118 protein-coding genes, 1 tRNA gene and 1 riboswitch (1 of these 120 running past the window's edge) are annotated in these 115343 nt (G+C 61.8%); of the genes, 90 read left to right on the top strand and 29 right to left on the bottom strand.

Going from position 1 to position 115343, the window contains the following annotated elements; all coding sequences use genetic code 11:
• Positions 1-61: the 3' portion of a serine protease gene (locus tag VFO29_06830; protein ID HET9393213.1), read on the top strand. Its footprint begins 629 nt before the window's first position; the window shows 61 of its 690 coding nt (coding positions 630-690); its start codon lies off the left edge, out of view; it ends in the stop codon at positions 59-61.
• A 14-nt stretch (positions 62-75) separates the two neighbouring features.
• Here the strand turns inward: VFO29_06830 and VFO29_06825 are convergent, their stop codons facing one another.
• Together VFO29_06825 and VFO29_06820 are read right to left on the bottom strand one after the other, a co-directional pair.
• The gene (locus VFO29_06825) at positions 76-1164 is read right to left on the bottom strand and encodes a potassium channel family protein (protein ID HET9393212.1); all 1089 of its coding nucleotides are present in this window, start codon (positions 1162-1164) and stop codon (positions 76-78) included.
• Positions 1164-1613, bottom strand: coding sequence for a carboxypeptidase-like regulatory domain-containing protein (locus VFO29_06820; protein ID HET9393211.1), 450 nt, complete (start codon positions 1611-1613; stop codon positions 1164-1166). Before VFO29_06820 ends, VFO29_06825 begins: the two co-directional genes overlap by 1 nt.
• A gap of 55 nt (positions 1614-1668) precedes the next feature.
• Here VFO29_06820 and VFO29_06815 point away from each other — a divergent pair, with 55 nt between their 5' ends.
• The 16 genes from VFO29_06815 (at position 1669) to VFO29_06740 (ending at position 17614) form a co-directional block, all read left to right on the top strand.
• On the top strand, positions 1669-2022 hold the full coding sequence (locus VFO29_06815) for an NADH-quinone oxidoreductase subunit A (protein ID HET9393210.1): 354 nt from the start codon (positions 1669-1671) through the stop codon (positions 2020-2022).
• On the top strand, positions 2013-2492 hold the full coding sequence (locus VFO29_06810; GenBank protein ID HET9393209.1) for an NADH-quinone oxidoreductase subunit B family protein: 480 nt from the start codon (positions 2013-2015) through the stop codon (positions 2490-2492). The genes VFO29_06815 and VFO29_06810 overlap by 10 nt, the downstream gene beginning before the upstream one ends.
• A gap of 6 nt (positions 2493-2498) precedes the next feature.
• Positions 2499-3077, top strand: a complete 579-nt coding sequence (locus tag VFO29_06805) for an NADH-quinone oxidoreductase subunit C (GenBank protein ID HET9393208.1) — start codon at positions 2499-2501, stop codon at positions 3075-3077.
• Between the two features lie 2 nt (positions 3078-3079).
• A complete protein-coding gene (nuoD, locus tag VFO29_06800; protein HET9393207.1) occupies positions 3080-4291 on the top strand; it encodes an NADH dehydrogenase (quinone) subunit D in 1212 nt (403 codons plus the stop codon).
• A 70-nt stretch (positions 4292-4361) separates the two neighbouring features.
• A complete protein-coding gene (locus VFO29_06795; protein HET9393206.1) occupies positions 4362-5102 on the top strand; it encodes an NAD(P)H-dependent oxidoreductase subunit E in 741 nt (246 codons plus the stop codon).
• The gene (nuoF, locus tag VFO29_06790) at positions 5102-6361 is read left to right on the top strand and encodes an NADH-quinone oxidoreductase subunit NuoF (protein ID HET9393205.1); all 1260 of its coding nucleotides are present in this window, start codon (positions 5102-5104) and stop codon (positions 6359-6361) included. Before VFO29_06795 ends, nuoF begins: the two co-directional genes overlap by 1 nt.
• The gene (locus VFO29_06785; GenBank protein HET9393204.1) at positions 6358-6825 is read left to right on the top strand and encodes a hypothetical protein; all 468 of its coding nucleotides are present in this window, start codon (positions 6358-6360) and stop codon (positions 6823-6825) included. Before nuoF ends, VFO29_06785 begins: the two co-directional genes overlap by 4 nt.
• The gene (locus VFO29_06780) at positions 6825-9197 is read left to right on the top strand and encodes a molybdopterin-dependent oxidoreductase (GenBank protein HET9393203.1); all 2373 of its coding nucleotides are present in this window, start codon (positions 6825-6827) and stop codon (positions 9195-9197) included. The genes VFO29_06785 and VFO29_06780 overlap by 1 nt, the downstream gene beginning before the upstream one ends.
• Positions 9194-10198, top strand: a complete 1005-nt coding sequence (gene nuoH / locus VFO29_06775) for an NADH-quinone oxidoreductase subunit NuoH (protein ID HET9393202.1) — start codon at positions 9194-9196, stop codon at positions 10196-10198. The genes VFO29_06780 and nuoH overlap by 4 nt, the downstream gene beginning before the upstream one ends.
• A complete protein-coding gene (gene nuoI, locus VFO29_06770; protein HET9393201.1) occupies positions 10195-10794 on the top strand; it encodes an NADH-quinone oxidoreductase subunit NuoI in 600 nt (199 codons plus the stop codon). The genes nuoH and nuoI overlap by 4 nt, the downstream gene beginning before the upstream one ends.
• Positions 10791-11393, top strand: coding sequence for an NADH-quinone oxidoreductase subunit J (locus tag VFO29_06765; GenBank protein HET9393200.1), 603 nt, complete (start codon positions 10791-10793; stop codon positions 11391-11393). The genes nuoI and VFO29_06765 overlap by 4 nt, the downstream gene beginning before the upstream one ends.
• A complete protein-coding gene (nuoK, locus tag VFO29_06760) occupies positions 11393-11713 on the top strand; it encodes an NADH-quinone oxidoreductase subunit NuoK (GenBank protein ID HET9393199.1) in 321 nt (106 codons plus the stop codon). Before VFO29_06765 ends, nuoK begins: the two co-directional genes overlap by 1 nt.
• Entirely contained in the window at positions 11710-13584 is a 1875-nt protein-coding gene (nuoL, locus tag VFO29_06755) for an NADH-quinone oxidoreductase subunit L (protein ID HET9393198.1), read from the top strand. The genes nuoK and nuoL overlap by 4 nt, the downstream gene beginning before the upstream one ends.
• Complete coding sequence (locus VFO29_06750; GenBank protein ID HET9393197.1) at positions 13584-14960, top strand: NADH-quinone oxidoreductase subunit M; 1377 nt, start codon at positions 13584-13586, stop codon at positions 14958-14960. Before nuoL ends, VFO29_06750 begins: the two co-directional genes overlap by 1 nt.
• Positions 14960-16378: an NADH-quinone oxidoreductase subunit N gene (locus VFO29_06745; protein ID HET9393196.1), complete on the top strand. Its 1419-nt coding sequence runs from the start codon at positions 14960-14962 to the stop codon at positions 16376-16378. Before VFO29_06750 ends, VFO29_06745 begins: the two co-directional genes overlap by 1 nt.
• 42 nt (positions 16379-16420) lie before the next feature.
• Positions 16421-17614: a tetratricopeptide repeat protein gene (locus VFO29_06740; GenBank protein HET9393195.1), complete on the top strand. Its 1194-nt coding sequence runs from the start codon at positions 16421-16423 to the stop codon at positions 17612-17614.
• Here the strand turns inward: VFO29_06740 and VFO29_06735 are convergent.
• Positions 17611-17991: a RidA family protein gene (locus tag VFO29_06735; protein HET9393194.1), complete on the bottom strand. Its 381-nt coding sequence runs from the start codon at positions 17989-17991 to the stop codon at positions 17611-17613. The genes VFO29_06740 and VFO29_06735 overlap by 4 nt on opposite strands.
• The gene (locus tag VFO29_06730; protein HET9393193.1) at positions 17991-19022 is read right to left on the bottom strand and encodes an aldo/keto reductase; all 1032 of its coding nucleotides are present in this window, start codon (positions 19020-19022) and stop codon (positions 17991-17993) included. The genes VFO29_06735 and VFO29_06730 overlap by 1 nt, the downstream gene beginning before the upstream one ends.
• A gap of 19 nt (positions 19023-19041) precedes the next feature.
• Between VFO29_06730 and VFO29_06725 the strand changes: the two genes are divergently transcribed.
• Positions 19042-20481 carry an aminotransferase class I/II-fold pyridoxal phosphate-dependent enzyme gene (locus VFO29_06725; GenBank protein HET9393192.1) on the top strand — a complete coding sequence of 480 codons (1440 nt, stop codon included), beginning with the start codon at positions 19042-19044 and terminating at the stop codon, positions 20479-20481.
• On the opposite strand, the gene VFO29_06720 is transcribed toward VFO29_06725, so the two are convergent.
• On the bottom strand, positions 20478-21323 hold the full coding sequence (locus VFO29_06720) for a pepsin/retropepsin-like aspartic protease family protein (protein ID HET9393191.1): 846 nt from the start codon (positions 21321-21323) through the stop codon (positions 20478-20480). The two genes, VFO29_06725 and VFO29_06720, sit on opposite strands and share 4 nt — an antisense overlap.
• A gap of 94 nt (positions 21324-21417) precedes the next feature.
• On the opposite strand from VFO29_06720, the gene VFO29_06715 reads away from it, so the two are divergent.
• Positions 21418-22374 carry a formylglycine-generating enzyme family protein gene (locus VFO29_06715; GenBank protein HET9393190.1) on the top strand — a complete coding sequence of 319 codons (957 nt, stop codon included), beginning with the start codon at positions 21418-21420 and terminating at the stop codon, positions 22372-22374.
• Positions 22375-22382: 8 nt separating this feature from the next.
• Here VFO29_06715 and VFO29_06710 read toward each other — a convergent pair whose 3' ends face one another.
• Positions 22383-23129, bottom strand: a complete 747-nt coding sequence (locus VFO29_06710; protein HET9393189.1) for a hypothetical protein — start codon at positions 23127-23129, stop codon at positions 22383-22385.
• A 309-nt stretch (positions 23130-23438) separates the two neighbouring features.
• Positions 23439-23807, bottom strand: coding sequence for a hypothetical protein (locus VFO29_06705; protein HET9393188.1), 369 nt, complete (start codon positions 23805-23807; stop codon positions 23439-23441).
• Between the two features lie 27 nt (positions 23808-23834).
• Between VFO29_06705 and VFO29_06700 the strand changes: the two genes are divergently transcribed.
• Entirely contained in the window at positions 23835-24254 is a 420-nt protein-coding gene (locus VFO29_06700) for a helix-turn-helix transcriptional regulator (GenBank protein ID HET9393187.1), read from the top strand.
• Here the strand turns inward: VFO29_06700 and VFO29_06695 are convergent.
• The 4 genes from VFO29_06695 to VFO29_06680 are packed head-to-tail and all read right to left on the bottom strand — an operon-like array spanning position 24251 to position 29299.
• Positions 24251-25564 (bottom strand): glutamine synthetase family protein, encoded by a 1314-nt coding sequence (locus VFO29_06695; GenBank protein ID HET9393186.1) that lies wholly within the window; start codon positions 25562-25564, stop codon positions 24251-24253. The two genes, VFO29_06700 and VFO29_06695, sit on opposite strands and share 4 nt — an antisense overlap.
• Entirely contained in the window at positions 25548-26696 is a 1149-nt protein-coding gene (locus VFO29_06690) for a helix-turn-helix domain-containing protein (protein ID HET9393185.1), read from the bottom strand. Before VFO29_06690 ends, VFO29_06695 begins: the two co-directional genes overlap by 17 nt.
• A 22-nt stretch (positions 26697-26718) precedes the next feature.
• The gene (locus tag VFO29_06685; protein ID HET9393184.1) at positions 26719-27996 is read right to left on the bottom strand and encodes an Nramp family divalent metal transporter; all 1278 of its coding nucleotides are present in this window, start codon (positions 27994-27996) and stop codon (positions 26719-26721) included.
• A 4-nt stretch (positions 27997-28000) separates the two neighbouring features.
• Positions 28001-29299 carry a CBS domain-containing protein gene (locus tag VFO29_06680; protein HET9393183.1) on the bottom strand — a complete coding sequence of 433 codons (1299 nt, stop codon included), beginning with the start codon at positions 29297-29299 and terminating at the stop codon, positions 28001-28003.
• 77 nt (positions 29300-29376) lie between these two features.
• Positions 29377-29550: riboswitch (M-box (ykoK) riboswitch) on the bottom strand.
• A gap of 126 nt (positions 29551-29676) precedes the next feature.
• On the opposite strand from VFO29_06680, the gene VFO29_06675 reads away from it, so the two are divergent.
• Positions 29677-30552 carry a hypothetical protein gene (locus VFO29_06675; protein HET9393182.1) on the top strand — a complete coding sequence of 292 codons (876 nt, stop codon included), beginning with the start codon at positions 29677-29679 and terminating at the stop codon, positions 30550-30552.
• Positions 30553-31003: 451 nt separating this feature from the next.
• On the opposite strand, the gene VFO29_06670 is transcribed toward VFO29_06675, so the two are convergent.
• Entirely contained in the window at positions 31004-31705 is a 702-nt protein-coding gene (locus VFO29_06670) for a Crp/Fnr family transcriptional regulator (GenBank protein HET9393181.1), read from the bottom strand.
• A complete protein-coding gene (locus VFO29_06665) occupies positions 31702-32037 on the bottom strand; it encodes an STAS domain-containing protein (protein HET9393180.1) in 336 nt (111 codons plus the stop codon). Before VFO29_06665 ends, VFO29_06670 begins: the two co-directional genes overlap by 4 nt.
• Positions 32038-32114: 77 nt before the next feature.
• Between VFO29_06665 and VFO29_06660 the strand changes: the two genes are divergently transcribed.
• Positions 32115-32891, top strand: coding sequence for an inositol monophosphatase family protein (locus VFO29_06660; protein HET9393179.1), 777 nt, complete (start codon positions 32115-32117; stop codon positions 32889-32891).
• Here VFO29_06660 and VFO29_06655 read toward each other — a convergent pair.
• From VFO29_06655 to VFO29_06645, 3 genes are read right to left on the bottom strand one after another with little or no spacing between them, the layout of a single operon-like run.
• Positions 32884-34224 (bottom strand): MATE family efflux transporter, encoded by a 1341-nt coding sequence (locus tag VFO29_06655; GenBank protein HET9393178.1) that lies wholly within the window; start codon positions 34222-34224, stop codon positions 32884-32886. The genes VFO29_06660 and VFO29_06655 overlap by 8 nt on opposite strands.
• 24 nt (positions 34225-34248) lie before the next feature.
• A complete protein-coding gene (locus VFO29_06650; GenBank protein ID HET9393177.1) occupies positions 34249-35412 on the bottom strand; it encodes an aminotransferase class V-fold PLP-dependent enzyme in 1164 nt (387 codons plus the stop codon).
• A complete protein-coding gene (locus VFO29_06645; protein ID HET9393176.1) occupies positions 35412-36197 on the bottom strand; it encodes a tryptophan 2,3-dioxygenase family protein in 786 nt (261 codons plus the stop codon). The genes VFO29_06650 and VFO29_06645 overlap by 1 nt, the downstream gene beginning before the upstream one ends.
• A 62-nt stretch (positions 36198-36259) precedes the next feature.
• On the opposite strand from VFO29_06645, the gene VFO29_06640 reads away from it, so the two are divergent.
• A complete protein-coding gene (locus VFO29_06640; GenBank protein HET9393175.1) occupies positions 36260-36928 on the top strand; it encodes a hypothetical protein in 669 nt (222 codons plus the stop codon).
• Between the two features lie 127 nt (positions 36929-37055).
• Positions 37056-37247: a hypothetical protein gene (locus tag VFO29_06635; protein HET9393174.1), complete on the top strand. Its 192-nt coding sequence runs from the start codon at positions 37056-37058 to the stop codon at positions 37245-37247.
• On the opposite strand, the gene VFO29_06630 is transcribed toward VFO29_06635, so the two are convergent.
• On the bottom strand, positions 37244-37819 hold the full coding sequence (locus tag VFO29_06630; GenBank protein HET9393173.1) for a hypothetical protein: 576 nt from the start codon (positions 37817-37819) through the stop codon (positions 37244-37246). The two genes, VFO29_06635 and VFO29_06630, sit on opposite strands and share 4 nt — an antisense overlap.
• A 58-nt stretch (positions 37820-37877) precedes the next feature.
• Between VFO29_06630 and VFO29_06625 the strand changes: the two genes are divergently transcribed.
• Positions 37878-37965: transfer RNA gene (locus tag VFO29_06625), tRNA-Ser, on the top strand.
• A gap of 10 nt (positions 37966-37975) precedes the next feature.
• Here the strand turns inward: VFO29_06625 and VFO29_06620 are convergent.
• Complete coding sequence (locus tag VFO29_06620) at positions 37976-38677, bottom strand: hypothetical protein (GenBank protein HET9393172.1); 702 nt, start codon at positions 38675-38677, stop codon at positions 37976-37978.
• A gap of 92 nt (positions 38678-38769) precedes the next feature.
• Between VFO29_06620 and VFO29_06615 the strand changes: the two genes are divergently transcribed.
• Complete coding sequence (locus VFO29_06615; protein ID HET9393171.1) at positions 38770-40506, top strand: hypothetical protein; 1737 nt, start codon at positions 38770-38772, stop codon at positions 40504-40506.
• A 24-nt stretch (positions 40507-40530) separates the two neighbouring features.
• On the top strand, positions 40531-41757 hold the full coding sequence (locus VFO29_06610; protein ID HET9393170.1) for an ammonium transporter: 1227 nt from the start codon (positions 40531-40533) through the stop codon (positions 41755-41757).
• Here VFO29_06610 and VFO29_06605 read toward each other — a convergent pair whose 3' ends face one another.
• Positions 41758-42879 carry an outer membrane beta-barrel protein gene (locus VFO29_06605; GenBank protein HET9393169.1) on the bottom strand — a complete coding sequence of 374 codons (1122 nt, stop codon included), beginning with the start codon at positions 42877-42879 and terminating at the stop codon, positions 41758-41760.
• 87 nt (positions 42880-42966) lie between these two features.
• On the opposite strand from VFO29_06605, the gene VFO29_06600 reads away from it, so the two are divergent.
• From VFO29_06600 to VFO29_06590, 3 genes are read left to right on the top strand one after another with little or no spacing between them, the layout of a single operon-like run.
• Complete coding sequence (locus VFO29_06600) at positions 42967-44517, top strand: ABC transporter substrate-binding protein (protein ID HET9393168.1); 1551 nt, start codon at positions 42967-42969, stop codon at positions 44515-44517.
• Between the two features lie 5 nt (positions 44518-44522).
• Positions 44523-45191 carry an MgtC/SapB family protein gene (locus VFO29_06595; protein ID HET9393167.1) on the top strand — a complete coding sequence of 223 codons (669 nt, stop codon included), beginning with the start codon at positions 44523-44525 and terminating at the stop codon, positions 45189-45191.
• Complete coding sequence (locus tag VFO29_06590; protein ID HET9393166.1) at positions 45188-45538, top strand: hypothetical protein; 351 nt, start codon at positions 45188-45190, stop codon at positions 45536-45538. Before VFO29_06595 ends, VFO29_06590 begins: the two co-directional genes overlap by 4 nt.
• Before the next feature lie 68 nt (positions 45539-45606).
• Here the strand turns inward: VFO29_06590 and serS are convergent, their stop codons facing one another.
• On the bottom strand, positions 45607-46899 hold the full coding sequence (gene serS, locus VFO29_06585; protein HET9393165.1) for a serine--tRNA ligase: 1293 nt from the start codon (positions 46897-46899) through the stop codon (positions 45607-45609).
• Between the two features lie 18 nt (positions 46900-46917).
• On the opposite strand from serS, the gene VFO29_06580 reads away from it, so the two are divergent.
• Genes VFO29_06580 through VFO29_06530 form a run of 11 tightly spaced genes read left to right on the top strand, consistent with a single transcriptional unit; the run spans position 46918 to position 57911 of the window.
• Positions 46918-48159: a molybdopterin molybdotransferase MoeA gene (locus VFO29_06580; protein HET9393164.1), complete on the top strand. Its 1242-nt coding sequence runs from the start codon at positions 46918-46920 to the stop codon at positions 48157-48159.
• Positions 48160-48162: 3 nt separating this feature from the next.
• Complete coding sequence (locus VFO29_06575) at positions 48163-49275, top strand: aminotransferase class I/II-fold pyridoxal phosphate-dependent enzyme (protein HET9393163.1); 1113 nt, start codon at positions 48163-48165, stop codon at positions 49273-49275.
• On the top strand, positions 49272-49997 hold the full coding sequence (locus tag VFO29_06570) for a metallophosphoesterase family protein (protein ID HET9393162.1): 726 nt from the start codon (positions 49272-49274) through the stop codon (positions 49995-49997). The genes VFO29_06575 and VFO29_06570 overlap by 4 nt, the downstream gene beginning before the upstream one ends.
• Entirely contained in the window at positions 49994-50431 is a 438-nt protein-coding gene (locus VFO29_06565) for a PaaI family thioesterase (protein ID HET9393161.1), read from the top strand. The genes VFO29_06570 and VFO29_06565 overlap by 4 nt, the downstream gene beginning before the upstream one ends.
• Positions 50418-50900, top strand: a complete 483-nt coding sequence (smpB, locus tag VFO29_06560; GenBank protein ID HET9393160.1) for an SsrA-binding protein SmpB — start codon at positions 50418-50420, stop codon at positions 50898-50900. The genes VFO29_06565 and smpB overlap by 14 nt, the downstream gene beginning before the upstream one ends.
• Positions 50900-51784, top strand: coding sequence for a tRNA lysidine(34) synthetase TilS (gene tilS / locus VFO29_06555; protein ID HET9393159.1), 885 nt, complete (start codon positions 50900-50902; stop codon positions 51782-51784). The genes smpB and tilS overlap by 1 nt, the downstream gene beginning before the upstream one ends.
• The gene (gene hpt / locus VFO29_06550) at positions 51784-52359 is read left to right on the top strand and encodes a hypoxanthine phosphoribosyltransferase (protein HET9393158.1); all 576 of its coding nucleotides are present in this window, start codon (positions 51784-51786) and stop codon (positions 52357-52359) included. The genes tilS and hpt overlap by 1 nt, the downstream gene beginning before the upstream one ends.
• A 2-nt stretch (positions 52360-52361) precedes the next feature.
• Positions 52362-54275: an ATP-dependent zinc metalloprotease FtsH gene (gene ftsH, locus VFO29_06545; GenBank protein HET9393157.1), complete on the top strand. Its 1914-nt coding sequence runs from the start codon at positions 52362-52364 to the stop codon at positions 54273-54275.
• A complete protein-coding gene (locus VFO29_06540; GenBank protein ID HET9393156.1) occupies positions 54272-55522 on the top strand; it encodes a hypothetical protein in 1251 nt (416 codons plus the stop codon). The genes ftsH and VFO29_06540 overlap by 4 nt, the downstream gene beginning before the upstream one ends.
• Positions 55519-56829, top strand: a complete 1311-nt coding sequence (locus tag VFO29_06535; protein ID HET9393155.1) for a hypothetical protein — start codon at positions 55519-55521, stop codon at positions 56827-56829. Before VFO29_06540 ends, VFO29_06535 begins: the two co-directional genes overlap by 4 nt.
• A 5-nt stretch (positions 56830-56834) precedes the next feature.
• Complete coding sequence (locus VFO29_06530; protein ID HET9393154.1) at positions 56835-57911, top strand: glycosyltransferase; 1077 nt, start codon at positions 56835-56837, stop codon at positions 57909-57911.
• On the opposite strand, the gene VFO29_06525 is transcribed toward VFO29_06530, so the two are convergent.
• From VFO29_06525 to VFO29_06510, 4 genes are read right to left on the bottom strand one after another with little or no spacing between them, the layout of a single operon-like run.
• The gene (locus VFO29_06525) at positions 57903-58907 is read right to left on the bottom strand and encodes a glycosyltransferase family 1 protein (protein ID HET9393153.1); all 1005 of its coding nucleotides are present in this window, start codon (positions 58905-58907) and stop codon (positions 57903-57905) included. The two genes, VFO29_06530 and VFO29_06525, sit on opposite strands and share 9 nt — an antisense overlap.
• The gene (locus tag VFO29_06520) at positions 58904-59593 is read right to left on the bottom strand and encodes a CPBP family intramembrane glutamic endopeptidase (GenBank protein HET9393152.1); all 690 of its coding nucleotides are present in this window, start codon (positions 59591-59593) and stop codon (positions 58904-58906) included. Before VFO29_06520 ends, VFO29_06525 begins: the two co-directional genes overlap by 4 nt.
• A 40-nt stretch (positions 59594-59633) precedes the next feature.
• Positions 59634-60455, bottom strand: coding sequence for a 16S rRNA (adenine(1518)-N(6)/adenine(1519)-N(6))-dimethyltransferase RsmA (gene rsmA / locus VFO29_06515; GenBank protein ID HET9393151.1), 822 nt, complete (start codon positions 60453-60455; stop codon positions 59634-59636).
• 16 nt (positions 60456-60471) lie between these two features.
• The gene (locus VFO29_06510) at positions 60472-61512 is read right to left on the bottom strand and encodes a 3D domain-containing protein (GenBank protein ID HET9393150.1); all 1041 of its coding nucleotides are present in this window, start codon (positions 61510-61512) and stop codon (positions 60472-60474) included.
• 285 nt (positions 61513-61797) lie between these two features.
• Between VFO29_06510 and VFO29_06505 the strand changes: the two genes are divergently transcribed.
• From VFO29_06505 to xseB, 26 genes are all read left to right on the top strand, one after another.
• Positions 61798-62943 carry a glycosyltransferase gene (locus VFO29_06505; GenBank protein ID HET9393149.1) on the top strand — a complete coding sequence of 382 codons (1146 nt, stop codon included), beginning with the start codon at positions 61798-61800 and terminating at the stop codon, positions 62941-62943.
• A 121-nt stretch (positions 62944-63064) separates the two neighbouring features.
• Positions 63065-63472 carry a hypothetical protein gene (locus VFO29_06500; protein ID HET9393148.1) on the top strand — a complete coding sequence of 136 codons (408 nt, stop codon included), beginning with the start codon at positions 63065-63067 and terminating at the stop codon, positions 63470-63472.
• 3 nt (positions 63473-63475) lie between these two features.
• Positions 63476-64069: a DNA-3-methyladenine glycosylase gene (locus VFO29_06495; GenBank protein ID HET9393147.1), complete on the top strand. Its 594-nt coding sequence runs from the start codon at positions 63476-63478 to the stop codon at positions 64067-64069.
• 113 nt (positions 64070-64182) lie between these two features.
• Positions 64183-65655, top strand: coding sequence for a transcription termination factor Rho (gene rho, locus VFO29_06490; GenBank protein ID HET9393146.1), 1473 nt, complete (start codon positions 64183-64185; stop codon positions 65653-65655).
• Positions 65656-65959: 304 nt separating this feature from the next.
• Positions 65960-66670: a pseudouridine synthase gene (locus tag VFO29_06485; GenBank protein ID HET9393145.1), complete on the top strand. Its 711-nt coding sequence runs from the start codon at positions 65960-65962 to the stop codon at positions 66668-66670.
• A 1-nt stretch (position 66671) separates the two neighbouring features.
• Positions 66672-67535 (top strand): 3-deoxy-7-phosphoheptulonate synthase, encoded by an 864-nt coding sequence (gene aroF / locus VFO29_06480; GenBank protein HET9393144.1) that lies wholly within the window; start codon positions 66672-66674, stop codon positions 67533-67535.
• A 140-nt stretch (positions 67536-67675) separates the two neighbouring features.
• Positions 67676-69040 (top strand): energy transducer TonB, encoded by a 1365-nt coding sequence (locus VFO29_06475; GenBank protein HET9393143.1) that lies wholly within the window; start codon positions 67676-67678, stop codon positions 69038-69040.
• A gap of 82 nt (positions 69041-69122) precedes the next feature.
• Positions 69123-69791, top strand: a complete 669-nt coding sequence (locus VFO29_06470; GenBank protein ID HET9393142.1) for a MotA/TolQ/ExbB proton channel family protein — start codon at positions 69123-69125, stop codon at positions 69789-69791.
• A gap of 17 nt (positions 69792-69808) precedes the next feature.
• Positions 69809-70219: a biopolymer transporter ExbD gene (locus VFO29_06465; GenBank protein HET9393141.1), complete on the top strand. Its 411-nt coding sequence runs from the start codon at positions 69809-69811 to the stop codon at positions 70217-70219.
• A 20-nt stretch (positions 70220-70239) separates the two neighbouring features.
• Positions 70240-70653, top strand: coding sequence for a biopolymer transporter ExbD (locus tag VFO29_06460; protein HET9393140.1), 414 nt, complete (start codon positions 70240-70242; stop codon positions 70651-70653).
• Positions 70653-71369: a TonB family protein gene (locus VFO29_06455; GenBank protein ID HET9393139.1), complete on the top strand. Its 717-nt coding sequence runs from the start codon at positions 70653-70655 to the stop codon at positions 71367-71369. The genes VFO29_06460 and VFO29_06455 overlap by 1 nt, the downstream gene beginning before the upstream one ends.
• A gap of 2 nt (positions 71370-71371) precedes the next feature.
• Complete coding sequence (locus VFO29_06450) at positions 71372-72001, top strand: TonB family protein (protein ID HET9393138.1); 630 nt, start codon at positions 71372-71374, stop codon at positions 71999-72001.
• A 225-nt stretch (positions 72002-72226) separates the two neighbouring features.
• On the top strand, positions 72227-73066 hold the full coding sequence (locus VFO29_06445) for an undecaprenyl-diphosphate phosphatase (GenBank protein ID HET9393137.1): 840 nt from the start codon (positions 72227-72229) through the stop codon (positions 73064-73066).
• On the top strand, positions 73063-73248 hold the full coding sequence (locus VFO29_06440; GenBank protein ID HET9393136.1) for a hypothetical protein: 186 nt from the start codon (positions 73063-73065) through the stop codon (positions 73246-73248). Before VFO29_06445 ends, VFO29_06440 begins: the two co-directional genes overlap by 4 nt.
• Positions 73248-73682 (top strand): cyclic pyranopterin monophosphate synthase MoaC, encoded by a 435-nt coding sequence (gene moaC / locus VFO29_06435; protein ID HET9393135.1) that lies wholly within the window; start codon positions 73248-73250, stop codon positions 73680-73682. Before VFO29_06440 ends, moaC begins: the two co-directional genes overlap by 1 nt.
• Positions 73679-74155, top strand: a complete 477-nt coding sequence (locus VFO29_06430) for a MogA/MoaB family molybdenum cofactor biosynthesis protein (protein ID HET9393134.1) — start codon at positions 73679-73681, stop codon at positions 74153-74155. The genes moaC and VFO29_06430 overlap by 4 nt, the downstream gene beginning before the upstream one ends.
• Positions 74156-74161: 6 nt before the next feature.
• Positions 74162-75484: a folylpolyglutamate synthase/dihydrofolate synthase family protein gene (locus tag VFO29_06425; GenBank protein HET9393133.1), complete on the top strand. Its 1323-nt coding sequence runs from the start codon at positions 74162-74164 to the stop codon at positions 75482-75484.
• The gene (gene folP / locus VFO29_06420) at positions 75474-76316 is read left to right on the top strand and encodes a dihydropteroate synthase (GenBank protein ID HET9393132.1); all 843 of its coding nucleotides are present in this window, start codon (positions 75474-75476) and stop codon (positions 76314-76316) included. The genes VFO29_06425 and folP overlap by 11 nt, the downstream gene beginning before the upstream one ends.
• Entirely contained in the window at positions 76307-76687 is a 381-nt protein-coding gene (gene folB / locus VFO29_06415) for a dihydroneopterin aldolase (GenBank protein ID HET9393131.1), read from the top strand. The genes folP and folB overlap by 10 nt, the downstream gene beginning before the upstream one ends.
• Positions 76669-77127: a 2-amino-4-hydroxy-6-hydroxymethyldihydropteridine diphosphokinase gene (gene folK / locus VFO29_06410; protein ID HET9393130.1), complete on the top strand. Its 459-nt coding sequence runs from the start codon at positions 76669-76671 to the stop codon at positions 77125-77127. The genes folB and folK overlap by 19 nt, the downstream gene beginning before the upstream one ends.
• Before the next feature lie 6 nt (positions 77128-77133).
• Positions 77134-77544 carry a hypothetical protein gene (locus VFO29_06405; protein HET9393129.1) on the top strand — a complete coding sequence of 137 codons (411 nt, stop codon included), beginning with the start codon at positions 77134-77136 and terminating at the stop codon, positions 77542-77544.
• Positions 77537-78889, top strand: coding sequence for an acetyl-CoA carboxylase biotin carboxylase subunit (gene accC / locus VFO29_06400; protein HET9393128.1), 1353 nt, complete (start codon positions 77537-77539; stop codon positions 78887-78889). Before VFO29_06405 ends, accC begins: the two co-directional genes overlap by 8 nt.
• 11 nt (positions 78890-78900) lie before the next feature.
• The gene (nusB, locus tag VFO29_06395) at positions 78901-79308 is read left to right on the top strand and encodes a transcription antitermination factor NusB (GenBank protein ID HET9393127.1); all 408 of its coding nucleotides are present in this window, start codon (positions 78901-78903) and stop codon (positions 79306-79308) included.
• Positions 79301-81349, top strand: a complete 2049-nt coding sequence (locus VFO29_06390) for a PBP1A family penicillin-binding protein (GenBank protein HET9393126.1) — start codon at positions 79301-79303, stop codon at positions 81347-81349. Before nusB ends, VFO29_06390 begins: the two co-directional genes overlap by 8 nt.
• A gap of 2 nt (positions 81350-81351) precedes the next feature.
• Positions 81352-82656, top strand: a complete 1305-nt coding sequence (xseA, locus tag VFO29_06385; GenBank protein ID HET9393125.1) for an exodeoxyribonuclease VII large subunit — start codon at positions 81352-81354, stop codon at positions 82654-82656.
• A complete protein-coding gene (gene xseB, locus VFO29_06380) occupies positions 82649-82885 on the top strand; it encodes an exodeoxyribonuclease VII small subunit (protein HET9393124.1) in 237 nt (78 codons plus the stop codon). Before xseA ends, xseB begins: the two co-directional genes overlap by 8 nt.
• On the opposite strand, the gene VFO29_06375 is transcribed toward xseB, so the two are convergent.
• Positions 82882-83166 (bottom strand): hypothetical protein, encoded by a 285-nt coding sequence (locus tag VFO29_06375; protein HET9393123.1) that lies wholly within the window; start codon positions 83164-83166, stop codon positions 82882-82884. The genes xseB and VFO29_06375 overlap by 4 nt on opposite strands.
• Before the next feature lie 33 nt (positions 83167-83199).
• Here VFO29_06375 and VFO29_06370 point away from each other — a divergent pair, with 33 nt between their 5' ends.
• From VFO29_06370 to VFO29_06355, 4 genes are all read left to right on the top strand, one after another.
• Entirely contained in the window at positions 83200-83967 is a 768-nt protein-coding gene (locus VFO29_06370) for a TlyA family RNA methyltransferase (protein ID HET9393122.1), read from the top strand.
• Positions 83964-84836: an NAD(+)/NADH kinase gene (locus tag VFO29_06365; protein HET9393121.1), complete on the top strand. Its 873-nt coding sequence runs from the start codon at positions 83964-83966 to the stop codon at positions 84834-84836. Before VFO29_06370 ends, VFO29_06365 begins: the two co-directional genes overlap by 4 nt.
• A gap of 7 nt (positions 84837-84843) precedes the next feature.
• On the top strand, positions 84844-86535 hold the full coding sequence (gene recN, locus VFO29_06360) for a DNA repair protein RecN (protein ID HET9393120.1): 1692 nt from the start codon (positions 84844-84846) through the stop codon (positions 86533-86535).
• Positions 86536-86658: 123 nt separating this feature from the next.
• Complete coding sequence (locus VFO29_06355) at positions 86659-87294, top strand: hypothetical protein (protein ID HET9393119.1); 636 nt, start codon at positions 86659-86661, stop codon at positions 87292-87294.
• Positions 87295-87360: 66 nt separating this feature from the next.
• Here the strand turns inward: VFO29_06355 and pyk are convergent, their stop codons facing one another.
• On the bottom strand, positions 87361-88791 hold the full coding sequence (gene pyk / locus VFO29_06350; GenBank protein HET9393118.1) for a pyruvate kinase: 1431 nt from the start codon (positions 88789-88791) through the stop codon (positions 87361-87363).
• Positions 88792-88875: 84 nt separating this feature from the next.
• Between pyk and VFO29_06345 the strand changes: the two genes are divergently transcribed.
• The 11 genes from VFO29_06345 (at position 88876) to VFO29_06295 (ending at position 99926) form a co-directional block, all read left to right on the top strand.
• Positions 88876-90120, top strand: coding sequence for a hypothetical protein (locus VFO29_06345; GenBank protein ID HET9393117.1), 1245 nt, complete (start codon positions 88876-88878; stop codon positions 90118-90120).
• A gap of 519 nt (positions 90121-90639) precedes the next feature.
• A complete protein-coding gene (gene rimP / locus VFO29_06340; protein HET9393116.1) occupies positions 90640-91143 on the top strand; it encodes a ribosome maturation factor RimP in 504 nt (167 codons plus the stop codon).
• A complete protein-coding gene (nusA, locus tag VFO29_06335) occupies positions 91136-92350 on the top strand; it encodes a transcription termination factor NusA (GenBank protein ID HET9393115.1) in 1215 nt (404 codons plus the stop codon). The genes rimP and nusA overlap by 8 nt, the downstream gene beginning before the upstream one ends.
• Before the next feature lie 374 nt (positions 92351-92724).
• Complete coding sequence (gene infB / locus VFO29_06330; protein ID HET9393114.1) at positions 92725-95178, top strand: translation initiation factor IF-2; 2454 nt, start codon at positions 92725-92727, stop codon at positions 95176-95178.
• A complete protein-coding gene (gene rbfA / locus VFO29_06325) occupies positions 95175-95525 on the top strand; it encodes a 30S ribosome-binding factor RbfA (GenBank protein ID HET9393113.1) in 351 nt (116 codons plus the stop codon). The genes infB and rbfA overlap by 4 nt, the downstream gene beginning before the upstream one ends.
• The gene (locus VFO29_06320) at positions 95525-96505 is read left to right on the top strand and encodes a DHH family phosphoesterase (GenBank protein HET9393112.1); all 981 of its coding nucleotides are present in this window, start codon (positions 95525-95527) and stop codon (positions 96503-96505) included. Before rbfA ends, VFO29_06320 begins: the two co-directional genes overlap by 1 nt.
• 8 nt (positions 96506-96513) lie before the next feature.
• Complete coding sequence (gene truB, locus VFO29_06315; GenBank protein HET9393111.1) at positions 96514-97386, top strand: tRNA pseudouridine(55) synthase TruB; 873 nt, start codon at positions 96514-96516, stop codon at positions 97384-97386.
• Entirely contained in the window at positions 97383-98300 is a 918-nt protein-coding gene (ribF, locus tag VFO29_06310; protein HET9393110.1) for a riboflavin biosynthesis protein RibF, read from the top strand. Before truB ends, ribF begins: the two co-directional genes overlap by 4 nt.
• A complete protein-coding gene (locus VFO29_06305) occupies positions 98297-98836 on the top strand; it encodes a hypothetical protein (GenBank protein HET9393109.1) in 540 nt (179 codons plus the stop codon). Before ribF ends, VFO29_06305 begins: the two co-directional genes overlap by 4 nt.
• Positions 98836-99327 (top strand): TlpA disulfide reductase family protein, encoded by a 492-nt coding sequence (locus tag VFO29_06300; GenBank protein ID HET9393108.1) that lies wholly within the window; start codon positions 98836-98838, stop codon positions 99325-99327. Before VFO29_06305 ends, VFO29_06300 begins: the two co-directional genes overlap by 1 nt.
• Complete coding sequence (locus VFO29_06295) at positions 99324-99926, top strand: hypothetical protein (GenBank protein HET9393107.1); 603 nt, start codon at positions 99324-99326, stop codon at positions 99924-99926. The genes VFO29_06300 and VFO29_06295 overlap by 4 nt, the downstream gene beginning before the upstream one ends.
• On the opposite strand, the gene VFO29_06290 is transcribed toward VFO29_06295, so the two are convergent.
• Together VFO29_06290 and VFO29_06285 are read right to left on the bottom strand one after the other, a co-directional pair.
• Positions 99873-101819, bottom strand: a complete 1947-nt coding sequence (locus tag VFO29_06290; protein HET9393106.1) for an ATP-dependent Clp protease ATP-binding subunit — start codon at positions 101817-101819, stop codon at positions 99873-99875. The genes VFO29_06295 and VFO29_06290 overlap by 54 nt on opposite strands.
• A 38-nt stretch (positions 101820-101857) precedes the next feature.
• Positions 101858-102553, bottom strand: a complete 696-nt coding sequence (locus VFO29_06285; protein HET9393105.1) for an SIMPL domain-containing protein — start codon at positions 102551-102553, stop codon at positions 101858-101860.
• Positions 102554-102663: 110 nt separating this feature from the next.
• Between VFO29_06285 and VFO29_06280 the strand changes: the two genes are divergently transcribed.
• The 6 genes from VFO29_06280 to VFO29_06255 are packed head-to-tail and all read left to right on the top strand — an operon-like array spanning position 102664 to position 106729.
• A complete protein-coding gene (locus VFO29_06280; protein HET9393104.1) occupies positions 102664-102927 on the top strand; it encodes a GlsB/YeaQ/YmgE family stress response membrane protein in 264 nt (87 codons plus the stop codon).
• 54 nt (positions 102928-102981) lie between these two features.
• Entirely contained in the window at positions 102982-103224 is a 243-nt protein-coding gene (locus VFO29_06275) for a ferredoxin family protein (protein ID HET9393103.1), read from the top strand.
• A gap of 12 nt (positions 103225-103236) precedes the next feature.
• On the top strand, positions 103237-103908 hold the full coding sequence (locus tag VFO29_06270; GenBank protein HET9393102.1) for a methyltransferase domain-containing protein: 672 nt from the start codon (positions 103237-103239) through the stop codon (positions 103906-103908).
• The gene (locus VFO29_06265; protein HET9393101.1) at positions 103901-105070 is read left to right on the top strand and encodes an NAD(P)/FAD-dependent oxidoreductase; all 1170 of its coding nucleotides are present in this window, start codon (positions 103901-103903) and stop codon (positions 105068-105070) included. Before VFO29_06270 ends, VFO29_06265 begins: the two co-directional genes overlap by 8 nt.
• Positions 105070-105498 (top strand): SRPBCC family protein, encoded by a 429-nt coding sequence (locus tag VFO29_06260; GenBank protein HET9393100.1) that lies wholly within the window; start codon positions 105070-105072, stop codon positions 105496-105498. Before VFO29_06265 ends, VFO29_06260 begins: the two co-directional genes overlap by 1 nt.
• Entirely contained in the window at positions 105491-106729 is a 1239-nt protein-coding gene (locus tag VFO29_06255) for a beta-ketoacyl-[acyl-carrier-protein] synthase family protein (protein HET9393099.1), read from the top strand. The genes VFO29_06260 and VFO29_06255 overlap by 8 nt, the downstream gene beginning before the upstream one ends.
• Before the next feature lie 93 nt (positions 106730-106822).
• On the opposite strand, the gene VFO29_06250 is transcribed toward VFO29_06255, so the two are convergent.
• On the bottom strand, positions 106823-108232 hold the full coding sequence (locus VFO29_06250; GenBank protein HET9393098.1) for a SpoIIE family protein phosphatase: 1410 nt from the start codon (positions 108230-108232) through the stop codon (positions 106823-106825).
• 232 nt (positions 108233-108464) lie between these two features.
• On the opposite strand from VFO29_06250, the gene VFO29_06245 reads away from it, so the two are divergent.
• Together VFO29_06245 and VFO29_06240 are read left to right on the top strand one after the other, a co-directional pair.
• Positions 108465-114212 carry a HAMP domain-containing protein gene (locus tag VFO29_06245; GenBank protein ID HET9393097.1) on the top strand — a complete coding sequence of 1916 codons (5748 nt, stop codon included), beginning with the start codon at positions 108465-108467 and terminating at the stop codon, positions 114210-114212.
• Complete coding sequence (locus VFO29_06240) at positions 114213-115079, top strand: CheR family methyltransferase (GenBank protein HET9393096.1); 867 nt, start codon at positions 114213-114215, stop codon at positions 115077-115079.
• Positions 115080-115343 lie beyond the last annotated feature (264 nt).

The raw sequence follows: 115343 nt of genomic DNA, 5'->3' as shown, positions 1-115343 counted from the left end.
GCTACCGATTAACGCCGCAAAGCACTTCTTGCACAACCACGATATAGCCCACGGGTTTTAGCCAAGAACGCGCGCTTAGTGCACTGCGGTGGAGTGCGATCGCAGTAGCGAGCGATCGCCCACCCATTGCACGGGAGGAATCTCGAGCCAGCGCGCGAGCGCATTGAGCGGCGCGGCGTAACTGCGCCGCAGCTCGGAAAAGCGTTTCCAAGCTTCGTCGCAATCGCCGATGTGGTATCCTGCGGCTTTGAGGCGATCGCATGCGCCGTCGAATTCGTTGCGTTCGATTCCGGTCACTTGCCCGTCTTGCTCGAAACCGAAATAGCTTGCGAAATCGTGCGTGAGATGGCGGCCCAGATTGTAGACGATGTGGGCCTGCCCTTTGATTGCCGCGTCGCTTTCCGTCGTCGTTAGCACGAGCGATGATGAATCCAGCAGTGCTCCGAGCGTTCCGACCCACGATTCGTAGTCGTGACTCGAACGAAAGAGCGTGAGGATAGGATAAGCGAGGTGGCTTTCCATCACGCTTGCCATCCAAGCTTGGCCTTCGTGAAAGACCTGTGCGAGATCCGGCACGATCCCGGCGCGCGCATGTTCGATGAGCAATCCGACGCCGCTGGGCGGCGTGCCCGAGCGCGAACCGAACGTGACGACAAACGCTTCGCGTTTCTGAAATGCGCCGAAAAGCGAAAAGAGAAACGTCGCGACGACGGCCACGACCGCGAGTCCGCAGGCTGCGGCCGCCAGCGAGAGCATGTGTGACAGCGTTGTCGTTCCAACGATGTCGCCGTAGCCGATGGTCAAGAATGACGCGCCGGCGAAGTAGATGCAGTCGGCGAGAGACAGATTTTCCGGACGCAACTGATCGCGAATGCCGTAAAAGAGAAAACCCCAGCCGGCGATCAGCAAGACGACCCACGTCACCAGGTACAAGACGAGCGTGAACGGCGCGAACGTTCCCAAGAAGTCCTCACGTTTGCGTTCGTTGTGAAAGAATGTGTTGGCAATCTTGGGCCACACGTACCAGATGGCGCGATTCAAGTACCGGCTGACGCGAAGCGCCGTATTCTCGGCGCGCGGAACGATCACGCCTTGAAACACATCGCGCAGTGCGATGAAGACCAAAAAGACGCCGCCGAGTATGGCGACGATGTTGAGCGCCACTACGGCGAGGGGCTGGTGCTGCCGGTTGGACTGGGTTCGGGCGTCAACACCGGAGTCGGCGTCGGCGGCCCGGCGGTGGGAGTCGGCGTCGGCGGCGGCGGTGCGGTCGGCCCGCCCGTCAGCGGCAGCAACCGCACGTAGTACGCGTTGGTGGTTTGATCTTTGTGGACGGGGACGGTGACGCTCGTCGTCTGATAACCGGGCGCGCTGGCGGTCAGGCCCTGGCGGCCAATCGGAATGCCCGAGAGCTGGAAGGCGCCGTCTGGGTTGGAGTAACCCGTATATAAGGAACCGACGGCCACGAGCGCGTTCGGGACCGGCCGGTTGTTCGTCGCATCGAGCACGCGGCCGACGATTGTGCCGAAGTCCTGTACGCCGCCGCCGTTGGGGTTATTGCACCCTCCCGATTGGGCGAGAATCATAACCAATCCGAGGGCGAAAACCTTCATGTCCGTTCCTTTCTTCAAGGGGTTGGGAAAGGCTTGTGAAAACTGTCACAAGCCGATGACCCCCTATGCGCCCGTAGCGATCTTCGTGGCCGTCGCCGTGGCTGCCGCGCTGGCATTCAGTCTTTTGCCGGGCCTTTTGGCGCAGAGCAAACCGAATCCCGAAAAAGAGAAAGCCTACGAGTGCGGCGTCGAGCCGACTTCCGCGATCGCCGGCCGTTTTCCGGTGAAGTTCTATCTGATCGCCATGCTCTTCGTGGTTTTGGATGTGGAGGCGGCCTCGTTTTATCCGTGGGCCGTCCAGATGCACGCGTTGCGCATGTTCGGGCTGGTCGAGATGGGCGCGTTTATCGTCGTCCTCGCGATCGGGTACGCCTACGTCTGGAAGAAACGAGGTTTCGAATGGAGGTAGGCCCGGGCCATTTTCTCTTGGCGAAGGTGGACGACGTCGCGCGCTGGGCGCAAAGTTCGAGCGTCTGGCCGTTGACCATGGGTTTGGCCTGTTGCGCGATCGAGATGATGAGCGCGACCGCGCCCGAGTACGACATCGGGCGTTTGGGTTCCGAAGTTTTTCGCGCCTCGCCGCGCCAAGCCGATCTGATGATCGTTTCCGGCCGCGTCGCGCAGAAGATGGCGCCCGTTGTGAAGCGCTTGTACGATCAAATGGCCGATCCGAAGTGGGTGATCTCGATGGGCGCTTGCGCGAGTTCCGGCGGCGTCTTCGACAATTATGCGATCGTACAAGGCGTCGATACGGTCATCCCTGTCGACGTCTACGTTCCGGGCTGTCCACCGACGCCGGACGGATTGCTCTACGCGGTCAATCTGATCCAGCAGCAGATCCGCGAAGGCGGCCGCGGCGGATTGCTGGCACGCACATAACGCTGAATGCCTAGCACACAAACGCCGCCGCTAACCGGAACGGCGATCGATCCGCCCGCGCTACGTCCGCCGATCGACGATGCCGCCATCGAGCGCATCGAACCGGCGCAGCTGCATGCGCGGCTCGCCGATCTCAAACGCGAGGGTTTTGGGCTGCTGCTCGATGTCGGGGCCGTGGACTATCCGGAGCGAACGCCGCGTTTCGACGTCGTCTATCATCTCTTAAATTTGGCGAAGACGAAGCGCGTGCGCTTGCTATGCGGCGTTACGGCTGAAGATCCGAAGCTGCCGACGGCGACGGATCTATGGAGGTCCGCCGATTGGGCCGAACGCGAGATCTACGATCTCTTCGGAATTTCATTCGGAGGCCATCCGGATATGCGGCGCATTCAAATGCCCAACGATTGGGAGGGCCATCCGCTCCGTAAGGATTATCCGCTGCGCGGTCCGGCGCGCGAACGCTCGCCGCGGCCGGCTTTTGCCTTAAAGAGCAACGTGCAGGCGGGCGCGCCGCCTTCTGGGCGCACACTCGAAGCGCTGCAGCAGCAGATCGCCAAGATTCGAAATCAGGATCCGAAATCGTGAGCATGACCACGACGCCGCTCACGCCGGAGATCGTATCGCAAGAAGGCAATGCGATGGTACTCTCGATGGGGCCGCAGCATCCTTCGACACATGGCGTGCTGCAGATCATGCTCGAGATCTCGGGCGAGAACATCGTCAAGGCCGAGCCCGAGATCGGCTACCTCCATACCGGCATCGAGAAGACCGCGGAGAATCTCTTTTGGTCGCAGGCGCAGACCGTCATCGAGCGCATGGATTATCTCGCGCCCAGCAGCAACGCGTATTGCTACTGTTTGGCCGTAGAGCAGTTGCTTGGCGTCACCGATCGCATTCCGGAACGCGCGCAGCAGATTCGCGTGTTGCAGGCCGAGCTCACGCGCATCGCGTCGCACTGCGTCTGGCTGGGAACGCACGGTATCGATCTTGGCGCGCTTTCGGCGTTTTTCTACTGTTTCGACATGCGCGAAAAGATTTTGGATTTGCAAGAAGCAACCGGCGGCGCGCGCATGCATCCCAATTACTTGCGCATCGGCGGCGTGCAGGCGGATCTGCCGTCGGGCTTCATGGAGCAGCTCGACGAGCTCATCGCGATGTTTCCCGGCCGCATGCGCGATCTGCGCACACTGCTGCAAGCCAATCCGATTTTGCAAGATCGCCTGATCGACGTCGGCATCATGACGCAAGAAGAAGCGCAGGACTGGAGCATCACGGGCCCAGCGCTGCGCGCAACCGGTATCGCGTACGACGTCCGTCGCGCTTTTCCGTACGGCGGGTACGCCAACTATGAATTCGACATCCCGACGCGCGTTGAGGGCGATTCGTATGCGCGTTTCCTTGTGCGGTTGGACGAGATGGAACAATCGATGCGCATCGTGCAGCAAGTGCGCAATGCCTTGAAGCCCGGGCCGATCGCGATCGACGATACGAAAATCATGCCGCCGCCCAAAGAGACGATCGCGCTCTCGATGGAAGCGCTGATCCATCACTTCAAAATCATGACCGAAGGTTTTCGCGTCCCGCCGGGTGACGTCTACCAGGCCGTTGAGGGCCCGCGCGGCGAGCTCGCCTATTACGTCGTTTCGGACGGAGGCAACCGCCCGTACCGCGTGCGGACTCGTCCGCCTTCGATGTACAACCTACAGGCGCTCAAAGGGCTCGCGCCCGGCAACCTGATCGCCGATCTCGTGGTCATCATAGGCTCGCTCGATCCGGTTTTCGGAGAAGTCGACCGATGATTTCGGAACGCGGGATGCTCATGTGTCATGGTGAGCCTGTCGAACCACGGCCGAGCCTGTCGAGGCCCGCATGAGTGATTTCAATAGCCTACTGAAAAAGCTCAAGCCGCAATGCGACGAAATCGTCGCGCAGTACGAGCAGAAGCGATCCGCGCTGCTGCCGCTCGTGCACTTGTTTCAAGAGCACGAAGGCTTTGCGAGCCCGGAAGCGGTGCGCGCGATTTCGGAAATGCTCGATCTGACGCCGGCAGTTGTCGAGTCGACCATTTCGTTCTACACGCTGTTCTACCGCAAGCCCGTCGGCAAATACATGTTGCAGGTCTGCCGCGGGTTAGCGTGCACACTGAACGGCGCCGAGAACATCATGGCGTATTTTCGCGAGCAACTGGGCGTAGGGCATCTCGAGACGACGCCCGACGGATTGTTCTCGTACGAAGAAGTCGAGTGTCTGGCCGCGTGCGACCGCGCGACGTGCATGCAAGTGAATTTGAACTTCGTATACGACTTGACGCCCCAGATGATCGACGACATGCTGGCGGCGATGCGCGCCGGCAAGTACAATGTTGCGGCGCTGCAGCAAACCCAGACGCCCGAACGGAGTTGGACGCTCCGCCAGGACGCGCAGGTTTCGGATGGTGAAAAATCTGCGGGCGCGCAGGGCCAGCCCGATCCGAACAATCCCGGCGGCCTCGATCGCGACGGCATCATCATGCTCGACCGCATTTTGGCGGATGAGCCGCGCTTCCGCGGGCGCACGAAAGAGCGGCTCGCCAATCTCGAACCCGCGCTGGCCGATGTGATCGAGGAATAATGCCGGTCGTTAAAGTTTTAACCGCGGGCCTCGGCGAGGCGGATCTGCGCGACATCAAAGTCTATCGCAAACGGGGCGGCTATAAGCAGCTCGCGCGCGCGTTTCAAGAGATGAAACCGGCCGACGTGCAGGCCCTCTGCGACAAGTCGGGCTTGCGCGGCCGGGGCGGCGCCGGTTTTCCGACCGGCAAAAAGTGGTCGTTTCTGCCGCCCGCGACTCGCCCGCGCTATTTGGTGTGTAACTGCGACGAGGCCGAACCCGGCACGTTCAAAGACCGCATGCTGCTCGAAGAGAACCCGCACATGCTGATCGAGGGCATTCTGCTGGGCGCATACGCGATTGAGTCGCACCACGCGTTCATTTATATTCGCGGCGAGTTCAAGCGCGGTTACGAGATCTTCATGCAGGCGTTAGCGCAGGCGCGCAAGGCCGGCTTCGTCGGCGAGAATCTGTTCGGCAGCGGCTACGATCTCGAGGTGACCGTGCATCGCGGCGCCGGCGCATATATTTGTGGCGAGGAAACCGCGCTGCTGAATTCGCTGGAAGGGAAGCGCGGCGAGCCGCGTCTGAAGCCGCCGTTTCCGGCAGTGCAGGGGCTCTACGGAAAACCGACGGTCGTCAACAACGTCGAGACGCTCATGTATCTCGTGCCGATTCTCGAACATGGGCCGGAATGGTTTTCGTCAGTCGGAACCGAGCGCAGCAAGGGTTACAAAGTCGTTTCGATCAGCGGACACGTGCAGAAGCCGGGCAACTACGAAGTGCCGCTCGGCACACCGGTGCGCGAGCTCATCGAAATCGCGGGCGGCTTGCGTCCGGGACGGACCCTAATGGCGATTCAACCCGGCGGCGGCTCATCGGCATGCATCTTCGAAGAGCAGCTCGATCTGCCGTACGACTATGAATCGCTGGCGAAGGCCGGCACGATGCTTGGCTCCGGCGCCATGGTCGTTATGGACGACACAACGGATATCGTGCGCGCGGCTTTCAACCTCGTACGTTTCTTCGCACACGAATCGTGCGGCCAATGCACGCCGTGCCGCGAAGGCGGCCACTGGCTGGAACGCGTGCTCCATCGTTTTCTTGAGAACCGCGGGCTAAAGTCCGACATCGAGATGCTCGCGCGCGTCAGCCATGAGATCACCGGAATCAATTTGTGTCCGCTCGGCGACTCGATCGAGCCGTTCTTGGCGTCGGTTCTCAAGCGTTTTCCGGAACAGTTCGAAGCTCGCGTTGCAAGGGAGACCGTGCGTCTATGAGGCTTCTTTCAGTATTGATCTGCGCCGTGGCTTTGTCGATCTCTCCATCGGTCGCAACGGCCCAAACCGGCGCATCAGCGATCGCAAAACTGCAGTTCTTGACCGGAACATGGCGCTGCGTCATCCAGGGTGGAAGTTCGAACGGGCGCGCCCAGCACGTCTCTTACAGTTTTTCGCCGAATCGCCAATGGATGGAAGAGCGCTCGTGGGGAGCTTCCATGTCGGACTGGGAAGTACAAATGTGGGGCTACGATCCGAACCGGCAACTCCTTACGGCTTATCAATTTACGGGCGGCGGCGTGGCGACAAAGAGCGTTGGCGGATGGATAAACGGGTCGTTTGTTGCAAAACGTGATGACAACGGCGCTACTGTTACGCTGGAACCACAAGGAAAGCGCCGGATAAATTGGGTGATTCGGTCTGCCGATGGTAGTTCCACGGTTCGGGAGCTGTGTGCGCGGTAGTGGCTGACCAGCAACTCGTTACCGTTACCATAGACGGCACGCCGGTCCAAGTTCCGAAGGGAACGTGGCTGGTTGAAGCTGCCAAACAGATAAAGCGCGAGATCCCGGTTTACTGCTATCACCGCAAGATGGGGCCCGCCGGGTTGTGCCGCATTTGTTTGGTCGAAATCGAGGGGGTGCCGAAGCTGCAGATCGCGTGCAATACCGCGGTCACGGACGGCATGGTCGTCCATACGCAGAGCGATAAAGCCGCGGACGGCCGCCGCGCAGTCCTCGAACTGTACCTCGTGAATCATCCGCTGGATTGTCCGATTTGCGACAAAGGCGGCGAATGCGATCTGCAAGACTACGCGATGGCGTACGGTCAGGGATATTCGCGCAGCATCGATCCGAAGGTCAGCAAACCCAAAGCGATCGATCTGGGTCCGACGATCGTGCTGGACGAAGAGCGCTGCGTCGTCTGCCAGCGCTGCGTGCGCTTTGACGACATGATCGTCGGCGAACGCGAGCTCGTCCTGAAAGATCGGGGCGTGCGCAACATCATCGCGACTGCGAATGGCGAGCCGTACCGCCACAATTTTACGGGCAACGTTACCGAACTCTGTCCGGTGGGCGCGCTGACGTCGAAAACCTACCGCTTTAAATCCCGGCCGTGGGATTTGCGCCGCACCGGCACGACGTGCACGCAGTGCCCGGTCGGCTGTCAGATGCACGTGGACGTGCGCGTCGGGGTCGTGCAGCGGACGATGTCCGTCGAGGATGACGACGCGATTAGCGACGGCTGGTTGTGCGACCGCGGGCGCTATAATGTCGGGTTCTATGACGATCCGGCGCGCGTGACGCAGCCGATGTACAAACAGGACGGCCGCTGGATACAGATTTCATGGGATGACGCGCTCGATCTGTGGGCAACGGCGCTCCGCCAAGCGTGCAAAGCCGATCCCAAGTCCGTCGGCGTCATTGGCGGCGGCCGGCTCACGAATGAAGAAGCCTTCTTGCTGCAGCACGTTTTCCGCGCGACGGGCGTAAAGAATCTCGATTGGCGCGCCGGCAGACAGCGTCAGGCCTCGCCCGGACGGAACGGCGCCAAACTCGAGGACCTTGAAACGGCCAACGCGATCGTTCTAGTTGGCGAGTCGCCGTCGGAGCGCGCGCCTATCATGGACCTGCGCGTTCGCAAAGCCGCGTTTCAAAAAGGCGCGAAGCTTATCCGCATCGCGTCTGCCGAACGCGCGTACCCGTCGCCGATTCCCTCGCAAGATGTTTCAAGCGTTGCCGAGGCGATCAAGGCTTTGCCGAAAGATGCAAACCGTATAGCGGTCGTTTGGGACGGCTGCGACGCGGCGCTCGTCTCGACGCTGCTTGAAAAACTGCCGGGTGCGGAGATTCTTACTTACATTACGGGTGAGCAGGCGAATGCGCGCGGCGCGGAAGCCATGGGCATGTTGCCGTTCTTCGGTCCCGGGTATTCGAAGGTAGACGGCGGGCTGGATGGCGCCGGCATGCTCGATGCGTTGGGCGACGGGCGTTTGGCCGTTCTTTCAATCTTCGGAGCGAACCCGGCGCTGCATTATCCGGATGCCGCAGCCGTCAAAGGCGCGCCGTTTGTCGTCGTGAGCGATCTGTTCATGACAGAGACGGCCAAGGCCGCGACGCTCGTGCTTCCGGCTAAAGGCGGCTTTGAAAAAACCGGCACCACCACAAATCTCGCCGGTGACGTGTTGCCGGTTAACGCTGCGCAATCGCTCGAATCGCCGCCGGATGCACTCAGCGATCTCGAAATGATCGTCGCGCTGGCGGAAAAACTCGGCGTTGACCTGCCCGTGGCGGAAGAAGTGGATGCGACCGTGCTGCGCCACCTGGCGAACTCGCCGGAAGACTTTACACTCGGCGACGAGCGCTTCGCTCGTCATCCTGAGGTATCGAAGGACCCTGAGGTATCGAAGGGCAGCTTTAGAGTTGTCTTCCAAACCCGAATCTTTGCCGGCGGCGGAACGAGCGCGCACGATGCGCGCATCGCGGAGCTGCGTCCGTTGCCGGAAGCGGCGTTTTCGCCGGAGGATGCTGCGAAGTTGGGCGTGAGTACCGGTGATTACGTCGATCTTGCGGGCCTCGGCAAGCTCGGCCGCCCTTCGACTGGCGCGCTCTCGCGCGCCGCTCAGGATGACACAGCTGACGATGCCGTCGCGCGCGACACCGTAATGCACGATTTGCTCGTAGAGGTGCGTCCCGGAATGCCGAATGGGACGATCGCGCTGATCGACGGATTGCCCGACGATCCGGCTAACGTTTGCGGCGCCGGCGCTTCAGTGAAAGTAACGAACATCAGACGCGCGAGTGAATTGCTCGAGCCGGCCGGAGCGCCCGCGTGAATCAGTGGCTGACGCCGCAAGCCGGCATTTGGTGGGTCGTGCTGGTGAAGTGCGCCGTGCTGCTCTTGGTCGTCATCACGACGTTTGCATACGCGATGCTCTTCGAGCGAAAGATTATCGGTTGGATGCAGCTCCGGCCCGGTCCGAATCGCGTCGGGCCGTGGGGCTTGCTGCAGCCCGCGGTCGATGCGCTGAAGCTGATGCTCAAAGAAGATCTGACGCCGAAGACCGCGGATCCGCTGATCTATCGCCTGGCTCCGTTCATCTCGCTCGTCACGGCGTTTGCAGTCTACGCGGTAATTCCATTCGCGCAACCCGCGCCCGGAAACGTGTGGGCTGTCGGCGACGTCAATGCCGGCATTCTGGTGATTCTCGCGATGACCTCGATCGGCGTTTACGGTATCTCGCTCGGCGGCTGGGCGTCTGGTTCGAAATATCCGCTGCTCGGGAGCGTGCGTTCGACGGCGCAGTTGATCAGCTACGAGCTCGCGATGGCCATATCGCTGATCGGTGTGCTGATTCTGGCCGGAACGACGTCGCTGGTCGGCATCGTGAACGGCCAAGCAAAGCTGTGGTACTTCATTCCGCAGTTCGTCGGATTCGTGATCTACATCATCACCGCGGTCGCCGAAACCAATCGCGCCCCGTTCGACCTGGTTGAGGCCGATGCAGAACTCGTCGGCGGGTTCAACACGGAATACTCCGGTTTACGTTTCGGTTTGTTCTTCATCGCCGAGTACATCAACATGCTGACGGTCTCGTGCATCGCGACGCTATTGTTTTTGGGCGGTTGGAACGCCATTGGCGGGTTGACCTTCATTCCGGGCATCGTCTGGTTCTTGGTGAAAGTGGCGTTCTTTATGTTCGTTTATATTTGGCTGCGCGCTACGTTCCCGCGGATCCGGTACGATCGCCTGATGGCGTTCGGATGGAAAGTGCTGCTGCCGGTCGCAACGCTGAATCTGGTCGTGACGGCCTTCATCGTGGCGGTGCGCGGATGAGGCGCAAGAATCTCTACAACGTCGGCGCGCTGATTGCCGGCATGGTCGTGACCTTCAAGTTCATGTTCAAACGCAAGCCGACGATTCAGTATCCGTCGCGAAAGAAGAAGCACGCGCCACGCTTTCACGGCTTGCACGAACTCCGGCGTTACGGCGATGGCAAAGAGCGTTGCATCGGCTGCGAACTCTGTTCGAGCGTTTGCCCGGCGAATGCGATCACCGTAATCGGCGCGGAAAATGCGCCCGGCGACCGCCGCTCTCCCGGTGAGCGGTACGCCGCGCGGTATGAAATCGACGAGCTGCGCTGTATCTTTTGCGGAATGTGCGAAGAAGCGTGTCCGACCGACGCGATCGTGCTCACGCCGCGCTTCGAGATGTCGGATTATCGCCGCGGTTCGTTCATCTACTCCAAAGATCGCCTGCTCGTTCCGCCCGAAGCCGGCGTCGGCATGGCGCCGGACGATCGGCCGAACGGCATTCCGGCCGATCTCGGACGCGTCGCGGAGATCAAGTCAACCGTCGAAACGGATGAAGGCTACGACGCTACGTGGCGCGGCACGATTCTCAAGACGCAGACCAAGGGTTTGGCCCCGTGACGGTTGCGTTTTGGATCTTGGCGGTGCTGCTCGTCGCTTCGGCGATGTGGGTGATTACGGCGGAGAAGCCGGTGCATAGCGTTGCCGGCTTGCTCGTCCATTTTTGTTTTCTGGCCATCATGTACTTCATGCTGTCGGCCGAGTTCTTGGCGGTGATACAGCTCATCGTTTATAGCGGCGCGATTCTGATGCTCTTCGTCTTCGTGATCGCGCTGCTGTCGAGCGGCGTCGCGCCGTTCACGCTCGGTCCCGATCGCCTGCCGAAGATGGCTGCGCCGGCCACGCTTATTATCGCGGTTATGCTGGGCTTTGTCGGGTACGGCATCTCACGTGCGCCCACGGTCGTGCCTGTCATTCACGGAGTGGCGGCCGGCCCCGTCGGTGCTGCCGGTGTTTTCGGTTCGGTGGCCGATTTCGGCTTCGCGCTGTTCACGGCAAATCTGCTGCCGTTTGAAATCACGGCCTTCATTCTTATGGTGGCCGTTATCGGCGTCATCTTGCTCGCCGGCGACTTTGCCCCGTACGTTCCGACCCGGCGGCGTGCGCGGATTGTCGAACGCGAGATGCGCGAAGCGATCGTGCGCGGGGGCGAAGAGTAATGCATCCCGAGCTGCTGCCGGTCGCGCTTGGGAATTACATCGGCTTATCGGCGGTGATTTTCTTCATCGGCGTGGCCGGCGTCTTGTTGCGGCGCAACCCGCTCATCATGCTCATGAGCATCGAGCTCATGTGGAATGCCGCCAACTTGTTGTTCCTCGCTTTTGCTCGGGCCTGGCTAAATAACGCCGGCCACATCTTCGCGTTTCTGGTCATCACCGTTGCGGCCGCGGAAGCAGCGATCGGTCTTGCGATCGTCGTCATCGTATTCCGTAATCGGTCAAATGTGGACGTTGACGAAGTGGCGGCGATGAAAGGATGACGCTGCTCCTCATCTGGCTCTTGCCGTTGGCCGCCGCGATCGTGAACTGGACCTTCGGGCCGCAGCTCAAACGGATGGCCGGAATTATCGGCAGCGCCGCGGTTGGTTTATCGTTTGTGGCGGCGCTGGCGGAGTGGAATGCAGCAACGGGTGCCGGCGCGCATCAACACCTGTTTTCGTGGATGGCCGGGTTTGATTTCGGATTGCTATTGGACCCGCTCTCGCTGATTTGGACGCTGATCATCACCGGAGTCGGTTTCCTCATTCTGTTTTACTCGATCGGCTATATGTGGTCTGACCCGGCTATCGCGCGATTCTTCGCCTACATGAATTTCTTTGTTTTCGCGATGTTGACGCTCGTGCTGTCGGACAACTTCGTCGGCTTGCTCGTGGGCTGGGGACTGGTCGGACTAGCGTCCTACTTCCTGATCGGTTTCTGGTTCTATAAGCCGACGGCTGTCGCAGCCGCGCGCAAGGCCTTCGTCATCAACGTCGTCGGCGACGTCGGCATGATGTTCGCCATCTTCATGATATTCGCGAAGATCGGATCGCTCTCGTTCGCCAGCGTCTTTAGCAACGTTGGCGCGCTCGATGGTTGGCTCGTCTGGGTATGCGTATTTCTCTTTATCGGCGCGGCTGCAAAATCGGCGCAGATTCCGCTGCACACGTGGTTGCCCGACGCGATGGAAGGTCCGACGCCCGTTTCAGCGCTGATCCACGCGGCCACCATGGTGACCGCCGGTGTCTATCTGGTGGCGCGTTGCTGGCCACTGTGGAGCGCCTCACACGAAGCGCAGATGCTCGTCGGAACGATCGGCGGCTTAACCGCGCTCGCCGGCGCGCTGCTCGGCATGGCGCAATGGGACATCAAACGGATTCTGGCCTATTCGACCATGTCGCAGATCGGCTACATGATTATGGGCGTCGGCGTCACCGCATATCAAGCCGGCGTCGCGCATTTCTTCACGCACGCGTTCTTTAAAGCGTGCCTGTTCTTGGGCGCCGGCATCGTGATCCATCAGCTCGCGGACGAGCAAGACATCCGGCGCATGGGCGGCATGCGTACGCGCGCTCCGGTGGCATTTTGGGCGATGTTCGCCTCCGTGCTGGCGATTAGCGGATTCCCGGGCTTCTCCGGATTCTTCAGCAAGGACGCGGTAGTATACGGCGCGCTCGAGCACGGACATCCGTGGCTGTACGCGGCCGGCATCATTACGGCCGGAATTACCGCCTACTACATGTTCCGGCTGTTCTTCGTGACGTTTTTCGGAACGTATCGCGGCGGAACGGCAACAGCGCACGACGAGCATGACGCACCGCACGCGCCGTCGTGGATCATGGCCGCGCCAGTTGCAATTCTCGGCGTCTTTGCGGTGATTGCGGGCTACGTGATGGCCGGCTCGAACTCGCTGTGGTCGCGCCTCTTCGCGCAGACATTTCCTAAAGAGAACCTGCCGCCGGTTGCGATCAGTGAATTGTGGACGACCGTCATCCTCTTCGCCGTAATGGCTGCCGGTATCGCGATCGCGTATCTGCGTTACGCCACGCCGGCGGCGCTTGCCGATGCGCCCGCACGGCTCCAGCTCGAATCGGAACGCCTGCCCGCTCCGCTCGTGAAACTCTTTTACTTCGATGAAATCATCGACTGGCTCGTTGTGAAGCCATCGCAGGCGCTCGGACGATTCTTCGGCAGCTGGTTCGATCCCGATTTCATCGACGGCGCGGTGCGCGGCGTCGTCGGCGCCAGCCTCGACCTCGCCAACGTCGTTCGCGGCGTGCAAACCGGGCTATTGCGATCGTACGCGCTGGTTGTCGTTCTCGGCGCCGCCGCGTTTGCGATCTACTATGCGCTGCAAGGGGCCGTGCACTGATGGTTCTCGTGCTGATCCTGCTGCCAATCGTGGTAGGCTGCGCGCTGTTCGCACTGCCGAAAACCGATCGCACGATCAGCCGCATTGCCGGCTGCGCCGTGGCTGCGCTGACGTTCGCGCTGCCGCTCGTAGCACACAGCGACGGAGCGTTCACCGTGCGCTGGCTGTCCCGCCCGTTTACCTCTTCGCTGCATTTCGCGTGGAGCGGCGTTTCGCTGTGGCTGGTCCTGTTGCTGGCACTCTGCACGTTCTGTGCGATTCTCGCAACGAATTTGACGCAGACGCGCACGATGATCGCGTTGCTGCTGCTGCTCGAAGGCACGATGATGGGCGTATTCACGGCGCGCGATGTGCTGGCGTTCGCGCTGTTCTGGGATCTGATGCTCATTCCGCCGTTCTTTGCGCTGGTAGAGTGGGGGGCGCACCGCGAAACGGCGTGGCGCTTCATCATCTATAATTTCTCCGGCGGTTTAACGCTGTTGCTCGCGACGGCGGCCTTCGGCATTCTGAGCGGATCGACGGACGTCATCGGTTCGACGCATCAATTCACGGGCGCGTGGGCGCCGTGGATCTTTGCCGGATTTGCATTTGCGTTTGCGGTGAAAACGCCGCTTTGGCCGCTCCACACGTGGATGCCGATCACCTACGCCGAAACGCCTTCACCGATGGTCGCGGTGATCAGCGCCGTGCAGTCCAAAGCCGGTGTGTACGGTTTCATCGTTATCGCGCTGCCGTTCTTACGCAGCGCGATGATCGAGTTCCGCGGCCTGCTCATAGTCTTGGCGTTGATCTCGCTGCTCTACGGCGCGTATATCGCTTTGACACAGACCGACGGAAAACGCATCGTCGCCTACTCCTCGCTCTCGCACCTGGGGTTAATTGTCTTGGCGATCGCAAGCCTCAATCCAATCGCCATACAAGGCGCGATCGTCTACATTGTCGCGCACGGGCTCTTTAGCGCCGCGCTCTTCCTGATACTCGGCTACATTGAGGAGCGTGAAGAGACGCGCTCGATTCTGCAGCTCGGCGGGCTGGGAAAGAATAATCCGAAACTGGCCGGCGCGTTTACCATCGCCGCGCTGGCTGCGCTGGGGCTGCCCGGGCTGGCCGGATTCGTCGGCGAGATCGTGATTTTGACCGGCGTCTTCCGCGCCGGATACTTTTGGCCGGCGCTGATCGCGCTCGTTCCGATCGTGATCGCCTCGGCATACATGCTGCGGCTGCTGCAAGACGCGATCAACGGTCCGGAGGTTCCCGATCTGCCGAAGCGGCCGGACTTGACGCTCATCGAGGGCCTCGCGGTCGCGCCGCTGCTGGTTGCGCTGCTCGTGATCGGGATTTATCCGCATGCTATCTTAGCCGCAATGGTGCGTTGATGCCGAACTTCATCGCGCACGAGGATTGGCTGGCCGTTCTTCCGCTGTTGATGGTGGGCGCCGGTGCGCTGGCGGTACTGCTCGTCGACTTGATCTGGCCAAAGAACGCCCCGCGCTTCGTTTCGATCGCGATCGGCATGGCCGTGCTGGTCGCGGCCGGCGCGTTTGCGGCCACGACCTACGGACACAACTATAATGCGTTCAACGGCGGATTCGTGCTGGGCGGATTCGCGGTTGTCTTCGAAGAGATCATCGTGTTCGCGGCGATCGTTTCGCTGGCGCTCTACGGTACGTTCGGCAAGTCCGATCGCATGGCTGGAGTAACTGCGTTAATGCTCTGGAGCACCAGCGGCGCGATGCTGATGGCCGGAGCGGCTAACCTTATGACGATCTTCCTCGGCTTGGAACTGCTTTCGCTGGCGCTCTATTGCCTTTGCGGTTTGGCCGATCGTCCGACGTCGCAAGAATCCGCGCTCAAATATTTGATCCTCTCGTCAACCGCCTCCGGCTTCTTGTTGTTCGGCATGGCGCTGCTTTTTGGCGCAACCGGAAGCGTCACGCTCGCCAGTCTTGCCGCGCCGAGTTTGGTTTCCAATCCGCTGTATTGGTTGGGCGGTGGTTTCTTTTTAGCCGGCATTGCCTTCAAGCTGAGTTTGATGCCCTTCCACGTGTGGTCGCCCGACGTGTACGAAGGCGCGCCGCTTCCGGTTACCGCGTTCATGAGCGTGGTCACCAAAGCTGGGGCGCTCGCCGTGTTTGCGCGCTTCGCTTACGCGTTGCCCGCGGGCCACAAGATGCTGCTGCCGTTTTTTGTGATCGCCGGCATTTCGATGATCGGCGGAAACCTGGCGATGCTCGCGCAGACCGATCTCAAACGATTGCTGGCTTATTCGGGAATCGCGCAGGCCGGCTACATGGTGGCTGCGCTCGCGGGTGCATCAGCACTCGGCATGCGTTATGCCATTTACTATTTGGCCGCGTACATGTTCATGAATCTGGGCGCGTTCGCGGTTATCGCGGTGCTCTCGAGCGACCGCGAAGAGGGCGCGCAAGTCGCGGCATTCCGCGGCCTGGCTCAGCGGCGGCCGGTCCTGGCAGCGGCGATGAGTTTCTTCTTGCTGGCGCTGGCCGGCTTTCCGCCGACGGCCGGCTTCCTGGGCAAAATTCTGATCCTCTCTGCCAACGTGAACGCGGGGTACGCTTGGCTTGCCGCCCTGCTTATCGCGGGCACGGCCATCTCGCTCTACGCGTACTTCAAGGTCATCCGGGTGATGTACGACCCGCACGACCACCCCGTCCAGACGGTGCGGGCGCGCGCTCCGCTCGCCTACGCCGCCGTGGCCCTGTGCGCGCTGTTCGTGCTGGCCATGACTTTCTATCCGCTGACGCCAAGCAACGTATTGCCGTTGGTGAGATAGACCGATACAATAGGAGACGCGGCGCAAAAAAGAGGCAAGACCATGCAGCGATTCACGTTTGCGGTCTTAGCGGTGTTCTGTTTGGCGGCGGTACCCGCAGGCGCGCTGCGCGCCGGGACGGTCGTCGTCAACCCGCAAGATCGAGCCGTCCTACCATCCGACCCTCTGGGAGCAGTTCAGGCTGCGCGCGAGCGAGTCGCTGCCGGCGACCTTGACGGCGCCATTCGCGAGCTTGGGATCTACGTAGCGGGGCATCCCGGGGAAGTCGGACCCGAGCGCTTGCTTGGAGATCTGTATTACCGGCACGGCGAGCTGAACCGCGCTGAAGAGCAATACAGACACATCCTCACCTACGCGCCCAAAGATAAAGAGACGCACAACCGGCTCGGCTCGGTGTACGCGACCGAAAACAAACTGGACGCGGCAATCGATGAGTTCAATCGCAGCCTGCCGGGGACCGACTCGGTTCCGGACCTCGTGCTTTTGCATATTCGCAAAGGCGATTTCGATCGTTATAAATACGAACGCGAAAAAGCGACGATAGACTATCCGACCGACCCCGACGCGGCGTTAGAGCTGGGGCAGCTCTACTTGTCCGTTCACCAGACCGATCTCGCCCTGAGATATTTCGCGCGCGCGCTGAGCGAAGATCCCAGTTCGCTGCAAGCGCTTAACGACTTGGGCCGCGCCTATCTCGATCAGCAGAACTACGACATGGCGATCGACGCATTCGGAAAGTGCTTAGGCCGCGATCCCAGCAACTACGCGTGCGCGGATAACTTGGGCGCATCCTATCTTGAAAGCAAGCAGTACGCGCTGGCCGCCAATATTCTGACCATCGCGCACCGTCTGCAACCCGAACGCGGCGAGGCGCTCGTCAACATCGGTTACTTGTCCGACGTTAACGGCGACTGGAAAAAGGCTGTTGCGTATTACGTGCAATCGATGACCGTCTATCCGTATGCACCCGAGGCGTATATCAACCTGGGCCTGGACTACAATAGTCACGGCTTTTACGAACTCGCGCAGTCCGCGTTGCTGAAGGGGCTGGCCGTAGCGCCCGAAGACGGACGGCTGCACTTCATCTTAGGCGACGTCTATTCGCGTCAGGGCAACCAGACTATGGCGGCCCAGCAATTCAAACTAGCTGCGGGTTCCTACGATCCGACGGTACAAGTTCTGGCCAAAGAACGCGTCGCGGCGCTCGAACACACCGGTCTGCGGGTTACGCCCTAGCGCGTTGCGGCAATAGCGTCGATCTCGACGCGAGCGCCTTTCGGTAAACCGGCAACCGCGACGGTCGAGCGTGCGGGTTTGTTCGCGTCAAAGTATTTGGCGTAGACGGCATTCATGGGCGCGAAGTCGTTCATATCCAGCAAGAACACCGTTGTTTTGACGACATCGTCGAAACCGAGGCCCGCAGCTTCAAGGACGGCGCCGAGATTTTGCAAGGCGCGCTCGGCTTGCGCCGCGACATCCGAGCCGGCGAGTTTTCCGGTTTGCGGATCGATCGGGATCATGCCGCTAACGAAGACGTAACCGTTCGCGCGAATCGCCTGGCTGTACGGACCGATGGGTGGGGGACCTTTTTCCGTGCGGATCGGTTCAGACATTATACGGTAGCCCTTTCTCGCGTCATGGTGCCTTTAAACGACATCGGCGGCTCTTCGATGCCGAAGTTGGCCGCGTAGAGTTGCGCGACGCGGGCGAGTTCGTCGCTCGTAAGCGGCGGGGCGTCGCCGGCCTTCGCGAATTCGACGAGCTGCTCGCGGTCGTAAATGTTCGGCAGTACCGTCATGACGCGCGGTTCGTCCAGGATCCATTGAATCGCAGCTTGCCCGAGCGTGCGTTGCGGCGTTTCCAAAAAGCGCAGCTGTTCGACTTTCTTCACGCCGTTGAGCAGCCACGAGCGCGGACGGTGGCGTCGATGGTCCCCTTCGGGGAAGACCGTGTCCTCGGTGTACTTTCCCTCGAGCATACCGCTCGAGTGAGGAACGCGGATCATGTAGCCGGTGTCTGAATCGGCGTCGCGCGCCGCCTGTATCTGCGCGTTGCCCGGATACTGTTCCAGCATGTTCCAAATGATCTGCAGCGAGGCGATGTTGCGTTTCTCAACCGCATCCACGCCCTCGTAGAGCCAGCCGATCGCCGGACCCAATGCGATACCGTACATGCGAATCTTGCCTTCGGCTTTGAACTCTTCGAGCAGTTCGAAGAGCGCGTCGTTCTCGATCTGCGTCAGCCGGGCGTTGTGCAACTGGTAGATGTCGATGCAGTCAGTCTGCAAACGCCGCAGCGATTCTTCCAACGCGAAGCGCACGAACTTCGGCGAGATGTCTTGCGGCAGCTCGCGCTCGCCGCGCTTAGCGTCGGGATTGTTATAAAAATCGTACCCGAACTTCGTCGCGTAGACGACGCGGTCGCGCCGCCCGGCGAAGGCCGCGGCAAGTTGCTCCTCGCTTCGCCCGTTGCCGTAGACATCGGCGGCGTCGAAGAGCGTCACACCGAGATCGAAGGCCTCGTGCAGCAAAGCGGTCGCCTCGGCTTCGCTTTTCTTGCCCCACCAATCCGTGGCGGTCGTCCACAGGCCGAAGCCGACTTCGCTGACGGTCACGTCGCTGTTGGGGTAGGTCCGGTAGTGCATTGCCTTAATATACTCCGTCGTGAGCGAGTTCGCTGCCGAGTTTGCCGCAGTCGGCGCCTGGATCGATCGATATCTTTCGCACGCACGCGATTATCCGGTGCTTTCCGTCGTTTCGCCGGGCGGGGTCAGCTCCCGGCTGCCGGCCGAAGCGCCAGAGGGCGCCGAGCCGTTCGAGGCGGTTATGGCGGACTTCGACAGCATCATTTTGCCCGGCATAACGCACTGGAACAGCCCGCGGTTCTTCGCATATTTCGCGACGAGCGCCGCTCCGGTGACGATTTCGGCGGAAGCGCTGGCGGCCGCGCTCGACGTGAAGGCGATGCTGTGGCGGACCTCGCCGGCCGCGACCGAGCTGGAAGAGGTCGTGATGCGCTGGCTCGCGCGGCTTATGGGCTTGCCGGACGAGTTTACAGGAATCATTTACGACACGGCTTCGATCGGTGGATTCACCGCACTGGCCGCGGCGCGCGAATCATTGGATCTGCATATCCGCGAGCAGGGAATGGCGGCGCGCGATCTGCCGCGCTTGCGTGTCTATATTACCGAAGAGACGCACTCGCACATCGAAAAGGCGTGCATCGCGCTCGGCGTGGGGCGCGAGAACGTCGTGCGTGTCGAGACCGACGCGGAGTTGCGCATGCGTCCCGACGCGCTGGCGGCGCGCTTGGACGAAGACATCGCCGCCGGCATGCGGCCCATGGCGGTCGTGGCGACGGTCGGCACGACGTCGACAACGTCGCGCGACCCTTTGGAAGAGATCGCCGCAATCGCGCGGCAGCGCAACGTGTGGCTGCACGTGGACGCAGCCTATGCGGGAATTGCCGCGATCATTCCCGAGTTCCGCTCCATCCTGGCGGGCGCGGATCTGGCGGATTCTATCGTCGTCAATCCGCACAAGTGGCTGTTCGTTCCCATGGATTGCTCCGCACTCTATGTGCGCGATCCCGAGTTGCTGCGCCGCGCCTTCAGTTTGGTTCCTGAGTTTATCTTGCTCGCGCCTGAGAAGTCCGGCCGCAATTATATGGAATACGGCTTACAGTTGGGGCGTCGCTTTCGCGCGCTGAAGCTGTGGTTTGTGCTGAGGTATTTCGGAGCCGAGGGTCTACGCGAGCATTTGCGCCGCCACATCGCGCTGGCGCAAGAGTTCGCGAAGTGGGTCGAGGCTGAAACAGATTGGGAGATACTCGCGCCGCATCCGTTTTCAGTTGTTTGCTTCCGCTATGCGCCGCCCGGTTTGGATGAAACCGAGCTGGAGAAGCTCAATGCGCGCATCCTGGACAGCGTGAACACAAGCGGGCAGGTGTTCCTATCGCATACCAAAGTGCGAGACCGTTATGCGCTGCGGCTTGCCATAGGCAACCTGCAAACAACGCGTGACGATGTCGCGCTAGCCTGGCACCTGTTGCGCAGAGCTGCAACGCCGCAGCCTTCACCAGCAGGGAGAAGATCGACCGCTTAACGCTGAAAAGTTATGATGTCTTGTTGGTAGTCGAACGTAACGACGAACGCTTGAAGCAGACCGTTGCCTATGTTTAAATCAGCCGGCATATGGTCAAACCGCCCGCCTTTTAGACGAAAAGTAACGTCGGGGTTATTAACGACATAGCCTCCGACCTCAAGTGAAGCAATCTTTCCCTTACGCAGCGCCGAGCTTCCGCCAAAGCCGACGCCGGAAGTCGCCTGCATCCCCGCGACTTGTTCGCCTAAACCTAAACGATCGATGGCTTGCGGGTTCAAAACTGCAACACCGCCAAAGCCCGTATCCAAAACCGCCGAGAGCGGCGTTCCGTTTACCGTCACATGAATTATCGGTTCGTCCGATTCGACCGCAAAAGGCAACGCGAAACCATTCGGACTCGCTGGTGGCGCTGAAGCGAGAAACCGCACGAGGTGGTGCGGATAATCGATCTGCACGATCCTATTTGCGAAGAAACTGTGACCGAGCACGCCTTGGATCGGTACGCCTACGGCCCGAGCCACCGATGTAAGGTCGATCGCTCCGCCGTCGAGACTGTCTATTTGTAGTGAGCCGACTTGTACACCGGGCAACAAAGTAGCGTTCCCCTTGCCCCGGAGCTCTAGTCCCAGCTGGTGAGCCAGTGCGGTATCGATGGCCGAAGGCGTGGTTCCGGTGTCGAGCAGCATTGAAAAGGGCCCGGCTTTTGCAACCTTCACTTGGATGACGATCTGATTGTGCTCCGATGTAAACGGAACGGCAGCGTCGTCTGCCGCACGAGCCAAAGCGGTCGAAAACAGCAATGGCGCCAATAGCACGACGTACAATCGCCGCAAAAAATACATTCGAAAAAGTTTCGCCCGATCGGCGCTCCTACCTTCGAGCCGTTGCCCCAACTTATCCATTGACCGAACGACTGTTGGCGGCTAGCATAACGACATGCGACAAACTGTTTTTGGAATTGTGGCCCTTGCCGTTACGCTGGCCACAGCACCGCATTTCGCGGCTCGCGCGTCTCGCGAATCCATGCCGGTTGCTGCGTTCCGCGATTGCTCCGTCTGTCCGGAAATGGTTACGATACCAGCCGGAACCTTCATGATGGGATCGCCGCAGTTTGAAAAGGTTTGGGCGGCAACGCATGGTCTGAGTCTTGGTGCCGTAGCCGACGAGGCGCCGCAGCACCGGGTCAGGATTGCGGCCTTTGCGTTGGGAAAATTTGACGTGACCCGCGCAGAATATGCGGCGTTTGTACGCGACACGAAGTATTCCACGCCGGACTCCTGCGGACGCGACAGCTTCGACTCGAAACAACAGCCCGGGCTGAACTGGCGAAATCCGGGATTTCGTCAGACCGATCGCGATCCGGTTGTGTGCGTCAGCTGGCGCGATGCTCAGGCGTATGTCGCCTGGCTCAACAAGAAAGCGCGTCCGAAGGGTTCGCCGATGCGATATGGCCGGTATAGGCTTCCAAGCGAATCGGAATGCGAGTACGCAACTCGCGCGGGAACAGTTACGAAATTCTGGTGGGGCGATAGTGCCGGCCAGGCGGCGGTTTTTGCGTGGTACAACCCCAGCCAGGCGACCGCATTCGCGTGGCACAAGGTTCACTTCTCCGGCAGCACTCATCCCGTTGGGCTGAAGCCGCCGAATCACTTCGGTTTGTACGACATGGTAGGCAACGTCTGGCAGTGGACGCAAGATTGCTACGCCGGAAGCTACGTCGGGTCGCCAACAAATGGCCGGGCCGTTGAAAACAGCAAGTGTACGCTCCGATCCGATCGCGGTGGCTCCTGGCTTTACCCCGTAGCGCTGCTTCGCTCGGCTGCGCGCGAGCGCAATCCCGCGGATTTTCGCGATACAATCATGGGCTTCCGAGTTGCAAAGGCATTGAGCTGATCGACTCCTCATTGGTTTCCGCTTACTTGCTGATACACTTCGCGGATCGCGTCAACGACGCTGTCAGGCGCATCAAAACCGATGTATTCCGAGCTATGAGGAGGGAATATTTGTTTCGCGTTCGAGGAGAGCGTAAGCCAACGCGCTTGTGCCAGGGTAATCTGACGCTCGTATTCGATGTGCTTTGGATCGTTCGCATTGCGCGCGGGCAGGTGACCAACGCCGTGGTTTCCGGAGGTCAGCACGCGAACAGGACGGGATCCTAGGGAGCGCGCATGCCGCTTGAGCCAAGTTTCATCCCATGGCATCTGCTGCATTTCCGAAATATACGCATCGTACATCGCTACTTTTGTTCGTGCAATCTGTAAGAGCTTGGCGTTTAGTGCCGGCGACCATTGCGGATCAGGCAGGCCGCGAAAGAACTGCTGGATGCAGGTACGGCGAGGTTGGCCTGGACGCGACGGCAGCAGCGGAAGCGGCGTACCTGCGACGACCGCATTGCGGCAAGCGCGCAACGTCACCGCATAATGGGCATCTCCGCGATCGTCATCAGCTCGCATGGCCGCCGGTTCGAGGTCGCTAGCGTCGGCATCGACCAACACGAGCCCGGCGGTATCCACAATGTACAGGTCGGCAAACGCGCGCACGGGATCTCCGCCAAAAGCGTTGCCAACCAAAATATACGGACCCTTGATACCTGCATTCCGAAGCGCGCTACGCAGCTCGGAGGCGATACGAACGGCAGTGCGCGGCATTGGCCCTGCTCCGCTGAAACCCGCGCCGGCGCGATCATAGCTGCAGGCGCGCGTAAATTTCGCAACTCGTGGCTGCACTACGGCCCACGCCGGCGACCAATCTTCCCAACCTGAATCGAAAACAACCGTGGGTGAACCCGTGCCCATACATACGAGATTCAAGCGCGCGCCGTCGGAGGCGACGGCTGTCCGACCCGGTCGCGAGTACACGCTGTCGCCGGATGCTGCCCGCACCGTGCGGCTCGCGGCAAACAGCAAACACATAGTCAGCACAAAAGCTATCAGCCGCATCGGAAGTGATGCCGCTTACTATAGCAAGGGCGCCGCAACCGTGTCTTGAATAAAACGCACGCTATGGCTGACGAGCGGGCCCGTGGCAAACGAAAGACGACCGATGCCGGGTCGTTTCTCGTCGAGGTATTCTACACGCCTCCAAACACGCACGCGCCATTTCATGTCCACAATGAAATGACGGTAGTCGTACCGCTTAGCGGCGCGTTCGTCGAAAATACGCTGAGAAAGAGCATCGAAGGAAAACCGGGTGTCGTGATCGTCGAGACGCCCGATAGCCCGCACGAAAATATTTACGGCCCTCAGGGCGGCACGAATCTGCGGCTCCGGATGAGCCGGGAACTTCAAGCCTTCGTTGAATGCGAGGCACACGGGCGCCACGGGCATATACGCACCTACGAAATCGCTCGCAGCATGGCGCACAATATGGACGACCCTCTCCTGCTTGAATGCGCGGGACTGGAAATACTTGGCTTCGTGAACAAGGGCCCGGAGTGGACACCCCGCGATAGGCCGGCTTTTTTGCGCGAAATTGTAGAGTGTTTGCGTACAGGTGCCGAGCCGAAGCGCGATATCACGGCAATGGCGCGCGCCGCCCAGGTCTCACCGATTCGCCTCGTACGTTCCTTCCGAAGAACGTATGGAATCAGTCTCGCGCGCTTCATGCGCGTTCTCCAGATGCAGCGTGCGCTTAACCTTTTATCCGATCCGGTACTTTCAATTAGCACTGTGGCTGTTGAAGCAGGCTATAGCGATCAGAGTCACATGACGCGCGAATTTGTCCGGACCTACGGCGTTACCCCTGCGGTTTTTCGCCGGTTGGAGCTTGTTTAGTACAACCGCAAGTACGCGCGATGCTCCCACGGATGAACCGCGCGGCGGTACCGTTCGTATTCCGCAAGTTTCGCATCGCGGAAGGCATGATAGATGTGATCGCCCAGCGCGGCTCTGACAACGGGATCTTCGTCGAGCTCGGCGATAGCCTGACGTAACGATTTCGGCAGCGTCCCGATCCCCCGCTCGTGGCGCTCGCGTTCCGTCAAATCGTACGTTGACCCGACAAGCGGATCGCCGGGAAGATGCTGCTGCTCGACGCCGTCCGCGAGCGCTCGCAGTAAGACCGCCAGTGAAAGATATGGATTCCCGGCAGCGTCCGGGCTGCGCATCTCGATTTGCGGAGGTTGCTCCTGCGGCGGCACGCGCACGAGCGCGTTCGCGCTGCGCTCGGACCAGACGGTATAGATCGGCGCGTCCCACGCGTTGACCAATCGTTTGTATGAGTTGACGGTAGAGTTACAGACGGCGGTGAGTGCGGCTGCGTGCGCCAGCAGGCCGCCTATCATGTAGAGCATTTCGGGCTGCTGTTCGGGTGAGACGCGGAAATTCACGTGCAGGCCGCTTCCCGCGCGATCTTCGATCGGCTTCGGCATGAACGTCGCTTCGAGTCCGCGCGCGGCCGCGACGTGCTTTGCGATCGTGCGCAGCGTGAGCAAGCCGTCGGCGGCGGCCAGCGGATCGATGTGCGGAAAGTCGATCTCGTGCTGTCCCGGCCCGTGCTCGTGATGTGAGCCGGCAATCGCCACGCCCATCGCTTGCAGCGCGCTGACGATCGCGCTGCGTGCATCCTCGCCGCGATCGTTGGCGGAGAAATCGAAGTATGACCCGACGTCCGAAGTCTTGGTCGAACCGTATTCGCTGTCCATCGCTTCGAAGAGATAGAACTCGACCTCGAGCGCGACGGCGATCCCTTGGAGCGAACCTTTGGCCTTCTCGATCGCCCGCTTGAGCGTGGTGCGCGGACAGCCTTCGAACGGCGAGCCGTCAGGCATGGCGATGTCGCAGAGCAGTCGCGCTTCCGAAGCTTCCGGAGTCGACCATGGGTAGAGCGCGAATGTTGCCGGGTCCGGCCGCAGGACCATGTCGAGCTCTTCGCCACGCACGAACCCGTCGATCGAGCCGCCGTCGAACGTCACTTTGCCTTCCAGCGCCGCTTCCAATTCGCTCACCGGAATCGACACGTTCTTGCCGACGCCGAGCACGTCGGCAAACGCCAGGCGTACGAACTGCACGTGCCGGTCCTTGGCCAGGCGCAAGACTTCGCGTTTGCCGGCGGCGCGCCGGGAGTCGCTAACCGGTAAGTGCATCAATTGCAATCGCCATTCTCAGCGTAAGCTGATCGTGAGGGTCGTCGAGCTTGCATCCGCAGATCTCTCCGATCTGCCGCAGCCGGTAGAAAACCGTGTGACGGTGCACGCTCAGTTCGGCCGCCGCCGTCTTCACGTTCTCGCCGACGGAAAAATAGAGCCGCAGCGTGCGTTCCAATTCGGTTTGATGTTTTTCGTCATAGGCGCGCAACGGCGCGAGAATGCGGCGCGCGAATTCGCGCATCGCGTCGGCGTCGCCGCCTGAGAGCAGCAGGGGGTACGCGCCCAGATCGTCGTAGACGCCGACGCGTCCGGCGCCGTAAAGACGCCGCGCGATAGTAAGCGCAACTTCCGCCTCGGCGAGCGAACGATGCAGGGACAAGGCCGGCACGCGCGTTCCGACACCGCCGGTGATGGTCGCGTCGAATTGTTTTTTCTGTAACGTGCGCGGCAGCAGCGCCGAGGCAGTGCGCGCGTTTGAGGCGTCAACCTCGCGCGACGCCGGTACTAAAACGACGAGCGTGCCGCCGCGTTCCAGCACGCCGGCGTCGCCTTCGCCACCGCGAAACGCTTCCAACACAGCGGCCCGAAGTGCGCCCGCATCGCCGGTTTCAACTTCAAGGGCGACTGCAACATAGTGCGTCGCTAGTGCGATACCGCGGGCCGCCGCATCGTCTCGTGCGGCGACGGCGTCGCTGTAACTCTCCGACGCTAGGCGTTCCCAAAACGTACGCCGTCGACCGGGCTGCGCGCCGAGCTCGCGCGCCAACTCGACGGCGATTGCGCTGGCGGTGAGTCGTGCGGCATGTTCGAGCTGATCGAGCTCCGCATCTCCAAAGATCGAGAGCTGACCCAAGCGCGTGTCGCCGGTGACGATTGCGACCGTGCGGCCGGCATACCCATTGCGAAGGCGTTGAAAATCGGTAGCCGCATTATCGACGAGAAGCGGCTGCACGCTGCTGGGCACGCCGATTCCGCCGGCGGCCGCAAGGTGCTGCCACTGCGCGTTTTCAACCAGCACGCCGACACTCGCGCTTCGCGCCAGGTGGCCGGCCAGCGCTTTCGCGCCGCCGCCTGCCGCCGCAATGCGAGCGAGATCTTCGGCAAATGCGACCAACTCGTCGGCCGTCATGGCCGGAGGTGTTCGCCGCTTGCTAGGCCGTTCCGCCGAAAGCTTGCACGATGACGTAGTAGATCGAGAGCCCTCCGACCAGCGCGACGGTCGCCCACGCGACCAGATTTCCCACCCAGCCGTTGGTGAAGCGTCCCATGACGCTGCGTTTGTTGATGATAATCAACATGAGCACGAGCTCGGGTGGAAGCAAGATCCCTTGCGCAACCTGCGCGTAGAAGATCAGTCTCAACAGCGGAAGGTGCGGGATAAGAACGAGCGCTCCGCCCGCAATGAGTCCCAACGTAAAAAGTGTGAAGAAGACGGGCGCCTCGGAAAACTTGCGATCGAGCGCGGCTTCGAACCCGAAGGCTTCGCAGATCACGTAACTCGTCGAGAGCGGGAGCACGGTTGCGGTAAAGAGTCCGGCGTTGAGTATTCCAAGCGCAAAGATCACCGAGGCCGCTTGACCCGCCAACGGGCGCAACGCGGCGGCAAAGTCCGCGGCTTGCGATTCAACGAGATGCGCGCCGTGACGGTTGGCCGCGTAGATGGTGGCGGCGTTCGCAATAATCATGAAGCCCGCGATCGTGATTGCCAGAATCGACCCGCCGATCACGTCCGCGCGCGCGAGCCCCAACTCCCGCTCGTCCGCCCCCTTTTCGACGACCGCGGATTGCAAGAAGAATTGCATGTACGGCGAGATCGTCGTGCCGATCAGCCCTACGACCATGACCAAGTACAGATGATTATTGAAATTGAGGTTTGGCACCAGCGCGCCGTGCGCGACCGCGTTCCAATCGGGATGCGCGAGGATCGCCGACGCAATATAACAGAAATAAATCAGCGAAAACACGACAAAGACGCGATCGATGCTCTTGCTGTTGAAACCGAACACGAGAATCAACACCAGCAACATGAAGACGGGCACCGCGATGTAGCGCGAGATGTGCCATATTTCAGACGCGGCCGCGATGCCCGCAAATTCGGTGGCCGTAATGACTAGATTGATCGCAAAGAGCGCGGCCATTGCCAAAAACGACACCCGCACGCCGAAGTTCTCACGAATGAGCGCGGCCAGGCCTTTTCCGGTGACGGCGCCCATGCGCGTCGCCATCTCCTGGACGACGATCAGCGCGACCATCAACGGGATAAGCACCCAGAGGATGCGATAACCGAATTGCGCGCCGGCTTGCGAGTAGGTTGTGATACCGCCCACGTCGTTGCCGGCCGATGCCGTAATGAAGCCCGGACCGAGCACGGACAGCAGAAGCAGAAGCGAACGCCAGAAGTTTCGCCGGCGAAACAGCGCGCGGGGCACGGGTTTAGCCTTGCGCCTGCGGGCGGCTGGTGCGGCGCGCCGGTGTAATGCGGGGAAGTTCTTTTGCCAGGTCCTCGGGCATGATCGCATCGATCGCGTCGTCGACGGTGACGATGCCCAGCATGTTGCCTTCCGCGTCCACGACGGGAACGGCGAGCAAGTCGTAACGCGCTATGGTTGCCGCTACGTCGCGCGATTTCGTGTTGGGCGGAACGGTCACGAGTTCGCCCTTCATGATCCGCTCGATCGTATGGTCGGGCGGTGCCAACAGGAGCGCGCGCAAGCTCAACGCGCCGAGCAGCCGTTCGTTCTTGTCGAGAACGTACAGGTAGTAGATGAACTCCGACTCGGGAGCGATCTCGCGGATCTTATGAATCGTCTCTTCGGCCGTGCGGTGCGGATAGATCCAGACGTAGTCCGTCGTCATCAAGCCGCCGGCCGTGTCTTCCTCGTATTTGACCAGTTCGCGCAGCTCGCCGGCGGTGGATTGGTTCATCTCCGCCAGCAACTCGCTCTGCTGATCTTCGGGCAGCTCGCCGAGCAAGTCGGCTGCATCGTCGGAATCCATCTCCTCGATGATGTCGGCCGCGCGTTCTCTGCCGATATCCTCGATGATCGCGCGCTGTTTTACCGGTTCGAGATGCTCAAGGGCGTCGGCGGCCGTCTCGTCATCCAACGAGTGAATGACCGCGGCAGCTTCGCGCGCAGAAAGCTCGTTGATGACTTCCGCCAACTCGCTCGGATGCAGACGCGCGAGCTTGCTCTCTTTTACGGCAAGGTGGATTTGCGTCGGATTCTTCTCGCGAATGGGAGCGACCGAATCCCACGCAATCATCGTGCGCGGAATGCTGCGATAGACCCAGGGTGCGAACCGCTTGCCAAAACTCTTGAGCCCGAGGCGGCGCAGCAGACCGCTGAGTCCGACGTCGGCGGCGACGACGCGCAATTTTCCGCCGGTGTTGGCGAGCTCGATGTCGTTGATGCGCACAACCTTACGCCCGTCTACGTCAACGATCTGTTTGTCGAGCAGGTCGAGAACGAGATACAGCGACTCTTCATCCGGAGGTGCGGCGATCTTCGGAGCTGCATTCAGCGCGACGAATCCATCCGCATCGACGTCCACCACAGTGTCCATCGGCGCGAAACGCGGCCCTTGCGTCGTCTTCACGACGAGCCCATCAACTTGCGGGAAGACTTCGTCGGGACTGTTGACCAAGAAATCGGTAACTCTGCCGATCGGTAATTCGTTGACGGTCGCGCGTCTGCCGACGAGCTCCGAAATGAATCCGTCCTGGAATGCCATTTTGCCACCTCCTTCCGTGCAAAATAAAACGACCGGCTCGCTGGGCGACCGGTCGTGGCGTGGAACGGCTAGCGCGTTCTATACCCCAATCGCGTCTGCTTTGGCACCACGCGCCGTAAAGCCCGGAGGGGCTTAGCCGCCTTAAACGACGCCTTATATCGGCGAAGTCTGGTCTACCCGCTTGGCGTCTCTCGACGTTTCCGGGCAGCGGCCTCTGTGTCGCGTGGACGCCTCACCTAGCGAGGTATCCTCATCTAAGTATAGGCGTTGCGGTCAACCCCGCCTGCATTTTGTCAAGCAAGCGTTAACTTGCGCTTAAGATTTTTTTCATAACTCGAGCCGATGATGTCTTAGCGGCGCGCAAGTCGGAGGTTTATATGCTCTCTCTACGCCGCAAAATTTGCGCCTTCACTGCGCTCGGTGGACTCGCGGTACTCGCTGCCTGCGGAGGCGGCGCGGGAACCGGATCGGGTGGTGCGCTTCCGCGAGCCAATTCATCCAGTCTCGTCGTGATGTCGTTTAGCGGCATCACGTCGCTTTCGTCCGGGGTGCGAACACTTTCCGTTACCGGCACGTCAGTCACGCTGACGTTCAACGGTCAGATCATCGGAACCGGAACGCTCGACGCCACCGGAAAAGCCGTTATCGAGATCGAGAAACCGGTGCCGCCCGGATCCACGATCACCGCTACCGCGGGATCGACTACGGTTACCTTCGTCTTGGCGCAAAGCGGCCGCGATACCGCCGTGATGGTGCAGCGGAATGCCGACGGAACGCTGACGGTTACTGTGGCCGGCGGCGAGCAACCCGAAGCTTCGCCGGATCCGAACGACCCCGACGGCGCGGAAGAGGTTGAAGATAATCAGGGCAACGTCGAAATGGTCGACGACAACGATGGCAATTCCACGCTGCCGAGCAATCTTCCAATCGTCGTCACCAACACGTGTACCACAATCACGATCGCGGCCAAGACCGGTCAGACGTTCTCGCGTCTGCGTTTTGAAGAAAACATTCATGACGGAGATGGCGGCTCGGAATTGAAGTTCGACGGCGCCTTCACTTCGCCTCAAACTTTCGCTCTGATCGCACAGAGTGCGAGAATCGAAATCGAGCTCTTTAATGCAACAGGTCAAGAAGTGCTTGACGTACGCGCTCCGATAAGCGCATTCACAGCTGTGTCGGGGCAGCCGACGCCTTCACCCTGTCCGTCGAAGGCTCCGGCGACGCCATCGCCGCAGCCCACCCACTCGTAAACTTGCGGGCGGCGCACGGGTCTATCCCGTGCGCCGCCGGGCAATTATCTCGGTAGTGTTAGGTGAACCGTTTTCGGCTGTTCGGCGGCCGCGAAACATTCGACCGGACTTTCCGCCCGATTTCCTCGTGGTCCGGTAGATGCCAGCCAGCAGTTTCGTTCGGAGTCGGCCGCAGTCGAAATCGTAACGCGCCCACGATAGTCCGTCGTGCCGAAGTGCGTGCTGAAACCGCGAGGAAGCCTCATTCGAACCTCGACGTGCGCACCTCCGGCGCCGCTGCCATCTTGATGGCTTACGGTGACCATAACGGAAGTTTCCCGGTCCGCACGTGCTGAAGGCGGTAGAAAAGAGAGGGCGATGGCCGCAACAACCGCGGCGATAAGACGCAGTTTCATAAAGGCTGCTTCGGCCAGGCGCCCTTCTCACCTATCCCGCGGCGAGCTTTTACCGTTTAAGCGGTGTTTATTTGGCCCATCGCGACTTTATAGCACTCGCACGAAGCCGATTCGAGGCCCTCGGCGTCGACGACCGTAACGACACCGCGCCGGTATTTGATAAATCCAGCCTGTTGCAGCGCGCCGGCGGCGACACTTACGGCCGGGCGGTGCACGCCGAGCATCGTGGCGAGAAACTCTTGGGTCAGCTGGAAATGATCCGAACCGACGCGATCGTTCGTTAGAAGCAGCCAGCGCGCGCAGCGTTCGGTGAGCGTGTGCAGGCGGTTGCACGCAATCGATTGGCCCATCAGAGTAACGGCGGCGCGCGCGTAACGCTCGGTGAGGGTTCGCAGCTTGCCGCCGGCGTCCAAGCATTTTTTGAAAGCGTCGAGCGGTATGCGTTTTGCGTCGCCGGGAACTTGGCAGAACGTTTGGCTGTGCGCGCTGTCGCTGCCGAGCAGCACTTGCAGGCTGCCGGTGAGCCCTTCGCGCCCGGTCGTGTCGATCTCGACGCCCGCGCCATCCTGCATCAGCATGACGACCGAGAACACGCAGGTTGTCGGAAAATATATATGGGACAGCCGTTCGCCTGGCCGGTAGATGATTTCACCGGGTTTGTAACTGACGTCCTTGAGGTGCGTTTCGAGGTTCCGCCGCTCTTCAGCCGGCAGAGCGTCGAGAATACGATTGCGCGTGGGACCGGAGATTGGGATCACTCCCTTCTCCCCGGAGTGTTAGCTGTTTGCATGGCTTGCGCCTGGACAGCCGAGTCGTACAGTTCGAAGATCCGGTCCAAACCACAGATGGCGAAGATGCGGCGAAGCGATTCGTTGGCCCCCGCTATGCGCACGACGCCGGCCGTGCCATGCTCGACCATGTGTTTTTTCAGCATCATCAGCGAGCCGAGTACGCTCGAGTCCAGATACGTGACTCGCTCGAAATCGACGATCGCTATATCGGCGTGCTCGGCGGCGCCAAGCAACGCATCGAGTTCGGCTTTCCGCGAAAAATCGAGATCGCCGTCGAGCTGCACTACAGACGAGGTCATTAGTGCAACAGGGTACTGGAGGGACCGCTCGCCAGTCGGTACAGGTGCGGACGGTTGTTCACCCTAAGCCTGCGCGAATGCCGCCGGTTGATGCTCTCAAGACTGCGCTCGATGCCGCGCGCCTCGGCGGGCAAATCCTGATGGAGCACCTCGAGGGGCCGCTAGAAATCCGTGAAAAAGGCCGCCGCGCCGACTTGGTCACGCTGGCGGATGGGGCCAGCGAACGCGCGGTGGTCGAGCGGCTGCGCGCAGATTTTCCAAACGCAAGCTTTTTGGGAGAAGAGGGCGGTTTACAATCCGGCGAGTCGCGCGAGCGATGGATCATCGACCCGTTGGACGGGACGACGAATTTCGCACACGGCTATCCTATCTTTTGCGTCTCCATTGCGTTTGAACGCGAGGGCGAAGTGATCGCAGCCGTCATCTATGCGCCGGCGATGAACGAGTTATTCGTTGCGGAGCGCGGCAGCGGCGTAACATTGAACGATTTGCCCATTCGCGTCTCGGCCATCGGCAGCATGGCCGCGTCGCTCGTCTGCACCGGCTTTCAACCGGCGCACTACGAGCGCAACATGCAGTATTTCGATGCGGCGTCGAAGACGACGCAGGGCGTGCGGCGCGACGGTTCGGCCGCGCTGAACTTGGCGTACGTCGCGTGCCGGAGATTCGACGCATTTTGGGAATTCGATCTGCACGAGTGGGACACCGCCGCCGGCGCGTTGATGGTGCGCGAAGCCGGCGGGCGTTGCTCGACGATCGAAGGCGGCGACTGGTCCTTGACCAGCAAGTCAGTTCTGGCGAGCAACGGAATCGTGCACGACGAGTTCGTGCGGATGTTTTCGAAGGTTACGTAACCTCAATCAACTTTCGCCGCGTCCAACCTTCGTCGCGGAGTTTGATCGCGGTCGCGATCGAGCGCGCGCTCCACGCCACGATCCACGCGATCGGCACGCCGAACAGGCCGATGTGAAGAACGCGAATACAGAAGTAGGCCACCGGCACGACCAGGACGCCGGTGAGTATGCCGGCGATCAACGAGAAACGCGTATCGCCCGAGGCGCGAATCGGCGACATCGAAACCATCGCATAGCCTTTGAGCGGAAGTGTGACCATGTGGAGAATGAGCGGCCACATCGCGACGGACGCGACGTAGGCGTTGAGCGTGAACACATAGCCGAGCGGCCATGCCAGCGCGGCGCAAATAGCGCCGGTCAAACTCGTGAGCCAGAACGACAGCCTTCTCGCACGCGTGAAGAACGAACGCGCGCCCTCGATGTCACCTGCGCCCAGCCGCTGCCCGATCACGGTCTGTGTCGCCGATTGCAGCGGACTCGGAACGACGAACGTGAGGTCGGAGACGACGTTCAACGCGCGGAATGCCGAGATCGCGACCGCGCCCAGCGGCGCGAGCATCGCGACGATGAACGAATCCGGCGCGATAACCGCAAACAGGAACGCAACCTCCGGCAGGCCCAAGCGCGCGCAATCGAGCCCGAGGCGCATGCTGAGTTCGAACGACGAAAAGATCTGATAGATCGGACGCCGCCACGTATAGACGACCGCGCAAATGCAGGCAATCGTCTCCGAGAGCAGCGACGAAACGCCCGCGCCGACAATTCCGAATGGATGGTGCGTCCCTAAACCCAGCGCGAGGATCAGAAGCAGGGGAATGTGCACGAGGTTCACGATCGCCAGCACCAGGACGCCGAGCACGCGGTTTCCGGCCGCGCCCAGTCCAACGATGAGCGTACCGGAAATCGCAATGGGGAGAAGCGAGAAGCAGCGCAAGATCAAGTACAGCGAGCTTTCGTGCGCGCTGGCGAGGTGTCCGACCATCGCGTTGATGACCACCGAGGCCAGCGGAATGCTGATGAGCGCACACAGACCTGCGCTGGCGAACGGCACCACGAACCCGGCGCGCACGGTCTTCGCGAAGCCCTGCACGTCCCGCGCGCCGATGCGTTGCGCCGCGATGATGGACATGCCGCTGAAAAATCCGAAGATGGAAAACGCAACGGCGGTAAAGACCGTCGTCGCGCCGGTTACGCCGGCAAGCGCGACGGTACCGAGGCTTCCAATTGCGATCGTGTCGACGACGCCCAAGAGTTGATCGCCAAGCATCGTGAATGCAATGGGAAGCGAAAGGCGCCGAATCGCGGCGCCCATGTTGCGGTGGTCTACCAGCATGCCTGCCTCAGCCAAACGCCGTTGTCATCCTGAGCCTTGGCGAAGGGCGTCAATTGCCTCGAAGAACGCGCCGATCTCGTCGTCCGTCGTGTAGAAGTGCGGCCCGACGCGAATCCCGCAGCCGGGGCGATAGTCCACGAAGACACGCCGTTGCGTGAGTTCGCGATAGACGCGCTGCGAATCCGGAAAATCGATCGCGATCCAGCCGGTGCGCTTGGCCGGATCGAGCGGCGTGTTCACTTGCAAGCCGCGCTCGAGTGCGCGTTCCGCGATCAACGTCGTCAGGCGCATGTTGTGTTCCCGAATTTTCGGTACGCCGACTTCGCGGATCAGATTGTGGCCGGGTTGCGCGGCCATGTAGCCGGGAATCGTCGGCGTGCCCGTGCCCCAGCGGTACATCGAGGCCGCCCACACCATCGGCGCAGGCTCGAATGCAAATGGGCGCGCGTGCGCCATCCAGCCGGTGACGGCTGGTTCCAGCCGTTCCAACAACTCGGGACGAACGTAGATCCAGCCGCAGCCGGCCGAACCGCAAAGCCATTTGTGGCTGCCGCCCGTGACGATGTCGAGGTCCCATTCGGTCACGTCGTATGGGTAAACGCCGGTCGTTTGATACGCGTCGACGCAGAGCAGCGTACCCGTCTTCCGGCAGTGCTCTTGAATAGCGCGCACGTCGCAGAGCGCGCCCGAAACGTAGTACGCATGCGAGAGCACGGCGATCGCCGTGCGTTCGGTGATAGCTGCGATGATGCTTTCGGTGGGAACTGTCCGGCCGTCGGGCGAGGGCACGATCCGCGGCAATGCGCCGAAGCGCTGCCATTCCGTCCAGACGTACGTCAGCGACGGAAACTGCAGGGCTTCGTAAACAACTTCGTTGCGCGGCGCTTCGAAGCGTAGCGATGTCGCAAGTGCGGCTTGCAGCACCGACACGTTGGGCGCCAGGAAAACGCTGCCGGGCGCAGCTCCAATGATGGCGCCGATTCCGTCGGCTATTTCAGCGATGCGCGGCAGCCAACGCTCCCAGGCCTCGGGCCCGTCCGCCGCCCATTCGTCGAAATATTGATCGAGCGCGCGTTTGGTATCTCGCGGCGCGGCGCCCATCGAATGGCTCACCAAGTACGTCGAGTCCGCCAATATCGGAAAACGATCGCGCAAAACCGCCGTAGTCGCACTAAGTTGTGTTGCCATTAGTATCCCTTTCCCATGTACGTGCGCACTTCCCACAGTTCTGGAAAGAAGCGGTTTTCAAGCGTGGTTGCAAGGTACGCCGCGCCGAGCGACCCGCCCGTTCCCTTCTTGGCGCCGATCATGCGCTCGACCATGCGGATGTGGCGCCCGCGCCACAAGAGGAAGCGCTCGTCGAACTCGATGAGGTCTTCGAGCAGAAGATACAGGTCATATTGATCGGTGTTTTCGGAATAGATCGTGCGGAACGTAGCGATCAATTCGTCGTGCGTATCTACGGCGAATCCGCGCCCGCGCAGATACTCCTTAACGCGGTCGTAGAGCGAGGGCTGCGTCAATCGCTCTTGCAAGCGCGCACGCTGCTCGCCGCTCATGGTCATATGCTTGAGCACCTCGGTGTTGCGTAAACCCGACGTGAACTCGATCTCGCGGAACTGCACCGACTGAAAGCCGCTGGCCGGATTGAGGTGATCGCGGAACGCGTTGAACTCGTGCGGGGTCATCGTTTCGAGGATGTCAACCTGCGTCTCGATCAAGCGCTGAATCGTATCGATGCGCCGGAAGTGTTTGGCGACGCGTGGCAATTGGCCGGCGGCTAAGTCCCGCATGACGGCGTCGATCTCGTGCAGCAGTTGTTTGAACCAGAGCTCGTAGACCTGATGGATGATGATGAAGAGCGTCTCGTCGTGGTGGGGCGGCGCCGAGAGCGGCTGCTGCAGTAAAAGCAACTCGTCCAGGTGCAGGTACGATCCGTAAGAAAGCTGCTCTCCGGGCGTGTCGGGCGTCATGCGCATACGCTTTGCCGGGCGAGTTCACGGGGCCCGCCGCACGTTCCCGCGAAGGCGTGTTTATGTGCGCTAAAGCGCTTTGCTTCGCGGCGGGCATTCAAGCGCTCATCCTGAGCGGTGTGCATAGCGACATCGCCGGAAGCCAACACGGCGTTGCCGGGGGCGCACTGTTGCAGTTCAACGTGCGCGCGCAGCGCTGGCAGTTGCGAGTGGAGGGGATTCCGCCGGTTTCGCTCCCGCAGCGACCGTCGGCGAAGTACGGACAAGCCACGCCGCAGCTGAGCTTGCTGAACGGCGCGCTGCTCTTCGCCGTCGATCCCGCCCAAAAACTTTGGCTGGGAGTGGGCGAGACGGTGATCAACCAGCGCACGCCGCTGCCCAATCTCTCGCAAGTCGTGGCGTCGCGATTGGCCGGAATGCGCTACGAAACGGAATATCGCTTGCCGCTGCAAGGCGGCAGGTTCGTGCAATTCGTGGCGGGCGGGGCGCCGCAACTGACGGGCACCGATCACTTTACCTACAGCGACGGCGAACCCAATGTCGACAAGCCCGAGGTTGCGAGCGAGTTCGACGCGATGGCGGCGATCGGCATCCAACGCCGCGACGACGAACTCTTATTCGGCATCCGGACGATCAATTTTTCCGCCAAGTTCGTGAAAGACGGTTCGGCCGCGGACCGCAACAACGGGGCCGGCCTGCTGTTCGAATACCTCCGCTTCCTAGGGCGCTGAGTTCGCCGCAAATCACAGCCTGTGCACGGCTTATGCACAACTTTCTTTAGCGCAGCCGCCAAATTCGGGCTCTTATCCTCGCTCTCGACAGGGACTCACAAGCGCGCCCCGGCTAACCGTGGAGCGCATGAGCGGTTTGGTCGTCTTTAGTTCGCTGCGCGATGCCCTGAACGCCGGATACCATATCTATGGAAGAAGCGAGCGAGGCTATCTGGCGCGCCTGCGCACCGACGGCGGCTGGGCCATGGCGCTGGTCGAGTGCGTGCCCGCCTCAACCGTGCGCGACGCCGAACAACCCGACTCGAAGACCGAAGACTAGCGTCTTCGCTGCCAGCGCTCGAGACTAAATGGCTCGCCCGTACTGGGCTGGATCCGGGGATTCTCCTCGATATACATGGTCACGAACCGGGCCGCGTCGGCGGCCAGCCACTCGGTGTCTTTCCAAAGGTACGGATTGTCGCTGGTCTTGCGGTTCAACTCGACGAGCGGGACCAACTTGCTCCACGTCGCGACAATCATGTTCCCCCAATTGTAATAAAACGGCTCTCCCTCAAGTAGCCCCATTCGCACGTACACGCCGACACGCTCGAGTGTGCTAAGCGTCCTATGCCAAGGAACCTCGGCATATGGAGTAATGCGCAAGTACTCTTCGAAGCCCGGATCCTTCATCCGCTCCGGCAATTCTCTCATGATGTACAATCTGCCGCGAATGAATTCCGGATCGTCGAACTTTTCGAAGATGCGCATCATGCCGTCGAGCTGCGTCGCCCGGTGCGCCTCGCCGATCTGGTCGAGCGCCGCACGGGCCTGGCGCACGCCGATGATCACCGTCAGCATGATGACGATCCCGGTAAATGCGGTCGCGATCGCGCTGAGCGCTTCCCAACTCATCCGCCGAGTTTAATCCCGGCGAAAGGGACACCCTCCGAATCGCTCAAAGGACGGCGGTGGAGAGGTGGCAGAGCGGTTGAATGCAGCGGTCTTGAAAACCGCCGAAGGTGATGAGCCTTCCGTGAGTTCGAATCTCACCCTCTCCGAAGCTCTGCTCTAAATAATCGGGAACGGCCTCCAGCCGTACTCTTGCGCCTGTTGCACGGACGCAACGCCGGCCGGCACGATGGTAAATCCAGGCAGCAGGTTCTTTTTGAAATCGGCAAGCGCGCCGGCGGGCGTGGCGCCGGACATTTTTGAGGCCAGCACCGCAGCGATTCCGGTCATGGCGTTGTGACAGACGAAAAACTTTCCGCCGCGTTTGAGAACCGCTTGCGCGCTCCAATCCTGATAGATGCCGTTGGGATCGTCCGGCGCGGCGCTCAAACTCAGATTCGAGTCCGCGCGGTAGTAGTCGTTTGCAGCGTCTAGTTTGAAGGCTGTGCCGAATCCATATTTCTTCCACATCGAATCGTTGAGCGCGAACACGATCGACGGTCCCAGTAAGACGGCGAGCGTGGACAGTTTGCCGAGGCCCATTGAAAACTCGTACGCGTTCATCGCGTTCTGCATGTGAAGGTAAAGGCTGGCAACGCCAGGCGCGATGATCAGCGGCTCGACAGCTTGGAACACTTGCTTATGCTGGCCTCCGCCGGTGAGCACGCGCAACACTGCAGCGCGGTCGTACTCCGAAGACTTCAAAATGTGAAAATGCACCGGGGTGCGTTCTGCCGCAGATGCCGGAACGTCCAAGCCGATGGCGGCTGCCGACATTCCTATCGCGGTGGCGGAGACGAACTGTTTTCTGGAGAGAGGCATAGCAAAAGCTCCTTCCTTATAGTAACGGCAAGCGGGCGTTCAATTTTATCAATGCTTAGGAAGCCCCTACCGGCAAGGCGAAACGTGCGCTCGTGAACGCTCGCGGCATCGCCGTAGCCAGCTCAACGCTGGCCGCGCTGATTCTCATAGGCATCGAGATCCAATCGTGGCCGCAGAGCGCCCGCTTTAGTCCGACGACGGAGAGCGTCGCCCGCTGTTCGATCCTCGTGACCGGGACTAGCCCCGCCGATCGCGCGGCCGGTCTGCGCGACGGCGACGAGCTGCTGCTCCCGCAGATGGACATGCCTTCGCGAACGGCGATCGTCTACCATTACTCGCCGATGCAGACCGGTCACGCCGGCGACGTCATTTCGCTGGCAGTCCAGCGCGGCAGTTCCCGGCTCACGATACCCTACACGCTGCGTCACACCGACTCCGCGGCGACGTTGATCGCACAACTCGGATTCAAATTTTTCATACTAGCTCTCGGCGTCTTCGTGTTGTGGCGCGGAAGGGAGCGCGCAGCAACGATGCTTGGCATATGGTGCCTCGGCGTCGCAGTTGCGCTGCCGGACGCATGGTGGGGCGCCTTGCCGGTGGACGGACGGTTATTCGGCGGCATTCTTACTGCGGCGCTGTGGACGTACTCGCCGCTGATGCTCTACTTGGTCGTGGAAGCAATTGCGACCGGAGTCTCGCGCCGAGCAATCCTCATCGCGCGCACGGCGATGCTGATCACCGTCGTTCCGGCGCTCGTGCTGAATACGATAAACGCCACGCAGCAAGCCTATTCGGGGTGTGCACTCGTCAACCTGACGCCATGGATCGTCAATGGCGCGTTCTCGGCGGCGCAACTTGTGATCATCGCGTTCTTCGCCGTAAGCTACGTGCGCACGACGGGCCTGGCCCGTCAACGCGTCCGCTGGATATTTTGGGCTTTCCTGATCAGCCGCTTCGGCGTGCTCTTGAATCTCTTCAACCGGTTACTCCCGCATCCGATCCATCTTTCGGGCGCCGAGTGGCTGACGGTGATGGTGTTCCCGCTGGGCTGTGCGTACGCAATTCTGCGGCACCGCATCATTGACGTCAACTTCGTTCTCAACCGCACGCTGATTTACACGATCCTCACCTCGATCGCCGTCGGCATATTCGTGCTGCTCGAACATTTTCTCAACACCTTGGCGGTCAGCCGGGAGGGCAGCCTAGCCGTCGAGCTCGCCGTCGCTCTGGCGTTGGGCCTGTCATTTAACGCCGTACACAAGCGCACCGAACAATTTCTCGACAGCACACTCTTCCGGGGTAAGTACGAAGCGGCGAGTGCGCTGCGGCAGCTGTCCGAGGATGCGCCATACATGGAAAACCCCGAGACGCTTCTCGAGCGCGCGACCCACGAGATTCCGCGCGTGATGGGCGCTCGGGGAGCCGCAATCTACGAACGGGTGGACGGCCGTTATACGCTCGCGGCGTCGGCGGGTTTGGCATCGTTGCCCACTGAGGTCGGCGTGGACGATCCCGCGTTCGTGCGGCTGCGCAAGCAGCTCTCGCAGATCGATCTCTCCGAAGTCAACAGCGCACTCGGCAGCGACGCGATTGCTTTCGCGCTGGCCGTGCGCGGACAACTGACCGGCGCGTTCGTCTGCGGTCCGCGGGTCAACGGCGAGACGTTCGCGCCGGATGAAATCGCGATGCTGCGCAACGTCGTGCACGAAGTCGGCGCGGAGTTGTCCGCGATCAGGGCTCGCGAGCAGGCCGAAATCCTCACGGCGCTGACCGAGGGCACGATGGACCTTGCCACGGCGCGCCGCAGGCTGGCCCGAAAAGAGGAGTAAGGCTGGCTGCCGAACGGCGGCTCCATGGTTAACATCGGCAACACCGGATTCATGCTTATCTGTGCGAGCCTCGTCATGCTCATGACGCCCGGGCTCGCCTTTTTCTACGGGGGCCTGGTCGGGCGCAAGAACGTCCTGACCATCATGATTCAAAGCTTCATGTCGCTGGGCTGGACGACGGTTCTGTGGGTGGTCTTCGGCTACTCGATGTGCTTCGGCCCCGACTGGCACGGATTGGTCGGAAATCCGGCGACCTACTTCATGCTCAACGGCGTCACGCTGCACACGATGTTCACGGGCAACGACGCCGGCATTCCGTTGGTCGTTCACATCGCCTATCAGATGATGTTCGCAATCATCACGCCGGCGCTTATCACCGGCGCATTCGCCAACCGCATCACGTTCAAAGCGTATTTCATCTTTCTGACCGGCTGGCTGATCTTCGTCTACTTTCCGTTCGTTCACATGCTGTGGAGTCCGAACGGTTTGCTTGCAAAGTGGGGAGCCGAAGATTTCGCCGGCGGCATCGTGGTGCACGCATCGGCGGGATTTGCGGCGCTCGCCTCGGTGTTATTCATTGGACGCCGGTACGTGATCGAGAACAAACCGCACAACATTCCGCTGATTGCATTGGGCACCGGGTTGCTATGGTTCGGCTGGTACGGTTTCAACGCGGGCTCCGAGCTGCGTGTTGACGCCGTTACCGCATCGGCATTTCTGAACACGGACATCGCCGCATCATTCGCCGCGATCACGTGGCTGCTCGTGGAATGGGCGCGGGGACGTCAACCCAAGTTCGTCGGACTGCTGACCGGCGCGGTCGCGGGCCTTGCCACCATCACGCCCGCTGCTGGATACGTTTCGCCGGTCACCTCGATCGTGATCGGCATTGCCGCGGGACTCGTCTGCTACTGGGCAGTCGCGCTCAAGAACAAACTGCAGTGGGACGACGCGCTTGACGTATGGGGTGTGCACGGCGTCGGCGGCGTTCTCGGCATCACCATGCTTGGGCTCTTTGGGTCGCATCTGTGGAATCCGGCCGGCGCGGACGGCCTGTTCTACGGTGGAACGCGATTCTTCTTCGTTCAGATCGCTTCGGCGTTTATGTGCAGCCTGTGGGCGTTCGTCTTTACGTACGGATTCCTATGGCTGATTAGCAAGGTGACGCAGACGAAGGTCGATCGCGACGTTGAAGAAGCGGGGCTCGACATTACGCTGCACGGCGAGGAGGCGTACCCGCTCGGTCTCTAGCTAGAACTGCGCGCCGATCTCCAAGCCGACGCGAGTTTGCATCGTGTTGAATCCGGCCGGCCCGAACCCGAATCCGGGCAGCAGTCCGGAGATATTGACGTGCGAATACTCACCGCGCGCGAAGAGGTGAGCAATCTTGTACGCCGGCGTCAGCGTGAACGAAGTCGCGCTGCTGCCCGGGCCATAGCCTAGGAAATCCGAGTTGTTGCTGAAGTCGAAGCGCGAGCTGTTGTTGGCGAGCGTCTCGATGCGGCCGCCCAGCGAGAACACGCTGTTGAACGCCCAACTCGCGATCAGAGAAGCGCCGAAGGCGGATTCGCTTGAGACCAAGCCGGCGTTCCGGCTGGCCGGTGATTGAATCCAGAGCGCGTACGGCAAGAGCTGCAGCTTGCCGATCTGCTGCGTGTACATCAGATCGTATTCGCGCTTGTTCGCCACGAACGCGGTCGCATTCGACGGCGTGTTCGCATCCGGCACGATGAAGATGAACGCGAGGCTGGTCCTGGCGTTGGGCGTCCAGCCGAGCTGGCCTTCGATCGCGCGATGGTTGCCGGAGTAGTAGCCGTCGTTGTACTCGAGCGTCGCGTTGAAAGTTGAATTCGCGTAAGCCACGCGGAGGCCGCGGCTGACGACCGGCTCGACGTTCCAAACGAGGCCGCGCTGGACGTTCACGTTTTGAAACGTGAAGCCGTTCTCTTGACCGATAAGCGTTGGAAGCTTGCCGAGACTGATCGTCCAATTTGCATCCGGAACGTACTGCACGTACGCGTTCGGGATGTAGCCGTACAGATTCGTGTTCGCAAATTGCTGAAACGTCGGATTGATGCTTTGCCCCACGACCGGAAACGCATACGCGCCGGCGGTCACGCTGAAGCGGAACGTGCCGGTGGTGCGCGCGATCGTGATCAGCGCGTTGCCGAGCTGCGTACGTGTTGCAAGATCGGCGCCGCTGGCGGTATCGAGCGCGCCCGTCGCGTTCGGGTTGTCGGCGTGAAACGTGAATCCGCTGACGACGCCCGAGAACGTGACCGGCGACGGTGTGGGCGCGGGTGCCGGCGTGGGATCGGCAAGTGCCGGCGCCGCCGCGCACGCGAAGAATGCCGCGGCGATAAGCAATCGCATGAACGGTCCAATCATGAAATCCACCATACGGGCCCCGAGCGAAAAATCCGCTAGTGTTCGCCTTGCGGTGCGGCGAAGGGCGAGCGTATGCTGCGCCTGAGCATGCTGGTTCTCGCGATCTGTCTCGCGTCGTGCGCGGGCGGATCGTCGCACCGCGGTGCGGGAGAGGCGCACGTTTTGCGAATCGCCGATCTCTCGGACCCATCGTCGCTCGACCCGCTCCTGGCCCACGACCAGGATACGATCGGTTACGATCTGCTGGTCTGCCAGACTTTGGTTGGGATGGACGAGCGTAACCGGCTCGTTCCCGTCCTGCTGACGCGCATTCCCAGCCGCGCCAACGGCGACGTGTCGGCCGACGGCACGCGAATCGTCTATCATCTGCGCCGGCACGTGCGTTTCGCCGACGGCGTCGAGTTCACGTCGGCTGACGTCGCATTCACTTATCGCGCCATTCTGGATTCTCGGAATGCGGTGCTCTCGCAGGACGCTTACCGCCGCGTTGCGCGGCTGATCGCGCCCGATCGCTACACGGTTCTGATTCAGCTCAAACGGCCGTGGAACGCCGCCGTCAGCGATCTTTTCGCGCAGTCGGATTTCGCGTTCGGCATTTTGCCGGCGCACGCGTTCGGATCCACGCAGTTACAGCACGCCGGTTGGGAACAGCACCCATTCGGTACGGGCCCGTTCCGGGTGGCGCAGTGGCGGCGCGGCGACCGTGTCGTGCTCATTCCCAATCCCTATTTTTCGCCGAAGCCGAAGCTCGTAAGGATCGAGCTGCGCATGATTCCGGATCGCGGGTCGGCCTTAGTCGCTTTGCAGTCGCAAGACGTTGACGTCGCCCCATTGCTGCCGCAGTCACTTGCGCAAGTCGAGCACACCGGGGGTTTGCGCGTGGCGCGCACTGCGGAGAACGCAACGCTTTGGCTGACGCTGCAAACGTTGCGGCCGCCGGCTAACGCGCTGTCGGTCAGGCGCGCGATCGCGGCGGCGCTCGACATGCAAGCGTTGAGCAAGGCGTATCAGGGCGCCTATCCCGCTGCCGGATCGTTTCTGCCGCCCGTTCTGCGCTGGCACGACGCCGAAATCCATGCGTCTCCGTACGACCTTCGCGCAGCGCGCGCATTGCTTGGCGGCAAAACGATCGATGCGCTCTTGGTGCTGCAGTCCGGCGACGCCGTCCGGCTGCGCATTGCGACCGTGGTCCAGCGCCAGCTCGCCGCTGCCGGCGTGCGGGTGACGATAAAACCATTCCCCACGACGCTGTTCAATGCGCCCGAAGGCCCCATTCGCAACGCGCGCTTCGCCATCGCGATTGATGGGTGGCTCGGCGGCGCCGATCCCGAGCAATCGATCGTCTTCACGTGCGCGCAGGCGACCGTGAATGGAAGCAATATTTCGCGTTTCTGTGATCCGCGTTTCGAAGCGCTCTTCGCCGACCAGCAAACGACGCGCAGCTCGCAGCGGCGCCAACTGGACTTTCTGGCGATGCAGCGGCTGGTTCACGAAGGGCTTCCCGTTATACCGATCTACTATGAGACATATTTTGACGGTCTTAGTACGCGTGTGCACGGATTCCGGCGCACTATGCTGCGCTTCCCGGTCTCACCGGAATCGTGGGACGTATCGGGGAACTAAACTGGGTGGAGTTCAGCTTTTCACCGCTGCTCGGGATTCTCGGCGCGGCGATACTCGGCGGCGCGATCGGCTTACAGCGCCAGGCCGCGCACAAACCGGCCGGCTTCCGCACGCATCTGATCGTGGCGGCGGCATCCGCTGCATTCACGGCGATGGGCGCGCATCTGAACGATACGCGCATTCCGTCCTACATCGTGGTCGGCATCGGATTCTTGGGCGCGGGCGCGATTATCCGGCAGAACGGGACTGCGCATGGCCTCACAACGGCTGCCAGCATCTGGATGGCCGCCGCCGTTGGGTTGCTGCTCGGGTATTCCAATTCGTTCGGACTGGTGACGGGCCTGGTTGCGACGGCAATTACGCTGGGCGCACTCTCGATTCCCGACGAGAGTCTTATGCGTGCGTTCCGCATGAAACGCGAGGCGAACGTTCGCGTCGTCTGCGCCTCCGGACATATGGCGCTCGATGCAATTGCCCGCATCCTGGCAGCTGAGAGGCTGGCGTACGACAGCAAGGTCGTCTCGATCGTGGCGCAGGGAACTGAAGAGACGATCGAGGTGCAGTACAGCATCGAGCTGGAGATTGGAAAAGAACTGACCACTATCGTGCAGCGGATCAGCGCGCTGAACGAGGTGCACCGCGTCGAGGCGAGCGAACCGTTCTTCGCCGGATGATCGCGTGGCTGGGGATCGCCGCGCCGAAAACAATTGCGCTGCACCCGTCGCGCACGATCGAGCTTGCCGTTTCCAAGGATGAAGCGTTCGACCGCTGCCGCGACGGCATCGAGCGCGTTTTAGGCGGCTTCATTCGCGACGAAGAGCGCGAACGCGGAACGATTGAGGCCGGCTTCGGTTTGATTAACTCGGAACGGCTGACATGTACTGTTGCCGCACTCGACGCGGAACATTCCAGCGTTCTTATCGAGGCGCGGCGCGGAGCGCAGGCAGCTACCGCGACGCCGTCATCGTACGTGACTGCGCTGGCGGATTACCTTGCAAACCTACCGGAGCGTTTGACCTGAAATGGCCAGACAGGCACTGGCCGTGCTTTACTTCGTAGCGATGGCCGCCGTTGTAGTCGCTGTAGATTTCAAGCGGTAATGATCGTTTTTTCGCCCTGCATGTAGGGTTGCAGCGCGGCCGGAATGCGGATGGATCCGTCGGCTTGCTGAAAGTTCTCCAGAATTGCCAGCAGTGTGCGCCCGATCGGCAGCCCGGAGCCGTTGAGGGTATGCACGAGTTCCGGCTTGGCTTTTGCGTCGCGGCGTAGGCGGATCGCGGCGCGACGCGCCTGGAAGTCGGTGCAGTTCGAGCAAGAGCTGATTTCGCGATGCGTTTTTGCGCTCGGCACCCACACCTCGATGTCATAGGTCTTGGCGGCGTTGAAGCCGACGTCGCCCGCGCATAGTGCCACCACGCGGTACGGAAGTTCCAACTCTTTGAGCAGAGCTTCGGCATCGTGCGTGAGTTGTTCCAACGTTTCATCCGAACTCTCCGGCGCGGAAAGCCAAACGAGTTCGACTTTTTCGAATTGATGCTGCCGGATGATGCCGCGCGTATCTTTGCCGGCGGCGCCCGCTTCTTTGCGGAAGTTCGGTGTATAAGCCGCGTACTTTCGGGGCAGCGTTTCAATTGGAAGAATCTCGCCGCCGTGCATCGCCGTGAGCGGAACCTCAGCCGTCGGAATGAGGAAGAGTTCAGCTTCGTCGTCCCGGAACATCGCGTCGGCAAACTTGCTCAACTGCCCGGTCGACCACATCGTTTCGCGCGAAACCAGAATCGGCGGATTGATTTCGATATAGCCTTTACCGGACGCGCGATCCAGAAAGAACTGTGTGAGCGCACGCGCCAACCGCGCACCGGCGCCCGACAGAATCGAAAAGCGCGCTCCGGAGAGTTTCACGGCGCGCTGAAAATCGATGATGCCTAGGCGTTCGCCCAACTCCCAATGCGGCAGCGGTTCGAATGAAAACTTCGGCGGTTCGCCCCAGCTGCGCAGGACGGCGTTGTGCGATTCGTCGCTGCCGTCGGGAACGGAATCGTCCAACAGGTTGGGTGTCTGCGCGAGCAGTTCGAAGAGCGGCGAGTTTGGTTCGTCCGGCGAGAGGTCGCGCACGCGATTTTCGAGTTCTTCGATGCGCCCGCTCAGACCGTCGAGTTTCGGACGCAGATCGCGCGCGGCCGCGGCCTTGTCGGCAGCTTTTCCAATCTCCGACGAAAGGCGGTTCTTCTCGGCCTTCGCGCTCTCGACCGCGGTCAGCGCGGAGCGGTACTCCTCGTCCAAACGCAGAACTTCGCCCACGAACGCAGGATCGTGGCCGCGGCGCTTCGCCGAACGCCGAACGCGCTCCGGATCGCGACGAATGAGACCAATATCCAACATATGAAGGAACGCCGCATTATGCGAGGTCTGCAAGGCGACCTGCAAAACGCAGGATTTCAGAGCGACGCGTTGCTCGCGCCGGAGCAGGCGCTCACGCTCTATTTCGCGCGCGCGCAACTGCTGGCTCCAAAGACCGAAGCCGTTCCGCTCGAGCGCGCTTGGGGACGCGTGCTCGCCAAACCGATCGCCGCCGGTTCGGCGCAACCCGCGATCGCGCGTTCGGCGATGGATGGTTTTGCAGTTCGTTCGCATGACACGCCGTCGCAACTGCGTATCGCCGGCGAGATTCGCATGGGCGAGCTTTGGCCGGGCGCACTCGAACCTGGGACGGCCGTGCGGATTCCGACGGGCGGAGCTCTGCCGTCCGGCGCGGATGCAGTTGTGCCGATTGAGGATGCGCGCGTCGAGGGCGAAGCAGTCCACATAGCCGCCGCGATCGCGGCCGGCGACTGCATCGTGCCGGCCGGCTCCGACATGCTACCGGGCGAGACTATAGTGGAAGAAGGGCGCCGGATCGGCGGCGCGGAGTTGGGCGTGCTGGCCGCGCTCGGCATCGTGGACGTGCCCGTGTTTGCCGTTCCAACCTTCGCAATTATTTCCAGCGGCGACGAACTGATCGACGTTCGCAGCCGCCCACACGGCGCGCAAGTGCCCGACTCCAACCGTTGGGCGCTCGCCGGCAAACTCCAAGCATTGGGCGCTGCGGCCAAACACTATCCGATCGCGCCCGATGAAGAAGCCGCCTACGAAAAACTCTTGCGCGCCGCGCACGCCGAGTGCGACGGCGTCATTTTGAGCGGCGGCTCTTCGGTCGGTTTACGCGATCTCACGCCGCGTCTGATAGATCGTTTGGGCGAGCCGGGTGTGATCGTGCACGGTTTGCGGGTGAAGCCCGGCAAGCCAACTGTGCTTGCAGCCGTGGCGGGAAAGCCGGTCGTGGGACTGCCCGGCAACCCGACGTCGGCCCTGATGATTTTGGAAGCCGTGGCAGCGCCGATCGTCGCGCACGCTGTTGGTGCGCTTGCTCGCGCCGCTCAGGTCGAAGCGACCCTTGCGCGCGCCGTGCGCAAGCGCGCCGGATGGACGCAGTACGTGCCGGTGCGTTTGGAGGAATCGGGCGGAATTTTCGCCGCCCATCCTTTAGAGATGTATTCGGCCTCGGTCAGCCTCCTCGCGCGTGCAAGCGGATTTCTGACTTTGGGCGAATCGGTAGAGTCCGTCGCGGCAGGCGATACTGTGCTCGCGACGCGTTTCTTGTAGGAGATGATGACGAAGAACGTCGAGTTCTTGGCGGCGCCGCACATCGAAGCGATTCCGCCGATGACGCCGTTTATCGGCCCGGAACAGCTCATGCGCGAAGGCGGGCATGCCTCGCTGCTGCGGCTGGGCGCGAACGAAAGCGCCTTCGGACCATCGCCGAAAGCGGTGGCTGCGATGAGCGCCGAGCTGCCGCGCATCTCTTGGTATGGCGATCCCGAGTCGTACGATCTGCGGGCACTCCTGGCGGTGCGGCACGGCTGCGCGATTGAGAACGTCAGCGTCGGCTCAGGTATCGATGATTTGATGGGACTGGCTGTACGCGCGTTCGCGTCGCCGGGCGCAACCGCGCTCACGACGCGCGGCACATACCCGACCTTCAACTATCACGTCATGGGATTCGGAGTGAAACTTGCCACGGTTGACTACCGGCCCGACGGATTCGTCGACGTGGACGCGCTGGTCGAGGCGGCCCGGAGACTTCGTCCGGCGATCGTGTACATCGCGAATCCCGACAATCCCAGCGGCACCCTGCTGCCGCCCGGCGAGATCGCGCGCCTGTTCGAGGCGCTCCCCGATGAGTCCATGCTCTTTCTCGACGAAGCGTATGCCGATTTCGTGGATGAGCGAAGGGTCATTCCCGAGCTCATTCACGGGCGTTTGCTGCGCGTGCGTACGTTTTCCAAAGCGTACGGCATGGCGGGCGCGCGCATCGGCTACGCGATTGCCACGCCACGCAACGTGGCCACGTTCCAAAAGATTCGATTGCACTACGGAGTCAACCGTAACGCGCAGATTGGCGCGCTGGCGTCGCTGGAAGATCCCGAGTTCACCCAGCATGTCGTGGCGGAGACCGCGCGGGGCCGGGAAGACTACTACTCGCTTGCGCGCTCGCTCGGACGGCCGTACTTGGAGTCGTGCACAAATTTCGTCTGCGTGGACTTCGGCGGCAATGAGGCCGCGACCGCGATCATGAACGCGCTGCTGGCGCGCGGCGTCTTTATTCGCAAACCGAGCGCACCGCCGCTGGATCGCTTCGTGCGAATCAGCGTCGGAACGGCTGCGGAGCGCGATGAGTTCGCGGCTCGCCTGCGCGTCCTGTGGCGGGAACTCGCATGAGGTACGCGATCGTCTCGGACATTCACGGCAACCTCGAATCGCTTGAAGCTGCCTTCGCGCTGATGAAGCCGGACGATCGCGTGTTGTGTTTAGGCGACACGGTCGGATACGGACCCAATCCGAACGAGTGCGTGAGCATGATCCGCGAGCGTGCGGCGGAGTGCGTGCTGGGCAACCATGAAGTCGCGGCGGTCGACAACTTCGGCGTGGAGTATTTCAACCCGGCGGCGCGCACGGCGATCGCCTGGACGCAGGGCAAGATCGATCGCAGCAACATCGAGTGGCTCAACGGCTTGGGATACGAAGTGCGCCATCCTGAGTTCTTGCTCGTGCACGGCGCGCCCGTGAACTACTTCGAGTACATTTTGGAGAAGCGGCACGCCAAGGCGGCGTTCGAACGCACCGACGCGCCGCTGATCTTCGTCGGACACACGCACGTTGCGGAGTACTACTCGCTGGAAGCCGACGGCAGCATCGGCCACGAGCACCGGCAGCACGGGGGCGAACTGCAGCTCGAACCCGGCAAGCGGTATATCATCGACGTCGGTAGCGTCGGGCAGCCGCGCGATCTCAATCCGCAACCATCTTTTGTGTTCTACGAGCCGGAAGCTCGACGCGTGGAGTGGGTGCGTTACGAGTATCCGATTAGAGCCGTTCAAGAAAAGATCTTGGCGGCCGGTTTGCCCGAAGTACTCGCGACGCGGCTCGAGCAAGGCCGATGAGGCCGATCGACGACGGCCACTGTTTCGCATGCGGACCGGAAAACGAGATCGGCATGCACCTCAAGTTTGAACGGAACGGCGACGACGGCGTCCGTGCGCGCGCCACGCTGGGCGATCAGTTTCAAGGGTGGCGGGGCATCGCACACGGCGGCGTCGCGCTGGCGCTGCTCGACGAAGCGATGGCGCACGCGGCGGGATACGCCGGCTATCGCGGCGTGACCGGCAGCATGAACGCGCGCTTTCGCAAACCGGTTCCGCTGAACGCGCCGATCGCGATCGAGGGACGCATCAAGTGGATGCGCCGCAACGTTTTGGAGATCGAAGCCCACGTCAGCGACGAAACCGGCGCGGTGCTCGTCGAGGCGGAGGGCCGGTTCGTCGCGCAAGGACGCGTCGAAGATGCCGACGATCATTTGGCCGATGGCAAAATCTAAACAAACGCGAGTTGCCAAAGCCGTCAAGAAAGCAGCGCCCGCGGTAGACAACCGCCGCGCGCGCCATGAATTTCACATTCTGGAGTCGCTCGAGGCCGGTATCGCGCTCACCGGAACCGAGATCAAATCGATCCGGGCGGGCGGCATCAGCCTGAATCAAGCCTACGCGCGGCTCCGGGACGGAGAGATGTGGCTGCTCGGCATGCACATCCCGGCATATAAACAAGGGAGCTTCTCGAACGTCGAGCCGGATCGTCCGCGCAAACTGCTGTTGCACAAAGAACAGATCGTGCGTTTGGGCGGGAAGGCTTCCGAAAAAGGCCTGACGCTGGTTCCACTGCGTCTGTACTTCACACGCGGCAAAGCCAAAGTGGAAATCGGCCTGGCGCGCGGCAAAAAACTCTGGGATAAACGCGCGGACACCGCCAAGCGCGACGTCGAGCGCGAGATCGCTCGCCACTCCCGCTGATGCGAGGCACCAAGCCGTTGCTGGGGATCGAGCAGAGCGTGAAGCGCGACGGCGCGATTCGCGCCGGCGAGCACGTCTTGATCGCCTGTAGCGGCGGCTCCGACAGCGTGGCGCTGGCCGCGATTTTGCAGGCGCTTTTGAAGCCGCTGCGTCTGCGCCTGACGCTGGCGCACGTCAACCACGGCGTGCGCGAATCGGCTTGGCAAGACGAGGCCGTCGTTTTGCGCGTCGCGGCAGCTCTCGGCCTTCCATTAAAGGTGATGGGATTACAGCTGCGCCGGCGGGACGAAGCCGCGATGCGCGAAGCCCGATACGAGGCCCTCGAAAGACTGGCGCGCGAGGCCGGCGCTACCGTTGTTGCCACGGGCCACACGGCCGGCGATCAAACTGAAACGGTACTGCTCGCGCTCTTTCGCGGAGCGGGAGCCGATGGATTGGCGGGCATGCCGGCGCGACGCGCGCTCGGAATGGATCTCGAGCTTGCCCGTCCGCTGCTGCGCCTCGAGCGCGAAGAGCTCCGCTCGTACGTCCAGTTCGCGGGCCTGCCGTACGCAATCGATCCGACCAACGCCGACCGGACGCTGCGGCGCAACGCCGTCCGGCTGGCGCTCGAAGCCCTGCGGCCGCTATTCCCCGGCCTCGACGCAGCCGTCGCCCGGGCCGCCGAAGTCGTGGGCGCCGAGCTCGCGGCCACGCCGCTGGCCGCGGCGCGACGGCAGGTCCGGCAGGCGCTGCGCGAGCACGAGGCGTTGGACGGGGTGGATTTCGAGCACGTCGAGGCTGCGGTCCGGGCCCTCCAGCAGGGAGCCTCCGGCCGCTTTTTCATGGCTCCGGGGGTCGAAATTGAAGTCGCCGGGGGGGCCTTGGTCGTACAACGGAAGTGATGAGCGGCACGCTGACCTACGAAAAGACGATCGAAAAGGAACTCTTTTCAGTCGAGGAGATCGCGGCTGCCATCGAGCGTTTGGCGCGTGAGATTGCCCGTGATTACGCCGGGAAACCGCTCCTCGTGCTGGGCGTGTTAAAGGGAGCGCTGTATGTGACTGTGGACTTGGTTCGAGCCCTCTCGCGCCTGCCCGACGGCCCCAGCAGAATCGAACTCGACTTCATCGTCGTTTCCAGTTATGGAAACTCGACCCGGTCGAGCGGAGAGGTGCGATTGCTGAAGGATACCGGTGAAAAGATTGCGGGCAGAAACGTGCTCGTGATCGAGGATATCATCGACAACGGGCTCACGCTGCAGTACCTTCGTTCGTTACTCTCCGGGCGCGAACCGGCCAGTCTGCGATCGTGCGTCCTGTTCGATAAACCGTACAACCGGCGCGTCGAGGTGCCCGTGGATTACGTCGGTTTGGTCGCGCCTGAGGTGTTTGTCGTAGGGTACGGTTTGGACTACCAAGAAAACTATCGCAACCTCCCCTACCTCGCGCAGCTGCAGTCCTGGGTGTTTTCGGAATAATTGTGAGCAAGAATATTCGGGCCATCCTCCTCATCCTCGTCGCGTTCGCCGTGGTTGTCCTTATCGTGCAGCGCATCGTGGTGCCGCCGACGGAAGTCGTGCAGCTCGATTACAACGCGTTCCACCAGAAGCTCGTTGCGAATCAAGTAAAGACGTTCGACGCCGTCGGGACCGACGTCACCGGCACGCTTACGGACAACACGCATTATATGACGTCGCTTCCAAATCGCGACTCGGCGTTCGTCGATCAAGTGATGCGTCACGTAAAGGGCAGCGTAAAATTCGAAACCGTGCCTTCTTCGAATGTCCTGACGTTCGCTCTCACCGCCGTTCCGTTTGTCATCGTCGCGTTTCTCATCTTCCTCATTCTGCGGCAAGCGCAGAGCGGAGGAAATCAAGCGCTCTCGTTTGGGCGCTCGCGCGCCAAGACGCTCTCCGAGAACCGTCCCAAGGTGACGTTCAACGACGTGGCCGGCGTTGACGAAGCCAAAGAAGAGCTTGGCGAGATCGTCGAGTTCTTGAAATATCCGAAGAAATTTCAAGCGTTGGGTGCGCGCATTCCCAAAGGCGTGCTGCTGTTAGGACCGCCGGGTTCCGGCAAGACGCTGCTGGCGCGCGCTATCGCCGGCGAGGCCGGCGTGCCGTTCTTCTCGATCTCCGGCTCCGACTTCGTCGAGATGTTCGTCGGCGTCGGCGCATCGCGCGTGCGCGACCTTTTCGACCAAGCCAAGAAGTCGGCGCCGTGCATCGTCTTCATCGACGAGATCGACGCAGTCGGACGTCAGCGCGGTGCAGGGCTCGGCGGCGGACACGACGAGCGCGAGCAGACGCTGAACCAATTACTCGTCGAGATGGACGGCTTCGATCAAAACACCGGCGTGATTCTGATCGCCGCGACCAACCGCCCCGACGTGCTCGATCCGGCGCTCTTGCGTCCGGGACGCTTCGACCGTCAAATTGTCGTCGACCGCGCCGACGTGCGAGGCCGCCAGAAGATTCTCGAAATTCACGCGCGCAATAAACCGCTGGCCAAGGAAGTCGCGCTGGAAACGCTGGCCAAACGCACGCCCGGATTCTCGGGCGCCGACCTGGAGAACTTGCTGAACGAAGCGGCGCTGCTGGCCGCGCGCCGCAACAAGACCACGATCGAGATGAACGATTGCGACGAGGCGATCGATCGCGTCATCGTCGGTCCCGAACGCCGTTCGATCGTGATGTCGCAAAAAGAAAAGGAGATCACGGCCTATCACGAATCCGGCCACGCGATCGTCGGCGGATTGACCGACAAGGGCGACGCGATCCACAAGGTGACGATCATTCCGCGCGGCATGGCGCTCGGCATCACTTGGTCGCTGCCCGAAGATGACCGGCACAGCCAAACGAAAGAAGAGCTGCTGGCCATCGTCAGCCGCATGCTGGGCGGACGGTTGGCCGAGGAGATCAAGTTCAAAGACGTCACGACCGGCGCGAGCAACGACTTCGAGAAAGCCACCGAACTCGCGCGCCGCATGGTGACGCAGTACGGCATGTCCGATACGCTCGGGCCGATTCAGTACGGCCGCGGCAATCACCAAGTCTTCTTGGGACGCGACTTCGGCGAAGATCGTAATTACTCCGAAGAGATCGCCTCGCGGATCGACACCGAAGTGCGCCGCATTATCGAAGGCTGTTACGACCGCGGACGCACGCTGTTGCTGGAAAACTGGGACAAAGTCGAGCGCATGGTCGGATCGTTGCTCGAATACGAAACCGTTGAAGGTGAAGAGGTCAAAGCGATCCTCGAAGGCCGTCCTTTCGTGCGCGGCGACGAGCCGCCCGCGGAAGCTGCGCCGCCATCCGCGCCCGTTACCGAGGAAGGGAAGCGCGCGGAGAAACCCAAGCGGCTGCCGCCCAACATCTCACCGGAACCGGCATGATCGTTCGAGCCGTGCGCGGTGCGGCGGCGGCTCTGTGTCTGGCAGCGGCGCTCAACGCGCCGGCGCGGGCGCAAGTCGTTACCGTTCATTCCGATCCGACGGTCGCCACTACGGCGATCGAGCTGTGGTATCGCGCGCCGGCCGCCGGATACGATCTCAAGTCGCCCGGGATCGCCCGGATGGCAATCGCGGCTGTCGCAGCTTCCAAGCCGGCCGGCGGATCGTCGATCAGCGAAATCGTGAACCGGCTCGGCGGTTCGCTTTCCATTGAAGTTTATCCCGACATCGCGATGATCGGCGCGAGCGTACCTGCCGCGTCGTCGGCTTCGGTACTGCGCGCCATGACCGGCGCGTATTTTAGCGGCCTGATAACGGATGCCGGACTAAAAGCTGCCGCGCAAGACAGCGCGATCGTGGCGGCTCAGCAACCCTTTGACTCCGCGCGCACGCTGCAAGACGCGCTCTTCGCGCGGCTGTTCGCGGATGGCCCTGCGCATTACGCGCCCGTTCCGGACGCGGCGGCCTTCGCAACACTCGCGCCGTCCGACGTGCGGGCGTTTGCGACGCGAGCATTTCGAGCCGGGAATGCAGTCATCTCTTTAGGCGGCAATGCGGTCTCGGTGAATCCGCCGTCAGCGAGCCCCGCGCTTGACGTGCCCTTCGATTCAAAGCTCGCGGCTCAGCTGGGCGAATCCACCGTTAGCGCGCGCGCCGCGGGCTTAGGAGTGGCATGGGCCGGTCCGAGCATTTCCGATACGCGCGCGGCTACAGCCATGGACTTTGTGGCGGATTATCTTTTCGATCCCGATCACGGCACGCTGCCGCAGAGCATTCGCACGCGCCCCGACATCTTCGTTACGGGTCAATTCATCACGCTGCACGATCCCGGCGTTCTGCTCGTCACGGTTTCGGGCGACACGGCGAGCAGCGTGCAGCAGAACATTCTCGACGCGGTTTCCGGAATGACCAAGCCGCTGGACGCGGCAGTTTTTGCACGCGCGCAAAAAGCGTTCGTCTATCACATCTTGAGCCAGATCCAAACGCCGGTCGCCCGTGCGGATAACGCCGGCTGGTATGCGGCCGAAGGCAACGCGCAGTACGCTCCCGGTAACGATTCGGGAGCATATTTAGCTGCAGCCGCTTCGCTCGACCCGCAATTCGTTGCGCAGGCCGTTCGTACGTATCTCGCGCATCCGGTCATCGTGCACTTGATTCAAAGTACGCCCGGAACGAGCAGCGCGACATGAAACGACTGGCTGCGTTCGTTGCTTTGCTCGCCGTCTCGTGCCTCTGCTGCGCGACGGCGCGCGCATCGGCGACTTTTTCCGTTTCGAACAGCATAGGCTGGACGCTCGTGCGCCAGGACGATCCCGCGGCCGATCTGATCGGTACGCAGGTACGCGTGCTGGCCGGACTCGACCGTCAGACCCCATCGCAGAATGGGCTCGCGGCGCTGGTCGCGGAGGCGATTCTGCAGACGCGCGTAGCCGGCAACGAGTCACTGCAAGACGCGATCGCGGACAACGGCGGATCGATCGGCTACGACATCGGGCCGCACGATGTGCGTTTCTATCTCGAAGGCACGCCCGGCACGTACGAAACCGGGCTGGGGCTCTTTCGCAGCGCGTTGGCGCGGCCGGATTTTAGCGCGGCAGCGCTCAGCCAAGCGCGCCAATCGTTGAACGCGCGAAGTGCTCAGACGCAACAGTTCGCGCTTGCCGTCGGCTTGCAGATGCTCAACCGCACATTCTACAAGAATTCCGATGCGGGCATGCCGCCGTTGGGATTGCCGCAAACGCTGGCCGGTTTTCGCCCGAGCGACGCGCGCAGTTTCTTTGCGGCCCATTATCTGCGCGGCGGCGCAGTCATCAGCACTGTCGGCAAAATCCAAAACGTGCCGTCCGCCGCATTCGACGACGTGCTGAATGTTTTGCCTGCGGGCTCGTCCGTAGCCGCAAAGGTAACCACGGCAGACCTGAGTTCGAACTCGCGCCAACTCATCGCGCGCCGGGACATTCCGGTGCCGTGGCTGGTTGCGCAGTATAAAGCTCCGGATCTGCAGGGGCGCGACTTCGGCGCGATGCTCGTGCTGACGTCGCTCTTGCAGCGCACGCTCGCCGACGTTGCCGGCGTGCCGGCACTTTCAACGCCGTCCCTAGCGCAGCGCGGCGTCGGAGCAATCTACAATTTCGATTCGCATCCCGCCAACGTCGTCGTCTACGTTGACGGCGGCGGCGACCCGACGCGCGTGTTCGCGACGGCACTGACGATCGTGAACGTTCTGGGGCATGCCAAGTTGCAAGGCGATCTCAGCGACATGAAAGCGTTCGCGGTAGGCCGCTTCCTCGAACAATCGACGTCGCTGCACGATCGCGCTTGGCTGGCGAGCGTTTTTGTGAGCCGGCAGCTCCCGCCGGACTACGTGTCGCAGACGATCGCGGCGATCAATGCCGTGACTGCCGCCGACCTGCAGCGCGTTGCCGTCAAGTATTTGGGTCTGCCGAACATCGCGCTCGTGCTTCCGCGCGAGACGCAGCAAAACTCGTCTCCATAGGCCGCTTGCGCGTCGCGCTCGTCCACGATTACCTAAATCAGCGGGGCGGCGCCGAACGCGTCTTCGCGCACATCGCGCGCGCCTACCCGGACGCACCCATTTACACGGCCCTGCACGATCCGCACGCGACAGCCGATCTGGTCGATCCCAAGCGCGTGCGCGTTTCCTACTTAAATGCGATCCCCGGCGCGAACCGCTACTTCCGGTACCTCGCGCCATTTTATCCGCGCGCATTTGAACGGTTTGATTTCTCGGACTTCGACACGATCGTCAGCTCGACGACGGCATGGACGAAAGGAATTCGGGTTCCGCCGGGTGCGGTGCACATCTGTTATGTGAACACCGTCAGCCGGTTTGCGTTCGCCTACGACGAATACGTCGGCAGGTCATCGTTCGTCGCTCGACCGGTTGTCCGGCGCTTGATAGAGTGGGATAAGCGCGCAGCGCAGCTGCCCACGCGTTTGATTGCGAACTCGCGCAACGTCGCGGATCGCATCGAACGGTATTATGGGCGCGAGAGCACGGTGCTGCACTGCCCTGTCGACCTCGAACGTTTTAGCGCGGGAACGGGCGAAGGAAACTATTTTCTCGTTGCGTCGCGCCTGCTGCCGTACAAACGCATCGAACTCGCGATCCGTGCGGCTGCGATCGCGAACGTCGCGCTCGTCGTTGTGGGCACGGGACCGGATGAAAGGCGGCTGCGTGCCTTAGCAGCCGAGTCCCCGTGGGTTCGGATGGCCGGGTACGTCGACGACGCGGAGATGAATCGTCTGTTGGGAAATGCGCGAGCCGCGATCGTACCGGGCGAAGAAGATTTCGGCTTGGTGCCGCTGGAGGCGGCCGCGACGGGACGTCCGGCGATCGCTTTTCGCGCCGGCGGCGCACTCGAAACGATCGTTGAGGGCCAAACCGGCGAGTTCTTTGACGAGCCGTCCGCGCAAGCGCTGGCCGAAGCGATGCAAAACTTCGATCCGGCCCGGTACGACCCGCGCACGCTGCGCGCGCACGCCGAGAAATTTTCGCCCGAGCGTTTTGTCGAACGGCTGCGCGCTATTGTGGACGAAACGCGCAGCTCAAGATAACATCCGGACAACCTCCAGGATCCCGCGGGCCGGCGCGAGCGGATCGAACCGCGCTACGCGCGCCAGGCCGGCTTCCCGCAACATCGCGCGCAGTTGCGCATCCCTGTGGACGCTCAGCAAGGCGTCACGCCAAGCGATCCGGTCGCTCGGATCGATCAATAGTGCGCCTCCGTCGCAGGCTTCGGGCAGTGCCGCAGCATTGGCGGCGAGGACCGGCGCGCCGCACGCCATCGCCTCAACCGCCGGCAAGCCGAAACCCTCGGCCAGCGACGGCACGGCAACGGCGACGGCGCCGGAGTACAGGCTTCGCAGCTCTACGTCGTCCGGCCGTACGCGCCGCTTGAGCGCGCGCATCCGTTCGAATTTGCCCGTATCCTCGGCGTTGAGTTCGCCGGCGACCATCAGCTCGACGGCTTGGTCTTCGAATGCCGCCTCGAACGCGTCAAAAAGTAAGGCCGCGTTCTTGCGCTCGTCCGGACCGGCAACGAAGAGCACGTATGTCAAACCGGGTTCGGCCGCGACGGGGTGCCAAAACGGTTCGATGACGGGCGGCACCACATCAATCCCGGCGGCATTGATGCCGAACAGTTTGTGCAACTCGCCGGCGCTCCATTCCGAGATCGTGACTTTCGCGTCCGCTTCGCGCACGGCGCGGCGAATGGGCGCTTGTTCGCGCACCCGTGCGATGATGTTTTTGTGCGGAAACGTGAATGCAAACGGATCGTAGATCGTGACAAAGCATGGAGCATGCGGTGCAAAACGCATGCCGTTCCATGGATACCACACCGTATGCGGCGGCTTTTTGCGCAACTCGCGCGTTTCAATCAGCGGATAGTCGAACTCGCCCTCCAGCGATTGCGCTGTACCCCGATCGCGGACGATGAGGCTCACATCATCTTCGCCGAGCGCTTGCAGACCGTACAGGACGCGCCGCACGTATCGCCCCATCCCGCGCCGGTCGGCCGCGAGGTTCCAGGCGTCTACGGCGAGCATCATTGTGCGAGTTGCGGCGCGACGAACAGAGCTACGAACGAAACGGCATTGAACAGGCCGTGCGTAATCATCGAGGCGTAGGCATTTCTGGTTTTGGCATAGACGGCGCAAAGGATGATGCCGCCTATGGCCAGCGGCACGGCGAGAATCAGGTTTTGGGCGAGCGTGAAACCGAATTGCGCGTGAGCGAATCCGAACAGCAAGCCGCTTACCGTCGCCGCAAGCCAAAAATTGGCGTATCTGCGGATCGCGTTGAAAAGAAAGACGCGAAAGACCAGCTCTTCGGCGATTGCCGCGAGGACGATACCCATAAACGCGAACGTCGCTTTGCCGGCCGGAGTCTTCATGCTCAGGAACAAGGTGACGGCTTGTTCGGGCACCTTGATGTGCAAAGCGGTTTCAAGCAACGATGCCAAACCGTTCGTCAGAACGATCATGGCGAGCGCGCCGATCGCAGCGATGCCGATCGTGCGCGCGGTCGGCGCTCGAAACCCGAGCCCTGCGAGCGATGTGCGGGCCGTCCACGGCAGCAGCGCCACTAGGCAGATGATCGCAGCCAAATCCGTGCCCGCCAAGGTGGCCAGAGAGACGCCCGCGGGCGGATGCAAGAGCGCGTTGCGATCCATCATGTGCGCGATGACAAATTGGATACTCGGCGCCACGTTCCCGACGATCACGGCGAAGAACAATGCCCCGAACGTTACAAGCGAACGGAGTCCTGAAAAATTGCTAGCGGGCGGGAAGGACGCCGGCGATTCTTGCAAAGTCGCCGATTGCGAGTTGTTCTCCACGTATCTCCGTATCGTAATCGAGCTGCCGTAGCGCGTTCGTTACGTCCGCGCGTTCGATGTCCAGCGCCAGCGACAAACTGTTCGCGAGCGTTTTCCGGCGGTACGCGAACGCTCCGCGCACGACCTGCAGAAAGCGCGCCTCGTCGGCGACCGCTACTGCGGGCCTTGCGAGCCGCTGCAATCGCACGACTGCCGAGTCTACCTTGGGCTGCGGATAGAACACGCGCGGAGTGAGCGTAAACGCGCGTTCGACCTGCATCCTGTACTGAACCGCGACCGAGAGACTGCCGTAGGCGCGGTCTCCGGGTTTGGCGCGCAAACGGTCGGCCACGTCTTTTTGCAGCATGACGACCAGCAGCTCAGGCCCGCCGGTCATTTCGATGAAACGCATGATCAGCGGCGTCGCGATATTGTATGGAAGATTCCCCGTACACCGCCAGGCTTCGCCGCCGGCAAACGCTGCATAATCAAAGGTTAGTGCATCGGCGTGCACGATCGCGGCTCCGGCAAGATCGTTGCGCGAGCGCAGAATGCGTACCATGTCTTCGTCGATTTCGATCGCGGTGACGTCCGCTTTCGTCTCGAGCAGCGCCTGCGTCAGCGTGCCCGTTCCCGGACCTATTTCCAGAAGGCGCGCGCCGGCAGCAGGCGCGACGAGGCTCGCGATGCGAGCCGCCGCGCCGGAATCCATGAGAAAGTTTTGGCCTAGCCGCTTCTTGGGGCGGTAACCGAATTGCCGGAGCAGCTCCCGCGCGTGCATGGGAGCATCGTTTTCTCTAGCGGAGCGTGTAGACTTTTATTGGGCGGCGGCCGAACTGGATCGCGTCGCTCTCGGAATTGAATCCGAGGTCGATCCGGTGACCGACGATCGCGCCGCCGGTGTCGCCGGCAATCGCGAAGCCGTATCCCGGTATGAAGAGCTTGGTGCCGAGCGGAATGATGCGCGGGTCTACTGCGACGATACCGCGCCCGGCGCGATAACCGGTCGCGGTGTATCCGCTGCACCCCGAGCACGCCGCAGTATACGCTGTGGCGACCATGTCGAGAGCATCGGCGGCGATATAGGCGGTTTTCTGCAGACCGCGCTGCGCGAACTCAGCAAACGCCGCATAGGTGCCGACGCCGACAGCCAAGATGCGGTTTTTCGGTTTGCGCAAAAGATGCGATGCGAGAACGCGTTTTTGCACTTTGCCGTCGGTGCTGACGAAACTGATGATCGCCAAGCGTACGCCGGCGCTTCCGGCTGAAACGATCTTCGTCTTGCCGGGCGCCAGTGCGAAATCGATCTCGTTGATCGTCTTGGGCGCAATGTGAATCTTCTGCGCGGAAATCCATTTTGCAATCCGCGTGATCCGGATCGTTTCTCCGGCGACGATCGGATCCGCCAGTGACGGCGAAACGGTGTCGTAGGTTCCCAAATGTACGCCGCGCTCTTCGAGCAAAGCGCCGACGTCTGCCGCGTTGCTGACGATCTCTTGATGCGTTTGTCCGCTCACGAACGTTACCGGAACCGCCGCCGAATATTCGATCTGCATGTCGCCGGTGATCAGCGTATCGGCCGACGGATGAATATAATCGCCCGCTCCTACCGTTATACCGCGCTCTTTCAGGAAGTCGCCGACCGTGCGCGCAGCCGAAAGCAATACCGTCTCTTGTTCTTGCGAATCGAACGTGATGGAGTGCTGCGGGGCGGTGGTTTCGGGGCCGGCGGCGAGCGCCGGAGGGGGGTTACTAAGAAAGCCTGCGGTCACGAGGCTCAGGACTAGGGCGCCGGCGGCCATCAGCTCGCTCGTGCGCCGGTGAGTACGTCCTATCAACCCATCTCCTGTTCTGCGAAAACCCACGGCGGGGCTAAAGGCGGCTTACAAGCTGCCCTTGGTGCGGCAGTGGTACGCGGTTCGGTTGTATGCGTTGACGGATCCGAGTCGGACACGCCAAGGAAAGGTTATTCCGGTGCCGGAGCCTCGGGAGGCGCCCGGCATCCCGGGCACTATACCATGCCTTTACGAACGGCGGCCTATGCCAAAAGTCACAGCCAAGAAGGTGCCCCCTCTTTCCCCTAGAGGCGCCACCAGGCGTCCCCTGTAAAGATGACCGTCCCCATGCGAGTCGGCTTTTTTACGGAGGTCTATCGCCCGATAATCAACGGGGTTGTGGCATCGGTCGACGGGCTGGCGGGGGGCTTGCGCGCGCTGGGGCACGACGTCTACTGCTTCGCGCCCCATATCCCCGGATCGGATGAAGGCGACGGAGCTCTGCGGATGCCTTCGCTGCCGCTGCCCATCTCGACGCCGTACCGTTTGACCGTTCCGCTGGTCAGCCGCCGCAACCGGCGCGGCATCATCAACCATCTCGACGTGCTCCACGCGCACTCGCCGTTCGTAACGGGATGGATGAGTGTGCGCTATGCGCGGCGGTTGCACGTGCCGCTGGTGTACACGTACCACACGCGTTTGGAAGAGTACGTGCACTACTTGCCGTTCGATCCGAAGGCGACGCGTTTCGCAGCCTCGACGTTGACGCGCAGCTTTGCGAACTTAGCCGACGCGGTGATCGTGCCGACGCCGGCGATGCGTCAAAGACTCGCGGAAATCGGCGTTACGGCACACATTGAAGTCGTTCCGAGCGGAATCGATCTCGAGCATTTCGGTTCCGGAAAACGGCGCGCGGATCTGCGGCAATCGCTGGGCGCGCGATCCGGTGACCGGCTGTTGCTTTTCGTCGGGCGTTTGGGACGCGAGAAGAACGTCGAAGTGCTGCTCGATGCGCTGACGCTGACGAAGACTTCGGCGCGTCTGGTGATCGCCGGCGACGGCCCCGAGCGCGAAGCGTTGGAGACGCGCGCGAACGAGTTGAATTTAGGCGGACGCGTACGGTTTTTGGGCGAGGTAGGACGAGACGAACTGCCCGATCTTTATGCAAGCGTTGACGCGTTTGTTTTTCCGAGCGTGACCGAGACTCAAGGGCTGGTGCTGGTGGAAGCCCTGGCGGCCGGAACCGCTGTGATCGCGGCTGACGCACCCGTCGTTCGGGAGGTGCTGGGAGGGGCCGGCCGGCTCGTCGCCAGCTCCCCAGAGGCCTTTTCTGAGGCGATCGACGCGCTGCCCGACGCCCAAGACGACGCGCAGCAGGCCCGGAACCGCGGGGCGGCCGCACGCTTCGGCATCGACCAGCAGTCCCGCCACGTGGCCTCGCTGTACGAGGCCCTCCGCAGCCGCGAGGTCCAAGCGGCTACTGGGGCCCCGTGAGCTTTGCTCACGGGGGCGCGGAGGCGCTTGCGCCGGAGCGCTTTTAAAAGGGCCCGGGGGTCCCCGGCGCGCTTGCGCGTTGGGGGTTGACCCGAACATACGTTCGGGGTACGATAAGGCTATGAGAGCGATACATGCGGCCGTCGGGTATGCGGCGGATGACGCGGGCAACGGCGTTGCCTATGTGCGCATAATGCTCCAAGAGCCGCGGGTGCTGCGCGTGGCCTTTCGCGTGCAGCGCCAGCCGGCCTTATTGGATCGCGAAGTCGGATATGCGGCGCTGACGGCAGTCTGCGAAACGCTGCGGCGTCGCGGATTCGAACGCGTGCGGTTCCTGATCGACGACGCGCACTTGCGGACAGACTTGCGCCGGCGCGACAATTTGCCGCCTCCGCTGGCGCTTCCGTACGTGCGCCTGGGCTGCGCGCTCAACCAATTCCGGAGGTATGAAATCGCTGCGATGCCGGCGAGTGATGCGGATTTAGCCGCACGAGCTCGTTCGGAAGTAGCACTGCACGTCGCGGCCTAACCAGTGCGCTTTCGACGGCTGCGCGCGCGCGAATTGCCCGCCGGAACGGTCGATCTAGCGAAGGCGCTTCTTGGATGTGTGCTCGTTCGTGACTGCCCGGACGGCCGCGCCGCCGGACGGATCGTCGAAACCGAAGCCTATGTCATCGGCGATCCTGCCTCGCATGCCTATCGTGGAAAAAGCGGGCGGAACGCATCGATGTTTCTGGCCGCGCACCACGCGTACGTCTATAAGATTTACGGCACGTCATGGTGCGTCAACGTCACCAGTGAAAGCAAAGACGAAGGCGCCGCCGTTTTGATTCGCGCGCTCGAGCCGCTTGAAGGATTGTCTTTGATGGAAGCCCGGCGGCGCACGACGCGCGTCCTGGACCTCTGCCGCGGACCCGGACGCCTGTGCCAAGCGCTTGCGATCGATCGCGATCTTGACGGCGTCGATCTGCTGCGGAGCGGCGACCTTTGGCTTGCCGCGCCCGCGGCCCGGCCAGCAATCGGTACGAGCCGGCGCATCGGGATTACCAAGGCTTTCACCCGCCGGCTGCGCTTCTACGAGCGCGGCAATACCTTTGTCTCGGGGCCCAAGCGCTTGTCGTCCTGAGCGCGCTGTGCTATAGTTTGGGCGTCGCGACGTGCGGTTAAACCCTCCGCGACCATTACGCTTCCCGCTCACGCTCCAACGAATTCCGGCAGCCTCGCCCGATTGTTTCGTTTATGCGGCGTGTGCGACTCTACGAGAGAGATAGTCCAATTCAATTCGAACATCGTCCCAATAATGACGGCCGCCCAGGCGGAGGCCGCCGGCGCCGTTCGCGCCGCCATCGCCAATTTGGCAACAACCCCGCTCCGCACTTCGAGCAATTCCCGCAGGCCGAGCAAAATCTGCCGCAGCTGCTCACGATCGAAGAGCTTTCGGAAAAATCGAAAGCCGATCTGAACACGCTGGCCAAGGAATTCGATATCGATTCGCCGCTCAAGCTCAAAAAAGAAGAGCTGATTCCGCGGATCATGGAGATCCAGGCGCAGCGCACCGGCCTCGAAGTCGCCAACGGCGTGCTCGACATTCTGCCCGAAGGCTACGGCTTTTTGCGCCGCGACGGGTACGTGATCGGGCCCGAAGACGTCTACGTCAGCCAGACGCAGATCCGCCGCTTCGAACTGCGGCGAGGCGATTTGGTCGAAGGCCAAGTCCGCCGGCCCAAAGATAACGAGAAGTACTTCGGCCTGATCCGGGTCGATCGCATCAACGGGCTGTTGCCCGACGAGATTCGCGGCCGCCGGCTCTATGAAAAAGGCACGCCGATTTACCCGAACGAGCGCTACCGGCTCGAAGTGCGCTCGACGCAGCTCTCGACGCGCGTCATCGACCTCTTCTGTCCGATCGGCAAAGGCCAGCGCGCGCTGATCGTCTCGCCGCCCAAAGCCGGTAAGACGACGCTGCTCAAGAACATCGCCAACTCCATTTCAATCAATCACCCGGACGCGCACATCATCGCGCTGCTCGTTGACGAACGGCCTGAAGAGGTCACGGACATGCAGCGCACGATCGACGGCGAGGTCGTGGCTTCGACGTTTGACGAACATCCCGAGAACCACACCGCCGTTTCCGAACTGACGATGGAACGCGCCAAGCGGCTCGTCGAGATCGGCAAAGACGTCGTGATTTTGCTCGACTCCATCACGCGCCTCGCGCGTGCCTGGAACCAAGTGATTCCGACCTCGGGCCGCACGCTCTCCGGCGGTTTGGACACCGCCTCGCTGCACAAGCCCAAACGGTTCTTCGGCGCGGCGCGCAAAATCGAAGAAGGCGGCTCGCTCACGATCATCGCTACGGCGCTGATCGAGACGGGTTCCAAGATGGACGACGTCATCTTCGAAGAGTTCAAAGGCACCGGCAACATGGAACTCAACCTGACGCGCAAGCTCGCGGAGTCGCGCATCTTCCCGGCCATCGACATCAAGCGTTCCGGTACGCGGCACGAAGAGCTGCTGCTCAGCGAAGACGAGATGCGTAAGATCTGGATGCTGCGCCGCGCGACGAGCGTGCTCAACAGCGGCGACATCACCGAGATCATTCTCGACAAGATGGCGCAAACGCGCACCAACGACGAGTTCTTGCAATCCGTTACGAAGGAAGCGCTCTCGCTGTCGCGCGGGTACAACGAAGAGGGCAACGGCAAGTACTAACCTTCCGCTCACCGACGCAAACAGTGTCATGGTGAGCCTGTCGGGATGTCATCCTGAGCCCTTAGTGTGTCATGGTGAGCTTGTCGGGATGTCATCCTGAGCTTGTCGAAGGACGGCCGAGCTTGACGAGGCCCGCACGTTTTGGTCGGCCCCGACACCCCGTCAAAGACACTCAAAAGCCGCCCTCCATGGCGGCTTTTTGTTTGGGCGCTTTTTTCGAGAGAACAAAGTTTTGAAGTCGAGCTCGAAAAAGTCGCACACTTCGCCGGGGCATCGGGGCCGACCAAACGAAATAACCGCTGCAATGCGGTTGCAAAAGTACTTGGCGCATGCGGGTGTGGCGTCGAGACGCGCGGCGGAAGAGCTGATCGTGCGCGGGCAAATTCGCGTGAACGGCAAGGTCGTGCGCGAACTCGGGACGAGCGTTGAGGAAAGCGACAAGGTCGCCGTCAACGGTAAGATCGTTTCGTTGCCTGCGAAGCATACGTATATCGTTTTGCATAAGCCGCTCGGCGTCGTTACGACGATGCGCGATCCGCAAGGGCGGCGCACCGTCAGCGATCTCTTGCCCAAGGGCTTGCCGCGGATCGTTCCGGTGGGAAGGCTGGATTACGATACGTCCGGCGTTTTGCTGCTAACGAACGACGGCGAACTCGCGCACGTGTTGACGCATCCGCGCTTCGGCGTAGAAAAAACATATCGCGCGGTCGTGAAGGGGCAACTAACGACGGACGAGTTGGAGCGGCTGCGGCGCGGTATGCGTCTTGAAGAAGGGCGCGCGGCGGGCGCGCGGGTCAAAGTCATCGCGTCGCCGGGCGATCGTACCGTGTTGGACGTCACCATCCACGAAGGCCGCAACCGGCAGGTCCGGCGCATGCTCGAAGCCGTGGGTCACCCCGTTCGCGAGCTGCGGCGCCTGCGCTTCGGGCCTATCGCCTTGGGCACGCTCGCGCCGGGCCGCACGCGCCCGGCGACCGCGCGGGAACTCGCGCATTTGCGCGAATTGGTGCGCTAGCATGGACCGGTTAACGGCTCTTCCAAACACCTATAAACTGGTGCGCCGCGATGCGCGTGCGAACCGCACGATCGTGCGCCTTCCCAACGGCGCGAGTTTCGGCGGCGAAATGCTCGCGATCTGCGCAGGACCCTGCAGCGTGGAGTCGCGCGAGCAGATCGAGGCAACGGCCCAAGCCGTTGCTCAGCGCGGCGCGAACGTGCTGCGCGGCGGAGCCTTCAAACCGCGTACGTCGCCGTACGCCTTTCAGGGGCTGGGCGCCGACGGATTAAAGATGCTGCGCGATGCAGCCGATCGCTTCGGACTATCAGTTGTGACTGAAGTGCTCGATCCGCGCGACGTCGCGCTGGTGGCGCAACACGCGGACATGCTGCAGATCGGTACGCGCAACATGCAGAACTTCACGCTGTTGCGGGAAGTTGGCGACGCGGGGAAACCGGTGCTGCTCAAGCGCGGCCTCTCCGCGACAATTGAAGAGTGGCTCTTGGCCGCCGAATATTTGCTGGTCGCGGGAAACGCCGACGTCGTACTGTGCGAACGCGGGATTCGTTCGTTCGATTCGGCTACACGCAATCTGCTGGACCTAGCGGCGATTCCGCTCGTGCATGCGCTTTCGCATCTGCCGGTCATCGTCGATCCGTCGCACGGGACTGGACTTGCGAAACTGGTCGCGCCGATGGCGGTCGCCGGCGTTGCCGGCGGCGCCGACGGGTTGCTCATCGAGGTCCATCCCGATCCGCCGGCGGCCGCTTCGGACGGTCCGCAGTCACTCACTTTCGAGCAGTTCGAGTCGCTGATGGAACAGGGTCGCGGCGTCGCCCACGCGGTCGGCCGCCAGCTGCCCGCCGCATCCTTAGCCGCTTGACGGCTTAGCAGGGGAGCTCCAGCGTCCCGCCGCAAGGCAGGCGACGAACGTAGTTTGAGTTACGTTTATCCGCGGTAACAAGGCTACGCCTTGCGCGGCCTTCATTATAATAAAGAACAAGCTCGAGGTTGGAGATACGCATGATTGGGATCACCCGCTGGGCGGCTGCCGTCACGGCCATTGCCGTCGTCGCCGGAACCACTTTGACGGCGCAAGCGCAATATCAGAACGCATTCACGCCGGCGAAATTGATTACGCGCGCCGACACGTCGGTCCCGATAGCGGGTTCCGGCAAGGTCGTGATTCAGGTCGAAGTCTTCGCCGACGGGTCGCACAAAGTGATCAAGGTCATCACCTCGACCAACCCGCTCGACAACGCCGCGGCCTTGGATATCGCCAAGAACTCGACGTATCGCCCCCAACATCGCGGCAAGACACCCGTCACCGGCTTCTATGATTTCACCATCGCGTTCCACGGCAAGAGCGTTGCGGGCAAAGGCGGGCCGATCGTAACGGGCGCCGTCGCGCAAATCGATAAACTGATCCATGCGGGCAAGTACGACCAAGCCAAGGCGATGGCGACGCAGGCGCTTGCATCCAAGCCGAACGACCCGACGCTCAGCCAGCAGCTGGCGGCGGCGGACTACTTCCTGAAGGACTACACCGGCGCAGCAGCCGCCTTCGACAAGGTTTCCAGCGTCTCGAAAACGTTTCTGCAGGTCGCAGCACAGTCGTATGCACTGGCCGCTGCCGCCGCGCTGAAGCAAAATAATGCGACGGCGGCGCTCGGCTACGCCAACAAGTCGGTGATTCTGGCGCCGTCCGCCGGAACGTTTTACGTGCTCGGCTCGGCCGAGTTCGAAAATGGGGACACGACCGCGGCGGTTCAGGATCTGCAGAAGGCTCGCAGCATGGCCATGGCCGACCCGAAGACGGACGTGAACAGCAAGGTGAACATCGATGCCGCGCTCATGCAAGCGTATCTTAAGGCAAACGATACAGCAAACGTGCAAACCATAAAGGATGAGATCATGCGTCTCGACCCGACCAACACGACGGTCAAACGCATGATCGGCAACCAGTACCTGGCTGCCGGGAACGCCGCCTCGTCCGCCGGCAAACATCAGGAGGCGGTCACCGATTTCCTGGAGGCCACCAAGCAAGGCGACAGGGACGTGGCCGTCACAGGCTTCGCGTCAGCCGCGTTGGAAGAGAACACGCTGATCGGTGCGCAAAAAACACCGGCCGTGCCGAACGATTACCTGACCAAAATGAAGCCGTACGCGGATCAGGCGCTGGCCCTCAATCCAAACGACGCACTTGCGAATTATTCACTCGGGGTGGCCATGGCGGGCGCATGGATCATCGGCGGAAAGCAAAAGGTCGAGTTCAAGAACCAAGCGCTGGATGCGCTCCACAAGGCCAAGGCCGAGGCGCAGGCGCAAGGCAATATCGGGCTCGCGCTCAACATCGACAACTTCATCAAGCAGAACATCGAAAAGTGACGAGGACTTTGGCTGGGTGTAGGCCAATGGTGCGCCTTTCTAAAGCGCACATACTTGCCCGCGGAACGGGAGGACGAAAATAGTGTTTGGCGGTTTCATGACTTTCATGAACAAGGGCGGCTGGGATATGTGGCTGCTCTTGCTCATATCCATAGTGGGCTTGGCAGTCGTTATCGAGCGGCTGTGGTTCTTTGCCCAGCAACACGGTGACACCAAAGGCCTGCTCAAGTCGATCGGCCAGAAGATCTCTCAGGACGACGTCGACGGGGCCATCAAGGTGTGCCGCAGCCAGCGCGGCATGCTTCCCAAAATTCTCGAATTCGGTCTCCTGCGCGGTGAGAAGAACCGCGCGGACATCACCGACGCGCTCTCCATCGCGCTGATGGAGCATCTGAACTCGCTGGAACGCAACTTGGCAATCATCGGTACGATTGCGGTTATCTCGCCGTTCGTCGGCCTGTTCGGTACCGTCTTGGGCATCATCAAGGCCTTCGACGACATCGCGCTCAAGGGCAACTCGACTCCGTCCGTCGTCGCGGCGGGCGTGTCGGAAGCGCTGATCACGACGGCCAGCGGTTTGATTATCGCGGTTATCGCAGTCGTCTTCTTCAACTATTTCAAGAGCAGAATCAAGACGTACAACCAAGAGATGATCGTCGCCGCCAATCAAATGGCGGAGATGCTGCACTTCCACAATACCGGTGCGCCGATACCGACGGACCTTTACCAGCCCGCCGGCGCAACCAAGTAACTCCGTAGGCACCGCCCATGAGTTTGCTGTCCGCAAAACAGGATGAGGACGTGATGGCGGAGATCAACATCACGCCCTTCACGGACGTGTTGCTGGTCTTGCTGATCATCTTCATGATCTTGGCCGCGCTGCTCACGCCGCCCGGTTTCGAGAAACAGCTGCCCAACAACAATAACTCCAGCAATCCGACGCCGCCGAAGAAAAACGAGATCGAGGTGGACGTCAACAACAAGGGCGTGATCTTTGTCGACGGCGTGAAGACCGACTCGGTTGGGGTATACAGCGTCATGGTTACGGACCGTCTCAAACGCGGTCCGAAGCACGTTTCCATTATTGCCGACGCCAAAGCACCCTATGGCGTCATCATCAGAATTCTCGACGCGGCGAAGCTCGCGGGCCTCGAAGACGTCGGATTCGTAACTTCGTAATCGCAGAGGTGAAATAACTCGTGGCTGTTTCCACAGGCCAGGGCGAAGAAGAAGTCATGTCGACCATCAACATCACGCCCTTCACGGACGTGCTGTTGGTCCTCCTGATCATCTTCATCATCTTGGCGGCCGTCACCAAAGAGCCGCTCCTGCCGCTGGCCAAGAACCGCGACAAGGTCTTCCCGTCGCAGATCCTCGTCTTCATCGACAAGGACAACAAGATTACGATCGGCTCGAACGTCGTTACGATCGCAGACGCAAAAGCCGCCTTTGCAAACCTGCAAGATCAAACCGGACACAAATTCAAAACCGTCATCATTAAAGCCGATCCGAAAGCGACGTACGGAACGGTCCTTCAAGTCATGGACGCCGCCAAATCCCAGGATCTTACGGAATTTGGGCTTGCGAATAAGGTCGAGGGAAGCAAGACCTAGTGCCTAACAAAATGATCACGTCGTCGGATGAACGCGTCCAGAGCTTCATCGTCTGGGCGTTTGTGATCTCGCTCGCCGTGCACACCGTCTTTGCGTTCTTTTCTCCGCGTCTCAAAACGACGAACGAAGACCAGCAAGTCGAGAAAGTCTCGGTTACCAAGAAGATCACGGTGAAGGTCCCGACGCCGCCGCCTCCCACGCCGACGCCGCCGCCCACGCCGACGCCGCCGCCGAACGCGACCACGCCGCCGAAACAGCCGCAGCCGCAGCTCAAGGTGAACGTACCGAAGACGACGAGCAACAACGCGAACTCGACCACCAACAACCGTTACGTTCCGCCGAAGAGCGGCACGGAAAACGGCGTTCCGCAAGGCGTGGGAACCGCGAAACCGGGTCCCAGCGCGCCGCCCGGAACACCCAAGCCCGCGTGCCGCAATCCGTATACCGACGCCACCGTCGTTCAGCAAGTCTCGCCGGATTATCCGGAGAGCGCGCGCGAACTCGGCCTGGGGCAGGTGACCGTGCAAGTCCAGGTCACGATTAGTCCGAGCGGCAGTCTGATCGGTACGAAGATCTTCCAGAGCGGCGGCAACATGGCGCTCGATCAAGCCGCGCTCTCGGCTGCGCGACAGTCAACCTATGCAGCCAAAGTCGTGAACTGTGAGCCGGTCACGGGCGACTACCTCTTTAAGGTCACGTTCGACCCGAACCAGTAGTCGTGCGCGCGCGCGGCCGCCGAGTTCTCCTCGTCGCGCTGGCTATCTCCTTACTCTTGCACCTGCTTTTGGCCGGCTATTGGTATTGGCCGTCGCATACGGAGTCCGAAGCGCAGCTCTCCAACGTGCGCATCGTACAGATAACGCATCGACCTCCCCCGCCTGTTCAAACACCCGCTCCTAAGCCGGTGCAAACGCCGCGCATCGCGACAAAAGCGCATTCGAAAATTGCGCCGCCCCAAATTGCATCGCACAACGGGCCAAACGCAAGACGCGGCCCGGTCACGTACGCGCCGCAAACGCCGCGTCCCGTCGGCACCGCCACGCCGGCGCGCGTTGCGGCGGGCTGCACGAACCCAAACGCAGGCCCAGCCGTTTCTGCAACGCCTGACACGCCCGATATCGCCGCGGCCGCGCGTGCCAGCCGCATCACCGGCGTCGTCGCGATCGACGTCTCGCTCGATCCGGCCGGCAACGTCACTGACGCGAAAGTAGCGCGCTCGATCGGCAACGACGGCCTCGACGCGAGCGCGTTAACCATGGCGCGAAACGCCAGCTACACGCCGAAGTACACCGCCTGCAAGGGCGTCGCAAGCACGTACACGTTTACGGTCAAGTTTGTGGCCTGGTAATTTGCTGATCCATTGTGCCACCGGGGGAGGTGCCGCCGCGAAACCGCTCGCAAAAATACGTCCTGAATTTTTGCGGCTTCGCTGCATTTTTGGCAAAACAAGTTTTGAAGCTGCCATCCTGGCAGGGCCAAAAATGTCAGAGATTCCGCGTCAGCACCTCCCCCGGCGGCACAAGGATGGACGCAGCTTGCGCCATAACCTCGTCGCGTGACTTTCGGACAGGCGATGGCCCTTGCGTTGTTGCAAGGCGTGAGCGAACTTTTCCCGATCAGCAGTCTAGGCCAAACGATTTTGATTCCGGCGTTGCTGCATTGGAAAATAAACCGCGCCGCTCCGTCGTTTCTCGCGTTTGTGACGGTCTTGCATTTGGGAACCGCGCTCGCGCTGGTGATCTTTTATCGCAAGATCTGGGCGCGTATCGTGCGAGCGTTCGTCGCGAGCATCTGGCGCGGGAAGATCGGCGACGATCCGAACGAGAAGCTGGCGTGGCTCCTGATTGTCGGTACCGTCCCGGTCGGCATCTTGGGCGTGCTGCTCAAGGATTCGGTGCAGAAGTTCTTCGGGAGCGCCGAGGTTGCGGCGCTTTTTTTGATGATCAATGCCGGCGTGATGTTTTTGGGCGAGTATTTGCGTCAGCGGCAAAAAACGCGGCTCGGGCGAGTGGACAAACCGATCACGTCGCTGTCGTGGCTCCAAAGCGCAGGCGTGGGTTTCGGGCAAGCCTTGGCGCTCTTTCCGGGGATTTCACGGTCGGGTGCATCGATTGTGGCCGGTCTGATCTGCGATTTGGATCATGAGGACGCGGCCCAGTACTCGTTTCTCTTAGCGACGCCGGTGATTTTGGCGGCTGGGCTGTTCGAAATCGGCGAGCTAACCGGACCGGGAAGTCGCGGCGTGCTCGTCCAAGCTGCGCTGGGCGGAGTTCTCGCCGGCATAGCCGCGTACGCGTCGGTTGCGTTTCTGGTGCGATACTTTCGCCGCAACGACTTGCGTCCGTTCGGCTGGTATTGCTTGCTCTTCGGCGGACTCTGTTTCACACTCGCACGTATGGGAGTAATTCATTGAAAGTTCTTGCACTCGTTCTGGCAGCCGTCTTTATTATTGCCGCCGTATTGGCGTTCACGGGAGCCGCGCATTTCTCAACACTCTTAGGGTTTGACGGACACCGGCATGTCAAGCATGCAATCGTCTATGCAATTCTCGCAGTACTCGCTCTGCTTTGGGTGCGCATGGCGCCGGCGAAATAGTGCGCCATTTCGGCCCCGGCGGAGACCTTGAGATGGTCGACGTCTCGCACAAAGATCACACGGTGCGAACGGCGCGCGCCCAGAGCCGCGTCCGCCTGGGTGCCGAGGCCGCGCGGGCGTTGCGGGAGGCGACTCTGGCAAAAGGCGATGCGCTGGTCGCAGCGCAGCTCGCGGGGATCATGGCCGCCAAGCAGACGCCGGCGCTCATTCCGCTTGCCCACGCGATTCCGCTCGGCGCCGTGAACGTTGCGTTTTCGTGGGAAGACGACGTGCTCGTGATCGAGTCAGCCGCGCGCACGACCGCGCAGACCGGTGTCGAGATGGAAGCGATGGTCGCGGCTGCGGTCGCGGCGCTGACGATCTACGACATGACCAAAGGGATCGAAAAAGGCATCACGATCGAATCCGTGCGGCTGCTGGAAAAAACGAAGTGAAAACCGCGCTGATCGTTTTGTCCGATCGGGCGGCGTCCGGCGAACGGCCGGACACGTGCATTCCAATCATGCGCGAGCGGCTCGGCGCGGCCTATGCGATCGTGCGCGAAGCGGTGCTGCCCGACGATCCCGGTGCGCTCCAGGCCGAGCTCATCGAGCTCTGCGATTCAGGCGCTGCGTCGTTAATCATTACGAGCGGGGGCACCGGAGTTTCACCGCGCGACCGCACGCCGCAGGCGACGGCGGCAATTCTGGATTACGAAGTCCCGGGGATTGCCGAAGCGATTCGCACCGCGTCGATTGCAATCGTCCCGACCGCGATGCTGTCGCGGGCGACGGCCGGCGTGCGCAACCGCACGCTGATCGTGAATCTTCCGGGCAGTCCGAAAGCGGTCGCCGAGTCGCTCGCCGTGGTGCTGCCGGTTCTGCCGCACGCGATCGAACAACTGAACGGTAAAGACGGGCACGGGTAGGCGCTCGTGACGTTCGCGCAAGCGCAAGCCTACGTCTTGGAACTCGTGAGCGAAACGGGTTCCCGCCGCGAACCGTACCGGCTCGATCGCATGCGCCGGTTCTTGCTGGAACTCGGCAATCCGCAAGACCGCTATCCGACGATCCACGTCGGCGGCACGAGCGGAAAAGGTTCGACGAGCGCGATGATCGCCGCCGCGCTGACCGCCGCCGGCAAGCGCACGGGGCTGCACACCAAACCGCACCTCCATTCGGTGCTTGAGCGTGCCAGGATCGACGGCGTGCCGGTTTCCGAGGAACGATTTGCCGAACTCATCGAGCTCCTGATCCCGGCGATGGATCGCGTGAGTGCCGAGTTCACGCGCCCGTCCTACTACGAAACGCTGCTCGCGCTTGCGTTTCTTCTCTTTGCGCAAGAACAGGTTGACGTCGCCGTCATCGAGGTAGGCGTCGGCGGCACGCTGGACGGCACCAACGTCTTGCACCCGCTGGTCAGCATTATCACCAACGTCGGGCTCGATCACACCGACATACTCGGCGACACTGTGGAACAGATCGCCGCCGACAAAGCCGGCATCGCCAAACCCGGCGTGCCGCTTTTGAGCGCCGCCGACAGGCCCGAAGCGCGAGCCGTTATCGAGGCGCAGTGCCGGCGCGTCGGCGCGCCGTTCGTCTTCGTGCCGGACGTTGTGACGATCGAGGACGTGCGGCTCGAGCCTTTCAGTCAGCGCTTTACCGTAAAAACTCCCGCGGCGCAGTATCATCTCGAAATTCCGGTTCTTGGTGAATTCCAGCAGACGAACGCAGCGTGCGCCGTGCTTGCGCTCGAGTATTTGCCGGAGCAACTGCGTCCCACGCCGGCGCAGGTCGAAGAAGGTCTAGCCCGGCTCAGCTTGCCGGGACGGATGGAATACTTTCCGGCGCATCCGGCGGTGATATTCGATGTGGCTCACAATCCCGACAAGGCCGAACATCTGGTTCAGTCGCTGCGGGCGCACTTTCCGGACCGGCATTTTACGTTCGTGCTTGCTATCGGCGAAAGCAAGGATGCGGGCGAAGTGCTGCGGGTTTTTTCGCAGCTGCCCGCCACGTTTATCTTTACGTCGTTCGATGCGCGTGGGCGGCCCGCGACCAAACCGCAGCGGCTGGCGAGTATTGCGGAATCTTTGGGGCTGTGGGGACGGGCTATTCCGGACGCGGTCGAAGCATTCAGCATTGCCAGGCGCAATGCCGGCGGCGACGAGATCGTAGTGGTCAGCGGCTCGACGTTCGTGGTGGCCGAGCTGCGCGAGTGGTGGTTGGAGAACGTCGTTGCAAGCAGTGCGCACTAGAGGATCGCTGCACGTACGCGGACGCACGCTAGACTGGGGCGAGCGCACGTACGTGATGGGCATCGTTAACGTCACGCCGGATTCATTTTCCGGCGATGGGATCGAAGAGCCCGATTTGGCCGTGGCCTACGCGCAAACGCAGCTCGAACGCGGCAGCGACATTTTGGATATCGGCGCGGAGTCCACGCGACCCGGTCACGTTCCGGTTGCGGAGCGGACCGAGCTCGAACGCTTGATTCCCGTGATCCAAAAAGTCCGCGGGCGCTTGCCGTCGGCTGTTCTCTCCGTCGATACGTTCAAGCCCGGCGTCCTACGCGCCGCGGCGGACGCCGGCGCTGACATTCTCAACTCCGTCTGGGGATTGCCGCGCGACCTGTTGGACGTTGCCGCGGAACTCGGGATGCCGGTCGTCGCGATGCATAACAAAAGCGAGGCCCATTATGACTCCGGCGTCGTGGACGAAGTTCTCGCTTTTTTGGAGGATGCCGCGGCCCGCGCCGTACAGGCCGGCATTCCCGCCGAACACGTCATCTTGGATCCTGGAATCGGATTCGGAAAAAACGCGGATCAGAATCTGCGCATTCTGCAAGAGTTGCCGCGTGTAGCCGCTCTCGGATTTCCGACGCTGCTGGGCACGTCGCGAAAGTCTACGATCGGAAAACTCACCGGCCGCGATCCCGAAGACCGGATCTACGGCACCGCCGCCACCACCGCGCTGGCAATTGCCGCCGGAATCGACGTCGTACGGGTTCACGACGTATCCCAAACGCGCGACGTCGTGAGTGTGTGCGACGCGATCGTGCGGAATTGGAGACCCGCCGGATGGACGTAATCCGTATCGACGGTATCCGCGCCCTGGGGCGCCACGGAGCCAATCCCGGCGAGCGCGAAGCGCCCCAGCCGTTCGACATTACGGCTGTGGTCGAACTCGATCTGCAGCCGGCCGAGCGCAATGACGATTTGAAAGACACGTTCGACTATGACGTGGCGCGCACGGCGATCACGCAGATCGTGGCGTCTACGTCATTCCGGCTGATCGAGCGATTGGCGGGAGAAATTCTGCACGCGATCTTCAAGGATGCGCGAGTGGCGCGCGCCGAGATCACCGTCGCGAAGCCCGAAATATTGGAAGGAGCGACGCCGAGCGTGACGCTGCGGCGCGATAATCCGAACTTCCGCGCGGCATGGCCCGAGCGGGAATAGGGCTGGGCTCCAATCTCGGCGACCCGGCGGCGAACGTTCGGGCCGGAATGGACGCACTCGCCGAAGTCGGAACTGTGCTCGCGCGTTCGCGCTTGTATAGAACGAAACCATGGGGACGCACGGACCAGGCGAATTTCTGCAATGCGGCCGTAATCGTGGAAACAGCGCTTGCGCCGCGCGAACTTCTTGATCGCGTGAAAGAGATGGAACGCCGGTTGGGCCGCACGCAGGGCGAACGCTGGGGACCGCGCGCGATCGATTTCGACATTCTGTTCTACGACGACGTGCACGTTGACGAAGTGGGCTTGCAGATACCGCATCCGCGCTTGCACGAGCGCGCCTTCGCGCTGATACCGCTGGCCGAGATCGACCAACGCTTCGCGGCGGATGCGGCCAAGCTGCCCGCAGCGGAACGCGCATCCGTAGAGGCGAACTCGTAGCCCCCCATGCCTGAGAACCCCGTAGTGGAACGCGTGCGCTCCCTGGTGCAGGCGTTCTTGGAGACCGATCTGGTCCGGATGCGTATCGAGCGCGACGGCGGACACGTCGAGCTCCGGCGGCGCGCGAGCATGCGCACGGCAGCGCCTCCAAATGCCGAACCGGCGGCGATCTCAGTTGCTGCGCCGGCAAATCTTGACGAAATAAAGTCGGATCTTGTCGGCATTTTCCGCTTCAGCCGCCCATTGCCGGTCGAAGGCGAAATGCTCGAATCGGATCGCGAGCTGGCATTCGTGGAAGCGCTGGGTATCCGCAATCCGGTGCGCTCGCTCGGCCCCGGCCGTTTGGTTTCGGTCTGTTGCCATGAGGGCCAGCCCGTTGAGTATGGGCAAGTGCTCTTTGAGATAGAACGTGTTTAAAAAGGTATTGATCGCAAACCGCGGCGAGATCGCATTGCGCATCAATCGCGCGTGCCGCGAGCTCGGCGTGAAGACGGTAGCGATCTTTTCGGAGCCCGATCGCGAGTCGTTGCACGTGCGCCACGCGAACGAAGCGTTTTGCGTCGGACCGGGACCGGCCGCGCGATCGTACTTGAGCATTCCGAACATTATTTCGACCGCGCTCATCACTCAGTGCGACGCCGTCCATCCCGGGTATGGATTCTTGGCCGAGAATGCGCGCTTCGCGCAAATCTGCGCCGATCACGGACTGACGTTCATCGGCCCGCGCGCCGACGTGATCGCGATGATGGGCGACAAAGCCACCGCGCGTCGTGTCATGAAAGAAGCGAAAGTCGATACGACGCCCGGCACCGACATTCTCGAATCGGTCGATAGGGCGCGGCGCGCGGCGCGCGATCTGGGATATCCCGTGCTGCTCAAAGCTACCGCCGGGGGCGGCGGAAAAGGCATGCGCGTGGTCGCCGGACCCGACGAGTTGGAGCGAGCCTTTAACGGAGCTCAAACGGAAGCCGAAGCAAGTTTCAAAGACGGCCGGCTCTACATGGAAAAACTGATCGTCAGCCCGAGGCACATCGAAGTGCAGATCTTGGGCGACAATTTCGGAAACATCGTGAATTTGGGCGAGCGCGACTGCTCTATACAAAAACCGTCGCACCAAAAATTGATAGAAGAAGCGCCGGCGCCGCACCTGGCCGAAAAGGCACGCGAGTCACTGCTGAATATGGCGATGCGTGCCGCCAAAGCCGTGCAGTACAGCAACGCCGGAACGCTCGAATTCTTGGTGAGCGGCGACAAAGTCTATTTCATGGAGATGAACACGCGCATTCAGGTCGAGCATCCGGTGACCGAGATGCCGTACAACATCGACCTGGTCAAGGAGCAGATTCGAATCGCCGCCGGTGAGCCGCTCGGTTACGTGCAGGCCGACTTGCGGCCGCGCGGGCATGCCATCGAGTGCCGGATCAACGCCGAAGACTCACACAATAATTTTGCGCCGGCCGCCGGCACGCTCACCAACGTCGTCTTTCCGGGCGGCCCGGGCATTCGCGTCGACACGCACGTCTATTCGGGAGCGGTCGTGCCGCCGTTTTACGACTCGCTGCTTGCCAAGATCGTGGCCTTCGGCGAAACGCGCGAAGCTGCCATTGCCCGTATGGAGCGGGCGCTGCGTGAAACGGTGATCGAGGGCGTAAATACCACGGTCGAGCAGTGCTTGGAAGTATTGGCCACGGATGCGTTTCGCAACGGCCACTATTCAATCGATTTTCTTCCCGGCCTTATGCGCCGGGACGACGCAGCTTAGGGATATCCGGCATGCCGTCGCGTCGAATGGGCCGCGAGCTTGCGCTGCAAGCGCTCTTTTCGGTTGAGGTCGGGCACCGCGATCCGTCGGAGGTGCTGGACGAATATCTCATTGCTTCCGGTGACGCCGCGCACCGCATTTTTGTGAAAGACCTCGTTCTGGGTACGCTGGAGCACACGCAAGAAAGCGACGAGACCCTGGCGCCACTGCTGCAGCAGTGGACGATCGAACGATTGCCGACGATCGACCGTTTACTCTTGCGCATGGCGGCCTTTGAATTGCGGCATCGCCCCGAGACTCCGCGGCCGGTAGTCATCAACGAAGCGGTGGAGCTCGCCAAACGGTTTTCGACCGAAGACTCCGGGCGTTTCGTCAACGGCGTCCTGGCTTCCGTAATTCGAGGAAACGGCAGTGCGTAAGGCGTTACGCTACGTCGCGGTTGCGCTGCTGTTGATCGTGCTCTTCGTAGCGGGCTCGGTCGCCGGCTTGGTGGCCGCATACTCGCGCAACCTACCCGACATCAGCCGGATGGCCGATTATCAGCCGGCGCGCTCGACGCGCCTCTACGCGCGCGACGGAAGCCTGCTCGCGACCCTTTATAAGGAAAACCGGATCTGGCTGCCGATAGACAAGATCCCGCATCTCGTGCGCGACGCATTTATCGCAAACGAAGATCACAACTTTTATAAGCATCACGGCGTGGATTTCTTCGGCATCGCGCGTGCCGGTATCGCCGACCTGTCGCATCATCGCGTCGAGCAAGGGGCGTCGACGATCACCCAGCAGCTGGCGCGCGGATTGTTTTACACGCCGCAGCAGACGATCGCCCGAAAAGTGCAAGAAGCGCTGCTGGCGATGGAGATCGAGCGCTACTACACCAAAGACGAGATTCTGGAGCGCTACCTCAATCTGATTTACTTGGGTTCGAATGCGTACGGCGTAGGCGCGGCGGCCCACACGTATTTTGGTCGAAACATCAGCACGCTCACGCTCGGCCAAGCCGCGATGCTGGCCGGACTCATTGCCGCGCCGTCGGATTACTCGCCGTACGTCAATTTGCCGCTCGCGCGCGAACGCGAGCGTCACGTGCTGGACCGGATGGTCGAAAGCGGTTACATCACGCAGGCGCAAGCCGATGCGGCCTATGCCGCGCCGCTGCAACTCACCGGGTTGCGGCCGCCGGGCTTGCAAGGTTTTCGCGATCCGTGGTTTACGACGTACGTCGTCGACCAGCTCGAGCACACATTTGGAAAGCAAGCGACGTACGAAGGCGGCCTGCAAGTCTACACGACCGTCGATCCGGCCGTCGAAGACGTCGCGCAAAGCGCGATCGATTGGGGCGTGAACGCCGCTAAGTCCGAAGGCATCGGCGCCGACGAAGCCGCGCTGGTAGCGATACGTCCGTCGACCGGCGAGATCATCGCGATGGTCGGCGGCACGCATTTCTCGTTGCAAAACCAGTTCAACCGCGCGTGGCAAGCGCATCGCCAGCCGGGTTCTTCGTTTAAGGCATACGTCTATACCGCGGCCATCGATTCGGGAATGCCGCCGACGACGGTGATCTCCGATTCGCCGGTGAGTTATCCGATGGGCGACGGCACGCAGTGGGCGCCGCAGGATGACGACTTCCGCTACATGGGCCCGATCTCGCTGCGCGTTGCGCTGGCGCAGAGCCGCAACATCGTGGCGGTGAAGCTGTTGCAACTCGTGGGTGTCGATCGCGTCATCCAATACGCGCATCGCATGGGCGTCGAGTCGGTGCTCGAACCGAATCTTTCACTCGCGCTCGGCACGTCCGTCATCAGTCCGCTCGATCAGGCCAGCGGCTATTCGACGCTTGCCAATCAAGGCGTGCACGTCAAGCCCTCCGGGTTTCGAATTGTGAAAGATTCGCTGGGCAACGTCGTGCTCGACAACCTCTATCCCGAGCAGACCGAAGTCATAAGTGCGGGCACCGCTTACGTCATGACCACCATGCTGGAAGACGTCATCAACCACGGGACGGGAAACCCGAACGCGATCATCGGACGGCCCGCCGCCGGCAAGACCGGCACGACGACGAACTTTCGCGACGCGTGGTTCGTCGGCTATACACCGGATCTCGTCGCTGCCGTCTGGCTGGGCAACGACAATTACCATCCGATGAGCGAATCGTACGGCGGAAATATTCCGGCCCGCATTTGGGCGCGCTTCATGCAAGGCGCGCTGAAGAACGTGGCCAAGCACGACTTCATTATTCCCGGCGATGAAGTGCAAAAAGTCGCCAGTTGCGGTGGCGGCTACGGACCGTATGAATATTTTCTCACCGGAACCGAACCGCTGACCCGGTGCGGCCAAGCACGGGCGCTTGCCAAAAAAGAGGGCATCACGGTTTTTAACGGCGCTGCGGATATGCCGCCCGCGCCCACGTTCTCGCCCGAACCGACGCCGGCTCCCCCGGATCCCACGACGCAACCGTAGCGATGCAGAACTCGCTCTTCCAGCAGACGCCCGCAAAAACGCCGCCACTCGAACCGGTGCAAAGCGTCAGCAAGGTCGTCGAGTACATCCGGCGGATCATTTCACTGAACAAAACCCTGGCGGGCTTGCGCGTGCGCGGCGAAGTCTCGGGGCTGTCGCGCCAGCCGAGCGGCCGTACCTACTTCGATCTGAAAGAAGGCAACGACATTCTGAAGTGCGTTGCGTGGGCCAACGACGCGACGAACCTTCCGCCGTTCAAAGACGGCGACGAGATCATCGCGGGCGGCGATTACGGGACGTGGTCGCAACGCAGCCAGTACCAGCTCTTCGTTAAATCGGTCGAGCTCTCGGGGATCGGCGTGCTCTACGCGCAGTTCGAGGCGCTCAAAGAGCAGTTTCGCAAGGAAGGGCTGTTCGAGCCGGAACGCAAGCGGCCGCTGCCCGAATTTCCGCGGCGACTGGCGGTTGTGTCAGCTCGCGGTAAGGGCGCTGAGGATTTTCTGCAGACCGTCGCGGAACGTGCGCCGTTCATCGAAGTGGAATTCGTCGAGACGCGCGTTCAAGGTGACGGAGCGCAGATCGACATCGCGGAGGCGATCGATCGCGCATCCAAGCTGAACGTTGACATCATCGTACTGACGCGCGGCGGCGGTTCGTACGAGGACCTCTTTCCGTTTAACCTCGAGCCCGTCGTGCGCGCGATCGTTCGCGCGAAGCATCCGGTGATTTCGGCGATCGGCCACACGCAAGACGTGCACCTGAGCGATTATGCCGCCGATTTTACTATCGGGACGCCTTCGAATGCGGCGCAGTACTTCGGCGAGATAGGCGACCGCTACATGACGCGTGTCGACCGGGCGAGTTCGCGAATCGAGAACTCGGTGCATAGGATCCTCACGACTCGCGCGCAGGCGTTTGATGCGGCAGAGCGCGGGTTAGTGCAAACGATTCAGGATCACTTACGCGGCCAAGAGCAGCGCGTCGCGCGCTTGGAGAAGCGGCTCGATGCGAAGTCACCGCAGCGGCCACTGACGATGCAACGCGAGGCGTTAGCGCGGCTGGAGTTCCGCTTGCAGCAAACCGGGATGTCCGCGATTCATGCCGCCCGTCAGCGCTTCGACGTGCTCTGCGCGCGTTTCGAGGGCACAAACCCCGATATTCCGCTTACGCGCGGTTACGCGATCGTTACGTTCGAAGGCCGCGCGGTTCGCGATGCCGCGTCGGTCCCGGACGGGGCGCGCATCGAAGCCAAGGTTCAGCGCGGGCTGCTGAAGGCGCGCGTCGAAGAGAAGGAACTCGATGGCTGATCAAAAGCCGGGTGCGTTCGAAGAAAAAGTATCGCGCCTTGAGGCAATCGTCAAAGAACTCGAAGGCGGGAGCGTCGATCTCGATCGCGCCGTCGCGCTGTTCAAAGAAGGCAAGACGCTGGCGACCGAGTGCGAGAAGCTCCTCAAAGGGGCACAGCAACAGATCGACCGCGCCATGGAAGCGGCCAAGACCGAGGAACCGGGCTCGAGCGACGAGATCCCGTTTTAGGGCTTGCGGCCGCCGCCCATCCAATCCGAGAACAGTTGTAGCTGATCTTCGTTCCAATATGCGCCATCGGTCGGCATTTGCGGTTGCCGTTCGCCGGTCAGGTATTCATAGACTGTCTGCGCGTTCTGTGCGTCGGACATGTAGGTGTAGTCATCCAGCAGGACGCCCATCGGCGACATATGCTTGATGTCGATTGGTCTAAATAATGGGCGGATGTCCGTGGCAAAAGAGGTTTCGCGTTTTTCCATTACCGGAGTATACCCCATTGAGCGGCGGTTCAAGGGCCATTCACTAGGCGGGTGAATCTTGGTGGGATGCCCCGGCTGGACGAACTCGTCGCGGAGCGCAGCGGCATCAGCCGCTCGCAGGCGCGCGCTTTGATTCTCGAAGGCCGCGTCCGCGTCAACGGCGCGCCGGCCACCAAAGCGGGCACATCCGTCCGGGAAGAAGCCGCCATTGAAGTCGAGCGTCCGCGTCCGTTTGTGAGTCGCGGCGGAGAAAAACTCGATCACGCGCTGTCCGAGTTTCAGATCGACGTAAGCGGGCTGCGCGCGCTCGACGTCGGCGCATCGACCGGCGGATTCACGGACTGTTTGTTGCAGCGTGGAGCAAAGCACGTCGTCGCCGTGGACGTCGGCTACGGGCAACTCGACTGGGGCTTACGCAACGATCCGCGCGTCACCGTCATGGAGCGAACGAATTTTAGAACTCTTACCGATGGAGCCTTCGGTCCCGAACTGTTCGACATCGTGGTGGTGGACGCGTCATTCATTTCGCTGCGTACGATTCTGGCGCGAGCTGCCGCCTTTCTTGCACCAAGTGGGCGTGTCGTGGCGCTCGTGAAGCCGCAATTCGAAGCGGGGCGCGAGCGCGTAGGCCGCGGCGGCGTCGTACGCGATCCCGAAGTACACCGTGCCGTCTTGCGCGAAACGGTCCAGGCAATGGCCGAACTCGGATTGACCGCAACCGCCCTAACCGCCTCTCCGCTTCTCGGACCCGCCGGTAATCGCGAGTTTTTGATGTTGCTGGAGCGCGATGGAACCGCGGTGTCGGACGCGCGCATCGACGAGGTAGTCGGATGAGCGTCGCGGCAAGTAAGGGAATAATCGCGCTGTACATCGACGAGCACCGTGAAAACTCGCGCGCGCTCGGGGTGCGCGTGGCGAACCGGTTTACCGAGGCCGGCTACACGATTACCCTTTGTCCGGGCTCAGATCCGAAGTCGTCCGTCGGTTCGGATGGCGCGAAAGTCGCCGATGCCGCGTTGCTTGTAACGATTGGCGGCGACGGCACGCTGTTGCGCGCAGCGCGATTGGTCATCAACGACGGCGTCCCGCTGATCGGAATCAACACCGGAAGGCTTGGTTTCCTAACCGAGTTCGATGAAGACGATCCGCGCATCGACGAACTTCCGCAACTGCTCGCCAAGGGGCTGGAGATTGAAGAGCGGCTTGCGCTGCTGGCGCACTACGACGGGCGGACGTTCTTCGCGCTGAACGATGTGGTTGTACGAAAAGGCGAGGTGTCGCGCATCGTCCCGTTTGGTTTGGGCCTGGACGACGAACAGGCCGGCCAAATTCCCGCCGACGGCATTTGCATCGCCACGCCGACCGGTTCAACCGCATACTTCCTTTCCGCCGGCGGATCGATTATCTCGCCGCGGGTGGAAGCGTTCGGCATCGTACCGCTGCTGCCGCACACACTCTTTTCTCGTCCACTCATCGTGCCGGCGACTTCGCGCGTTCACATCAGTTGTGACTCCGAGATCGTGCGCGCGCAGCTCGAATGCGACGGCGATGCGGTCAGCGAGGTTGCGCCGGGCGCGTCGGTCTTTATTGAACGCCATCCCAAAAAGGTGCGCTTCGCGCGGCCGGAACGGTTGAGGTTCTTCGAGCGGCTTGAAGATAAGATGCGCTGGGGCGTTTCAATTAAAGACCGCCGGCGAGTCTAAGAGTCGCATGTTACGCCGGCTCACGATCGCCGACTACGAACTGATCGCTGCGGCCGATATCGAGTTCGCTTCCGGCTCGACCATGTTCACCGGCGAAACGGGTTCCGGCAAGACCATGGTGCTCGGCTCGATTGCGTTTGTGTTGGGTGAACGCGCAGGTACCGACGTTGTGCGTCGCGGCTGCGCCAAAGCAATGGTCACGCTCGAGTTCGAAGCGAACAAGCGACTGCGCGATCGGCTCTGCGCCGACGGCTTCGATTTCGATCCGGATGAGGATGCGACGATTTCGCGCGAACTGAGCGAGGCCGGAAAGTCGGTGCTGCGGCTCAACGGGCGTCCGACGACCGCCGGCTACGTACGAGATCTCGCCGCCGAACTCGTTGACATCGTGGGCCAGCACGAAGCGCAGCGCTTGCTCGCGGCGGGTTATCATTTGGAACTGCTCGATCGCTTCGGCGGCGACGCCGTGTTGCGCGATCGCGAAAAAGTGGCGGCGTTGCACGGGCGCGCCGTCGAGCTTACGGACAAGCTGCGCGAACTCGGCGAGGGAGAGCGGCGCGCGCAAGAGCGCCACGCGTTTGCAAAGTACGCTCTCGAAGAGATCGACGCTGCTGCACCGGCCGCCGGCGAAGACGATCGCTTGAGTGAGCGGCGGCGGTACTTGGATAACGTCGAGAAGATCGCGTTGGCGCTGCGGGGAGCGCATGATGCTCTGGCGGGTGAAGAAGCCTCGGCGTCGGCTGCGCTTGGCGCCGCGGGCGCGGCCTTGCAGCAATTGCGCGATTTGGGCGGCGGTTTAGCGGAGATGGCGCAAAGTGCGGGCGCGCTGCAGAGTGAAGTCAACGATCTGGCGGTCCGCATCGCGCGGGAACTTGACGCGACGGAGTTCGAGCCGGCGGAATTGGAGACGATCAACGCGCGACTCGACATCCTCGACACGCTCAAGCGTAAGTACGGCGGCTCGCTCGAGACCGTGCTGAGCTCCGCGGATGAGTTTCGCAATGACGTTGATCTTTTCGCGAACGTGGACGAACGTAAAGCGCAGTTGCAGCAAGAACTCAAAAGCGCAAGCGCCGAGTTGCATGCGGCCGCCGCCGGTCTCACAAAATTGCGCCGCGCAGCCGCCGACCGGTTGCGCAAGGCTGTCGAAAAGGAACTACAGGACCTCGCGCTGCCGTCCGGCCGCTTCGGCGTGGAGTTTGAAACGCTGAGCGAGGTCGGCGCGACCGGCGCAGAGCGTGCCGAATTCGTGTTCGCCGCGAACAAAGGCGAAGAAGAACGTCCGCTGGCGCGCGTCGCTTCCGGCGGCGAGCTCTCGCGCGTACTCCTGGCTCTGATTGTCGTTTTGGCGGGCAAGCGCGGAAAAACGGCGCTCGTCTTCGATGAGATCGATCTTGGAATCGGCGGCGCAACGGCTACGGCTGTCGGCGTTCGCCTGGGGAGACTCGCGCGTGAAGCCCAAGTGATGTGCGTTACGCATCTCGCGCAAATTGCCGCGTGGGCCGACGAGCATTACGTCCTCGAAAAGAGCGAATCGCGCTCGGGAACGACTATCGCGGTGCGCCGGATTGACAGCGACGCCGAGCGCGCCGGCGAAGTCGCGCGCATGCTTTCGGGCGAGACGCACGATGCCGCGCTAAAGCACGCGCGGACGTTATTGCGCCAAACCGGAGAACGGCGCGCTGCTATCGCGACGTGACCGAAGCACAAACGAGCGAGCAAGCGGCGCCAAGGTTCTAATCAAACCTTAGGATAGTTCTCACGCGTTCTTCGGATAGGTATGAGAAAACGCGGGTACACTTGTCTTGCGATGCAAGCGGATGTGCGCTTATTCCGGATCATCGCGGCGGTGCTGCTGGTTGCGCTCGCCTTTTCGCCGGTAAGCTTGCAAGCAGCCGGCTCTCTGCCTAACGGCCAGCTGGGCTCGATTCTTCAGCGGCTCGCATCCAATCCCGCGGCGCCGAGTCAGTACACCGCCGACGTGCAGCTGCATCTTCACATGCGCTATTTTCCGTGGATCTCCCGGACGGTTAGCGGCAGCGAAGTCTACAAGCATCCAGGATTCTATCAGTTCGTTTTTCGCGATGCGCCAAAAGCACTCGATCAGTTGAGCGGTCTCGAAGCGGATCTCGCCGATCCGAAGGGCTGGCCGGCGCGGTATGATGTGTCGCTGCTCGTGGCGCCAGCACCTGGGGTCGATCCCGTCGTTCGGTTATCGCCGAAAGTGCACCGTCAGGTGAAAACGCTCGACATCACCGTGGACATGTCCAAAGCCCATATCGACAAAGCGGTCTGGACGCGCTTCGACGGCGGCACGATCACGATGACGCAAAAGTATGGTACGGTCGCGGCGCGTGAAGTGGTTTCCGAACAAGATGCCGCCGTGCGCATCCCGAGCATGTCCGCGGATGTTACCGCACTTTATAGCAACTTCGCTGTAGACTCGGGTACGCACTAACCCTTCGTTACCTCAGGGCCGCTCGCGTTCGCTCGCGGTCGTTCGATACCTCACGATGACAAAGCCTTAGGGAATTTGGTGGATTTTTAGCAGGTTCGTGCCGCCTGCGCCGACCGGCATGCCGGTCGTGAAAGCGACGCAATCGCCGCTCTCGACAAGGCCTTCCGAAGCCATACGCTGCTCCATGATGTGCAGCAGCACGTCGATCGAGGAGTAGCGCTCGATTACCAGCGACTCGATTCCCCATAAGAGCGCGAGCCGTCGCGCAACCTCGGGTAGCGGCGTGAGCGCGATAATGCGCGCCTTGGGGCGGAACGCTGAAATGTGGTGCGCGGCATTGCCGGTCGTTGTGCCCGTCACGATATAGTCTAACTTCAACTCGGCGCTGGCGCGCGTCGCCGCCTCGGCAATCGAGGTCGCGATGTCGGGCGTCACGCCTTCCAAGCGGCGCAGCTGCAGCGTCTCGTGCGGGTATGCTTTTTCAACCTCGTGCGCGATCTGCGCCATCACGCGCACGGCTTCGGTCGGATAGGCCCCAATCGCTGTTTCGCCTGACAGCATCACGGCGTCGGTGCCGTCCAAAATCGCGTTGGCGACGTCGGTTGTTTCGGCTCGCGTCGGACGCGGACTCGTCGTCATGGATTCGAGCATCTGCGTTGCGGTCACGACCGGTTTGCTGGCCCGGTTGCAGCGCGCGATGAGATCCTTTTGAACGAGCGGTACTCGCTCCAGCGGAATCTCGATCCCGAGATCGCCGCGCGCGACCATGATACCGTCGGCGTGCGTGATGATGTTTTCGATGTCTTCCAGAGCTTCGTGCTTTTCGATCTTGGCGAGCACGCGGGTCGTCTTTTTCAGTTGGCCGATGAAGGCTTTGACACGCGCGACGTCTTCGGCAGACCGAACGAACGACACCGCGACGTAGTCAACATCGCGTTCAAGTCCAAATGCCAGAAACTCCAGGTCCCGTTCGGAAACAGCCGACAGATTCAGCGAACCGTCGGGATAGTTGATTCCTTGCGAGGGCCGCAGATCGCCGCCGACCTCCACCGTCGCATGAATCTCCGTGGCGCTTTTGTCCAGTATGCGCAGCACGATTGCGCCGTCTTGCAAATAGATGCGCCGATCGACTTCGACATCGGCCGGGAGATGGCGATACGACACCGAGACGCGTTGCGCGTCGCCAGGCACGTCTTCGGTCGTTAATGTAAACCGGGCGCCGCGTTCCAGATGCGCCGAGCTCGCATCGCCTGAAAGTTTGCCTGTTCGTACTTTGGGTCCGGGCAGGTCTTGCAAAATCGCGATGTGCGTATCGAGCTCGTCCGCAATTTTTCGAATGTCGTCAATGGTCTTGCCGTGCTCGGCCGGTTCGCCGTGCGAGAAATTCAAGCGGAAGACGTTCGCGCCGGACAGCACGAGCGATCGAATGATCTCAGGATTGCTGGATGCGGGCCCGATCGTCGCAACGATCTTCGTTCGTTTTTGGATCGTTTCCATCGGAAGTACGGCGGTTGCGCGTCCCTGCTTGGAGGCTCCTGCGTTGGCGGCATCGCATAAGTTTGAATCTTGCGGCCGCGAGACGTGAACGACCGCCGTTACTCGCAGCGCCTGACGACCAGTTTTGTCGCCTCGCTGATTTTGCATGCCCTGTTGGCGCTGCTCTTGTTCTCGCTGGCGACTTCGTCGTCGGAGCAGGCTTCATCGGAGTCGGTTCAGGGCGCTCAAATCGTCACCGTAACGACGCAGGCCGTGCCCAAGACTGTCGCCGTCGCGGTGCCGCACGCAGCCCCGCCCGTGCCTCATGCGCGCGTCGCCCCGCAGCAACCCGCAGCGCAGCCGCGATCGGCCCCGCCGCATCCGGTGATCCATCACGAGCTGGCCAAATTCGCGCCGACTGCCGCGCCGAATCCGACTCCCGCGCCTCAGGCCTCCGCCGCACCGAATCCGCAGCCGACGCAGCCGGAGATCAGTCTAACGCCGATGCCTATCGTCGCGGCCGTCCCGACCACCGTGCCGGCCAGGGTGGTAGCGGCAACCGTACGCGCTCCGCCTACGGCGCCGCCAACCCAGGCTCCAACGGCCGCGCCGACCGCGCGTCCTGTTCCCAAAGTGGCACAACCCAAAGCGCCGGCCGCCACGTTTGCGCCGCTGATTGCAGAAGTAAAACCGCAGGCCGTCGTCACGCCTGGGTTGTCTTCGCAGGTGAAGATCAACAAGCCGACGCCGGGTGTGCCGAGCCCCGGACCAACGCGCCTGCCGGCGCCGTCGACGCAGCACGGCGGCGCAGCGAGCCCCGGCCCCAAGGCGATTGGCTCGCCCGGTCCCAAAGCTGTCGGCCGCACCAAAGTCAACGCTCCCGTCAAACCGATCCAAACGGTTCCGGCAACGCCGCGCCCGGTTGTAGCGGCTCCCGTGCGCAAGCCGGTGAACGGCGGCAGCCTCAATCGCCGGCTGCAGAATCTCTTACCGTCGCCGGGACCGTACGCGGTTGCGACGCCGCGCCGCTATCAAGGCGACATCGGCAGAGCCAAACCCACTGAGCCGACGCCGCCGCCCGCTATTCTCGCGCTCGTGAAGTTTACGTACACGGAAAATGTCGGCGGCCAAAGATGGAAGCTCTGGCCCGGAGGTTCGGCGCCGGAAGAACGCTTCGTCAAGATGTACGTGACGTCGGTGAGACACGCCGGCCCGGTCACACTCTGCACGGGCTGGGTGGTTCGCACGCCTGAAGCCGGCAATCAAATGTGGATCGTCGAGCCGGACACGACGTTTCCGTGCAACGGCCACCTCGAGCCATTCATTCCACCCAGTCCGCCCCCACCGTAAGTCCCACCCCAATTACGCCCCTTAAAGTCGAGATTTAATAGGCAAGCGCAGACTCGAGAGTGGGGGAGCCGAGGTGGGGTTCGATCCGAGAAGTTATAAAGAACCCCGACTCACTTTTATTCGGGCGCTCGGACGCATTTCTCGGATCGAATCCCACCTCGGATACCCCCCGAACTTGTCCACAGCTTGCTTATTGAAAGTCAACTTTAGGGGGCGTAAAATCAGAGCTGTCTCAACGAGACAAAAGAACAGGAGGGCGGTTGGAACCGCAAGATCCACCGGGCCACAGAGCCCGCGGAGCACGCCGGATTTAGGAGCGCTAGACGAGCGCCCAGCGGCAGCCGGACGTAAACCGGACAAAGAGCGTGCTCGTAAACGCGTAACCAGAGGTAGGTAACAGAAGCGAGGGGCCGGACCCACTGGGGTTGCGGCCCGTCGCCTTTTTCCGGTATGCTAGGCGATGGTAGGTCGTCATGAGCGTGGGCAGGTCCCGCGCTTCGTTGTTCTACGGGGGTTTTGGTGGAAAGGTCACTTGCCGGCGAATTCGAGCACGCGGTCACGGAGATCGCGCGCGACGAGCGTTTTGCGGGCGTGGAGATCGTGCACCACGGAACGCACGGCAGCGGAAACAAGAGCGTGCTGAGCGTGACGATCGACCGGGAGGGTGGCGTCGACGTGCGGACGTGCGAGCGAATCGCGGCCGCGATCAACGCGCGCTTGAACGCATACGACCAACCCTACACGCTCGAAGTGGAGTCGGCCGGGCTCGACCGCCCGCTGACCAAACCGGGAGACTACGAACGCTTCTCGGGCCGCGACGTAAAGATCGTCACGTCGCTGCTCGTGCGCGGAGGCAAGACGCATCGCGGCGTGCTGCGCGGCGTCCGGGGCACCGCGGTTATTTTGGAAACGGAAAACGGCGAATTGCCGCTTCCGTTAGCGACGATCAAATCTGCCAACCTGGAATACGACGTGCGCGCCGATTTCAAACGCGCTAAGGAAAAACGAAAACTGCATGCCTGAACAAATGACCGAAGAACGCCTTATCGACGTCCTCCAATACATCTCGCGGGAACGCAATATTCCGTTCGAGATGTTGATCGAGGCGCTGGAAGCTGCGCTGCTGACCGCCTACAAGCGGCATTTTGGAAGCGAAGCCAACGCGATCGTTTCCGTCGACCGCCAAACCGGCGAGTACAAAGTCTTTCACCGGCGGATCGTCGCGACGGAAGTCACCGATCCGAAGTTGGAACTTACGCCGAAGGAGGCCGGTCCGCAATACGAACCCGGCGACTATTTCGACGAAGAGGTGACGCCCAAAGACTTCGGCCGCATCGCCGCACAGACGGCCAAACAGGTCATCGTTCAGCGTATCCGTGAAGCCGAGCGCGACACGGTCTACAATAAATATGCCGCCAAGCTGAATGACATCGTGACGGGTACGGTGCAGCGCTTCGAACAGCGCAACATGTACGTGCTGCTCGACGGCAAGGACGAGGCAATGCTGCCGCTCTCCGAACAAGTGCCGCGCGAAAACTTCCGCATCAACGACTTCATCCGCGCGTACGTTTTAGATGTTCGTAAATCGCCGAAAGGCCCGAGCGTTATTCTATCGCGTTCGGCCGAAGGGCTCGTGCAGCGTCTGCTCGAGTTCAACGTGCCCGAAGTCGAGGACGGTACGGTCGAGATTATGGCGATTGCGCGCGAACCCGGCAGCCGCACGAAGGTCGCGGTCCGCAGCGTGCGCGCGGAGGTCGATCCGATCGGTGCAGTCCTGGGACCGAAATCGAGCCGCATCGCAAACGTCTCTGACGAGCTGCGCGGCGAGAAGGTCGACGTGATCAAATGGGATCCGGATCAGGCCACGCTCATCATGAATGCCCTGGCGCCGGCCAAAGTGCTCAGCGTCGAGCTGTTCGAAGACGACGGCGTCGCGCTCGTGATCGTGCCCGACTATCAACTCTCGCTGGCAATCGGAAAAGAAGGCCAGAACGTTCGCCTGGCCGCGCAGATGACGGGCTGGCGTCTGGACATTACCAGCGAAACCGAAGCCGCCGAAGCCCGCGAGCGCTACTTGGCCGAACGCGCGGAACGGCAAGCCGCGCCGGCCGCCGAGGAGACGGTCGAAGCCGAAGAGGGCGAGGCAGCGCCCGTGCTGGACGAAGATCTGATCCGCAAACTTGAGGAGTTCAAGCGCGAGCGGCTGACGACCGATGACGGCGAAGGCTAGAGAGGTTGTACGCCAGTGTGCGGGGTGCCGTGAGCGCCGTCCCCAGGCCTCGATGCGCCGGTTCGTGCGCGGTGGGGCCCGGGAGTGGCTGGCCGACGATGCCAAGCGCCTCCCCGGCCGGGGCGTCTATCTCTGCTCCTCCGCGGGCTGCGTGCAGCGGGCCGAGAAGAACCGCCGCTTTCCGGGGCTTGCAGCTGCGGCCGCCGAAGGTGGGTTACAGCAAGGTTCAAGCTGTGTGAAATGATGATGCATAACCACCATGATTAGGCGCGCCGGGCGCGCCGCCAAGGAGCGTAGCATGACCTGAGGACGGCGCAGGCGTCCTCGGCTCGGCTTCCGAGGCACACTTACGCCTGCGACGTGAAAGGCAGACTTTGGCTACCGGAAAAGTTCGGATATTCGAACTCGCAAAAGAGGTTGGACTCACTTCGAAAGAGCTGATCACCCTCTTTAATGAGCGCTTGGGCGGCGTCTTCGAAGCGAAAAATCAACTCAGCGTCGTTCCCGACCAGATGGCGGATCTGGTCCGCAAAGTCTTAGCCAAACCTGCGCCCAAGGCCAAGGCCGCTGCGCCCGCGGCACCGCCGAAAGCGGCCGCTCCCAAGCGCGTGGCCAAGGCCGAAGCTCCCGCCGCCCCGGCGGTCGAGCCTGAACCCGTTCCAACGCTCAAGCCCGTAACGACCACGCGCCGTCCGGCTGTAAAACCGGTTGCTCCGCGCGCGGGCGACGGCGCCGCGCGCCCCGCTCCGCCGCCGCCGACTACGTCGGCATCCGCGTCCCCGGCGCCGCGCGTTCCGCAACCCGGCCGTTTGATTCAAGCTGCGCCGCAGCGTCGTCCGCAGGGCAACGGACCGTTCCGTCCGCTAACGCCGCCGCGGCCGTTCCGTCCCGGCATCCCGTCGGTTACCGAAGGACCCGCGCCGAGTTCGGGCGGGCGTCCGGGCGATCGCGTGCGCGTGCACGAGGAGAAGCTCAGCAAGAAAGATCGCGAGAAAGAGCTGCTGCTCGAAAAAGAGCGCACGCGCAAGAAGCGTCCTGAAGTCGTCGCGGCGCCGCCGCCGGCGAAACTCGAGACGATCGAAATTCCCGATCTGCTCACAGTGCAAGAGCTGGCGACGTCCATGATCGTTCCGGCCAAAGACGTTATCGGCGAGCTCATCAAGATGGGCACGATGGCAACGATCAATCAAAACATTCCCAGCGACGTTGCCAGCGCGGTTGCCAAGAAGTTCGGCTTTAACGCCGTCGTCAAAGAGGCCGGCGAAGAAGTCACCGTCGAGCAAGAGGAAGACAAACCCGAAATGCTCAGTCCGCGCCCGCCTGTGGTGACGGTGCTCGGACACGTCGATCACGGCAAGACGTCGCTGTTGGATAAAATTCGCAGCGCGAATGTCGCCGGCGGCGAAGCGGGCGGCATCACGCAGCGCATCGGCGCGTACACGGTGGAAAGAAACGATCGCAAGATCACCTTCATCGATACGCCCGGTCACGAAGCATTCACCGAGATGCGCGCGCGCGGCGCGAAGGTAACCGACGTTGCCGTGCTCGTCGTGGCCGCGGACGACGGCGTCATGCCGCAAACCAAAGAGGCGATCGCCCATATCAAGGCAGCCGGCGTTCCAATCGTCGTCGCCATGAACAAGATGGACAAACCCGAGGCGCAGCCCGAACGCGTGAAGCAGCAGCTTTCCGAGGAAGGCCTGCAAGCCGTCGACTGGGGCGGCACGATCGAAATGGTTCCGGTTTCAGCGCGCACGGGAGACGGCATCGATAAGTTGCTGGAAACAGTGCTGTTGGAAGCCGACATCCGCAATCTGCAGGCCAACAAGAATCGCCGCGCTTCCGGCGCGGTGATCGAAGCGCGCCTGGATCGCGGACGCGGTGCGGTCGCAACGGTTCTCGTGCAAAACGGAACGCTGCGCGTCGGCGACATCGTGGTCGCGGGCGGCACGTTCGGAAAGATCCGCGCGCTGGTCGACGACAACGGCAAACAAGTGAAGAAAGCCGGGCCGTCAATTCCCGTCGAGGTGATGGGCTTGCAAGACGTGCCGTCGGCCGGCGACGCGCTGATGGTCGTCAGTGACGAACGCGTTGCGCGCGAAGCTGCGGACAAACGCAAGACGCGCCGTCGCGACGTGCGCATCGAAGCTGCCGGCGGACAGAAAGTCTCGCTCGAGACGTTCATGTCGATGCCGGCCGAGGGCAAGAAAACCCTCAATCTCATTATCAAAGCCGACGCACAGGGTTCGGTCGAAGCGCTGCGCGCCCGCATGGAATCGCTCTCCACCGAAGAGGTGGACATTCGCGTCATTCACGGCGGCGTCGGCGCGGTGACGCCCAACGACGTCAATCTCGCGAGCGCGTCAAACGGCGTGCTCATCGGCTTCAACGTACGTCCGGACGAAACGGCGAAGCGGCTGGCCGAAAACGAAGGCGTTGACCTGCGCTTCTATCAGGTGATCTACGAAGTCGAAGACGATCTGAAGAAGGCCATGCGCGGCATGCTCGCGCCGGTGAAGCGCGAGGTAACGCTCGGTCACGCCGAAGTGCGCGAGATCTTCAAAGTCAGCAAGGTCGGGACGATCGCCGGTTGTTACGTCAAAGACGGCAAGATCCAGCGCAACGCCAAGGTACGCGTGCTTCGCGACAGCGCGGTGATCTTCGACGGCGAGATCGAGTCGCTGCGCCGCTTCAAAGACGACGCGCGCGAAGTTGCCGAAGGCTTCGAATGCGGTATCCAAATTGCGCGCTATCAGGATCTTAAAGTCGGCGACGTGATCGAAGCGTACGCGATCGAGACCGTCGCCGCGGAATTGACGCCGGCATGAACAAGCAGCGGTTACAACGCATCGATCACGAGATGCAGCGCGTTCTCGGCACGCTGATCACGCAGGAGTTGAAGGACCCGCGCTTGGGTTTCACCACGGTGACCCACGTGGAGATCTCGCACGACCTGCAGCATGCCAAGGTCTTCGTTTCGATCATCGGCGACCGCCACGTGGCGCGCCAGACGATGGATGCGCTGGCCGGCGCCGCCGGTTTTCTGCGCGGCGAGCTGGGGCATCAAATCGCTCTCCGGCATACGCCTGCGCTGACGTTCGTTGAGGACCGCACGACCGAACGGGCGATCGCGCTCGCCAAGACGCTGCGCGAAGATACTCGAGGCGCGTCGTAGTGATCGGCGAAAAGCCGGTCGCGTCGACCACCGACGAAGTCGCCGCGGAACTTCGCAAACGCGATGCGTTCGTGATGGTGAGCCACGTCAAGCCCGACGGCGACACGCTCGGAGCCGGACTGGCGCTCGGACTGGCGCTCAAACGGCTGGGAAAGCGCGTACATTATTTTCAAGAGGATTCAGTGCCGCGCAATCTGCGGTTTCTCGCCGACTCTGAATTCGTGAGCAGCGCCGTTCCGGCCGATCTTCCGGCCGATGCCCTGTGGGTTTTTTGCGACATGAGCGATACGGCACGCGCGGGCGAGTCACTGCCGAAATTGGCGCGCGAGAACGTGCTCGACATCGATCACCACCTCGGTAACTCGCATTTCGGGGCGCTGAATTACGTGCTGCCGCACGAGTGCTCGACGGGAACGTGCGTGATGCATTTGCTGCGCGCATTGAACGCACCGATCACGCCGGAGATCGCGACCTGCTTGCTGACGACGATCATGACCGACACGGGCGGCTTCATGCACAGCAACACCACGCCGGAGGTGCTGCTGCTTTCGGCGGAGTTGATCGGTGCGGGCGCGGACAAGGATCAGATCACCGAGGAGATTTTTGCGAACAAGCGTTTTTCGGCGTTGAAACTGCTGGGACGCGCGCTTGATGAAGCCAGGATGGCGCATGACGGCCGGTATGTATGGTCGTTCGTCGACGACGCAATGCTTGCCGATTGTCACGCCGACGGGGAAGACACCGAAGAGATCGTGGGACATCTGCGCTCGATCGAAGGCGTAGACGTCGCGGCACTGTTCAAAGCGTACGACGGCGAGATTCGGGTGAGTTTGCGCAGCAACGGCCGGATCAACGTGCAGGCTGCCGCATCGCGCCTGGGCGGCGGCGGACACTTTCGCGCTTCCGGGCTCACGTTTGTCGGCTCGCTGAAAGATGCGATTGCGGTGGTGGACGAGGCGCTGGTCGCCGAGGGCCTTTAGGAGCCCTTGTGATAGGCTTCGTCAACGTCTTTAAGCCCGCGGGGCCGACGTCGGCGAACGTTGTGGCGCGCATCCGGCGCATCTACGGTTTGTATGGGCGAGATCGCAGCATCGCGGCCGGACATTTAGGAACGCTCGATCCGCAGGCCGCCGGCGTGCTGCCGATCGCGATCGGTAAAGCTACCCGCTTAATTCCGTTGCTCACCGACCAGCGCAAAGCTTACGTTTGCACGCTGGTTCCGGGGAAGGCGACCTCGACCGGCGACGCTCACGGCGAGACGATAAACGAAGCACCGCTTCCGCCCGATTGGGTTAAGCGCCTCGAGAACGTTTTGCCGGACTTCATCGGAAGAATCGAGCAGGTGCCGCCGATGCACAGCGCGCTGCATCATGAAGGCAAACGGCTGTACGAGCTCGCGCGTGAAGGTAAGTCCGTCGAGCGCAAAGCGCGCTCCGTGACGATTTATGGATTAACATTGCTTGGATCCGACGCCGCGGCCGCGCGCCTGCGGATCGCGTGCAGCGAAGGGACCTACGTACGCACGCTCTGTGAAGATTTAGGCGCCGCTATCGGTGTGCCCGCGCACATGGGCGCGCTGGTGCGTGAGGGCTCGGGCGCATTTCTGCTTCAGGAGAGCCGCACGCTCGAACAAATTGCCGACCATCCGAGCGAGGCGCTCATCGCGCCGGAATCGATCATTCCGTTTCCGACGATCGTTTTGGATTTGCGTCATTCGGCCGACTTTCGCGCGGGCCGCATGGTGCCGCTGCCGGCGGGAGCGCCGGCCAAGCATGTCTTCGTGCGCGACGCGTCGCGGATGCTCGTCGGCGTCGGCGAAACGCACGGCGCCCTACTCGCCCCACGCAAAGTGTTTCTTTGAAAGTACGCTACGCGCTCAAGCGTTCCGACGACACTCCGCTCGTATTAGCGATCGGGTTTTTCGATGGAATGCATCGCGGCCATCACGACATCGCGCGGCAAGCTCGCCGCTTGCGCAAACCCGGTTGGAGTACTGCCGTCTTGACCTTCGCAGAACATCCGTCGGCATTTCTGCGCCCGGGCTCGGAGCCGCCGTTGATTACAACGTCTGAAGAGCGCATCGACCTTTTCGCGCGCGCGGGCTACGAAGAGTGCTTTTTCATTCCATTCGATGCCGCGATAGCGACGCAAACCCCCGAACAGTTCTTGCGCGATACGCTGATTCGCGATCTAGGAGCGCAGGGCGTGGTGGTCGGGAAAACGTTCCGCTTCGGAAAGGCGCGCGCGGGTGACGTCGGCTTGATGGCGGATGTCTTTGGGTCCGCCGGCGTCGCGTTCGCTGCGGTCGAAAACACGGCTGACGAAAACGGGGAACGCATTTCCAGCACGCGCATTCGCGAGCTCATCGCAAACGGCGATATCGCGGGCGCAGACGATTTGCTCGGGCATGCCTACGAACTTCGCGGAAGCGTGGAAGTCGGCGCCGGCCGCGGTCACGACTTGGGATTTCCGACCGCCAACATTCGCGTTCCGCAGAAGATGCTGCCGAAGGACGGCGTTTATGCCGGAATTGCACGGCACGAGGGGCGTGACCACGCCGCCCTGGTTTCGATCGGCACAAATCCAACCTTTAACGGGAAAGCGCGAACGGTCGAGGCTTGGCTGCGCGATTTCCACGACACGATTTACGGCCAAGAGCTCATTTTGCGCGATTTGCGGTTCGTCCGCGACCAACGGAAATTCGAAAACGCGGATGACTTGCTCGCGCAAATGCAGGACGACGCTAAAGCCGTCCCATATCCGGCATACGGATGATTGCAACGTTGATTCTGGCGGCGTTGGTCTCGGCGCCGCAGACTCCGCAAGCCGCCGCGCTGCTCTTTTTGCAGCCGCGCCTGTCTCACACACATCCTAGTGTCCACGTTACAGCCGCGACCGCACGTTACGCAGTCGTTCACTTTACGGGCGCGGTCATCGAAAGCTCGCCGGCCAGCGGTTATCTGCTTGTGCAAAAGTTTTCTTTCGGCTGGCAAGTCATCGATCTGAGCACCGGCAACAGCCCATTCGCCGTTCCTGGAAGCGCCCGCAATGGGCGCGATATTGGGCCAACCGCCGACGTCGAAGCGGTCCGCGCGCACGCGGCGCGTTTCCCCGAAACGATCCCGTTTGTTCGCGTGATTGATGGCTACGCGATCATGGAATGGCGCGGTTGGGGCGGCGGCCAGAACTTTTACAAGAAGACCCCGCACGGTTGGAAAGAAGTCATGGGCGGCGGCGGCGCGATGGTTCCCAGCGACCTTACCGCCAAGGGCGTGCCGCTTGCGATTGCAGAAGCCTTGCTAAAACCATAATGATGAAATTCTCGATCGGCCTCGGTTGCGCTGTTCTAATCCTCGCCGGTTGCGCGAGCAACAGCGGCAAACAACTCGCGCAAGCCGCAAAGCCGGCACCCGATTGGACGCAACCGACGTCAACCGGTGGGACGTTGACGCTTTCGTCGCTGCGCGGGAAGCCGGTCTATCTCAATTTTTTCGCGACCTGGTGTCCGCCGTGCAAAGACGAGGCGCCGTATATAAATTCGCTGCAGAAACAGTACGCCTCGCGCGGGTTGCAAGTCGTCGGCATCGACGAGCTTGAAAACGCGAAGCTCGCGGAGTCGTTCCGCCGGCAGTTTCACCTCGTCTACCCGGCAGTAGTCGATAGCGGCACGCTGCAAGCGCAGTATCTGATCAATGGGCTACCGGTGCACGTGTTCATCGGGCGCGACGGCGTCATTCGCAAGATTGTGGCGGGTGAGATGCCGAGAAACGAGATCCTTCGTAACGTGCTCAGCATTCTATGACGTTAGAGACGCTCAGCACCGCGGCGGCGGTGGGAACGTTTCTCGTCATCGCCGCCACCGCCATCGCCGCCCTGATTCAGCTCCGGCACTTGCGCGTGAGCAACCAGCTGCAAGGACTGCTGGCCATCCTAAGTCTGCCGTACGAACCGGTTCTGCATGAATCGCTTGAGTTTGTGAGCCACGAGCTCGAAGGGCGGTTACGCGACCCGGAGTTCAGGCGCGAACTGGAAATGCCCCGAGTCGACCGAAAAGTTCATAAAGAGCTGCGCGTCCTCGACTATTACGAACGGCTGGGTTCCATCGTAAAAAACGGGCTGATGCCGGAAGAACTCTATTTCGACAACAGTACGCCTGAGCAGTACTGGGGCTTGTTAAGCCAGGTCATTGCCATTCGCCGGCGCACTCGCGGGCATGTTGTCTACGACAACTTTGAATATCTCGTGGCGCGCTCGCGCGCGTACGATCGGCGCCACCCGGACGGCAGCTATCCGCCCGGCGAGTCCCGTCTCGAGATCGATGACGTGTGGCTAGCGGAAGATCGTCGCCTACGCGGCGCGCACGACCAAAGCGCCGCCGTCGAACGTAACGTCGGCGGCTGACCCGCTCGGTAGCTCGCCCCGAAGGATCGCCGACGACAGCGGCGTGCTGACGTGGCGCGCGACGATGCGGTGAACGTACCGAGCCCCGCTGCCCGCGCTCATCGCCTCGCGCGCCAAAAAGGATCGCGCCTCGGGCGAGAGTTGCAGACTGACGTCGCGCGCGCCGAGCCTCTCCGCAAGCGACTCGACGTGAATTGCGACGATCTGCTCGATATGCTCCATGCCCAGCGTGTTGAAGTGCACGATGTCGTCGATGCGATTCAAAAACTCCGGGCGGAATGCAACCGGCAACTCGTCGTCCGACAGATTCGTCGTCATGATAATCAGCGCGTGACGGAAATCGATGGTGCGGCCTTTGGCGTCCGTTACGCGGCCGTCGTCGAGAATTTGTAGAAGAATGGCCGCCACGTCCGGGTGCGCTTTTTCCAACTCGTCGAAGAGCACCACGCAGTACGGCCGGCGACGCACGGGTTCGGTGAGTTGCGCGGGTTCGTCGTGGCCCTGGTATCCGGGCGGCGCGCCGAGGAGCCGCGAAACGGTATGCGCCTCGGTGAATTCCGAAAGGTCGATGCGAACCAGCGCGGATTCGCTCCCGAACAGCGCCTCCGCCAGTGCCTTGGCCAGCTCGGTCTTGCCGACGCCGCTCCCGCCCATGAATAGGAAGCTGCCTAGCGGCTTGCGCGGATCGTGCAGGCCGGCGCGCGCGCGCCGGATCGCTTCGCTCACGGCGGCGATGGCCTGTTCCTGGCCGATCACGCGTTTGGAAAGCACCGGCTCGAGCGAGAGTAAATTGTTGATCTGCGACTCGGAGAGCGTGGACTGCGGAATCCCCGTCCACTTCGTGACGATCGCCGCAACATCGGCGGCGGTCACGGTCGCGCGGCCGGGTTTGTCTTGTTTGCCGAGCGCAACCGACGCGGCGGCTTCGTCCATTAAGTCGATCGCTTTGTCCGGTAAGAACCGATCGGCAATGTAGCGCGCCGAAAGCGCCGCTGCAGCTTTGACCGCGTCGTCCTGAATGTGCACGCCGTGATGCGTCGCGTAGCGCTCGCGCAGGCCGCGTAGGATCAGTTCGGTTTGCTCGATCGTCGGCTCTTCGACCATAACGGGCTGAAAGCGCCGCTCGAGCGCGGCATCGGACTCTATGTACTTGCGATACTCGTCGAACGTTGTTGCGCCGATGCACTGCAGATCGCCGCGCGCGAGTTCGGGCTTGATCATCGAGCTCAAGTCGAGCGAACCTTCGGCCGCGCCGGCGCCGACCAACGTGTGCAGTTCGTCGATAAAGAGGATGACGTCGCGTGACGCCTTGCGTACTTCGTCCAAGATCTTTTTGACGCGGCCTTCGAACTCGCCGCGATACTTCGTCCCGGCGACCAACGGGCCGAGCGAAAGTGCGAGCACGCGTTTGCTCCGAAGCGCGGCGGGCACCTTACCGGCGACGATACGCTGCGCGAGTCCTTCGACGATCGCAGTCTTACCGACGCCCGGCTCGCCCACCAGCACAGGATTATTCTTGCTGCGCCGCGCGAGAATGGAAATGACGCGCTCGACTTCGTCGTCGCGACCGATTACCGGATCGAGTTTTCCCGAGCGCGCGAGCTCGGTGAGGTCGCGCGAAAATGCGGCCAGGGTCGGGGTGTTACCGGGGCGCAAGCGCCGCGTCCAATCCTCGATCGGATTGGGGTTAGCCGAACCGCCCTCCCGGCGGCTCATGGTTTCCAGCAGAAAAGCGCCGCCGGCCACCAGCGCGGCGGCGGTCAAGGCCGCGCCCGCCAGCGGAATCGCAGCTTTGGTCGCGCGGCGGCGCGCCGCACAGGGCGGGCAAAGATTGCTCTTGCCTTCGCGGACGCTAGCCGGTCGCAGGCCGCAGAGTTCACACGTGCCGGTCATCTGCACTTCCTACCCTTCGGCAGTGCGGGGGGTTTCGCTTAGGGCTGTGCCTCGTAGGTAACTGTGACGCTTGCCTGCATCGAAACGTCCGACGGCTCGATCTGCGTGGGCACGCCTGCGAGCCGCGACATTGCCATCGCTTGCGGCTGCGGATAGACTTGCGCGTAGCCTTCTTGAATCGAACGGATCCGCACGATTCGCAAACCGGCCGCGGTGGCTATGGCTTGAGCGCGCGAGCGCGCTTGCGTAACTGCGTCTCCAAGCGCTTTTAGCGATAGCGCGTGGTTGTCGGAAACCCCGAAGCTCACGCCGTCCACGTGATTGACGCCGGCGGCAATAGCTGCATCGACAGCTTTGCCGACGACGCCCGTCCGCTGCAGCGTAACGCTCACGCCGCGTGAAACGACGTAGCCGTATTGAACGCCGTAATTTGGAGCAGGCACTCCCTCCGGACGCGGATTATAGGTCACATTGTAGTACGTAGTGCGAATATCGTGCTCGGCAACTCCGAGTGCGTGCATTCTTTGTTCGAGTTGCGCGAAGATCGCGTTGTTGTCCGATGTGGCCGCCGTAGCATTGCTTGCGTTCGTTGTGATCGTTAAACTCATAGTGGCCATGTCCGGAGCGGCCGTCGCGCGGCCTTGTCCCGTTACGGAAATCAGCGTCGGCTGGGCGGCCAAAACCGGAATTGGAACGCAAAACAGAACTGCGGCGAGAAGCGCTTTCATCATCATGCACCCTCCAACGCGCCGCGGTGCTCCGCGTGACCCGGCCGCGGGGCGGCGGCATCGAGCGGGGCGAGCCGTGGCTCGTTTAGGTTGCTTCAGCGTGGTACACTCGTTTCATGCTGTGGACCATCATCGTTTGGATTGTTTTTGGGTTTATCGTGGGCCTTATTGCCCGGTGGCTTGTGCCCGGCGCAGTCGGCGGCGGCATCCTGACCGATATCGTCGTCGGCATCGTGGGCGCGCTGATTGGCGGCTTTATCTACCGGTATTTCGGACACGGAAGCGTGGACACGCTCTGGAGTTTCATCTACGCGCTGATCGGCGCGGTGATACTCTTGCTGATACTGCGCGCCTTTTCAGGACGGCGAACGGTCGTCTGAGACGGTCCCCTGAAAGGGGAGGCCCGGACGGTTTCGCCTTCGTAATACGGTTCTATGGCCTACGTCATTACCGAGCCCTGCATAGGAACAAAGGACAAGTCCTGTATTGACGTTTGTCCGGTCGACTGCATCCATGGCACGGACGAGGATACGATGCTCTACATCGATCCCGAGGTCTGCATCGACTGCGGCGCCTGCGTTTCGGCGTGTCCGGTCGAAGCGATTTTCGCAGACTCGGACGTCCCCGAAAAATGGCAAAACTTTACGGCCATCAACGCCGAGTATTTTAAAAAGTAGAAGGTAGGGTCCGTGCTGCGTGCAGCAGGACGCGAACTGCTCGACGATCGCGTCGAGTCAATCGGCGAACTCGAGGAGAATTTCCGCGACATCGAACGGGCGAACCGTTTTCTTGGCGGATTGACCGCCGTCCGCGCGGCCTTGCGTTCACTCGAACCGGAAACGATCTTGGACGTCGGCTGCGGCTCGGCGGATATCGGACGCGCCTTGGTGCGCGACGCCCGGCGCCGCGGCCGACGGTTGCATGTCACGTGCCTTGATGCTAATCCCGATGTGCTCGAGATCGCGCGCCGCCATTCGCATGACGACGGCACGATGAGTTTCGTGCGCGGAGACGGCAGCGTGCTTCCTTTTGAAGGCGCGAGCTTCGACGTCGTGTTGTGCAACCTGACGCTGCATCATTGCGATCCGGACGTTGCTTCGGCGCTGTTGCGCGAGCTGCGTCGCGTCGCGCGCCTGGCGCCGGTGGTTACGGATTTGCGGCGCTCGCGTATAGCTTGGGCCGGAACGTCGGTATTGGCCGCACTCTTTACACGTAACCGTTTGACCCGGCACGATGCCCCGCTGTCCGTGTTGCGCGCGTACACGCCGCTGGAAGCCGTGCAGCTGGCGCGCGATGCCGGCTGGCGCAATCCGCGCGTGAGGCTTGCTCCGTTCTATCGCATGGTGCTGACCGATGTATGACGTGGCGATCGCGGGCGGGGGTCCGGCCGGCTCGAGCGCCGCGCTGATGCTTGCGCGCGCCGGACTCCGGACGATAGTGATCGAGCGCTCGCAATTTCCGCGCACCAAAGCGTGTGGAGAATACTTGAACGCGGGCGCCGTAGGGCTCTTGCGCGAGTTGGGAATGGAACCGGTTCTCGCGCCGATGACGGCGCGCTTGGACGGCATCCGGCTCTCGGGCAATGGGGTGCGGACTGAACTGCGCTTTTCGCGCGCGGGCTGGGCGTTGCCGCGCGCGCAGCTGGACGACGCGCTGCTCCGATCGGCGATAAGCGAAGGAGCACTCTTGCTGCAAGCGCGCGTCGAAGACGTCGTGCAAGAAGCAACCTGCGTAGCACTCACGGTGCGCGAGCCGGACGGCGAAGTGCGGCAAGTGCGCGCCCGCATGGCGATCGGTGCGGATGGTACACATTCGATCGTTGCCAAGAAGTGCGGATTGACCATCGCGGAGCGCGGGGTCCAGCGGTTTGCACTGGGCGGACATTACTCGGGTTTTGTGGATCTCGAGCCTTTCGTCGAGATGTTCGTAGAGGGCAGCAGCTATTTTGCGGTAAATCCATTCGACGCGGCGCACGCAAACGTTATGGTGATCGTGCGCGAAAATGACCTTGCAGCCCGCAGAGACGATGTCGATCGTTTCGTCCGCCAGCGTGCCGAGCGCTTGAGCGGTAACCCGGAGCGTTTCTCAAAAATGCAACTCGACGGTAAGCGTATCGCCGTGGGCCCCCTCGCTCATGCGACTCGCGGATTGGCGGCCGGCCGCGTGCTATTGGCCGGCGACGCCGCCGGCTTCGTCGACCCGTTTACGGGACAAGGTGTCTTCCTCGCGCTGCACGCGGGGATGACGGCCGCGCAAGCTGTTGCAGGTGCGCTGAAGTCGCCCGCGGCAGCGAACGAACTCTTGCAACACTATGAAATGACGCTCGCGCGCGACATGCGGCAGCGTGAACGGCTCGCGCGGATCGTCCGCACGGTCGTCCGTTCGCCGCTGCTCTCGAAACGCGCGGCGCGCAATCTCGCACGCGATCCGGCTCGCGCGCAGGCGCTGATCGACGCGCTGGCCGGCTGCGGACCGGTCGAAGATGCACTGCGAATCGGCAACATCGTAAAGTTGGTCGCGTGATGGAGATGCGGAACGAGATCGTCATCAACGCATCGCCGGAGCGCATCTTTCGCTTTGCATCCGATACCGAACGTTGGCCGGAGTATCTGCCGCACTACCGTTTCGTGCGCGTTCTCGAACGCAACGCGGACCGGCAGATTGTCGAAATGGCGGCGCGGCGCAGCGGGATTCCGGTGCGCTGGCGCGCGGAGCAGCGAAACGATCCGCAAACGCCGTCGATTCGTTTCCACCATTTGAGCAGCTGGACGAAGGGCATGGACGTGCAGTGGCGCTTCGAGCCCGTCGCCGGCGGAACGCGCGTCTCGATCGATCACCGCTCGGATTTGCGGTTCCCCATGGACTGGATCGTCGGAAAACTCTTTATCGATCACATCGCGACGCGAACGCTTCGCCGGATGAAGACGTTATCGGAAGGTTCTGATGGCTGAGCCGTACCGCGTCGTCATTACCGGGATGGGGGTAATTACGCCCCTGGGCACCGGCACGCGCGCATTCTGGGAGAATCTGCTGGCCGGCCGCGTCGCGGTCGCGCCGCTGACGCGCTTCAACTGCGACGGATTCCCGTCGCGCATCGCCGCACAGATCGACGACTTCGACCCAGCCGACTATCTCGTGAGGCGGCGCGTGCAGTGGACCGACCGGTTTTCACAGCTGGCGGTTGCAGCTGCAAAGCTCGCCGTTGAGGACGCGCATTTCGCCGTTGACGGTCAGAGCGCCGAAGTCGGCGTCTATACAGGCTCGGCGCTGGGCGGTCTGGCGTTCGCAGAAGAACAGATCGAGGTTTTCCAACGCGAGGGGCTTCGTTCGGTCCGGCCGCTGCTTACGCTCTCGGTGTTCGGTGGAGCGGCGGCCAGCAACGTCGCGATCGAGTTTGGCATTACCGGTCCGACGATTGCGAACGCGGATTCGTGCGCGGCCGGCGCGATCTCGATTGGCGACGCGTTTCGCGCGGTGAAACGCGGCGACGTACGCGCTGCCTTAGCCGGCGGAGTCGAGGCGCCGTTAGCGCCGCTCACGTTCGGCGCATTCACCGTGGCACGCGCGATGTCGACGCGAAACGACGATCCGGCTACCGCAAGCCGTCCCTTCGATGCGGGCCGCGACGGTTTCGTAATGGCCGAAGGCGCCGGCATGTTCGTGCTCGAGCGTTACGAGGATGCCGTGCGGCGCGGAGCTCCAATCTATGCGGAGATCGCGGGCTTTGGAACGTCCAACGACGCGTTTCACATGTCCGCGCCGTTAGCCGACGGCGCGCAGACTGCGACCGCGATGCAGCTTGCGCTCGACGAAGCGCGCGTTTCGCCCGGCGAAGTTGAGAGCATCAACGCGCACGGCTCCTCGACGCGGCTCGGCGATCGCGCCGAAGCGCTGGCGTTCGAACGCACTTTCGGCGACCGTCTCTCCGAAATTCCGGTGAGCGCGACGAAGGGCCAGCACGGACACGCGCTCGGTGCGACGGGAGCGTGGGAGATCGCGATCTCGGCGATGAGCATGCGCGAGGGCGTGATTCCGGGCGCGGTTAATCTCGAGCAGCTCGACGAGGAATGCGCCGTGCGTTGTTCCCGCGAGAAAGTCGAGGCGCGTGCGCGCGTCGTTATGTCGAATTCATCCGGCTTCGGCGGCATTAACGCCGCTCTAGTTCTTCGTTCAGTCAGTTAAAAGGGCAGATGGGCCGAAGGCCGGGGGCCCCGGCCCCCTTCGTCCAGCTCAGGCCGGCGGGGGGCGTGGAGCGCGCAGCGCGGATACGCCTGTTCAAAGATTCAGGACCATGCTTAGGCAAGTGCCGTGCTGCGTGGAGTTGATGCGCACACGATCCATGAGTTCGTGCATCATGATCATGCCGCGGCCCCGGTCGTCGCGGCGCTCGAAGGTTCGCCACTGCCCGCGGTCTTGAACCTGGACGGCGATGCAATCGTTCTGCGCGCTCAACCGTACTTCGAAACGGCCGTCGTCGTCGTTGCGGTACGCGTGTTCGACGGCATTGGCGACCGCTTCGCCGATAGCGGTCGTCAGTGCGAAGCGTTGGTCATCGGCAAGTTTGTGCTCGTCGCAAAACCGGTGTATCATCGCGCGCACGATCGGAGCCGTCATCGGGACGGCCGAAAACTCCATGCGCGTGGGGACCGGTCCGTCAAAACATGAAAGCGCCAGCGCGGCAGCATCGTCCCGGTTCACGGATTCGTTGAAGATACGTTCCTGCAGCGCCATCGCCGGATTCTCCGGATCGGATTCGCACGCGCGAACGCCGGCTTCGAGCAAGCGTTCTTCGCCCGCGATCACGTCGCGGCCATATTCGGTCATGCCATCGGTGTAGAAGATAACCCAACTGCGAGGCGGCAGCGTGATCGTCCAGTCGCGCGTATCGATCGCATTGCCGATGCCGAGCGGAACTCCACCGCCGGGCAAGTATCCGGCGAAGCCGCCTTCAACGATTAGCGCGGGCGGCGGATGGCCGGCGACGGCGTAGGTGAGTTCGCGACCGGCCGGATCGTAATAGGCGAAGATCGCCGTCACCATTCCGATGCCGCCGCGCAGGTTCGTGACGCTGTTGATCTGCTCGAGCACTGCAGCCGGGGATCGCTCGCCCACGGCGGCGGCGCGCAACGCGATGCGCACTTCGCCCATAATCGTTGCCGCCTCCAAGCCGTGGCCGGCCACGTCGCCCATCGAAATCGCAATGCGATGGTCGGGCAGCTCGAACGCGTCGTACCAATCGCCGCCGACCTCGGCTTCCTCGCTGGCCGGCCGGTAGGCGCCGTCGAGCTGTCCGCCCGGCACGCGCGGGAAACTCGCGGGCAACAAGGCGCGCTGGAGACGATCGGCCACGTGGTGCTGCCGCTCGAAGAGCGTAGCTTGGTCCAGAGCATTGGCAATTTGGAGGCCGAGTATTTCGGCGATCTTGCGCGTCGCGTCGTCAAATTTTCCGGCCTCGCGCGCCGCCAGCGCAAATGCGCCGACCGTACCCTGCCGGCCGGGCAACGGAATGATGAGGACGTTTGCAAAGCCGCGGGAACGCAGCCCCTGCTCGATTTGCACCGGGTGCCCCCGCTTCAGCCGGAGTTTCTTGCCCTGGTCGGCCTCATAGAAGAACTCCTCGCCCTCGCCGCTCTGGCCCGCGATGGCGCAGTAGTCGGCCAGGCGAGCCACGCACAAAGCGGCCACCCTCGGCAGGGTCGCCGATAACTCAAATGAGGATGCGAGAAGCCCGCTGGCGTCAGCGAGTAACTCGAGCGCCTGGGAATGGAGAAGCTCGCCGCGCTCAAGCATGGGTGCCCGGCATTTTTGGGTTCTCCCCCGGGCGTCCGCCTGCTAAACCTGGCAAGCCCAAGTTTGGCATTGACCGAATCGGGCAATGAGGAAGTCAGCCGCATCCACCACGGAGCACCTTGTATTTATGGCGACAACGGCAAGTCCCAAGACCGCCCGTAACGGCAAGCCGCGTTCGAATGGCGCGGCCGCTTCACATGGGGCGAACGGTTCGGCAACAGACCGGAAGCTGCTCAACGCACTGCGTGCGTTTTACGGCGGCGATTTCACCGTTCGGCTTCCCCTTCGCGGAGCCGGCATGGATGCGGAACTCGCGAAAGCTTTTAACGACTGCGTCTCGATCAAGCAGCACATGCTGCGCGAGATCAAACGCATCAGCCGCCTGGTCGGACGCGAAGGCCGCGTTTCACAGCGCATCAATCTTCCCGAAGCCTCCGGGAGCTGGCAAGAACAAGTAGACGCGTACAACGCGCTGATCGACGATCTCACCGCCCCGATGGCCGAAACGAATCGCGTGCTTGGGTCGGTCGCGCAGGGCGATCTCGGACAACGGATTCCGGTGGACATCGAAGGCCGTCCGCTGCGCGGCGAATTCTTGCGATCGGCCAAACTCATCAACACCATGGTCGACCAGCTCAACGCATTCGCATCCGAAGTGACGCGCGTCGCGCGCGAAGTCGGATCCGAAGGAAAATTGGGCGGCCAAGCTAGCGTCAAGGGCGTCGCGGGCACGTGGAAAGACTTGACGGACTCCGTCAACACGATGGCCGGCAACCTGACGTCGCAGGTGCGTAACATCGCGGCCGTGACGACGGCCGTTGCCAACGGCGACTTGTCGCGCAAGATCACGGTCGAAGCGGCCGGCGAAATTCTCGAACTCAAAGACACCATCAATACGATGGTCGATCAGCTCAATGCATTCGCATCTGAAGTGACGCGCGTCGCGCGCGAAGTCGGATCCGAGGGACGCTTGGGCGGCCAAGCCGAGGTGCAAGGCGTCAGCGGCACGTGGAAGGACCTCACCGAGTCGGTGAACTTCATGGCGTCCAACTTGACCTCGCAAGTGCGTAACATCGCCGAAGTTACCACGGCCGTCGCCAAGGGCGATCTTTCAAAGAAGATCACAGTGGACGTGCGCGGCGAAATTCTCGAGCTGAAAAACACCATCAACACGATGGTCGACCAGCTCAACGCGTTCGCCTCCGAAGTCACGCGCGTCGCGCGCGAAGTCGGTTCTGAGGGCATTTTGGGCGGTCAGGCGCAGGTCGCCGGCGTGAGCGGCACGTGGAAGGACCTCACCGAGTCCGTGAACTTCATGGCCGCCAACTTGACGTCGCAAGTACGTAACATCGCCGACGTTACCACGGCCGTCGCCAAGGGCGACCTCTCCAGAAAGATCACGGTCAACGTCCGCGGCGAGATCCTGGAGCTGAAGAATACCATCAACACGATGGTCGACCAGCTCAACGCGTTCGCGGGCGAAGTCACGCGCGTCGCGCGCGAAGTCGGTTCCGAAGGCAAACTCGGCGGCCAGGCCGACGTCAAAGGCGTCAGCGGTACGTGGAAAGACCTTACGGATTCGGTCAACGGCATGGCTTCAAACCTCACGTCGCAGGTTCGAAACATCGCCGACGTGACGACGGCCGTCGCCAAAGGCGACTTGTCGCGCAAGATCACTGTGGACGTGCGCGGCGAGATCCTGGAACTGAAGAACACGATCAACACTATGGTCGACCAGCTCAACGCGTTTGCAGGCGAAGTGACGCGCGTCGCCCGCGAAGTCGGCTCCGAAGGAAAACTGGGCGGCCAAGCCCAGGTCGCCGGCGTCAGCGGTACGTGGCGCGACCTCACCGAGTCCGTGAACTTCATGGCTTCGAATCTGACGTCTCAGGTGCGTAACATCGCGGAAGTCACGACCGCCGTCGCCAAGGGCGACCTCTCGAAGAAGATCACGGTCGACGTGCGCGGCGAAATCCTCGAGTTGAAAAACACGATCAACACGATGGTCGATCAGCTGAACGCGTTCGCATCCGAAGTCACGCGCGTCGCGCGCGAAGTCGGCTCCGAAGGCAAACTCGGCGGCCAGGCCGAGGTCGCGGGCGTCAGCGGAACGTGGAAAGACTTGACGCTTTCGGTCAACTCGATGGCCTCGAACTTGACGAACCAAGTTCGTAACATTGCCGAAGTAACGACCGCCGTCGCCAACGGCGACCTTTCGAAGAAGATCACCGTCGACGTGCGCGGCGAAATCCTCGAGTTGAAAAACACGATCAACACGATGGTCGACCAGCTGAACGCCTTCGCATCCGAAGTTACGCGCGTCGCGCGCGAGGTCGGTTCGGAAGGCCGGTTGGGCGGACAAGCGTTCGTGCGCGGCGTCGCCGGCACGTGGAAAGACTTGACCGACTCCGTAAACACGATGGCTTCGAACCTCACCTCGCAGGTGCGTAACATCGCGAAGGTGACGACGGCCGTCGCGCTCGGCGACCTTTCCAAGAAAATTACGGTGGACGTTCGCGGAGAAATCCTCGAACTCAAAGACACGATCAACACGATGGTCGATCAGCTGAACGCGTTCGCATCCGAAGTCACGCGCGTCGCGCGCGAAGTCGGATCCGAAGGAAAACTGGGCGGCCAAGCCCAGGTCGCGGGCGTCAGCGGCACGTGGAAAGACCTTACCGACAACGTGAACTTCATGGCGTCCAACCTGACGAACCAAGTGCGCGGCATCGCGCAAGTCGTTACATCCGTCGCCAACGGCGACCTCAAACGCAAACTCACGCTGGAAGCCAAGGGCGAGATCGCGCAACTGGCCGACACGATCAACTTCATGATCGACACGCTCGCGACGTTCGCCGACCAAGTCACGACCGTGGCGCGCGAAGTCGGCTTCGAAGGAAAACTGGGCGGTCAAGCCCAGGTCCCGGGCGCGGCCGGTCTATGGCGCGACCTGACCGACTCCGTCAACCAGCTGGCCGAGCAGCTCACCTCGCAGATTCGCGCGATCGGTGAGGTTGCGACGGCCGTGACCAGCGGCGACCTCTCGCGCGCCGTTCAAGTCGAAGCGCGCGGCGAAGTCGCCGAGTTGACGCGCAACGTCAACGAAATGATTCAAAATCTGCGCGACACCACGCGCAAGAACACCGAGCAAGACTGGCTGAAGACCAACGTCGCACGTTTTACCGCAATGCTGCAGGGTCAGCGCGACAGCAAGACGGTCAGCCGCATGATCATGTCGGAGATCGCTCCGCTGGTGAACGCATACTCGGGAGCGTTTTACATCAACGAGCCGATCGGCGACGAACAAGTATTGCGCCTGATGGCCAGTTACGCCGTCAGCAAGAAGAAGGCCGCGCAACGAACGATCCGCGAGGGCGAAGGCCTGGTTGGACAATGCCTGCTCGAACGTCAGCGGATTCTGCTGACCGACGTACCGGCGGACTATATGGCGATCGGCTCGGGGATGGGCGAGACGAAACCGCTCTCGCTGATCATTTTGCCGGTGCTCTTCGAAGGCGAAGTGCGCGCAGTCATCGAGCTCGCTTCGACCGAGCGTTTCAACGAGACGCAACTTCAGTTCTTCGACCAGCTGACCGAGTCGGTCGGCGTTATCCTCAACACCATCGGCGCGACGATGCGCACGGAAGAGTTGCTTAAACAGTCGCAAGCGCTGACCAACGAGCTGCAGAGCCAGCAGATGGAGCTCCAGCAGACGAACGATGAGTTGGAGGAGCGTTCGCGCTTGCTGCAAGAGCGGAACGAAGAGATCGAGCGCCGCACGCGCGAGATCGATGAAGCGCGTCAGGAACTCGAAAAGAAGGCCGAGCAGCTCGCGCTTACCTCGAAATACAAATCGCAGTTCTTGGCAAACATGTCGCACGAGTTGCGTACTCCGCTGAACTCGCTATTGATTCTGTCGAAACAGCTGGCGGATAACCCCGAAGGAAACATGACCGGCAAGCAGATCGAGTTCGCGCAGACGATCCGGGCGGCGGGCAGCGACTTGCTCACACTGATCAACGACATCCTCGATCTATCGAAGATCGAGTCGGGCACCACCTCGATCGATCTGCAAGACGTTCCGTTTGAAACGATTCAGGACGAAGTCTTCCGGACGTTCAATCAGATCGCGACGGACAAGGGCCTGGCGTTCACGATAAAACGCCACGAGGACGTTCCGGCGGCGCTGCTGACGGACGCGACGCGGCTGCAGCAGATCTTGAAGAACCTGCTTTCAAACGCGTTCAAATTTACGACGCAGGGCGGCGTGACGATGGAGATCTCGTTGCTTCAGGAGCACCGCCTCTCTTCGATCAAAGGTCCCGCCGTCGCGTTCGCTGTGAGCGACTCGGGCATCGGCATCCCGCCCGACAAGTTCAACGTGATCTTCGAGGCGTTCCAACAAGCCGATATGGGCACGTCGCGCAAGTTCGGTGGAACCGGCCTCGGCTTGGCAATCAGCCGCGAAATCGCGGGCTTGCTGGGCGGCGAAATCGGCGTCGAGAGCACGCTGGGAGAGGGCAGCACGTTCACCTTCTACCATCCGCTCGAACGGGCCGCGAGCATGTCCGCGATGCGTTCGTTCGGTTCGATCGGCGAAGCCCACACGCCGGACGAATTCCCGGTGCGGGCGCCGTCGCGCAGTTTTGAAATGCCGTCCTCACTGGAGGCAATCTCGGACGACCGCGACCGGATCGAAAGCTCGGATCGCGTCTTGCTCGTGATTGAAGACGATGCGATCTTCGGCCGCATCTTGCTCGGACTGGCGCGCGATCGCGGCTTTAAAGCTGTTGTGGCGCTCAGCGGCGACGAAGGGCTGGCCTTCGCGCGCAAGTATCTGCCGGACGCCATCACGCTGGACATCGGACTGCCCGACGTGGACGGCTGGAAACTGCTGGCCGATCTCAAGCGCGATCCTTCGACGTCCAACATTCCCGTGCACGTCATCTCCGGCGAGGAGCAGTGGCAGCGCGCGCTGGATGCGGGCGCGATCGCACACTTGCGCAAGCCCGTCACCGAAGAAGCCTTAACCGAAACGTTCGACAACCTGCTCGGCTTCGCCGATAAGCGCACCAAGAATCTCTTGGTGATCGAAGACGACATCACGCAGCTCAACGCCATGGTCAATCTGATCGGAAGCGGCGAGGTTGCCGTGACTGCCGTTCGCTCGGGTGACGAAGCCATGGAGGCGCTCAATTCGAACAAGTTCGACTGTATCGTGGTCGATTTGGGTCTGCCCGATATCCCGGGCGATCAATTGATCGAGCGCATCCGTACGCAAGCCGAACACGCGCGCACGCCGATCGTCGTCTACACGGGACGCGAACTGACGCGGCAAGAGGAAACCAAACTGACGAAGCTCAGCGAGGCGGTGATCGTCAAAGACGCCATGTCGCCCGAACGGCTCTTGGACGAGACCCGGTTCTTCCTGCATCAGGTCGAGTCACGGCTGCCGGCGGCCAAACGCAGCAGCGACATACCGCCGCTGGGAACGGCGACGCTGGAGAACAAGAAAGTCCTGATCGTTGACGACGACGCGCGCAACATCTATGCCCTGAGCTCGGCGCTCGAAGCGCATCATCTGCAATCCGTTAGCGCTGAAAGCGGCCAAGAAGGCATCGACCACTTGATGCGCGATCCGGCCATCGACATCGTGCTGATGGACATCATGATGCCTGAGATGGACGGCTACGAGACCATCCGGCGCATCCGCGGTAATCCGCGCTTCAAGGATCTGCCGATCATCGCTCTCACTGCGAAGGCGATGAAGGGCGACCGCGAGAGTTCGATTGCGGCGGGCGCATCCGAATACATCAGCAAGCCCGTCGACATGGATCAGCTCATTTCGTTGCTGCGGGTCTGGCTTAACAGATAGGTGCTGATCGAGGAGCGCGCGGCGCCGGAGACATCGGCCGAGCGCCAAAGTGATGAACTCGCGAGCATCGAGCTATCGCTCTTGCTCGAAGCCATGCTGCGATGGCGAGGCTATGACTTTCGCGAATACGCGCCTGGAACGTTAAAGCGGCGCGTTGCCGAGCGCATGCGCGCCGAGGGCGCCGAAACAATTTCAGGGCTGCAAGAGCGGTTCTTGCACGACGAGGAGTCGCTGCGCCGGTTCGTTTTCGCGATGTCGACGAACTCGAACAAACTGTTTCGTCCGCCCGATTACTTCCGCGCAGTCCGCGATCGCGTCGCGGCTTTTTTGCGCACGTACACCTTTGCGCGGCTGTGGTTTCCGGCATGCTCAACCGGCGAGGACGTCTACACGTTCCTTACCATTCTTGCCGAGGAAGAACTTCTGGATCGTTGCATGCTGTATGCGACGGACTTGAGCGACATTGCAGTCGCTCACGCGCGCGAGGCGACGTACGACGTATCGTCGTTCGAAGAGCTTTCCAACGACTATGTTGCGAGCGGCGGCCGCAAGTCCATCACCGATTTCGCCGACTACTCGGACGGCAAAGTGAAATTCCACGAGAGTCTCCGGCGCAATCTCATCTTCGCGACGCACAGCTTAGCGACCGACGCATCCCTCAACGAGTTCCATTGCATCGTCGCGCGCGGTGTGCTGCCGCAGTTCAACAAGACCTTGCAGTACCGCGTGCACAACCTATTCCTGCAGAGCCTTTCGCGCTTCGGATTCATCTGCTTGAGCTCGACCGAATCGCTCCACTCCACGCCTCACGAAGGCGCGTTCCGGCAAGTGGACGACGTTTTCCCGATCTACCGCAGAATGCGATAGACGAAGACTCAGCGCCCGGGTGGGCGGGGTGACATTCCGATCGAGAAATGCGCGCCATTGTCCAAGGTATTGCTATGGCGAGTTCTTCATAACTTCTCGATCGAAACGTCACCCCGCCCACCGGGCACGGGTTTAATCATTCTTGCATTTGCGAACGAGTCGGTAAAACGTCTGGGTGGAGCGAGACGGGTGAGTTTGGGGCCGTGGGTGGGGGCTCGATCCGCGAAGTTATAAAGAACTCCGGTTCACTATTGCCTGGGCGTT

This window comes from Candidatus Rubrimentiphilum sp. (genome assembly GCA_035710515.1).
In the GTDB taxonomy this organism is placed as follows: Bacteria; Vulcanimicrobiota; Vulcanimicrobiia; order Vulcanimicrobiales; family Vulcanimicrobiaceae; genus Rubrimentiphilum.
This window is presented reverse-complemented; position numbering and strand designations above follow the sequence as displayed.

Bases quoted from the DNA above. Each gene is read 5' to 3' on its own strand.
- VFO29_06805 (HET9393208.1), top strand. From the start codon at position 2,499: ATGCCTAGCACACAAACGCCGCCGCTAACCGGAACGGCGATCGATCCG.
- xseB (HET9393124.1), top strand. From the start codon at position 82,649: ATGGCTGATCAAAAGCCGGGTGCGTTCGAAGAAAAAGTATCGCGCCTT.
- VFO29_06620 (HET9393172.1), bottom strand. From the start codon at position 38,677: ATGCCTCTCTCCAGAAAACAGTTCGTCTCCGCCACCGCGATAGGAATG.
- xseA (HET9393125.1), top strand. From the start codon at position 81,352: ATGCAGAACTCGCTCTTCCAGCAGACGCCCGCAAAAACGCCGCCACTC.
- VFO29_06300 (HET9393108.1), top strand. From the start codon at position 98,836: ATGATGAAATTCTCGATCGGCCTCGGTTGCGCTGTTCTAATCCTCGCC.
- VFO29_06465 (HET9393141.1), top strand. From the start codon at position 69,809: ATGAGTTTGCTGTCCGCAAAACAGGATGAGGACGTGATGGCGGAGATC.
- hpt (HET9393158.1), top strand. From the start codon at position 51,784: ATGAGCGGCACGCTGACCTACGAAAAGACGATCGAAAAGGAACTCTTT.
- VFO29_06305 (HET9393109.1), top strand. From the start codon at position 98,297: ATGATTGCAACGTTGATTCTGGCGGCGTTGGTCTCGGCGCCGCAGACT.
- VFO29_06445 (HET9393137.1), top strand. From the start codon at position 72,227: ATGGCCCTTGCGTTGTTGCAAGGCGTGAGCGAACTTTTCCCGATCAGC.
- VFO29_06715 (HET9393190.1), top strand. From the start codon at position 21,418: ATGCGACAAACTGTTTTTGGAATTGTGGCCCTTGCCGTTACGCTGGCC.
- VFO29_06820 (HET9393211.1), bottom strand. From the start codon at position 1,613: ATGAAGGTTTTCGCCCTCGGATTGGTTATGATTCTCGCCCAATCGGGA.
- VFO29_06795 (HET9393206.1), top strand. From the start codon at position 4,362: ATGAGTGATTTCAATAGCCTACTGAAAAAGCTCAAGCCGCAATGCGAC.
- VFO29_06720 (HET9393191.1), bottom strand. From the start codon at position 21,323: ATGTATTTTTTGCGGCGATTGTACGTCGTGCTATTGGCGCCATTGCTG.
- VFO29_06565 (HET9393161.1), top strand. From the start codon at position 49,994: ATGAGGCCGATCGACGACGGCCACTGTTTCGCATGCGGACCGGAAAAC.
- VFO29_06285 (HET9393105.1), bottom strand. From the start codon at position 102,553: ATGATGATGAAAGCGCTTCTCGCCGCAGTTCTGTTTTGCGTTCCAATT.
- VFO29_06580 (HET9393164.1), top strand. From the start codon at position 46,918: ATGCGAGGTCTGCAAGGCGACCTGCAAAACGCAGGATTTCAGAGCGAC.
- VFO29_06635 (HET9393174.1), top strand. From the start codon at position 37,056: ATGAGCGGTTTGGTCGTCTTTAGTTCGCTGCGCGATGCCCTGAACGCC.
- VFO29_06630 (HET9393173.1), bottom strand. From the start codon at position 37,819: ATGAGTTGGGAAGCGCTCAGCGCGATCGCGACCGCATTTACCGGGATC.
- VFO29_06785 (HET9393204.1), top strand. From the start codon at position 6,358: ATGAGGCTTCTTTCAGTATTGATCTGCGCCGTGGCTTTGTCGATCTCT.
- VFO29_06590 (HET9393166.1), top strand. From the start codon at position 45,188: ATGATCGCGTGGCTGGGGATCGCCGCGCCGAAAACAATTGCGCTGCAC.
- VFO29_06260 (HET9393100.1), top strand. From the start codon at position 105,070: ATGGAGATGCGGAACGAGATCGTCATCAACGCATCGCCGGAGCGCATC.
- folK (HET9393130.1), top strand. From the start codon at position 76,669: ATGGCCCGAGCGGGAATAGGGCTGGGCTCCAATCTCGGCGACCCGGCG.
- VFO29_06475 (HET9393143.1), top strand. From the start codon at position 67,676: ATGATTGGGATCACCCGCTGGGCGGCTGCCGTCACGGCCATTGCCGTC.
- VFO29_06675 (HET9393182.1), top strand. From the start codon at position 29,677: ATGCTCTCTCTACGCCGCAAAATTTGCGCCTTCACTGCGCTCGGTGGA.
- VFO29_06540 (HET9393156.1), top strand. From the start codon at position 54,272: ATGATCGTTCGAGCCGTGCGCGGTGCGGCGGCGGCTCTGTGTCTGGCA.
- rsmA (HET9393151.1), bottom strand. From the start codon at position 60,455: ATGCACGCGCGGGAGCTGCTCCGGCAATTCGGTTACCGCCCCAAGAAG.
- VFO29_06370 (HET9393122.1), top strand. From the start codon at position 83,200: ATGCCCCGGCTGGACGAACTCGTCGCGGAGCGCAGCGGCATCAGCCGC.
- VFO29_06525 (HET9393153.1), bottom strand. From the start codon at position 58,907: ATGATGCTCGCCGTAGACGCCTGGAACCTCGCGGCCGACCGGCGCGGG.
- pyk (HET9393118.1), bottom strand. From the start codon at position 88,791: ATGGAAACGATCCAAAAACGAACGAAGATCGTTGCGACGATCGGGCCC.
- nuoD (HET9393207.1), top strand. From the start codon at position 3,080: ATGACCACGACGCCGCTCACGCCGGAGATCGTATCGCAAGAAGGCAAT.
- VFO29_06705 (HET9393188.1), bottom strand. From the start codon at position 23,807: ATGCCCGTGGCGCCCGTGTGCCTCGCATTCAACGAAGGCTTGAAGTTC.
- nuoF (HET9393205.1), top strand. From the start codon at position 5,102: ATGCCGGTCGTTAAAGTTTTAACCGCGGGCCTCGGCGAGGCGGATCTG.
- VFO29_06660 (HET9393179.1), top strand. From the start codon at position 32,115: ATGCCGCCGGTTGATGCTCTCAAGACTGCGCTCGATGCCGCGCGCCTC.
- VFO29_06575 (HET9393163.1), top strand. From the start codon at position 48,163: ATGATGACGAAGAACGTCGAGTTCTTGGCGGCGCCGCACATCGAAGCG.
- VFO29_06570 (HET9393162.1), top strand. From the start codon at position 49,272: ATGAGGTACGCGATCGTCTCGGACATTCACGGCAACCTCGAATCGCTT.
- nuoL (HET9393198.1), top strand. From the start codon at position 11,710: ATGACGCTGCTCCTCATCTGGCTCTTGCCGTTGGCCGCCGCGATCGTG.
- nuoK (HET9393199.1), top strand. From the start codon at position 11,393: ATGCATCCCGAGCTGCTGCCGGTCGCGCTTGGGAATTACATCGGCTTA.
- tilS (HET9393159.1), top strand. From the start codon at position 50,900: ATGCGAGGCACCAAGCCGTTGCTGGGGATCGAGCAGAGCGTGAAGCGC.
- VFO29_06535 (HET9393155.1), top strand. From the start codon at position 55,519: ATGAAACGACTGGCTGCGTTCGTTGCTTTGCTCGCCGTCTCGTGCCTC.
- VFO29_06650 (HET9393177.1), bottom strand. From the start codon at position 35,412: ATGGCAACACAACTTAGTGCGACTACGGCGGTTTTGCGCGATCGTTTT.
- VFO29_06255 (HET9393099.1), top strand. From the start codon at position 105,491: ATGGCTGAGCCGTACCGCGTCGTCATTACCGGGATGGGGGTAATTACG.
- rbfA (HET9393113.1), top strand. From the start codon at position 95,175: ATGAACAAGCAGCGGTTACAACGCATCGATCACGAGATGCAGCGCGTT.
- VFO29_06505 (HET9393149.1), top strand. From the start codon at position 61,798: ATGCGAGTCGGCTTTTTTACGGAGGTCTATCGCCCGATAATCAACGGG.
- VFO29_06245 (HET9393097.1), top strand. From the start codon at position 108,465: ATGGCGACAACGGCAAGTCCCAAGACCGCCCGTAACGGCAAGCCGCGT.
- VFO29_06655 (HET9393178.1), bottom strand. From the start codon at position 34,224: ATGCTGGTAGACCACCGCAACATGGGCGCCGCGATTCGGCGCCTTTCG.
- recN (HET9393120.1), top strand. From the start codon at position 84,844: ATGTTACGCCGGCTCACGATCGCCGACTACGAACTGATCGCTGCGGCC.
- VFO29_06295 (HET9393107.1), top strand. From the start codon at position 99,324: ATGACGTTAGAGACGCTCAGCACCGCGGCGGCGGTGGGAACGTTTCTC.
- nuoI (HET9393201.1), top strand. From the start codon at position 10,195: ATGAGGCGCAAGAATCTCTACAACGTCGGCGCGCTGATTGCCGGCATG.
- folB (HET9393131.1), top strand. From the start codon at position 76,307: ATGGACGTAATCCGTATCGACGGTATCCGCGCCCTGGGGCGCCACGGA.
- VFO29_06700 (HET9393187.1), top strand. From the start codon at position 23,835: ATGGCGCACAATATGGACGACCCTCTCCTGCTTGAATGCGCGGGACTG.
- smpB (HET9393160.1), top strand. From the start codon at position 50,418: ATGGCAAAATCTAAACAAACGCGAGTTGCCAAAGCCGTCAAGAAAGCA.
- nusA (HET9393115.1), top strand. From the start codon at position 91,136: ATGCCTGAACAAATGACCGAAGAACGCCTTATCGACGTCCTCCAATAC.
- VFO29_06690 (HET9393185.1), bottom strand. From the start codon at position 26,696: ATGACGGCCGACGAGTTGGTCGCATTTGCCGAAGATCTCGCTCGCATT.
- VFO29_06810 (HET9393209.1), top strand. From the start codon at position 2,013: ATGGAGGTAGGCCCGGGCCATTTTCTCTTGGCGAAGGTGGACGACGTC.
- VFO29_06695 (HET9393186.1), bottom strand. From the start codon at position 25,564: ATGCACTTACCGGTTAGCGACTCCCGGCGCGCCGCCGGCAAACGCGAA.
- VFO29_06665 (HET9393180.1), bottom strand. From the start codon at position 32,037: ATGACCTCGTCTGTAGTGCAGCTCGACGGCGATCTCGATTTTTCGCGG.
- VFO29_06290 (HET9393106.1), bottom strand. From the start codon at position 101,819: ATGACCGGCACGTGTGAACTCTGCGGCCTGCGACCGGCTAGCGTCCGC.
- nusB (HET9393127.1), top strand. From the start codon at position 78,901: ATGCCGTCGCGTCGAATGGGCCGCGAGCTTGCGCTGCAAGCGCTCTTT.
- VFO29_06280 (HET9393104.1), top strand. From the start codon at position 102,664: ATGCTGTGGACCATCATCGTTTGGATTGTTTTTGGGTTTATCGTGGGC.
- VFO29_06405 (HET9393129.1), top strand. From the start codon at position 77,134: ATGCCTGAGAACCCCGTAGTGGAACGCGTGCGCTCCCTGGTGCAGGCG.
- VFO29_06745 (HET9393196.1), top strand. From the start codon at position 14,960: ATGCCGAACTTCATCGCGCACGAGGATTGGCTGGCCGTTCTTCCGCTG.
- VFO29_06605 (HET9393169.1), bottom strand. From the start codon at position 42,879: ATGCGATTGCTTATCGCCGCGGCATTCTTCGCGTGCGCGGCGGCGCCG.
- rho (HET9393146.1), top strand. From the start codon at position 64,183: ATGCGGCGTGTGCGACTCTACGAGAGAGATAGTCCAATTCAATTCGAA.
- VFO29_06600 (HET9393168.1), top strand. From the start codon at position 42,967: ATGCTGCGCCTGAGCATGCTGGTTCTCGCGATCTGTCTCGCGTCGTGC.
- VFO29_06750 (HET9393197.1), top strand. From the start codon at position 13,584: ATGGTTCTCGTGCTGATCCTGCTGCCAATCGTGGTAGGCTGCGCGCTG.
- aroF (HET9393144.1), top strand. From the start codon at position 66,672: ATGGACCGGTTAACGGCTCTTCCAAACACCTATAAACTGGTGCGCCGC.
- serS (HET9393165.1), bottom strand. From the start codon at position 46,899: ATGTTGGATATTGGTCTCATTCGTCGCGATCCGGAGCGCGTTCGGCGT.
- VFO29_06610 (HET9393170.1), top strand. From the start codon at position 40,531: ATGGTTAACATCGGCAACACCGGATTCATGCTTATCTGTGCGAGCCTC.
- VFO29_06275 (HET9393103.1), top strand. From the start codon at position 102,982: ATGGCCTACGTCATTACCGAGCCCTGCATAGGAACAAAGGACAAGTCC.
- VFO29_06265 (HET9393101.1), top strand. From the start codon at position 103,901: ATGTATGACGTGGCGATCGCGGGCGGGGGTCCGGCCGGCTCGAGCGCC.
- VFO29_06740 (HET9393195.1), top strand. From the start codon at position 16,421: ATGCAGCGATTCACGTTTGCGGTCTTAGCGGTGTTCTGTTTGGCGGCG.
- VFO29_06710 (HET9393189.1), bottom strand. From the start codon at position 23,129: ATGCCGCGCACTGCCGTTCGTATCGCCTCCGAGCTGCGTAGCGCGCTT.
- VFO29_06485 (HET9393145.1), top strand. From the start codon at position 65,960: ATGCGGTTGCAAAAGTACTTGGCGCATGCGGGTGTGGCGTCGAGACGC.
- VFO29_06815 (HET9393210.1), top strand. From the start codon at position 1,669: ATGACCCCCTATGCGCCCGTAGCGATCTTCGTGGCCGTCGCCGTGGCT.
- VFO29_06640 (HET9393175.1), top strand. From the start codon at position 36,260: ATGTGCGCTAAAGCGCTTTGCTTCGCGGCGGGCATTCAAGCGCTCATC.
- VFO29_06500 (HET9393148.1), top strand. From the start codon at position 63,065: ATGAGAGCGATACATGCGGCCGTCGGGTATGCGGCGGATGACGCGGGC.
- VFO29_06730 (HET9393193.1), bottom strand. From the start codon at position 19,022: ATGCACTACCGGACCTACCCCAACAGCGACGTGACCGTCAGCGAAGTC.
- VFO29_06680 (HET9393183.1), bottom strand. From the start codon at position 29,299: ATGGCATTCCAGGACGGATTCATTTCGGAGCTCGTCGGCAGACGCGCG.
- VFO29_06365 (HET9393121.1), top strand. From the start codon at position 83,964: ATGAGCGTCGCGGCAAGTAAGGGAATAATCGCGCTGTACATCGACGAG.
- VFO29_06645 (HET9393176.1), bottom strand. From the start codon at position 36,197: ATGACGCCCGACACGCCCGGAGAGCAGCTTTCTTACGGATCGTACCTG.
- VFO29_06735 (HET9393194.1), bottom strand. From the start codon at position 17,991: ATGTCTGAACCGATCCGCACGGAAAAAGGTCCCCCACCCATCGGTCCG.